Source organism: Cupriavidus taiwanensis (genome assembly GCF_900250075.1).
In the GTDB taxonomy this organism is placed as follows: domain Bacteria; phylum Pseudomonadota; class Gammaproteobacteria; order Burkholderiales; family Burkholderiaceae; genus Cupriavidus; species Cupriavidus taiwanensis_C.
On sequence record NZ_LT977070.1, the window covers coordinates 225,429 to 339,202 of the forward strand.

99 protein-coding genes (2 of these 99 cut by a window edge) are annotated in these 113,774 nt (G+C 66.3%); 50 read left to right on the forward strand and 49 right to left on the reverse strand.

Annotated features, from left to right (window positions below):
* The 4 genes from CBM2588_RS01015 to CBM2588_RS01030 all read left to right on the forward strand — a co-directional run.
* A protein-coding gene (locus CBM2588_RS01015; RefSeq protein ID WP_115678982.1) for an MFS transporter crosses the window boundary here: on the forward strand, positions 1-1,079 show its 3' portion. The gene continues 97 nt to the left of window position 1, outside the view; only the last 1,079 of its 1,176 coding nucleotides appear in the window; its start codon lies beyond the left edge, outside the window; the stop codon is at positions 1,077-1,079.
* Between the two features lie 150 nt (positions 1,080-1,229).
* The gene (locus CBM2588_RS01020; protein WP_018004991.1) at positions 1,230-1,868 is read left to right on the forward strand and encodes an MOSC domain-containing protein; all 639 of its coding nucleotides are present in this window, start codon (positions 1,230-1,232) and stop codon (positions 1,866-1,868) included.
* A gap of 261 nt (positions 1,869-2,129) precedes the next feature.
* Complete coding sequence (locus CBM2588_RS01025; RefSeq protein ID WP_115678983.1) at positions 2,130-3,365, forward strand: efflux RND transporter periplasmic adaptor subunit; 1,236 nt, start codon at positions 2,130-2,132, stop codon at positions 3,363-3,365.
* A 3-nt stretch (positions 3,366-3,368) separates the two neighbouring features.
* On the forward strand, positions 3,369-6,566 hold the full coding sequence (locus tag CBM2588_RS01030; protein ID WP_115678984.1) for an efflux RND transporter permease subunit: 3,198 nt from the start codon (positions 3,369-3,371) through the stop codon (positions 6,564-6,566).
* A 22-nt stretch (positions 6,567-6,588) separates the two neighbouring features.
* Here CBM2588_RS01030 and CBM2588_RS01035 read toward each other — a convergent pair whose 3' ends face one another.
* Both CBM2588_RS01035 and CBM2588_RS01040 read right to left on the reverse strand, forming a co-directional pair.
* Positions 6,589-6,966, reverse strand: a complete 378-nt coding sequence (locus CBM2588_RS01035; RefSeq protein WP_115678985.1) for a helix-turn-helix domain-containing protein — start codon at positions 6,964-6,966, stop codon at positions 6,589-6,591.
* Positions 6,963-7,220 carry a type II toxin-antitoxin system RelE family toxin gene (locus tag CBM2588_RS01040; RefSeq protein WP_115678986.1) on the reverse strand — a complete coding sequence of 86 codons (258 nt, stop codon included), beginning with the start codon at positions 7,218-7,220 and terminating at the stop codon, positions 6,963-6,965. The genes CBM2588_RS01035 and CBM2588_RS01040 overlap by 4 nt, the downstream gene beginning before the upstream one ends.
* 285 nt (positions 7,221-7,505) lie before the next feature.
* Between CBM2588_RS01040 and CBM2588_RS01045 the strand changes: the two genes are divergently transcribed.
* The 12 genes from CBM2588_RS01045 (at position 7,506) to CBM2588_RS01100 (ending at position 23,325) form a co-directional block, all read left to right on the forward strand.
* Positions 7,506-9,770: a TonB-dependent hemoglobin/transferrin/lactoferrin family receptor gene (locus tag CBM2588_RS01045; protein WP_115678987.1), complete on the forward strand. Its 2,265-nt coding sequence runs from the start codon at positions 7,506-7,508 to the stop codon at positions 9,768-9,770.
* A gap of 26 nt (positions 9,771-9,796) precedes the next feature.
* Entirely contained in the window at positions 9,797-13,810 is a 4,014-nt protein-coding gene (gene cobN / locus CBM2588_RS01050; RefSeq protein ID WP_231942083.1) for a cobaltochelatase subunit CobN, read from the forward strand.
* 118 nt (positions 13,811-13,928) lie between these two features.
* Positions 13,929-14,438 carry a MotA/TolQ/ExbB proton channel family protein gene (locus tag CBM2588_RS01055; RefSeq protein WP_115678988.1) on the forward strand — a complete coding sequence of 170 codons (510 nt, stop codon included), beginning with the start codon at positions 13,929-13,931 and terminating at the stop codon, positions 14,436-14,438.
* Positions 14,435-14,782, forward strand: coding sequence for a DUF2149 domain-containing protein (locus CBM2588_RS01060; RefSeq protein ID WP_115678989.1), 348 nt, complete (start codon positions 14,435-14,437; stop codon positions 14,780-14,782). Before CBM2588_RS01055 ends, CBM2588_RS01060 begins: the two co-directional genes overlap by 4 nt.
* Before the next feature lie 13 nt (positions 14,783-14,795).
* On the forward strand, positions 14,796-15,632 hold the full coding sequence (locus tag CBM2588_RS01065; protein ID WP_115681348.1) for a ChaN family lipoprotein: 837 nt from the start codon (positions 14,796-14,798) through the stop codon (positions 15,630-15,632).
* Between the two features lie 353 nt (positions 15,633-15,985).
* The gene (locus CBM2588_RS01070; RefSeq protein WP_115678990.1) at positions 15,986-16,954 is read left to right on the forward strand and encodes a Bug family tripartite tricarboxylate transporter substrate binding protein; all 969 of its coding nucleotides are present in this window, start codon (positions 15,986-15,988) and stop codon (positions 16,952-16,954) included.
* A 248-nt stretch (positions 16,955-17,202) separates the two neighbouring features.
* Positions 17,203-17,676, forward strand: coding sequence for a tripartite tricarboxylate transporter TctB family protein (locus CBM2588_RS01075; RefSeq protein ID WP_115678991.1), 474 nt, complete (start codon positions 17,203-17,205; stop codon positions 17,674-17,676).
* 28 nt (positions 17,677-17,704) lie between these two features.
* Positions 17,705-19,219, forward strand: a complete 1,515-nt coding sequence (locus CBM2588_RS01080) for a tripartite tricarboxylate transporter permease (RefSeq protein ID WP_115678992.1) — start codon at positions 17,705-17,707, stop codon at positions 19,217-19,219.
* Positions 19,220-19,333: 114 nt separating this feature from the next.
* Positions 19,334-20,392, forward strand: a complete 1,059-nt coding sequence (locus CBM2588_RS01085; RefSeq protein WP_115678993.1) for an AbrB family transcriptional regulator — start codon at positions 19,334-19,336, stop codon at positions 20,390-20,392.
* A gap of 50 nt (positions 20,393-20,442) precedes the next feature.
* Positions 20,443-20,856: a PaaI family thioesterase gene (locus CBM2588_RS01090; protein ID WP_115678994.1), complete on the forward strand. Its 414-nt coding sequence runs from the start codon at positions 20,443-20,445 to the stop codon at positions 20,854-20,856.
* A 17-nt stretch (positions 20,857-20,873) separates the two neighbouring features.
* Positions 20,874-21,770: a patatin-like phospholipase family protein gene (locus CBM2588_RS01095; RefSeq protein ID WP_115678995.1), complete on the forward strand. Its 897-nt coding sequence runs from the start codon at positions 20,874-20,876 to the stop codon at positions 21,768-21,770.
* 67 nt (positions 21,771-21,837) lie between these two features.
* The gene (locus CBM2588_RS01100; protein WP_115678996.1) at positions 21,838-23,325 is read left to right on the forward strand and encodes a dihydrolipoyl dehydrogenase family protein; all 1,488 of its coding nucleotides are present in this window, start codon (positions 21,838-21,840) and stop codon (positions 23,323-23,325) included.
* Positions 23,326-23,833: 508 nt separating this feature from the next.
* On the opposite strand, the gene CBM2588_RS01105 is transcribed toward CBM2588_RS01100, so the two are convergent.
* Positions 23,834-25,318 (reverse strand): sensor histidine kinase, encoded by a 1,485-nt coding sequence (locus CBM2588_RS01105; protein ID WP_115678997.1) that lies wholly within the window; start codon positions 25,316-25,318, stop codon positions 23,834-23,836.
* Position 25,319: 1 nt separating this feature from the next.
* On the reverse strand, positions 25,320-25,994 hold the full coding sequence (locus tag CBM2588_RS01110) for a response regulator (protein ID WP_012354366.1): 675 nt from the start codon (positions 25,992-25,994) through the stop codon (positions 25,320-25,322).
* A gap of 415 nt (positions 25,995-26,409) precedes the next feature.
* Here CBM2588_RS01110 and CBM2588_RS01115 point away from each other — a divergent pair, with 415 nt between their 5' ends.
* Entirely contained in the window at positions 26,410-27,399 is a 990-nt protein-coding gene (locus CBM2588_RS01115) for an ABC transporter substrate-binding protein (RefSeq protein WP_231942084.1), read from the forward strand.
* A gap of 30 nt (positions 27,400-27,429) precedes the next feature.
* On the opposite strand, the gene CBM2588_RS01120 is transcribed toward CBM2588_RS01115, so the two are convergent.
* Positions 27,430-28,173 (reverse strand): TetR family transcriptional regulator, encoded by a 744-nt coding sequence (locus tag CBM2588_RS01120; RefSeq protein ID WP_115678998.1) that lies wholly within the window; start codon positions 28,171-28,173, stop codon positions 27,430-27,432.
* A 615-nt stretch (positions 28,174-28,788) separates the two neighbouring features.
* Between CBM2588_RS01120 and CBM2588_RS01125 the strand changes: the two genes are divergently transcribed.
* The 3 genes from CBM2588_RS01125 to CBM2588_RS01135 all read left to right on the forward strand — a co-directional run bounded on the left by CBM2588_RS01125 (position 28,789) and on the right by CBM2588_RS01135 (position 34,751).
* The gene (locus CBM2588_RS01125) at positions 28,789-30,039 is read left to right on the forward strand and encodes an efflux RND transporter periplasmic adaptor subunit (protein ID WP_115678999.1); all 1,251 of its coding nucleotides are present in this window, start codon (positions 28,789-28,791) and stop codon (positions 30,037-30,039) included.
* Between the two features lie 72 nt (positions 30,040-30,111).
* Positions 30,112-33,264: an efflux RND transporter permease subunit gene (locus CBM2588_RS01130; protein WP_111520647.1), complete on the forward strand. Its 3,153-nt coding sequence runs from the start codon at positions 30,112-30,114 to the stop codon at positions 33,262-33,264.
* 2 nt (positions 33,265-33,266) lie between these two features.
* A complete protein-coding gene (locus tag CBM2588_RS01135; protein WP_115679000.1) occupies positions 33,267-34,751 on the forward strand; it encodes an efflux transporter outer membrane subunit in 1,485 nt (494 codons plus the stop codon).
* A gap of 226 nt (positions 34,752-34,977) precedes the next feature.
* Here CBM2588_RS01135 and CBM2588_RS01140 read toward each other — a convergent pair whose 3' ends face one another.
* The 7 genes from CBM2588_RS01140 to CBM2588_RS01170 form a co-directional block, all read right to left on the reverse strand.
* Positions 34,978-35,817, reverse strand: coding sequence for an OmpW/AlkL family protein (locus CBM2588_RS01140; protein ID WP_115679001.1), 840 nt, complete (start codon positions 35,815-35,817; stop codon positions 34,978-34,980).
* An 82-nt stretch (positions 35,818-35,899) separates the two neighbouring features.
* Positions 35,900-37,174: a DUF2957 domain-containing protein gene (locus CBM2588_RS01145; protein ID WP_115679002.1), complete on the reverse strand. Its 1,275-nt coding sequence runs from the start codon at positions 37,172-37,174 to the stop codon at positions 35,900-35,902.
* A gap of 35 nt (positions 37,175-37,209) precedes the next feature.
* Positions 37,210-38,565: a DUF2957 domain-containing protein gene (locus CBM2588_RS01150; protein WP_115679003.1), complete on the reverse strand. Its 1,356-nt coding sequence runs from the start codon at positions 38,563-38,565 to the stop codon at positions 37,210-37,212.
* Between the two features lie 159 nt (positions 38,566-38,724).
* Positions 38,725-39,609: a DUF1571 domain-containing protein gene (locus CBM2588_RS01155; RefSeq protein WP_115681350.1), complete on the reverse strand. Its 885-nt coding sequence runs from the start codon at positions 39,607-39,609 to the stop codon at positions 38,725-38,727.
* 225 nt (positions 39,610-39,834) lie between these two features.
* Positions 39,835-40,797 (reverse strand): TetR/AcrR family transcriptional regulator, encoded by a 963-nt coding sequence (locus tag CBM2588_RS01160; protein ID WP_115679004.1) that lies wholly within the window; start codon positions 40,795-40,797, stop codon positions 39,835-39,837.
* 272 nt (positions 40,798-41,069) lie between these two features.
* A complete protein-coding gene (locus CBM2588_RS01165) occupies positions 41,070-42,665 on the reverse strand; it encodes a GMC family oxidoreductase (protein WP_115679005.1) in 1,596 nt (531 codons plus the stop codon).
* 7 nt (positions 42,666-42,672) lie between these two features.
* Positions 42,673-43,278: a hypothetical protein gene (locus CBM2588_RS01170; protein ID WP_115679006.1), complete on the reverse strand. Its 606-nt coding sequence runs from the start codon at positions 43,276-43,278 to the stop codon at positions 42,673-42,675.
* Between the two features lie 125 nt (positions 43,279-43,403).
* Here CBM2588_RS01170 and CBM2588_RS01175 point away from each other — a divergent pair, with 125 nt between their 5' ends.
* From CBM2588_RS01175 to CBM2588_RS01200, 6 genes are all read left to right on the forward strand, one after another.
* A complete protein-coding gene (locus tag CBM2588_RS01175; RefSeq protein WP_115679007.1) occupies positions 43,404-44,492 on the forward strand; it encodes an AraC family transcriptional regulator in 1,089 nt (362 codons plus the stop codon).
* A 258-nt stretch (positions 44,493-44,750) separates the two neighbouring features.
* Complete coding sequence (locus tag CBM2588_RS01180) at positions 44,751-46,346, forward strand: flavin-containing monooxygenase (protein WP_115679008.1); 1,596 nt, start codon at positions 44,751-44,753, stop codon at positions 46,344-46,346.
* 71 nt (positions 46,347-46,417) lie between these two features.
* A complete protein-coding gene (locus tag CBM2588_RS01185; RefSeq protein WP_115679009.1) occupies positions 46,418-47,308 on the forward strand; it encodes an SDR family NAD(P)-dependent oxidoreductase in 891 nt (296 codons plus the stop codon).
* Positions 47,305-48,267: an alpha/beta fold hydrolase gene (locus CBM2588_RS01190; protein ID WP_115679010.1), complete on the forward strand. Its 963-nt coding sequence runs from the start codon at positions 47,305-47,307 to the stop codon at positions 48,265-48,267. Before CBM2588_RS01185 ends, CBM2588_RS01190 begins: the two co-directional genes overlap by 4 nt.
* Before the next feature lie 46 nt (positions 48,268-48,313).
* A complete protein-coding gene (locus tag CBM2588_RS01195) occupies positions 48,314-49,189 on the forward strand; it encodes a metal-dependent hydrolase (RefSeq protein WP_115679011.1) in 876 nt (291 codons plus the stop codon).
* Entirely contained in the window at positions 49,186-49,350 is a 165-nt protein-coding gene (locus CBM2588_RS01200; protein ID WP_115679012.1) for a rubredoxin, read from the forward strand. Before CBM2588_RS01195 ends, CBM2588_RS01200 begins: the two co-directional genes overlap by 4 nt.
* A gap of 21 nt (positions 49,351-49,371) precedes the next feature.
* Here the strand turns inward: CBM2588_RS01200 and CBM2588_RS01205 are convergent, their stop codons facing one another.
* Positions 49,372-50,205: a MerR family transcriptional regulator gene (locus CBM2588_RS01205; protein WP_115679013.1), complete on the reverse strand. Its 834-nt coding sequence runs from the start codon at positions 50,203-50,205 to the stop codon at positions 49,372-49,374.
* Positions 50,206-50,298: 93 nt separating this feature from the next.
* On the opposite strand from CBM2588_RS01205, the gene CBM2588_RS01210 reads away from it, so the two are divergent.
* The 3 genes from CBM2588_RS01210 (at position 50,299) to CBM2588_RS01220 (ending at position 53,468) form a co-directional block, all read left to right on the forward strand.
* Positions 50,299-51,264, forward strand: coding sequence for a LysR family transcriptional regulator (locus CBM2588_RS01210; RefSeq protein ID WP_115679014.1), 966 nt, complete (start codon positions 50,299-50,301; stop codon positions 51,262-51,264).
* A 130-nt stretch (positions 51,265-51,394) separates the two neighbouring features.
* Positions 51,395-52,381: a Bug family tripartite tricarboxylate transporter substrate binding protein gene (locus CBM2588_RS01215; protein WP_115679015.1), complete on the forward strand. Its 987-nt coding sequence runs from the start codon at positions 51,395-51,397 to the stop codon at positions 52,379-52,381.
* A 109-nt stretch (positions 52,382-52,490) separates the two neighbouring features.
* Positions 52,491-53,468 (forward strand): M14 family metallopeptidase, encoded by a 978-nt coding sequence (locus tag CBM2588_RS01220; RefSeq protein WP_115679016.1) that lies wholly within the window; start codon positions 52,491-52,493, stop codon positions 53,466-53,468.
* Between the two features lie 101 nt (positions 53,469-53,569).
* Here the strand turns inward: CBM2588_RS01220 and CBM2588_RS01225 are convergent, their stop codons facing one another.
* From CBM2588_RS01225 to CBM2588_RS01250, 6 genes are all read right to left on the reverse strand, one after another.
* Entirely contained in the window at positions 53,570-54,112 is a 543-nt protein-coding gene (locus tag CBM2588_RS01225; protein ID WP_115679017.1) for an Sbal_3080 family lipoprotein, read from the reverse strand.
* Positions 54,113-54,253: 141 nt separating this feature from the next.
* Positions 54,254-54,454, reverse strand: a complete 201-nt coding sequence (locus CBM2588_RS01230) for a hypothetical protein (RefSeq protein WP_115679018.1) — start codon at positions 54,452-54,454, stop codon at positions 54,254-54,256.
* Between the two features lie 30 nt (positions 54,455-54,484).
* Positions 54,485-55,066: an OB-fold putative lipoprotein gene (locus CBM2588_RS01235; RefSeq protein WP_115679019.1), complete on the reverse strand. Its 582-nt coding sequence runs from the start codon at positions 55,064-55,066 to the stop codon at positions 54,485-54,487.
* A gap of 182 nt (positions 55,067-55,248) precedes the next feature.
* Positions 55,249-56,118, reverse strand: a complete 870-nt coding sequence (gene dinD / locus CBM2588_RS01240) for a DNA damage-inducible protein D (protein ID WP_115679020.1) — start codon at positions 56,116-56,118, stop codon at positions 55,249-55,251.
* A 113-nt stretch (positions 56,119-56,231) separates the two neighbouring features.
* Complete coding sequence (mnmE, locus tag CBM2588_RS01245; RefSeq protein WP_115681351.1) at positions 56,232-57,659, reverse strand: tRNA uridine-5-carboxymethylaminomethyl(34) synthesis GTPase MnmE; 1,428 nt, start codon at positions 57,657-57,659, stop codon at positions 56,232-56,234.
* Positions 57,660-57,750: 91 nt separating this feature from the next.
* Positions 57,751-58,566, reverse strand: coding sequence for a CHAD domain-containing protein (locus tag CBM2588_RS01250; protein WP_115681352.1), 816 nt, complete (start codon positions 58,564-58,566; stop codon positions 57,751-57,753).
* A gap of 178 nt (positions 58,567-58,744) precedes the next feature.
* On the opposite strand from CBM2588_RS01250, the gene CBM2588_RS01255 reads away from it, so the two are divergent.
* Both CBM2588_RS01255 and CBM2588_RS01260 read left to right on the forward strand, forming a co-directional pair.
* Positions 58,745-59,182 carry a PaaI family thioesterase gene (locus CBM2588_RS01255; RefSeq protein ID WP_062796033.1) on the forward strand — a complete coding sequence of 146 codons (438 nt, stop codon included), beginning with the start codon at positions 58,745-58,747 and terminating at the stop codon, positions 59,180-59,182.
* Between the two features lie 37 nt (positions 59,183-59,219).
* The gene (locus CBM2588_RS01260; RefSeq protein ID WP_115663457.1) at positions 59,220-59,606 is read left to right on the forward strand and encodes a VOC family protein; all 387 of its coding nucleotides are present in this window, start codon (positions 59,220-59,222) and stop codon (positions 59,604-59,606) included.
* A 31-nt stretch (positions 59,607-59,637) separates the two neighbouring features.
* Here CBM2588_RS01260 and tam read toward each other — a convergent pair whose 3' ends face one another.
* The 5 genes from tam to rpmH all read right to left on the reverse strand — a co-directional run bounded on the left by tam (position 59,638) and on the right by rpmH (position 63,375).
* A complete protein-coding gene (gene tam, locus CBM2588_RS01265; protein ID WP_115679021.1) occupies positions 59,638-60,408 on the reverse strand; it encodes a trans-aconitate 2-methyltransferase in 771 nt (256 codons plus the stop codon).
* A gap of 211 nt (positions 60,409-60,619) precedes the next feature.
* Positions 60,620-62,290: a membrane protein insertase YidC gene (gene yidC, locus CBM2588_RS01270; RefSeq protein ID WP_115679022.1), complete on the reverse strand. Its 1,671-nt coding sequence runs from the start codon at positions 62,288-62,290 to the stop codon at positions 60,620-60,622.
* Positions 62,291-62,311: 21 nt separating this feature from the next.
* Positions 62,312-62,593 (reverse strand): membrane protein insertion efficiency factor YidD, encoded by a 282-nt coding sequence (gene yidD, locus CBM2588_RS01275; RefSeq protein WP_082818812.1) that lies wholly within the window; start codon positions 62,591-62,593, stop codon positions 62,312-62,314.
* 10 nt (positions 62,594-62,603) lie between these two features.
* Positions 62,604-63,068 (reverse strand): ribonuclease P protein component, encoded by a 465-nt coding sequence (rnpA, locus tag CBM2588_RS01280; RefSeq protein WP_115679023.1) that lies wholly within the window; start codon positions 63,066-63,068, stop codon positions 62,604-62,606.
* A gap of 172 nt (positions 63,069-63,240) precedes the next feature.
* On the reverse strand, positions 63,241-63,375 hold the full coding sequence (gene rpmH, locus CBM2588_RS01285; RefSeq protein ID WP_008650850.1) for a 50S ribosomal protein L34: 135 nt from the start codon (positions 63,373-63,375) through the stop codon (positions 63,241-63,243).
* Between the two features lie 817 nt (positions 63,376-64,192).
* Here rpmH and dnaA point away from each other — a divergent pair.
* From dnaA to gyrB, 3 genes are all read left to right on the forward strand, one after another.
* Positions 64,193-65,965 (forward strand): chromosomal replication initiator protein DnaA, encoded by a 1,773-nt coding sequence (dnaA, locus tag CBM2588_RS01290; RefSeq protein WP_115679024.1) that lies wholly within the window; start codon positions 64,193-64,195, stop codon positions 65,963-65,965.
* 537 nt (positions 65,966-66,502) lie between these two features.
* A complete protein-coding gene (gene dnaN / locus CBM2588_RS01295) occupies positions 66,503-67,618 on the forward strand; it encodes a DNA polymerase III subunit beta (protein WP_012351345.1) in 1,116 nt (371 codons plus the stop codon).
* Positions 67,619-67,989: 371 nt separating this feature from the next.
* On the forward strand, positions 67,990-70,515 hold the full coding sequence (gene gyrB / locus CBM2588_RS01300; protein WP_115679025.1) for a DNA topoisomerase (ATP-hydrolyzing) subunit B: 2,526 nt from the start codon (positions 67,990-67,992) through the stop codon (positions 70,513-70,515).
* A 486-nt stretch (positions 70,516-71,001) separates the two neighbouring features.
* On the opposite strand, the gene CBM2588_RS01305 is transcribed toward gyrB, so the two are convergent.
* The 6 genes from CBM2588_RS01305 to CBM2588_RS01330 form a co-directional block, all read right to left on the reverse strand.
* Positions 71,002-74,172, reverse strand: a complete 3,171-nt coding sequence (locus tag CBM2588_RS01305) for a type I restriction endonuclease subunit R (RefSeq protein WP_115679026.1) — start codon at positions 74,170-74,172, stop codon at positions 71,002-71,004.
* 1 nt (position 74,173) lies between these two features.
* Positions 74,174-75,421, reverse strand: coding sequence for a restriction endonuclease subunit S (locus CBM2588_RS01310; protein WP_115679027.1), 1,248 nt, complete (start codon positions 75,419-75,421; stop codon positions 74,174-74,176).
* A complete protein-coding gene (locus tag CBM2588_RS01315) occupies positions 75,418-76,974 on the reverse strand; it encodes a type I restriction-modification system subunit M (protein WP_115679028.1) in 1,557 nt (518 codons plus the stop codon). The genes CBM2588_RS01310 and CBM2588_RS01315 overlap by 4 nt, the downstream gene beginning before the upstream one ends.
* A 275-nt stretch (positions 76,975-77,249) precedes the next feature.
* Entirely contained in the window at positions 77,250-78,212 is a 963-nt protein-coding gene (locus tag CBM2588_RS01320; protein WP_147298388.1) for an O-methyltransferase, read from the reverse strand.
* Positions 78,205-79,521, reverse strand: a complete 1,317-nt coding sequence (locus CBM2588_RS01325) for an ATP-binding protein (RefSeq protein WP_115679029.1) — start codon at positions 79,519-79,521, stop codon at positions 78,205-78,207. Before CBM2588_RS01325 ends, CBM2588_RS01320 begins: the two co-directional genes overlap by 8 nt.
* The gene (locus CBM2588_RS01330; protein WP_147298389.1) at positions 79,518-80,666 is read right to left on the reverse strand and encodes a DNA cytosine methyltransferase; all 1,149 of its coding nucleotides are present in this window, start codon (positions 80,664-80,666) and stop codon (positions 79,518-79,520) included. Before CBM2588_RS01330 ends, CBM2588_RS01325 begins: the two co-directional genes overlap by 4 nt.
* Positions 80,667-80,837: 171 nt before the next feature.
* Between CBM2588_RS01330 and CBM2588_RS01335 the strand changes: the two genes are divergently transcribed.
* A complete protein-coding gene (locus CBM2588_RS01335; RefSeq protein ID WP_115681353.1) occupies positions 80,838-81,245 on the forward strand; it encodes a very short patch repair endonuclease in 408 nt (135 codons plus the stop codon).
* A gap of 597 nt (positions 81,246-81,842) precedes the next feature.
* Complete coding sequence (locus tag CBM2588_RS01340; RefSeq protein ID WP_115679031.1) at positions 81,843-82,172, forward strand: DUF1484 family protein; 330 nt, start codon at positions 81,843-81,845, stop codon at positions 82,170-82,172.
* A 161-nt stretch (positions 82,173-82,333) separates the two neighbouring features.
* Here CBM2588_RS01340 and CBM2588_RS01345 read toward each other — a convergent pair whose 3' ends face one another.
* The 3 genes from CBM2588_RS01345 to CBM2588_RS01355 all read right to left on the reverse strand — a co-directional run bounded on the left by CBM2588_RS01345 (position 82,334) and on the right by CBM2588_RS01355 (position 87,823).
* Positions 82,334-84,976, reverse strand: coding sequence for a bifunctional diguanylate cyclase/phosphodiesterase (locus CBM2588_RS01345; protein ID WP_115679032.1), 2,643 nt, complete (start codon positions 84,974-84,976; stop codon positions 82,334-82,336).
* A gap of 207 nt (positions 84,977-85,183) precedes the next feature.
* Positions 85,184-86,017: a YdcF family protein gene (locus CBM2588_RS01350; protein WP_115679033.1), complete on the reverse strand. Its 834-nt coding sequence runs from the start codon at positions 86,015-86,017 to the stop codon at positions 85,184-85,186.
* A 27-nt stretch (positions 86,018-86,044) separates the two neighbouring features.
* Positions 86,045-87,823 carry an SWIM zinc finger family protein gene (locus CBM2588_RS01355; RefSeq protein ID WP_115679034.1) on the reverse strand — a complete coding sequence of 593 codons (1,779 nt, stop codon included), beginning with the start codon at positions 87,821-87,823 and terminating at the stop codon, positions 86,045-86,047.
* Positions 87,824-87,908: 85 nt separating this feature from the next.
* On the opposite strand from CBM2588_RS01355, the gene CBM2588_RS01360 reads away from it, so the two are divergent.
* The 3 genes from CBM2588_RS01360 to CBM2588_RS01370 all read left to right on the forward strand — a co-directional run bounded on the left by CBM2588_RS01360 (position 87,909) and on the right by CBM2588_RS01370 (position 89,164).
* Positions 87,909-88,076, forward strand: a complete 168-nt coding sequence (locus CBM2588_RS01360; protein WP_172583542.1) for a hypothetical protein — start codon at positions 87,909-87,911, stop codon at positions 88,074-88,076.
* 178 nt (positions 88,077-88,254) lie between these two features.
* On the forward strand, positions 88,255-88,863 hold the full coding sequence (locus CBM2588_RS01365) for a DUF2778 domain-containing protein (protein ID WP_147298390.1): 609 nt from the start codon (positions 88,255-88,257) through the stop codon (positions 88,861-88,863).
* A gap of 16 nt (positions 88,864-88,879) precedes the next feature.
* Positions 88,880-89,164 carry a hypothetical protein gene (locus tag CBM2588_RS01370; RefSeq protein ID WP_147298391.1) on the forward strand — a complete coding sequence of 95 codons (285 nt, stop codon included), beginning with the start codon at positions 88,880-88,882 and terminating at the stop codon, positions 89,162-89,164.
* A 441-nt stretch (positions 89,165-89,605) separates the two neighbouring features.
* Here the strand turns inward: CBM2588_RS01370 and CBM2588_RS01375 are convergent, their stop codons facing one another.
* The 3 genes from CBM2588_RS01375 to CBM2588_RS01385 all read right to left on the reverse strand — a co-directional run bounded on the left by CBM2588_RS01375 (position 89,606) and on the right by CBM2588_RS01385 (position 92,818).
* Positions 89,606-90,913 carry an MFS transporter gene (locus CBM2588_RS01375; RefSeq protein ID WP_115681354.1) on the reverse strand — a complete coding sequence of 436 codons (1,308 nt, stop codon included), beginning with the start codon at positions 90,911-90,913 and terminating at the stop codon, positions 89,606-89,608.
* Positions 90,914-91,032: 119 nt separating this feature from the next.
* On the reverse strand, positions 91,033-91,965 hold the full coding sequence (locus CBM2588_RS01380; RefSeq protein WP_115679036.1) for a 3-keto-5-aminohexanoate cleavage protein: 933 nt from the start codon (positions 91,963-91,965) through the stop codon (positions 91,033-91,035).
* Between the two features lie 70 nt (positions 91,966-92,035).
* Complete coding sequence (locus CBM2588_RS01385) at positions 92,036-92,818, reverse strand: SDR family oxidoreductase (protein ID WP_115679037.1); 783 nt, start codon at positions 92,816-92,818, stop codon at positions 92,036-92,038.
* A 95-nt stretch (positions 92,819-92,913) separates the two neighbouring features.
* Here CBM2588_RS01385 and CBM2588_RS01390 point away from each other — a divergent pair, with 95 nt between their 5' ends.
* The 7 genes from CBM2588_RS01390 to CBM2588_RS01420 all read left to right on the forward strand — a co-directional run bounded on the left by CBM2588_RS01390 (position 92,914) and on the right by CBM2588_RS01420 (position 98,421).
* Positions 92,914-93,696 (forward strand): GntR family transcriptional regulator, encoded by a 783-nt coding sequence (locus tag CBM2588_RS01390; protein WP_172583543.1) that lies wholly within the window; start codon positions 92,914-92,916, stop codon positions 93,694-93,696.
* A gap of 403 nt (positions 93,697-94,099) precedes the next feature.
* Positions 94,100-95,263 carry a filamentous hemagglutinin N-terminal domain-containing protein gene (locus CBM2588_RS01395; protein WP_115679038.1) on the forward strand — a complete coding sequence of 388 codons (1,164 nt, stop codon included), beginning with the start codon at positions 94,100-94,102 and terminating at the stop codon, positions 95,261-95,263.
* A gap of 3 nt (positions 95,264-95,266) precedes the next feature.
* Positions 95,267-95,908 (forward strand): hypothetical protein, encoded by a 642-nt coding sequence (locus CBM2588_RS01400; protein ID WP_115679039.1) that lies wholly within the window; start codon positions 95,267-95,269, stop codon positions 95,906-95,908.
* Positions 95,909-96,154: 246 nt separating this feature from the next.
* Entirely contained in the window at positions 96,155-96,787 is a 633-nt protein-coding gene (locus CBM2588_RS01405) for a hypothetical protein (protein ID WP_231942085.1), read from the forward strand.
* A gap of 130 nt (positions 96,788-96,917) precedes the next feature.
* Complete coding sequence (locus tag CBM2588_RS01410; RefSeq protein ID WP_115679041.1) at positions 96,918-97,559, forward strand: hypothetical protein; 642 nt, start codon at positions 96,918-96,920, stop codon at positions 97,557-97,559.
* Between the two features lie 77 nt (positions 97,560-97,636).
* Positions 97,637-97,966: a hypothetical protein gene (locus tag CBM2588_RS01415; RefSeq protein ID WP_231942086.1), complete on the forward strand. Its 330-nt coding sequence runs from the start codon at positions 97,637-97,639 to the stop codon at positions 97,964-97,966.
* Complete coding sequence (locus CBM2588_RS01420; protein ID WP_115679042.1) at positions 97,963-98,421, forward strand: DUF2846 domain-containing protein; 459 nt, start codon at positions 97,963-97,965, stop codon at positions 98,419-98,421. Before CBM2588_RS01415 ends, CBM2588_RS01420 begins: the two co-directional genes overlap by 4 nt.
* A 111-nt stretch (positions 98,422-98,532) precedes the next feature.
* Here CBM2588_RS01420 and CBM2588_RS01425 read toward each other — a convergent pair whose 3' ends face one another.
* From CBM2588_RS01425 to CBM2588_RS01470, 10 genes are all read right to left on the reverse strand, one after another.
* Positions 98,533-98,931 carry a DUF350 domain-containing protein gene (locus CBM2588_RS01425; RefSeq protein WP_115679043.1) on the reverse strand — a complete coding sequence of 133 codons (399 nt, stop codon included), beginning with the start codon at positions 98,929-98,931 and terminating at the stop codon, positions 98,533-98,535.
* Positions 98,932-98,989: 58 nt separating this feature from the next.
* Complete coding sequence (locus tag CBM2588_RS01430) at positions 98,990-99,712, reverse strand: hypothetical protein (protein WP_115679044.1); 723 nt, start codon at positions 99,710-99,712, stop codon at positions 98,990-98,992.
* Positions 99,713-99,715: 3 nt separating this feature from the next.
* A complete protein-coding gene (locus tag CBM2588_RS01435; RefSeq protein WP_115679045.1) occupies positions 99,716-100,891 on the reverse strand; it encodes a glutathionylspermidine synthase family protein in 1,176 nt (391 codons plus the stop codon).
* Entirely contained in the window at positions 100,891-102,285 is a 1,395-nt protein-coding gene (locus CBM2588_RS01440; RefSeq protein WP_115679046.1) for a saccharopine dehydrogenase NADP-binding domain-containing protein, read from the reverse strand. The genes CBM2588_RS01435 and CBM2588_RS01440 overlap by 1 nt, the downstream gene beginning before the upstream one ends.
* A 184-nt stretch (positions 102,286-102,469) precedes the next feature.
* Positions 102,470-103,420 (reverse strand): formimidoylglutamase, encoded by a 951-nt coding sequence (hutG, locus tag CBM2588_RS01445; protein WP_115679047.1) that lies wholly within the window; start codon positions 103,418-103,420, stop codon positions 102,470-102,472.
* Complete coding sequence (locus CBM2588_RS01450) at positions 103,417-104,178, reverse strand: amino acid ABC transporter ATP-binding protein (RefSeq protein ID WP_115679048.1); 762 nt, start codon at positions 104,176-104,178, stop codon at positions 103,417-103,419. Before CBM2588_RS01450 ends, hutG begins: the two co-directional genes overlap by 4 nt.
* The gene (locus CBM2588_RS01455; protein ID WP_115679049.1) at positions 104,175-104,843 is read right to left on the reverse strand and encodes an amino acid ABC transporter permease; all 669 of its coding nucleotides are present in this window, start codon (positions 104,841-104,843) and stop codon (positions 104,175-104,177) included. The genes CBM2588_RS01450 and CBM2588_RS01455 overlap by 4 nt, the downstream gene beginning before the upstream one ends.
* 18 nt (positions 104,844-104,861) lie before the next feature.
* Positions 104,862-105,617: a glutamine ABC transporter substrate-binding protein gene (locus CBM2588_RS01460; protein WP_115679050.1), complete on the reverse strand. Its 756-nt coding sequence runs from the start codon at positions 105,615-105,617 to the stop codon at positions 104,862-104,864.
* An 82-nt stretch (positions 105,618-105,699) separates the two neighbouring features.
* Positions 105,700-106,494, reverse strand: coding sequence for an IclR family transcriptional regulator (locus tag CBM2588_RS01465; RefSeq protein WP_115679051.1), 795 nt, complete (start codon positions 106,492-106,494; stop codon positions 105,700-105,702).
* Between the two features lie 134 nt (positions 106,495-106,628).
* Positions 106,629-107,288 carry a methyltransferase family protein gene (locus CBM2588_RS01470; protein WP_115679052.1) on the reverse strand — a complete coding sequence of 220 codons (660 nt, stop codon included), beginning with the start codon at positions 107,286-107,288 and terminating at the stop codon, positions 106,629-106,631.
* A 147-nt stretch (positions 107,289-107,435) separates the two neighbouring features.
* Here CBM2588_RS01470 and CBM2588_RS01475 point away from each other — a divergent pair, with 147 nt between their 5' ends.
* Positions 107,436-107,759 carry a nucleotide pyrophosphohydrolase gene (locus CBM2588_RS01475; RefSeq protein WP_115679053.1) on the forward strand — a complete coding sequence of 108 codons (324 nt, stop codon included), beginning with the start codon at positions 107,436-107,438 and terminating at the stop codon, positions 107,757-107,759.
* 19 nt (positions 107,760-107,778) lie between these two features.
* On the opposite strand, the gene CBM2588_RS01480 is transcribed toward CBM2588_RS01475, so the two are convergent.
* Both CBM2588_RS01480 and CBM2588_RS01485 read right to left on the reverse strand, forming a co-directional pair.
* Entirely contained in the window at positions 107,779-108,300 is a 522-nt protein-coding gene (locus CBM2588_RS01480) for a DUF2938 domain-containing protein (protein WP_115679054.1), read from the reverse strand.
* Positions 108,293-109,186 (reverse strand): class I SAM-dependent methyltransferase, encoded by an 894-nt coding sequence (locus CBM2588_RS01485; RefSeq protein WP_115679055.1) that lies wholly within the window; start codon positions 109,184-109,186, stop codon positions 108,293-108,295. The genes CBM2588_RS01480 and CBM2588_RS01485 overlap by 8 nt, the downstream gene beginning before the upstream one ends.
* 65 nt (positions 109,187-109,251) lie before the next feature.
* Between CBM2588_RS01485 and CBM2588_RS01490 the strand changes: the two genes are divergently transcribed.
* Entirely contained in the window at positions 109,252-109,695 is a 444-nt protein-coding gene (locus CBM2588_RS01490; RefSeq protein ID WP_115679056.1) for a helix-turn-helix domain-containing protein, read from the forward strand.
* 12 nt (positions 109,696-109,707) lie between these two features.
* On the opposite strand, the gene CBM2588_RS01495 is transcribed toward CBM2588_RS01490, so the two are convergent.
* The gene (locus CBM2588_RS01495; protein ID WP_115679057.1) at positions 109,708-111,507 is read right to left on the reverse strand and encodes a methyl-accepting chemotaxis protein; all 1,800 of its coding nucleotides are present in this window, start codon (positions 111,505-111,507) and stop codon (positions 109,708-109,710) included.
* A gap of 304 nt (positions 111,508-111,811) precedes the next feature.
* Here CBM2588_RS01495 and CBM2588_RS01500 point away from each other — a divergent pair, with 304 nt between their 5' ends.
* Both CBM2588_RS01500 and CBM2588_RS01505 read left to right on the forward strand, forming a co-directional pair.
* Positions 111,812-113,014: a DUF4382 domain-containing protein gene (locus CBM2588_RS01500; protein ID WP_115679058.1), complete on the forward strand. Its 1,203-nt coding sequence runs from the start codon at positions 111,812-111,814 to the stop codon at positions 113,012-113,014.
* Positions 113,015-113,165: 151 nt separating this feature from the next.
* Positions 113,166-113,774 carry the 5' portion of a DUF72 domain-containing protein gene (locus CBM2588_RS01505; RefSeq protein WP_115679059.1) on the forward strand. 327 nt of this gene lie beyond the right edge of the window, so the window shows 609 of its 936 coding nt (coding positions 1-609); it begins with the start codon at positions 113,166-113,168; the stop codon falls past the right edge of the window.

Consider the following 113,774-nt stretch of genomic DNA (forward strand, 5'->3'; position numbering starts at 1 on the left):
TCGGGCTGGGCGCGGCCAGTGCCGGGCAGCTGATCTCGGTGTTCGCGCTGGCCACGTGCGTGGGGGCGCCGCTGTTTGCCACGCTGGGGTCGCGCATCGACCGCCGGCTGCTGCTGGCGGGCTCGCTGCTGGTCTATGGGGTGATGCACGTGGCCGCGGCACTGGCGCCGAGCTTTGCGGCGCTGATGGCGATCCGCTTCCTGACCGCGATCGGGGCGGCCATCTATACGCCGCAGACCGCGGCCACGCTGCCGCTGCTGGTCAATGCACAGACCCGCGGGCGCGCCATCAGCTTCGTGTTCCTTGGCTGGAGCATTGCCAGCGTGGTGGGCGTGCCGCTGGGGACGTGGATTGCCAGCACGCTGGGGTGGCGCGTCAGCATGGCGCTGGTGGGGGTGATGGCGCTGCTGGTGGCGGCGGCGGTGTGGCGCGCGCTGCCGCGCGGGCTGATGGTGCCGCCGGCCGGGCGCGAGGCCTGGAGCGCGGTGCTGCGCCACAAGCCGGTGATGCTGGTGGTGCTGACCACCATGATCTCGTCGGCGGGCATGTTCACGCTGTTTACCTATATCGCGCCGCTGATGCGCGACGTCCATGGCATCAGTGGCGGCGCGCTCAGCCTGATGTTCCTGGCCTACGGTGCCTGCGGGGTGTTCGGCAATGCCATGGCGGCGTCGCGCATGGACCGGGTCACGCCCAGCCGGATCGTGCAGGTGACGCTGCTGACCTCGATCACGGCGATGGTGCTGTGGCCGCTGGCGGGGCTGGGCAGCGTCGCGCTGGTCGCGCTGTTCATGCTGTGGGGCGTGGGCGGCTTTGCCACCAACAGCGCCCAGCAGGCGCGCCTGGTGCTGCTGGCGCCGGCGCGGGCCTCGGTGTCGATCTCGCTGAATTCCTCTTCGATCTACCTGGGCCAGGCCGCCGGGGCCATGGCGGGCGCGGCGATCTATACCCTGGCCGGCCCCGACACGCTGCACTGGGGCGCGGCGGCGCTGATGCTGGCGGCGCTGGCGGTGTCGCAGCGCGCGCGCCTGCTGGGCTGCCGCTGGCAGCCCGCGCAAGCGGCGGCCCGGCAGCTCTGATTCCAGTCTGAAACACGCGCCACGCCCCCCGCCGGCGCCTTGTGAGGAACCGCACCAAGCACTTGTCCACAGCGTTATCCGCCCCGTTATCCTCAGGGATATCCGCAGCTTATCCACATCCCTTTCCACAACCACGAAGCGGGGGCGCACGTGAGCGATTCGAGACCTTGGCCGGGCCTTGCGCGCGTGCTGGCGGTCAGCCTGGGCAAGGCCATCCCGCTGGTGGTGGCGGGCGCGGGTACCGAGGCGGTGGTGCTGTCGGGCATTCGCAAGCATCCGGTCAGCACGCTGCTGCACCCGCTGCGGGTCCAGGTGCAGCAACTTGGCCTGGCGGGCGACGAGCAGGGCGACCTGACTGTCCACGGAGGTCTCGACAAGGCGGTCTACGCCTACCCCTCTGAGCACTACGCCTGGTGGAATGCCCGCCGCCGCGCCTGCGCCCAGCCCGACTCGGGGCCGCCGCTGCCCTACGGCGCGATGGGGGAAAACCTGACGCTGGAGGGCTTGCTGGAGTCCGCGCTATGGATCGGCGACCTGGTGCGGGTCGGCACCGCCCTGCTGCGCGTGGAAGCCCCGCGCCAGCCCTGCTACAAGTTCAACGCCGCGCTGGGGTATCGCCATGCGGTGCGGGACATGGTGCAGAGCGGCTACTCCGGGGTTTATCTCAGCGTGGTGCTGAAGGGCGAAGTGCGTGCCGGCGACGCCGTGATTGTGCAGGCCGGACCACGGGAATTGTCGGTGGACAGCGTAAATCAGTGGCGCCGCGATGGCCGGCGGCAGCTTTTCTGATAATGTTTGTCTAACCATACAAGCGCCCCGCTACACACATCTCCGGCCTCCCCTGTGGCCCGGACGGCGTTTGCCGGCGCCGGGCATTACCAGACCCTTGCACCCCTGTAACGGACTGTAATACGCGGCGCTGGCTCCGGCGGGCGAAGCGCGGTACTAGTAGAGTCTTTGCGCGACACGCACCGGCAGCAATCGGGCACAACATGCCGGGCGGTACACGGGGAGTGGCGCTGAAGACGCGGGGCAGAGGGTCCAAACAATATGAAATCTGACAGGATCGACCAGCCCAAGGGCTTCGTCGACAGCAACTGGAGGGCGGCCGCCGGGACCGGGCGCGGCCGCGTGTCGCCGTGGCTGGCAGTGGTGGTGATACTCGCCGTCGCGGGCATGGGCTGGTTTGCATGGCGTACCTGGCTGGCGCCGAAGCCCGCGCCCAAGCCGCCTGCGGCGGCCGTGGTGTCGACCGCGCCGGTGCAGCAGGGCGACGTGCCGCTGCAGGTCTCGGCCAACGGCAATGTCACGGCGCTGTCGACGGTGGAGGTGCGGCCGCAGGTATCCAGCACCGTGCGCACCGTCCATATCAAGGAAGGTCAGACCGTCAAGCCCGGCGACCTGCTGTTCTCGCTCGATACCCGCATGGACGAGGCCAACCTGGCCAAGGCGCAGGCGCAGTTGCTGCGCGACCAGGCCGACCTGGCCGATGCCCGCCGCGCGCTGGCGCGCAGCCAGGAGCTGCTGCAGCGCAATTTCATTTCGAAGAGCGCGGTCGATACGGCGCAGGCGCGGGCCGACGGCCTTGCCGCCACCGTGCGCGCCGACCAGGCCGCGATCGAGGCCAGCCGCGTGGCGGTCAGCTACGGCGCCATCCGCGCCACCATCAGCGGCCGCACCGGCGCGATCAACGCCTTCCCGGGCTCGCTGGTGCTGCCCAACAGCCCCCAGCCGATGGTCACCATCGCCCAGGTGCAGCCCATTGCCGTCACCTTCAGCCTGCCCGAACGCCAGCTGGCGGCGCTGCGCGAGGCGCTGCGCGCCGGCCCGGTGCAGGTCACCGCGCAGCCCAACGACGGCAACCAGGCGCCCGTGACCGGCCGCATCAGCTTTGTGGATAACACGGTCGATCCGCAGTACGGCACCATCCGCGTCAAGGCCCAGTTCGACAATGACGAGCAGCGGCTGTGGCCCGGCACCTATGCCACCGTCAGCGCCGTGGTGCAGACGCTGAAGGACGCGCTGTCGGTGCCGCCGCAGGCGGTGGTGACGGGCCCCGAGGGCCGCTTCGTCTATGTGGTGCAGCCCGACAGCAAGGTGGCGCGCGTGCCGGTGCGGGTGGTGACCACCACCGCCGCCGCGGCCGTGGTCGAGGGCGTGCAGCCCGGCGCCCGCGTGGTGGTGGAAGGTACGCAGAACCTGCGCCCCGGCGTGCTGGTGCGCGAGGCCGCCGCCCGCGGCGCTTCCGGCGCCGATGCCGCCCGCCCTGCCAGCGCGGGGCACTGAGCCATGACGCTCTCGGAACTCTGCATCCGCCGTCCGGTGATGACGGTGCTGCTGTGCCTGGCGGTGATCGTCACCGGCATCGTGCTGTATCCGACCATCCCGATCGCCGCGCTGCCCAGCTTCAACTCGCCGGTGATCCAGGTCACCGCGACGCTGCCGGGCGCGAGCCCGGAAACCATGGCCGCTTCGGTGGCGACCCAGCTGGAAAAGCAGTTCGCGACCATCCCCGGCGTCTCGGTGATCAGCTCGTCGAACACGCTCGGCAATTCCAGCATCACCATCGAATTCAACAACGACCGCGATATCGACGACGCGGCCGTGGACGTGCAGGCGGCGCTGTTCCGGGCGCAGCGCTCGCTGCCGATCGAGATGACGACGCCGCCGTCGTACCGCAAGGTCAACCCGGCCGACGCGCCGGTGCTGCTGCTGGCGATCAACTCGCCGGCGATGAGCCTGGCGGACCTGAATGCCTTCGGCGACAACCTGATCTCGCCAACGCTGGCGACGCTGCCGGGCGTGGCGCAGGTGCAGATCTTCGGCCAGAAGCGCTTTGCGGTGCGCGTGCGTGCGCACCCCGATGCGCTCGCGGCACGCGGGCTGACGCTGGACGAGCTGGCCATCGCGCTTAACCGCGCCAATGCCAACACCCCGGTGGGCACGCTCGACAGCGCGCGCCAGACCCTGACGATCCAGGCCAACCGGCAGCTGACCAATGCGGATGCCTTCCGCAACATCATCGTCGCCAGCCAGCCCAACGGCGCGCTGGTGCGGCTGTCCGACGTGGCCGAGGTCGAGGACAGCGTCGAGACCATCAAGACCGGCAGCTGGCTCAACAACGAACGCTCGATCGTGCTGGCCGTGCTGCGCCAGCCCGACGCCAACACCGTGGCGGTGGTCGATGCGATCAAGGCCGCCCTGCCCCGCCTGATCGCACAGATGCCGGGTTCGGTCAACGTGGCGGTGGTCAACGACCGCTCCAACTCGATCCGCGAATCGATCCACGACGTGCAGTTCACGCTGGCGCTGACGGTGGCGCTGGTGGTGATGGTGATCTTCCTGTTCCTGCGCCGCGCCGCCGCCACGCTGATACCGACGGTGTCGCTGCCGATCTCGCTGATCGGCACGGTGGCGCTGATGAAGGCGTTCGGCTACAGCCTGGACAACGTCTCGCTGCTGGCGATCACGCTGGCGGTGGGGCTGGTGGTGGACGATGCCATCGTCATGCTCGAGAACATCGTGCGCCATATCGAGGAAGGCGTGCCGCCGCTGAAGGCCGCGCTGGTGGGATCGCGCGAGATGGGCTTCACCATCCTGTCGATCTCGATCTCGCTGGTGGCGGTGTTTATCCCGATCTTCTTCATGCCGGGCGTGATCGGGCTGCTGTTCCACGAATTCGCCGCGGTGGTGTCGCTGTCGATCCTGGTGTCGGCGCTGGTGTCGCTGACGCTGATCCCGATGCTGTGCGCGCGCTTCCTGTCGGCCGAGAACGTGCCGGTGGATGAGTCGCACCACGCCTATGGCGACCACGCGGTGGCGCAGGCCGCGGCGCCGCAGAAGCAGACCCTGGGCATGCGCTCGACGCAGTGGTTCGAGAACCTGTTCGAGTTCACGCTGCACCGTTATGCGCGCGGGCTGGACTGGTGCCTGGCGCACCGGCGTACGGTGCTGGCGGTGGCGGGTTTGACCTTCGTGCTGACCGCGGTGCTGTTCGTCACGATCCCCAAGGGCTTCTTCCCTGAAGAGGACATTGGCCAGATCCGCGTCAACGCCGAAGGACCGCAGGATATTTCCTTCGACGCCATGTCGGAGCGGTTGCGCGACGCGGCCGAGCGCATGCGCGCCAACCCGGCGGTCAAGAGCATCGTGGTCGCCATCGGCGGCGGTCCGTCGCCGGCGATCAACACCGGGCGCATGTTCGTCGAACTGAAGCCGCGCGGCGAGCGCGGCGCCATGCCGAAGGTGATCGAGTCATTGCGGCGCGATGTCGCCGGGGTAGCCGGACTGGCGGTGTATTTCGCGCCGGTGCAGAACCTGCAGCTGGGCGGGCGCCAGAGCAAGAGCCGCTACCAGTACACGCTGCAGAGCGTGAAGGCTGGCCAGCTGCAGGACTATTCCGACCAGCTGATGGCGAAGATGCGCGCCGACAGCCTGTTCCGCGACGTCACCAGCGACTCGCAGCAGTCCGGGCTCGAGGCGCACCTGACCATCGACCGCGACAAGGCCAATGCGCTCGGCGTGCAGATGCAGGACGTGCGCACCGCGCTGTACTCGGCGTTCGGCGAGCGCCAGGTATCGACCATCTACACGCCGATCGACAACTACTACGTGATCCTGCAGGCGGCCGATGTCGACCGCACCGACGAAAGCGCGTTCTCCAAGCTCTATGTGCGCAGCAAGACCGGGCAAATGGTGCCGGTGTCGGCCTTCGCCACCACCGAGCGCCGGGTCGGCCCGATCGCGGTCAACCACCAGGGGCAGCTGCCGTCGGTGACGGTGTCGTTCAACCTGGCCCCGGGCGCGGCGCTGGGGGACGCTTCCGCGCGCATCGACCGCTACAAGCAGGAGATCGCCATGCCGACCTCCATCTTCACCAGCTGGGGCGGCGACGCGGCGGTGTTCCAGTCGTCGCAGGCGACGCAGATCGTGCTGCTGGTGGCGGCCATCGCGGTGATCTACACGCTGCTGGGGGTGCTGTACGAGAGCTACATCCACCCGCTGACCATCCTGGCGGGCCTGCCCTCGGCGGCGGTGGGGGCGTTGCTGACGCTGTACATCTTCAATGTCGAGCTGTCGCTGATCGCGGTGATCGGCGTGCTGATGCTGATCGGCATCGTCAAGAAGAACGCGATCATGATGATCGACTTCGCGCTGGCGGCGCAGCGCGAGCAGGGCATGACCCCGGCCAGGGCCATCCGGCAGGCGTGCCTGCTGCGCTTCCGGCCGATCATGATGACCACCTTCGCCGCGGTGATGGGCGCGCTGCCGCTGGCACTGGGCCTGGGCGCCGGCGCCGAGCTGCGCCAGCCGCTGGGCCTGGCGGTGGTGGGCGGGCTGCTGTTCTCGCAGGTGATCACGCTGTTCATCACGCCGGTGATCTACCTGGCGCTGGACCGGTTCTCGGGCACCGGGCCGCTGCAGATCGATGCGGAAGGCAACAAGCTGCCGGAGAAGGTGCCCCGGGAGACGGTGCGGCAGCACTGAGGGCGAGCGCTGGAACCGCCAGCTATGCGCCCGATTCCGCGAGGATGTCGGCAGGCACGTCCAGCGCTTGCGCCAGCCGGCGCAGCGCGGCCGCACTGCCGGCGCGCGAGCGGTTTTCGATCTGGCTGAGATACGGCTTGCTCAGGCCCGCGGCCTGGGCCAGCGCATCCTGCGTCAGCCGGCGATAGTTGCGCCACGCCTTGACTGGATGATCGCCGGCCAGTTCGGCGTCGAGCACGGCGGCCGGCACGCGCAAGCCGTCGTCCTGTTCCGTGGCGGCGTCAAACAGGATGACGTCGTCGCTCGCTTCGATCAGATGCTTGACGCGATCCCAGACCTCGATGGGCACCACGGCAAACTCGCGACGGCCGTCGCGCTGGATGAATTGGATGTTGGTCATTGGTAGACACTTCCTCGCGGACAGATCGCCACCACAAGGATGACAAGCCGGCCGTCTTCAATCTGGTACAGCACGCGCCAATCGCCCACCCGCAGCCGGTAGCCGGGCCGCCCCGCGAGCCTGGTCGCATTCGGATTGGGGGCGTAGGGATTCGTCGCAAGCGCGTCGATCTTTGCCCGGATCGTTACCGCGACATTCCTCGGCATCGCCTTCAACGCTTGCGCCGCTTGCTTGGTGAATTCGATGGCATGCATGGATGTTAGTAGGTTGCTAACCTCTTTGCAAACAAAGTTTGCAAGCCAGAGGAGTGCTGACCGATCTGTGTATCCAGCCGACAACATGCCGCCGATGTGGTAGAGCCACCACATCCTATGCGTGAACCGCTTTACCGCGCTCGCTGTAAACGATAATAATTCTCGTTAACTAAAACGAGGCGCCAGTTGCGATGGCATTCCGCCGTCAGGTAGCGCCTCCACGCGAGCCAGCCATACGCCCCCGTTTCCAGCCAGCCAGCGTCCGCTTTCATTTGGGGAGAATCCATGAAACGTCGCTGCCTGGCGCGCCTGCGCGCCACCGTCCGGGTCACGCCTGTTGCCGCCGTGTGCGCGGCGCTGTGCGCGCCTGCCATCGCCAACGCCACCACGCTCGCTGCGCTCAATGAGGTCGTGGTCACCGCCACCCGCACCGCAGAGCGCGCCGACGCGGTCGCTTCCACCATCACCACGCGCGATGCGCGCCAGGTCGAGCGGGCACAGCCGGTCGACGAGGCCGGCCTGTTCGCCGACGAGCCCGATATCGACGTGCCGCGCGACCGCCGCCGCTTCGGCGCCGGCAGCATCAATATCCGCGGCATCGAGGACAACCGCGTGCTGCAGATGGTCGACGGCGTGCGGCTTCCGGATTTCTTCAACGGCGGCGGGCCGTCGAACATCTCCAGCTCGACGCGCGATGCGCCAGAGTTCTCGTTCCTGAAGCGCGTCGAAGTGCTGCGCGGGCCGGCGTCGAGCCTGTATGGCTCGGATGCGATCGGCGGCGTGGTGGCGTACGCGACCAAGGATCCGTCGGACCTGATGCAGGGCCGCAAGGTCGGCGGCGAACTGGGGCTCAACTGGAACGGCATCGACAACGGCTTCGGCCAGACCGCGGGGGTGGCCGGCGGCAGCGACACGCTGCAGGGCCTGTTCATGTACGCGAACCGCAACGCGCATGAAATGAAGAACATGGGCAGCGACGATTCCAGCTCGGTCAACCGCACCCGGCCCAACCCGCAGGACGTGCGCACGCAGGCGTGGCTGGGCAAGATCCTGCTCAACGCCAGCCCGGCGCACAAGTTCGGGTTCACCTACGAGCATCGCGACGGCAACACCGACACCGAGCTGCTGCGCCTGTCCACGGCCTTGCCGCGCGTCACCGCCGCCAATGGCAATGAAGACCTGAGCCGCGACCGCGTCAGCCTCGACTACGAGTGGAAGCCGGCCAGCCGCGTGCTCGACCGCCTGGCCGCGCAGGTCTACTACCAGGAGTCCGAGACCACCACGCTGACCAACCAGGTCCGCAGCAACACCAGCACCGGCTGCTCGGCCACCACGCGCGGCACCAGCCTGTGCAACGTCTCGCTGGGCTTCGGCTTCAAGCAGGAGCAGACCGGCTTCAACCTTCAGGGGGACAAGTCGTTTGCCACCGGCGGTGTCGAGCACCGGCTGATCGGCGGCGTGGACTTCATGCGCGTGCGCTCGTCGGAATCGCGCGACGGCACGGTGCGCAACCTGACCACCGGCACCACCACCAAGACGCTGGCCGGCGAGAATTTCCCGATCCACGACTTCCCCACCGGCGAGACCCGCCAGACCGGCCTGTTCGCGCAGGACGAGATGCGCTTCTTCGATGGCCGCTTCACGCTCACGCCCGGGCTGCGCTTCGACCATTACTCGCTCTCGCCCGATGGCGATGACCTGGTCTACAACAATGCCGGCGGCCGCCCGGCGGTCAGCAAGAGCGATTCGCACCTGTCGCCCAAGCTGTCGGCGCTGTGGCAGGCGAGCGACCGCGTCAACCTGTGGGCGCAATACGTGTTCGGCTACCGCGCGCCGAACTACCAGGAAGTCAACGGCAGCTTCCGCAACCCCGTGCAGGGCTATGGCGCCGCTCCTAACGCCAACCTGGACCCGGAAAAGAGCCGCTCGTTCGAGGTCGGCGCGCGTTATACCAGCGACAACGTGCAGACCAGCGTGGCGCTGTTCGACAACCGCTACCGCGACTTCATCGAACAGGTGCAGCTGACCTGCCCGTCCGACCCCGCATGCCTGCCCGGCCTGCGCGCGACCTACCAGTACCGCAACCAGACCAGCGTGCGCATCTACGGCGCCGAGTGGCGCGGCGTGTGGCGCTTCCTGCCGCAATGGCGCATCGACGGCGCGGTGGCGTACGCGCATGGCAACAACGAGCAGACCGGCCAGCCCCTGAACAGCGTCTCGCCGCTGCGCGCCAGCGCCGGGCTGACGTGGGAGCGTGTGCAAGGACAAGGTGCTGCGATCCGCTGGCGCGGCGCGCGCCCTGTCACGCGCACCGACGATTCGTCGTTCACCTACTTCAAGCCCGCCGGCTACGGCGTGGTCGACCTGCAGGCGTGGTGGCGCTTCAACCGCCATGTCAGCCTGGCGCTGTCGGTGAACAACCTGTTCGACAAGAAGTACTGGCTGTGGGGCGACGTGCGCCAGACCGGCGTCTCGGCGACCGAGCCCGGCGTGGACTTCTACACGCAGCCGGGCCGCACCTTCGCCGCCAGCCTGAAGCTGTCGTTCTGAGTCACCCCGGCTCAAGGAGGTAACGCATGTCCTCACAAACCATCACTTCGCGCTGGCTCTGGGCGTTGCTGTGCCTGCTGATGTGGACCGGCGCGGCGCAGGCTGCCGCGCCGCGCATCGCCATCCTGACCAGCTCGCCAGTGCCGGCGGGCAAGTTCGGTCCGCTGCGCGAACTGGCCCAGGCCCAGGGCATGTCGCTGGAGGCGCAGTACCTGGAGCGCATGCCGGCGCAGGAGGTCGCGCCGTTTATCCACAACGCCGACCTGCTGATCGTCGATGCGCCGCGCGACCACATCGTGACCGCGATGCTGCAGCGCCTCGGTCCGCTGTGGCGCGACGCGCGCGTGCCGCGCGTGCTGATCGCCACCGACCGCCATGAGGCGCACGGTGTCGACGACGAGCTCGCCGCCCGGCTGCAGGCGTACTACGTCAACGGCGGCCGCGGCAACTTCGGCGCGATGATGCGCACGATCGCGGCCCGCCAGTTCCACCTGCGCAGCGACGATGGCATCCCGGCGCCCGTGGTGTTTCCCAAGGCCGCCTACTACCACCCCAGGCTGGCCGGCGTGATCACTACCTCGCCGCAGGAAGCGCTGGCGGCCTCCGGCAGCAGCGGCCCGGTGATCGGCATCGCCATCCACCAGGCCTATGTGTCCGGCCTCGACAGCGCCTTCATTGACGACCTGATCGGCCGCCTCGAAGCCCGCCACGCGCGCGTGCTCACGTTCTACGGCCCGGTGATGGATGCGGACGGCATCATGCGCATGGCGATGCCCGGCGGCAAGCGCCTGGTCGACGTGCTGGTCAATGGCCAGATAATGCTGAACCCGCATGGCCGCAAGGCCGAGTTCGAGCAGCTCGACGTGCCGGTGCTGCAGGTCATGCCCTACCGCAAGGGCGACGCACAGGCGTGGCAGGACGACCCGCACGGCATCAGCCTGACCGACACGCCGTTCTATCTGGTGCAGCCCGAACTGGCCGGCGTGATCGATCCCATGCTGGCCGCCGCCACGGCCAAGGGCGACGGCGCCATCGTCGGCCTGCCGGCGCAGCTCGATGCGGTGGCCGACAAGGCACTGGCGCTGGCGCGGCTGCGCCACCTGCCCAACGCCGACAAGCGCGTGGCGATCCTGTACTACAACTATCCCGCCGGCGAGAAGAACCTGTCGGCGTCGTTCCTGAACCTGCCGAAGAGCCTGGCCAGCACGCTGGCGGCGCTGCGCGCGGCGGGCTACACCACCGAGGCCGCCGACGAAGCGCGGCTGCAGCGCGACCTCGGCGCGCTGCTGGCGCCCTTCTATCGCAGCGGCAGGCTGGAGCCCTTGCTCGATGCCGGCCTCGCGGTGTGGATGCCGATGTCGGAATACCGCCGCTGGTACGACGCGCAGCCCGCGCCGTTCCGCGCCGCGGTCGCGCAGCGCTGGGGCAATCCCGAGCAATCGGCGATGGCGACCACGCGCCACGGCGAGGCCGGCTTCGTGATCCCGCGGCTGCAGCTCGGCAACGTCGCGCTGATGCCGGTGCCGCCGCGCGGCGAGCGCAATGAGTCGGACGAGAAGGCGCTCTACCACTCCACCTCCACGCCGCTGAACCACTTCTACATGGCGGCCTACCTGTGGGCGCGCCAGGACCGCGAGGCGCTGGTGCACTACGGCACCCACGGCACGCAGGAATGGACCCCGGGCAAGGAGCGCGGCCTGTCGGTCACCGACCAGCCCTACCTGGTGCTGGGCAACGTGCCGGTGATCTATCCGTATATCGTCGATGACGTCGGCGAAGCGATCCAGGCCAAGCGCCGCGGCCGCGCCGTGATCGTCAGCCACCAGACGCCGCCGTTCCGCCCGGCCGGGCTCCATACCGACCTGGTAGCGCTGCACGCCCAGTTGCACGCGTACCTGCAGCAGGACGAAGGCGCGGTGAAGGACACCATCCGCCAGCAGATCCTGTCGCGCAGCGCGTCGATGCATCTGTTCGAAGACATGGGTTGGAGCGCGGCACGGGCGCGCGCCGACTTCAGCGGCTATCTCGATGCGCTGCACATCCACCTGCATGAACTAGGCGGCGCGCTGCAGCCATATGGCCTGCACACCTTCGGCCAGTCGCAGGATCCGGGGCTGCGGCTCTATACGACCATGGCGATGCTCGGCAAGGACTGGCTCAGGCGCGTGTTCCCCGACGAGCCGGAAGAACTGTTCGCGGTCGACTACGCGCAGCTGGCGCAGACGCCGCCCTATGCGATGGTGCGGCGCTACGTGGCCGAGGGCGCGCCGCTGGAGGAACTGCCTGATGCGCGCCAGCGCGAAGACATGCAGCGCGCGCGGCAGCTCTATGCCAGCCTGGATGCCACGCCGGAAAACGCCGGGCTGCTGACCGCGCTGGCGGGCCGCCACCTGCACTCGGGCACCGGCGGCGATCCGGTGCGCAACCCCGACACCTTGCCGACCGGGCGCAACCTGTACGGCTTCGATCCCTCCAAGGTCCCTAGCCGCGAAGCCTGGAAGGCTGGCCAGGCCGCCGCCGAGGCGATGATCGCCGACTGGCGCAAGCGCCATGGCCGTTATCCCGACAAGCTGGCGTTCTCGCTGTGGAGCGTCGAGACCATGCGCCACCAGGGCATGCTGGAAGCGCAGGCGATGGCGGCCCTGGGCGTGCGGCCGAAGTGGGACGACGGCGGTCGTGTGGTCGGTGTCGAGCCGATTGCCGCCGCGGAACTGGGGCGTCCGCGCGTCGACGTGGTGCTGTCGGCGACGGGTCTCTATCGCGACCACTTTCCCAACCTGATGAAGTGGCTGGCCGAGGCCGTCAAGGTGGCCGCCGCGCAGCCGGAGCCCGGCAACGTGGTCGCCGCCAATACGCGCGCGGTGCGCGAGCGCCTGGCCCGGCTCAAGGTCCCCGCTGATCGCCTGGACGGGCTCGCGGTGACGCGCATCTTTGCCAGCGAATCGGGCAACTACGGCACCGGCCTGAACGATGCGGCGCTGGCGACCGACACCTTCGGCAGCGACCGCCAGGCCGATGCCAAGCTGGCGAGGCTGTATCTGGCGCGCATGCAGTACGCCTACGGCCCGGACGAGCAGCACTGGGGCGAGGCGTTGCCGCAGGTCAACCTGTATGCCGAGAACCTCAAGGGCGTCGACGGCGCGCTGCTGGCGCGCAGTTCCAACCTGTACGGCATGCTGACCACCGACGACCCGTTCCAGTACCTCGGCGGCATCGGCCTGGCGGTGCGCCACCTGACCGGCAAGGCGCCGGAGCTGCTGATCTCCAACCTGCGCGATGCCAGCCAGGCGCGCACAGAGACCGCCGCCGGCTTCCTTGCCAGCGAGCTGCGCACGCGCTACTTCCATCCGGGCTGGATCGAGGGCATGAAGGCCGAGGGCTACAGCGGCGCGCTGAACGTGCTCGACACCGTCAACAACTTCTGGGGCTGGACCGCGGTCTCGCCCGAGATCGTGCGCGACGACCAGTGGACCGAGTTTGCCGAGGTCTATGTCAACGACAAGCACAAGCTCGGCCTCAACGACTGGTTCGAAACGAACGCGCCGCAGGCCCAGGCGCAGGTGATCGAACGCATGCTGGAAGCCGCACGCAAGGGCTACTGGAAGGCCGACAGCAAGCTCTTGCAGACGCTGGCGCAGCGCTATCAGGACCTGGCGCAGCGGCACGACATCGTCAGCCACAACCGCGCGTTCAACCAGTATCGCGAGCAGCAGGCCCGGGCTGCCGCGCCGGGCTATGGCTTGCAGCCGCTCGCTGCGGCGCCGCGTCCGGCGCCGGCGCCGGCGCCAACGCCGCCGCAGCCTGCCGTCGCGGCACCCGCTCCGGCACCCGCTCCGGCACCCGCACCCGCGCCGAACCCGCCGCAGCCCGTGCAAGGCATGGAACTGGTGGAGCGCAAGCCGCCCGCGGCCGAGATCGTGCCGGTGCTGTCGTGGCTGGCCGGCGGCATCGCGCTGGCGGCGGCGATCGCGGGCGGCGCGCTCAGCGCGCGGCGGCGCTTTGCTGCGAGCAGATCCGAGGCATGGCTGCCGCACCGCTGAGTTTCGTTCCGTCATTCCCGCGAAGGCGGGAATCCAGCGTCTTGAAGAGTCACTGGGTCCCCGCCGTCGCGGGGACGACGAGTAGTTCGATTGTGTACTCCCAGACGACTGAGGTCCCATGACACCCACCCTGCTCGAAACCCTGATGTACGACGTCGGCCAGCTGTTCCTGATCCCGACGCTGGCGCTGATCGCGCTGCTGTTTCTCTATGCCTTCTGGGCCCTCGGCGAATTCGCCATGCAGGCCTGGCTGCGCGCGCGCCATCCGGTCGCCAGCGGGCGCGGCTACGTGCTGGTGGCCTGGGCGCGCAGGCACAAGGTGGCCGATGCCGACGCGCTCGACGTCGCCGCGCACCGCCTGCTGGAGCGCCCGCGCATTGCCACGCGCGTGGCGCCGATGCTGGGGCTGGTGGCGACCATGATCCCGATGGGCCCCGCGCTCAAGGGGCTGTCGGGTGGCAACCTGGCCAATGTGGGCGAGAATCTCACCATCGCCTTCTCCGCGGTGATCCTGGCGCTGATCGCGGCCAGCATCACGTTCTGGGTGGTCAACGTGCGCCGGCGCTGGCTGGCCGAGGAACTGGTGTGGCTGGCGCAGTCGCGGCCGCAGTGGGAGGTGGACGAATGAAGTTCCTGGAAGAGAGCGAGGCCGACGACCCGATCCTGTCGGTGGTGAACCTGATCGACGTGTTCCTGGTGGTGATCGCCGCGCTGCTGGTGGCGATCGCGCAGAACCCGGCCAACCCGTTCACCCATGATGACGTCACCATCATCAGGAATCCCGGCAAGCCGAACATGGAGATCGTGTCGCGCCAGGGCGAGAAGGTGGTGCGCTACCAGGCCAGCGGCCAGGTCGGCAGCGGCGACGGCATCAAGGCCGGCGTGGCGTACCGGATGCAGGACGGATCGATGGTGTACGTGCCGGAGCAGCCGCCGCCGCAGGCGTCGGTGCCGGCCACTGAAACGAGATAAGGGAGACCACGTGATCTCATTCCGCTTGTACGCGGCCGCCACGCTGGCCGCTGCCGTTGCCGTGCTGGGCGCCGGCTGTGCGGCTCCGGGGCCGGCGCCATCGGCGCTCAGCGCCGCCTTCGCCGGCAAGCCCTACGTGCTGCTGGGCGAGGTCCACGACAACGCCATCGGCCAGCAGCAGCGGCTGGAGGCGCTGACCCGCGCGATCGAGCAAGGCTGGCGCCCGGCCATCGCCATGGAGCAGTTCGACCGCGAGCGCCAGGCCGACATCGACCGGGCCCGGCGCGAGCGCCCGCGCGATGCCGACTACCTGATCGCGCAGGCCGGCGGGGGCGCGTGGCAGTGGCCGTTGTACAAGCCGGTGGTGGCGCTGGCGCTGCACTATGACTTGCCGCTGGTCGCCGCCAACCTGTCGCGCGCCGATGCGGCCAAGATCGTGCGCGGCGGGCTCGACGGGCTGTTTTCCGCGGACGAGCGGCAGCGCCTTGGCCTGACCGGCGCGTTGCCGCCGGACCTGGTGGCGGCGCAGACCGCGGTGCTCGACCGCGGGCATTGCGGCAATTTCCCCAAGGCGATGCTGCCCGGCATGCTGGCGGCACAGGCCGCGCGCGACGCGGTGATGGCGCAGGCGTTGCGGCCTTATGCGGGTCGCGGCGCGGTGCTGATCGCGGGGAACGGGCATGTGCGGCGCGATGTGGGGGTGCCGCGCTGGCTGGGCGGTGACGCCGGGCAGGCGCTCAGCATCGGCTATGTGGAAAACGCGCCTGACAAGGGGGAGTTCGACATGGCGGTGGTGGTGCCGGCGGTCGGGCGCAAGGATCCTTGCCTGCAGGCGAAGCCGGCGGGGTGAGGTGGTGTTTCAGGGCCGGCGTCTCCACGAAGTGCCGCCCTTCCACCCGTCCACTCTCCTCCATCCACGTAAACCCCACCCCGCTCTCCCCCGATTTGACAGCCTTTTGACAGTTTCCCCCGCCTAGAATCCGCCCCAAGGCCGGAAGTTCCGGCCTGACGTTCACCAAAATCCAAGAACAGTCCCGGCCAGCCCCCGCCGCGCCGGACAGGAGACAAGCCCGGTGCCGCGCTAATGCGCACGCCCCCGGGCGCACATCCCGTCCCGCAACGCCGTGGCCGCCGGAACCCCCGGGTCGGATCGCGGCCGCCATCGACTGGCAAGCGATCACCGGTATTACCAAGGAGACCGCCATGCGCCGTACCTATTTCCGCTTCGCCCATGCCGTGATGGCATCCGCCACCGTTGCCGCCGCTGCCGTGGCCGCACCCGCCTTCGCGATGGACAACGTCAAGGTCATGATCGGCGCCAACCCCGGCGGCGGCTTCGACCAGACCGGCCGCTCGCTGGGCGCGGCGATGATCGCCGCGGGCCAGGCCAAGGCCGCTTCGTACGACAACAAGGGCGGCGCCGGCGGCACCATCGCGCTGACGCAGTTCGTCAACACCGACAAGGGCAATCCCAACGCGCTGATGGTGGTGGGCGCGGTGATGGTCGGCGCGATCGAGACCAACAAGCCGCCGGTCACGCTGAAGAACGCCACGCCGATCGCGCGCCTGTTCGCCGACACCATGGTCATCACCGTGCCGGCCAGCTCGCCGATCAAGTCGGTCAAGGACCTGACCACGCAACTGAAGGCCAACCCCGGCAGCGTCAGCTGGGGCGGCGGCTCCAAGGGCTCGATCGACCATATCCTGGCCGGCCTGGTCGCCAAGGAAAGCGGCGTGGATCCGAAGAAGGTCAACTACGTGCCGTTCCAGGGCGGCGGCGAAGCCTCGGCCTCTATCATGGGCGGGCACGTGACGGTGGGCATCGCCGGCGTGTCGGAGTTCCTGCCCTTTATCAAGAGCGGCAAGATGCGCGCGCTGGCGGTCACGTCCAAGGACCGCGTTGCCGATATCCCGACGCTGAAGGAGCAAGGCGTCAACGTCGAGATCTATAACTGGCGCGGCGTGTACGGCGCGCCGGGCATCACGCCCGAGCAGCGCAAGGCCATGATCGACGCGGTGGTCAAGGCCACCGAGAGCAAGGCCTGGAAGGACACGCTGCAGAAGAACGACTGGACCCCGTTCCTGCTGACCGGGGACGAGTTCGGCAAGTTCGTCGAGAGCGAATCGACCCGCCTGGGCGGCACGCTGCGTGAACTGGGCGTGGCCAAGTAACACTGTGCTGGCGCGCAGGGCTGCAGCGCCCTGCATACCGCCTTGACGCACTCTCTCGCTTTACCTGTCGTGCCTGCCGACGCCACCGGTGATCCCGGCGGCCGGAAACACGGCGCGGGGCCCGGTGTCCACCTGCGATACCGAAGACAACAACACATGTCACTGGGCCCCGCCGCCGCGCGGGCAGCATCCGCCAGCGTCGCGCACGCCCGCCCCCGCGGCCCGGCGACCATGGCCAAGGAGTCTTCATGAAACCCTCGCACCTCGCCATCGGCATCGCCGTGCTGGCGATCTCGCTGTTCTTCTTCCTCGGCCTGTCCGGCATCACCGGCGACGAGGGCTATGCGGGCCTGTCGCCGCGCTTCGTGCCTACGCTGGTGGCGATCGGCCTGGCGGTGTGCGGCGCGCTGCTGACCTGGCAGGGCGTGCGCGGCGGTTTCCGCAACATGCCGGAAGAGGATGCCGAACTGCCCAACGCGCCACACAACTTCGTCGGCTTCGTCTGGGTCGCCGCGGGCCTGGTGCTGAACATGGCGCTGATCGGCACGCTCGGCTTTGTCTTGTCGTCGACGCTGCTGATGGTCTGCGTGGCGCGCGGCTATGGCAGCCGCCGTATCGTGCGCGACGCGATCATCGGGCTGTGCATCACGGTGCCGATGTGGGCGCTGTTCGAATTCCTGCTCGGCATCAACCTGCCGCTGCTGCCCATCGCCGGCTTCTGAGCCCGCTCGTCACGCAAGGAGTCTTCGCATGGATACCCTGAACCAGCTGATGCACGGCTTTGCCGTCGCGATCACGCCGATCAACCTGATGTGGGCCCTGGTGGGCTGCTTCCTCGGCACCGCCATCGGCGTGCTGCCCGGCATCGGCCCCGCGCTGACGGTGGCGATGCTGCTGCCGCTGACCGCCAAGGTCGAGCCCACCGCGGCGCTGATCATGTTCGCCGGCATCTACTACGGCGCGATGTACGGCGGCTCGACCACCTCGATCCTGATGAACACGCCGGGCGAGTCTTCCACCATGGTCACCGCCATGGAAGGCAACCTGATGGCCAAGAACGGCCGCGCCGGCCCGGCGCTGGCGACCGCCGCGATCGGCTCGTTCGTGGCCGGCACCATCGCCACCGTGATGCTGTCGCTGTTCGCGCCGGTGGCCGCCGACGTGGCGCTGCAGTTCGGCCCGGGCGAATACTTCATGATCATGCTGCTGGCCTTCACCACGGTCTCGGCGGTGCTGGGCTCGTCGCTGCTGCGCGGCATGACCGCGCTGTTCCTGGGCCTGGGCATCGGCCTGATCGGCATGGACTCGCTGTCGGGGCAGACCCGCTATTCGATGAACGTGCAGGAGCTGTACGACGGCATCGACATCGTGGTGGTCGCCGTCGGCCTGTTCGCGGTGGGCGAGGCCCTGTTCAACGCCTTCTTCCCGCAGCCGCCCAGCACCTACAACAAGCTCAGCTCGACCCATATGAACCGGTCGGACTGGAAGCGATCGCTGCCGGCGTGGATCCGCGGCACCTTCATCGGCTTTCCGTTCGGGCTGATCCCGGCGGGCGGCGCCGAGATCCCGACCTTCCTGTCGTATGCGACCGAGAAGAAGCTGTCGGACCACAAGGAAGAGTTCGGCAAGGTCGGCGCGATCGAAGGCGTGGCCGGCCCCGAGGCCGCCAACAACTCGGCCGTGACGGCGACGCTGGCACCGCTGCTGACGCTGGGCATCCCCACCTCCAACACCACCGCGATCCTGCTCGCGGCGTTCCAGAACTACAACCTGCAGCCGGGGCCGATGCTGTTCCAGACCTCGGGCGACCTGGTGTGGGGCCTGCTGGCGTCGCTGTATATCGGCAACGTGATGCTGCTGGTGCTGAACCTGCCCGCGATCGGCCTGTGGGTGCGCATGCTGCGCGTGCCGACGCCGCTGCTGTATGGCGGCATCCTGATCTTCGCCGGCCTGGGCGCGTACGGCATCCGCCAGTCGTGGTTCGACCTGCTGCTGCTGTTCGTGATCGGCCTGCTCGGCATGGTGATGCGCCGCTTCGACTTCCCCACCGCGCCGGTGATCGTCGGCATGATCCTCGGGCCGATGGCGGAGAAGCAGCTGCGCAACGCGCTGTCGATCGGCCAGGGCGACTGGAGCCTGTTCCTGCGCCAGCCGATCTCGGCCTCGATCCTGGCGCTGACGGTGGCGGTGGTGGTGATCCCGCGCCTGCTGCGCTGGCACGCCGGGCGCGGCAGCGCGCATGCGCAGGCAGACAACGCCGCGTGATTCGCGTTAGCATGCGATAGTCTCTCCGGGGGCCCGGCGCCATGGCGCGCGGGCCTCTTTGCTTTCCTTCGTCACAACAACAAGCGCCGGCGCCCCGCGCCAGGCCGCTGACCAATGCCGCTTGCCGCCAACCGCTGGCTGTCCGCGCTGCCCACGCTGGCGCTCGGGCTGGCCGCCGCCCTGCTCTGCACTCTCCTGCATACGCCGCTGCCGTGGATGATCGGGCCGCTGCTGGCGGTGGCCGCCGCGCGCATGGCCGGCGCCGACCTGCGCGCCCCGGCGCAGGCGCGCAATGCCGGCCAATGGGTCATCGGTGCCTCGCTTGGGCTGTACTTCACGCCGGACGTGGTGGCGCGGCTGGTGGAATACCTGCCGTACATCGTCGCCGGATCGCTGTTCGCGCTGGCGCTGGGCGCGGGCGGCGCGCTGCTGCTGCGGCGGACCACCGGCGTCGCCTTCAAGACCGCGTTCTTCTCCACCGCGATCGGCGGTGCCTCGGAGATGGCCAACCTGGCCGAGCGCAACGGCGCGCGCATCGACCAGGTGGCGGCCGCGCATTCGCTGCGGGTGCTGATGGTGGTGGTGACGGTGCCGGCGATCTTCCAGTACGGCGGCATCCACGGGCTCGACCCCTATATTCCGGGCCCGCGCGTGGTCAGCGCGCCGGGGCTGGTGGCGCTGGTGGCGATCACGCTGGGTGTGGCTTTGCTGGTGAAGCGGCTGAACATGCCCAACCCGTTCGTGATCGGCACGCTGCTGGCAGCCGCGGTGCTGACCGCCTGCGGCATCGAGCTGTCGGCGATCCCCACCTGGATGAGCCGGGCCGGCCAGCTGCTGATCGGGGTGTCGCTGGGGGTGCGTTTCTCGCGCGAGTTCCTGCATACCGCGCCGCGCTTCCTGTCGGGGGTGGCGCTGTACACCGTGCTGGCGCTGGTGGTGTCGGCGCTGTTCGGCTGGGGGCTGTCGGCGCTGTCGGGCGCGCATCCGGCCACGGTGATCCTGGGCACCACGCCGGGCGGCATCGCCGAGATGTGCATCACCGCCAAGGTGCTGGAGGTCGGGGTGCCGCTGGTGACCGCCTTCCACGTGATCCGGATGGCGTTCGTGGTGCTGGCCACCGGGCCCCTGTATCATTGCCTCAAACATCGCGTCGCGCCGGAGGAGACGGAATAGCGGTCCGCCACAGGATCGCCATGGCGCGGCCAGACAGAACAAGGAGCCTCATGCCCGAAGCCCTGACCCTTGCCGACATCGACGCCACGCTCGAGCGCGTGCTGGCGCCGTGGGTGCGCCAGCTTGGTCTGCGCGCCGAAGCCGTCGATGAGCGCGGCGTGACGCTGCGCCTGCCGTTCAGCGAATCGTTCCGCCATGCGGGCGGCGTGGTCTGCGGCCAGGTGCTGATTTCCGCCGCGGATACCGCCATGATTGTTGCCGTGGCCAGCGCGCTGGGCGCGTTCCGGCCGATGACCACGGTCACCCTGACCACCAACTTCATGCGTCCGGTGATCGACGGCGACGTGCTGGTGCGCGCCAATGTGCTGCGGCTGGGCAAGACCGTGGTGTTCGGCGAGATCGAGCTGACCGGCACCGACGGCAAGCTCGCGGTGCAGGCCACCACCACCTACGCCCTGCTCTGACGCGCTCCGGATCTCCCATGGCTTGCGGTGACGCCAATCCCTTCGACCAGGTCGTCTTTGCCGGCGGCGGCAACCGCTGCTGGTGGCAGGCGGGCTGGTGGGACACGGTCGCGCCGGAACTGCAACTGCGTCCGCGCGTGATCGCCGCGATCTCGGCCGGCGCGGCTACCGCCTGCATGGTCTATGCGCACGACTCGCACCAGACCATGGACTATTACCGGGCGGTGCTGGCCGACAACCGCCGCAACGTCTACTGGGGCAACCTGCTGCGCAACGAGCGCGTGTTCCCGCATTACGGCATCTACCGCACCGCGCTGCTGACCATCTTTGCCGATGGGCGCCTCGCGCACCTGCAGCAGGCGCCCGAGATCCGCATCGGCGTGGCGCATATCCCGCGCTGGAGCGGCCCGCGCCTGGCGGTGGCGGCCGGGCTGCTGGCCTACAACATCGACAAGCACGTGCTCAAGACGCTGCACCCGCGGCTGGGGCGCAAGCTGGGCTTCCGGCCCGAGTTCGTGCGCGCGCAGGACTGCGCCTCGCCCGAGCAGTTGGCCGACCTGCTGCTGCAGTCGGCGTCGACGCCGCCGTTCACGCCCGTGCTGCGCCGCGACGGGCGCCCGGTGCTGGACGGCGGACTGGTCGACAACGTGCCGGTCGACGCGCTCGACGCCGCGCCCGGCAATGTGCTGGTGCTGGTCACGCGGCTGTACCCGCGCCCGCGCCGTTTCGTGCTCGAGCAAGGCGGCCAGCGCCGCCTGTACCTGCAGCCCTCGCAGCGCGTGCCGATCTCGAGCTGGGACTACACCCGGCCCGACGCCATGACGCACGCCTACGAACTCGGCCGCCGCGACGGGGAAACTTTCCTGCGCGAGTGGCCGTCGATCCTGAATACCGAACTGCGGCCCGCTGCCTAGTTTCCGTGTTGCCGGCGCTGGCCTGATGATTGTCGATGCGGCCCGCGTGCCGCGACAGGAGGCATGGATGACCAAACGCCAGACACCGCTTTCCATCGTGCAGGGAACCAGCGCGCCGCGGCGCGCCCGCGGGGTGAGCGCGGCGCCGCCGGTGCAGCAGGTGCCGCGTGCGCGCAGCGGCCGCAGCCGTCGCAACGACAAGTCGCGCGAGGCCGACCTGGTGGTGATCGGCGGCGGCTCGGCCGGCGTGGCGTGCGCGCGGCGCGCGGCCGCGCATGGCGCGCGCGTGATCCTGGTCGAGCGCGACGCGATTGGCGGCACCTGCGTCAACCGCGGCTGCGTGCCCAAGAAAATGCTGTCCTACGGGGCCTCGTGGTCGGCCATCCTGTCGGGCTGCCTGTCCCACACCGGCGGACACGAGGACTGGCGCGATGCCATCGTGCGCGTCAACGCCGAGGTCGCGCGTCTGAACGTGGGCTATACCCAGCGCCTGACCGATTCCGGCGTCGAAGTCCTGCACGGCGAGGCACGCGTCACCGGGCCGGAGGAAGTCTGCGTCGGCGACGAGACCATCCGTGCGCGCCGCATCCTGATCGCCACCGGCGCGCGCCCGCGCACGCTCGAGGTGCCGGGGGGCGACCTGGCCGCAAGCTCCGACGACGTCTTCACCTGGCAGAGCCTGCCCGCGTCAGTCGCCGTCATCGGCGGCGGCTATATCGGCGTGGAACAGGCCTCGATCCTGTCGCGCTACGGCGTGAAGGTAGACCTGATCGTCGCCGGCGAGCGGCTGCTGCCGCATTTCGACCACGACATCGGCGCGGCGCTGGCCGACGCGCTGACCGCGCGCGGCGTGCGGCTGCACCTGAACGCGCGCGTGCACCTGCTGAGCCAGGCCAACGGCGCCGTCGAAGTCTGCTACCAGCCTACCAACGACCCGGCCCGCGCCGGCCAGACCGAGTCCGTGCGCGCGCAGGCTGCGCTGGCGGCGATCGGGCGCGTTTCCAACGTGCAGGGCCTGGGGCTGGAAGCGCTGGGCGTGGACTTCGGCGAGCGGGGCGGCATCCGCGTGGACCGCCAGTTCCGCAGCAGCGTGCGTAGCGTCTATGCGCTGGGCGATGCTATCGACGGCCTGCACCTTACCCCTGTGGCCACCGCGCAGGGGCGCTGGCTGGCTGATCGCCTGTTCGGGCGGCGCGGCGAACGCGCCGATTTCGATTTCGTGCCGACCGCGGTGTTCTGCGAGCCCGCCATCGGTGCGGTGGGATTGACCGAAGCGCAGGCCATCGAGGCTGCCGGCAAGCCCGAGCGTATCCGTACCGTGGTGAAGCGCTTTGTCTCGCTGGAGCATCGCTTTGCCGGCACGCCGCATCAGTCGGTGTTCAAGCTGGTGCTCAATGCGCGCAGCGGGCGCGTGCTGGGGGTGCATCTGATGGATAACGCGGCGCCAGAGGTTGTGCAGGCGCTGGCGGTGGCGTTAAGGCTGGGGGTAAGGGAGTCGCATTTGCAGACGACGGTGCAGGTGCATCCTACGGTGGCGGAGGAGTTGTTTGGATAGTTTCGAAAATTCAGCTCGCTCGAATGGCGTCGCTGTTGGTGACATGCTGTTGGCTGTTGAACCGCGTGGTTCCGCCCTGCTGGGCGGGTCACTTTTTGGCCGAGCGCCGAAAAGTAACCAAAAAGCGCGTTTACTGCCCTGCGGGCGGCATGTCTTATCGTAGTGTGCCTGGGGGTTTTTGTACGGGACTTTGCTTCCTCGCATAGCTAGACTGCCTGCCGCGGTGGTGCACCACGGTGGCAGGGGCGTTGAAGTGCAGGTTGAACGAGCCCAGAGCGCGGAGTGGTCCCTGCTGCGAGTCTTACCGTAGGAACGCCTTCGGCTGCTGCGCCGGCCCTATCGCGGGGCGTGGGCCCTGGCACGGAACGCGTCGCTGCGCTCGCTTGGCGCTCGAACGCGTACGCTGTCGCCGGTTTTCTCCCCTCTCCCGCCTGCGGGAGAGGGGCGGGGGTGAGGGCGGGTGCCTCCACGGAGTCGGATGTCCAGATCCATGGACCCGGTCGTAAACCTAGCTACCTTCCACCGGCAATCTCAACACCGCACGCACCCCAGTCCCCTGCGCCCCTTCCCCCAATTCCACCGTCCCGCCAAACCGCGCCGCCATCTCCCGCGAAATCGCCAGCCCCAGCCCGGAGCCGGGCTCCGCGTTGCCCACGCGCCGGTAGAACCGTGCGAACACCTTCTCGCGTTCCTCGGCCGGAATGCCGGGACCGTCGTCCTCTACCACCAGGCAGGCGTGATCGCCCGAGCGCGTTGCCGACAGCGTGATGCGGCTGCCGCGGGGGGAATACTGGATCGCGTTGTGGACCAGGTTGGCCAGCGCCTCGCGCAGCAGCGCGGCGTCGGCGCGTACCGGCAGCGCCAGCCCTGGCACCGGCTCCCAGCCGAAGTCCTGCTGCTTGCCGCGCGCCAGCGGCAGGTAGTCCAGCGCCACCTGCTCGGCGACGGTGACGGCATCAATGACGTCGATGCCTTCGCCTGGCTCGCTTTGCTGCGCGGCGTCGCCGCGGTGCTGGCGGACCCGCGCCAGCGCCAGCAGCTGGTTGGTCAGGCGCGCGGCCTGTTCCAGCTGCGTGACGATGCCGCCCACGGCTTCGCCGGCGGCGGCGCGCGCGGCGGCGGGGTCGGCGGCAGGGTCGGCGGCAGGGTCGGCGGCGTTGAGCTGGCGCTGGGCATACTCCGCCTGGGTCTTGAGGATGGCCAGCGGGGTGCGCAGCTGGTGTGCGGCATCGGCGATGAACTGCGCCTGCGACTGCGCCATCGCGGCCGAGCGCGATACGTGCAGGTTGACCGCGTCGACCAGTGGCCGCACCTCGGCCGGCACGCGCTCGAACACGAGCGGGGTCAGGTCCTCGGGCGAGCGCGCCTCGACGTCGTCGCGCACGCGCGCCAGCGGGCGCAGCACGTACGTGACCCCGCCCACCAGGATCGCGGCGCTCAGCAGGATCAGCAGCAGGTCGCGCGCGAGCGCGCTGCGCCACACCGAGCCGATCAGCGCGCTGCGCGGCTCGGCGGTCTCGGCCACCTGGATGATCACGCGCATGCGCGCATCGGGCCGGTACACCGGCCGCGCCATCGCGGCGATGCGCACCGCCTCGCCCAGGTATTCGGCGTCGTAGAAGCGCGGCTGGTTGTTGACCAGCGGGCCGCGCGGCAGCGGCAGGTCGCTGTAGCCGGTCACGGTTTCGACCTGGCCGGCGCGCTCGGTCGAGACGCGGTAGAACACGTGGGTCTGCGCCGCGGTCTCGAAGATCTCCATGGCGGCGTCGGGCAGCGTCAGCTGGACGTTGTCGCCGGCCATGCCGATGGCATTGTCGATGGCGCGGATCGAGCCGTAGAGCGAGCGGTCGTAGGCGGTGTTGGCGGCGTCGCGCAGGGTGCCGTAGGTGAGCCAGGTGTCGAGCGCCATCATCGCCGCCAGCGCCGGCAGCAGCAGCAACAGCAATTGCCGGCGCAGGCTGCCGCGGCGCCACAGCAGCACCGGATGCCGCATCTCAGCCCTTCGCCTCCGGCTCCAGCAGGTAGCCGAAGCCGCGCAGCGTGACGATGGTGACCCCGTGCCCGGCCAGCTTCTTGCGCAGCCGGTAGACCAGCACCTCGATCGCATCGGGCGAGACGTCGGCGTCGAGCGAGAACACCTTGTCGAGCAGCTGCGCCTTGGTCAGCGGCTGGCCGCTGCGTGCCAGCAGCGCGCCCAGCAGGGTCGATTCGCGCGGCGTCAGCGCCAGCGGCGCGCCGCCCAGCGTGAAGCTGCGGGTCTCGCCGTCGAATACCAGCGTGCCGCACTGCAGGCGCGGATGCGCGCGCCCGCGGCTGCGGCGGATCAGCGCCAGCAGCCGCGCTTCCAGCTCGGCAATGGCGAAGGGCTTGGGCAGGTAGTCGTCGGCGCCCAGGTTCAGGCCGCGCACGCGCTCGTCCAGGGTGTCCTGCGCGGTCAGGATCAGCACCGGGGTGCGGTCGTCGCGCCCGCGCATGGACTTGAGCACGGCCAGCCCGTCCTTGCCGGGCAGCCGCAGGTCCAGCAGCACGGCGTCGTATTCCTCGGCCTGCAGGCGCGCCTCGGCCTGCAGGCCGTCGGCGACGTGCTCGATCACGAAGCCGCCCTGCTCCAGCGCGCGGGCGACCCAGCGTGCCAGTTCGACTTCATCCTCCACCAGCAGGATGCGCATGCCGGTCTCCTCCTGTGCCGGTTGGTTCTATGTTAGTTGCGGCGCGCACACGCGGGGACAAGGCATGGCAAGCGCCCGCAAAACCGGGGGCAGCACCGATGGAGCGCGCCCGCCGCGGGCGCCTATAATACCCTCGCCCCGCCGGTCCGGCGCGCTCGCCGCTTTCCCCGGCACCACCGGCAGTCCCTCCGTCCCGAGCACCGTGTCGCCGCGTTCGTCCCAGCCGTTCCAACCTTCCCCGCCTTGTCTGACCGACTGCGCTTCGCCCCCTTCGGGACAGCGCCGCCGCCTGCTGGGCGCCGCGCTGCTGGGTGGCGCCGCATGGCCCCTTCATGCCCAGTCAAGGCCGCCCGCGCCGCCGCCGGGATACCCGTCAGGGTATGACGCCACCATTGCCGGCGCGCTGCGCGAAGGCATGGTCACGGTGTACGCGTCGACCGACCTGGAGGTGGCGCGCCCGCTGATTGCCGCGTTCGAGGCGCGCTATCCCGGCATCCGCGTGCATTACCAGGATCTCAACACGGTCCAGCTCAACCAGCGCTTCCTGGCCGAGACCGCGGCGCTGTCCGGCCAGCCGCCGGGGCCGCGGGCCATCTTTGCCGATGTGCTGTGGAGCACCGCCATGGACCTGCAGATCAAGCTGGTCAACGACGGCCACGCGCAGCGCTACGCCTCGCCCGAGCGCGCCGGCCTGCCGGGCTGGGCGGTGTGGCGCGACGAGGCCTGGGGCACCACCTTCGAGCCCGCGGTGATCGTCTACAACCGCCACCACCTGGCCGGCATGCGCCCCCCGCGCAGCCGCAGCGGGCTGGCGCGGCTGCTGCAGGAACACGCGCCGCGCTGGCACGGCAAGGTGGTGACGTATGACGTGGAGCGTTCCGGGGTGGGCTACCTGCTGGCGCAGCAGGACGCGCGCATGGGCAGCGAGTTCTGGTACCTGGCGCAGGCGCTGGGCCGTGCCGGGGTGCAGCTGTCGGCGTCCACCGCGGAGATGATCGAGCGCATCGCCGGCGGCGAGCTGGTGATGGGCTACAACCTGCTGGGGTCCTATGCCCTGTCGCTGATGCAGCGCGGCGCGGCCATCGATGTGATCGCCCCGAGCGACTACACGCTGGTGATGTCGCGCGTGGCCTTTATCGCGCGGCGCGCGCCGCGGCCCAATGCGGCGCGGCTGTGGCTGGACTACCTGCTGTCGCGCGAGGGCCAGGCGTTGCTGGCCAAGTCCACTTCGCAGCTCTATACCATCCGCACCGATACCGACAGCGTGCACACGGCCGCGGCGCTGTCGGAGCGGCTCGGCTACGCGCTCAAGCCGATCAGCGTCGGCCCGGGGCTGCTGGCGGCGCAGGACGCCATGCGCAAGCGCGCGTTCCTGGCGCGCTGGCGCGAGGCCATGCGCGGCTAGCGCGACGCCCGCGCTCGGCAGCAGCGGGACTCAGGGCACCAGGTCGGGGGTATCGAGGCCGCCGTTCGGCGCGCCGGCGCAGGCCTGCCGGCACAGCGTGGACAGCTCCTGGTCCAGCTCGGCCATCGGGCGCGGCACGTAGCCGTGGCGCAGCGCCGGCGAAAACTTCAGGGTATCGATGAAGGCGTCGGACAGGCGCTCGGCATTGGCGTCGAGGTTGAAGTCCTGCGGCGAGAACAGCCAGTGCGCCAGCACCCCGCCCACCGCGGCATGGAAGGCATTGACGGCCAGGTCCAGGTCCAGGTCGGCGGGCAGCTGGCCGCGCTCCACGGCCAGGCGCAGGTGCTCGCGCATCTTGACCAGGCCATCCTGGTGGGACTGGCGCTGGCGCTCGAAGATGGCGCCGTTGTCCTGCACCATTTCGCACTTGTGGAAGATGATCTCGAAGACCCGGCGCCAGCGCGGATTGATCACGGTCTGGCGCATTACATAGGCGCAGATGTCGCGGATGCCGCCGAGCGGGTCTTCCTGGCGCGCCAGCCGCTCCGGCTCGATCAGCGCCTCCACCGGCAGGTGGACGCGGTCGCACATGGCGGCGAACACGTCGCTCTTGTTCTTGAAGTGCCAGTAGATCGCGCCGCGCGTGACCCCGGCCGCCTCGGCAATGTCGGCCAGCGACGGGCGGGCCACGCCGCGGGCGTGGAACACGGCCTCGGCCGCGTCGAGTATCCGGTGGCGCGTTTCGAGCGCCTCTTCCTTGGTGCGTCTGACCATGATTGTCTCTGCTGCCGGCGGCATGTCGCGATCGCGCGATCATGGCCGGTCTGGTTGATTCTCCCTGGTGCGGCTGCCTCGGCAGGCACACCTGCCGGCAGCGTGGCTCCGGTGGGTCGTTGTCATCACATGATGGGCATTGCCACGCTTGCGAGCCGACACGACGGCGCGCATCCTAACCCGGGCCGGCGGTTTGCGCCCTGATCCCGGGGGTAGATTCCACGCATTTCGTACCGATCCGGTCGGGATGGGCGGGGGGGGGCGTGTTGCCGTGGCTTTCCGGTCATGTTTTGCGCCGAAAGCCCCATCGCGACATCAACTTAACATACATGCTTGAATGTATATATAATACGCGCTTGCCCGGCATTCGGCCAGCCGCCCACTGTGACCTACCCAGCACGGCGGGCAATCCTGCCGCAGGCCAGCCGGACAAATTATCCAGTCGTTACATAAAAGCCACCGTTCGTCGCAATCGTCACCGCGACGCCGCGATTTGTGGCTAGCATCACGCTTTTGCCCGCCGCAAAGCCTTGCGGCGCGCCATGTCGTTCCCGTTTGTCCGATGACAGGCCGGGGCGGCACGGCGGATCTCAAATTGCCATCATGGGGTTATCGATGAGGAAGTCCCAACCTATCCGTTGCGTTGCAGCCTACGCACTAGCGGCCCTGTCGGCCGTGGCGCTGTCCGCCTGCGGCGACAAGAAGGCCGAGGGCGGCGCCCCGCCGCCGCCTGAAGTGGGCGTGGTCACCGTGACGCCGTCGTCGGTCGCCGTCGTCAATGAACTGCCGGGCCGCCTCGAAGGCGTGCGCACGGCCGAAGTGCGCGCGCGCGTCGAAGGCATCGTGCTGTCGCGCAACTACACCGAAGGCGGCGAAGTGAAGGCCGGCCAGGTCATGTTCCGCATCGACCCCGCCCCCTACCAGGCCGAGCTGGCCTCGGCCCAGGCCGCGCTGCAGCGCGCCGAAGCCAACGCCGTGTCGGCGCGCCTGAAGGCCGACCGCTACAAGCCGCTGGTGGCGGTCAACGCGGTCAGCAAGCAGGAGTACGACGACGCCGTCGCCGCCGCCGGCCAGGCCAACGCCGACGTGGCGTCGGCCAAGGCGGCGGTGCGCACCGCCCAGATCAACCTGGGCTACACCACCGTGACCGCGCCGATCAGCGGCCGGGCCGGCCGCGCGCTGGTGACCGAAGGCGCGCTGGTGGGCAAGGGCGAGGCGACCAAGCTGGCGCTGGTGGAGCAGGTCGACCCGATGTGGGTCACCTTTACCCAGCCGGCCTCCGAAGTCACGCGCCTGCGCCGCGCCATCGAGTCCGGCGCGGTCAAGGGCGTCAACGGCGGTGCCAACGTGCACCTGTTCGTCGAAGACGGCCGCGAGTATGCGCACACCGGCAAGCTGCTGTTCTCCGACATGACGGTCGACCCGACCACCGGCGCGATCACGCTGCGCGCGCAGTTCCCCAACCCGAACCGCGAACTGCTGTCGGGCACCTTCGTGCGCGTGAAGATCGAGCAGGGCGTGGATGAGAACGCCCTGACCGTGCCGCAGCGCGCGCTGATCCGCGGCGCCCAGGGTGCCAGCGTGATGGTGGTGGGTGCCGACGGCAACGTCGCGGCGGTGCCGGTCAAGGCGCCGCAGGCGATCGGTGACCGCTGGATCGTGACCGAAGGCCTGAAGGGCGGCGAGAAGGTGATCGTCGAGGGCCTGCAGAAGGTCAAGGTCGGCGCGCCGGCCAGGCCGGTGCCGTTCGTGCAGGCGGGCGCCTCGGCGCCGGCCGCCACGCCGACCGCGGCTTCCGCTGCCCCGGCCTCGGCCCCCAAGGCCGAAGCGAAGCAGGAAGCGAAGGCCGAGGGCAAGCAAGGCTGAACACCGCCGGGCCGCGTCGGCTGACGCCAGCCGCCGCGGCACACAGGGCTAGACAAAAAGGGAGCCAGTCTTATGGCCAAGTTTTTTATCGACCGGCCGGTGTTCGCGTGGGTGCTCGCGCTGATCATCGTGCTGGGCGGCATATTGTCGATCCTGCAACTGCCGATCGCGCAATATCCGAACATCGCCCCGCCGACGATCTCGGTCACCGCCACCTATCCGGGTGCGTCGGCCAAGACGCTGGAGGATTCCGTCACTTCGGTGATCGAGCAGGAGCTTAACGGCGCCCCCAACCTGCTCTACTACAGCTCCACCAGCGAGTCGTCCGGCCTGGCCAGCATCACCATCGCCTTTGCGCCGGGCTCGAACGTCGACCTGAACTCGGTCGAGGTGCAGAACCGCCTCAAGCGCGTGGAAGCGCGCCTGCCGGCGGAGGTGCGCCAGCAGGGCGTGCGCGTCGACAAGGCCGGGAACAACTACATGATGTTCCTGACGGTGTCGTCCAAGTCCGGCACGGCCAGCGCGATCCAGCTCGGCAACTACGTCTCGGCGCAGGTGATCGACTCGATCCGGCGCGTGCCCGGCGTGGGCCAGGCCGACCTGTTCGGCACCGAGTACGCCATGCGGATCTGGCTGGACCCGGCCAAGCTGACCGGCTTCAACCTGACCCCGACCGACGTCACGGCCGCGGTCGGCGAGCAGAACATCCAGGTCGCCGTGGGCGAGCTGGGCGGCACGCCGTCGCCCAAGGGCACCGAACTCAATGCCACCGTCACCACCGAAAGCCGGCTGACCACGCCCGAGCAGTTCGGCAACATCCTGCTGCGCACCAACCCGGACGGGTCGTCGGTGCGCATCAAGGACGTCGGCCGCGTGGAACTGGGCGGTGCCGACTACTCGACCCAGGCCCGCACCAACGGCAAGCCGTCGGCGGCCATCGCCATCAAGCTGGCCCCGACCGGCAACGCGCTCGCCACCGCCACCGCGGTGCGCGCCAAGATGGAAGAGCTGTCGAAGAACTTCCCGGGAGACTACGAGTACTCGGTGCCGTACGACACCTCGGCCTTCGTCAAGATCTCGATCGAGGAAGTGATCAAGACCCTGCTCGAAGCCGTGGTGCTGGTGTTCCTGGTGATGTACCTGTTCCTGCAGAACTTCCGCGCCACGCTGATCCCGACGCTGGTGGTGCCGATCGCGCTGCTGGGCACCTTCGGCGCGCTGCTGGCATTCGGCTTCTCGATCAACGTGCTGACCATGTTCGGCATGGTGCTGGCGATCGGTATCCTGGTCGACGATGCCATCGTGGTGGTCGAGAACGTCGAGCGGATCATGAGCGAGGAAGGCCTGTCGCCACGTGAAGCCACACGCAAGGCCATGGGCCAGATCACCGGCGCCATCGTCGGCATCACGCTGGTGCTGACCGCGGTGTTCATCCCGATGGCGTTCTTCTCGGGCTCGGTGGGCAACATCTACCGCCAGTTCTCGCTGTCGCTGATCGCCTCGATGGCGTTCTCGGCGCTGCTGGCGCTGACGCTGACCCCGGCGCTGTGCGCGACCATGCTCAAGCCGGTGGAAGCGGGCCATCACCATGAGAAGAAGGGTTTCTTCGGCTGGTTCAACCGCACCTTCGCCACGGCCTCGACCGGCTACCAGGGCGTGGTCGCGCGCATCCTCAAGCGCACCGGCCGCTACCTGATCATCTACGCGCTGATCATCGCCGGCGTGGTGGTGCTGTTCAAGCGCCTGCCGTCGTCGTTCCTGCCCGATGAAGACCAGGGCTACATGATCACCGTGGTGCAGCTGCCCAACGGCGCGACCCAGGACCGTACCATCGGCGTGCTCAAGCAGATCGAGGACTACTACCTGCAGAAGGAAAGCAAGGTGGTGGACCAGATGATCACGGTGGCGGGCTTCTCCTTCTTCGGCCGCGGCCAGAACGGCGGTATCGCGTTCGTGCGCCTGAAGGACTGGAAGGAACGCACCGGCGAGGGCGAGACCGCGCAGGCGCTGGTCGGCCGTGCCTTCGGCGCGCTCTCGTTCATCAAGGACGCGATCATCTTCCCGCTCAATCCGCCGGCGATTTCCGAGCTGGGCAACTCCTCGGGCTTTGACTTCCGCCTGCAGGACCGCACCGGCCAGGGCCACGCCAAGCTGATGGAAGCGCGCAACATGATGCTCGGCATGGCCGCGCAGAGCCCGGTGCTGATGGGCGTGCGTCCGGAAGGCCAGGAAGACGCGCCGCAGCTGCAGATCGACATCGACCGCGAGAAGGCCAAGGCGCTCGGCGTCTCGGTGGCGAGCATCAACTCGACGCTGTCGATCGCCTTCGGCTCCAACTACGTCAACGACTTCATCTACGAAGGCCGCGTGCGCAAGGTGATCGTGCAGGCCGAAGGCGCCGACCGCCGGCTGCCGGACGACCTGACCAAGCTGCGCGTGCGCAACAGCAACGGCGACATGGTGGCGTTCGCGGCGTTCGCGACCTCGAAGTGGGTGATGGGCTCGCCGCGCCTGGAGCGCTACAACGGCATGCCGGCGGTGAAGCTGGCGGGCCAGGCCGCGCCGGGCCGCAGTACCGGCGAAGCCATGCGCGTGATGGAGGAGAACTTCGCCAAGCTGCCGCCGGGCTTCGGCTTCGAGTGGTCCGGACAGTCGTACGAGGAACGCCTGGCCGGCTCGCAGGAACCGATCCTGTACACGCTGTCGCTGATCATCGTGTTCCTGTGCCTGGCCGCGCTGTATGAAAGCTGGTCGATCCCGTTCTCGGTGCTGCTGGTGGTGCCGCTGGGCGTGCTCGGCGCGCTGCTGGGCGTGACGCTGCGCGGCATGCCCAACGATGTGTACTTCAAGGTGGGCCTGATCGCCACCATCGGCCTGTCGGCGAAGAACGCCATCCTGATCGTGGAATTCGCCAAGGACCTGCAGGCGCAAGGCAAGGGCCTGATCGAAGCCACGCTGGAAGCGGTGCACCTGCGCTTCCGCCCGATCCTGATGACGTCGATGGCGTTCATCCTGGGCGTGCTGCCGCTGGCGATCGCCACCGGCGCGGGCTCGGGCAGCCAGCGCGCCATCGGTACCGGCGTGATGGGCGGGATGATCACGGCCACGGTGCTGGCGATCTTCCTGGTGCCGGTCTTCTTCGTCGTGGTGCGCAAGCGCTTCAAGGGCAGTGCTCGCCAGCGCATGCTGGACCAGAAGTGGCACGACCCCCAAGAGGAAATCTGAACATGACCAAGACTCTGACCACACTGCTGCTGGTGGCCGGCGTTCTGACGGGGTGCACGCTGGCGCCCCACTATGACCGCCCTGCCCCGCCGGTGGCAGACAGCTTCCCGACGGCGCCCGAAGGCTATGCCACGGCCGAGGTGAAGAGCGGCGAAACCCGCCGCGCCGCCGACATCGGCTGGCGCGAGTTCTTCCGCGACCCGCGCCTGCAGGCGCTGATCGCGACCTCGCTGGAAAACAACCGCGACCTGCGCACCGCGGCGCTGCGCATCGAGGAAGCGCGCGCGCTGTACCAGGTGCAGCGCGCCGACCTGCTGCCCACGGTGAACGTCAACGGCGGCTACACCCGGGCCCGCACCACCGCCGCCGAAGCGGCGACGGTGCTCGGGCAGCCGGGCGTGACCGAGGTGTACCAGGTCGGCCTGGGCATCTCGTCGTACGAGCTCGATTTCTTCGGGCGCGTGCGCAGCCTGTCCAATGCCGCGCTGGCGCAGTATTTCGCCACCGAAGAGGCGCGCCGCTCGGCGCATATCTCGCTGGTCTCGGAAGTCGCCAAGGCCTACCTGGCCGAGCGCGCCTACGCCGAGCAGTACGAGCTGGCGCGCGACTCCCTGAAGGCGCGCGAAAGCACCTACGGGCTGGCCAAGCAGCGCTTCGAGGCCGGCGCCACCTCGGCGCTGGACCTGCGCGACAACGAGTCGCTGGTGGCGCAGGCACGCGTCGCCGCGGCGCAGCTGGCACGCCAGCGCGCGCAGGCGCATAACGCGCTCGAAGTGCTGGTGGGCAAGCCCATCGGCACCATCGAGAACCTGCCCGAGCCGATGCGCCTGTCGGACGAGCGCATCATCAGCGATATTCCGCCGGGGCTGCCGTCGGACCTGCTCGAGCAGCGTCCCGACATCCGCCAGGCCGAGCAGCAGCTGCTGTCGGCCAACGCCAATATCGGCGCGGCGCGCGCGGCGTTCTTTCCGCGCGTCACGCTGACCGCCAGCGGCGGCACCATCAGCCCGACGTTCTCCGGGCTGTTCGATGCCGGCACGCGCGCCTGGTCGTTCGCGCCGCAGCTGGTGCTGCCGATCTTCGACTTCGGCCGCAACCTGTCCAACCTGGACCTGGCCAACGTGCGCAAGAACATCCAGATCGCCAACTACGAGAAGACCATCCAGACGGCCTTCGCGGAAGTGGCGGACGCACTGGTGGCGCGCGGCACGCTGGAAGACCAGGTCGCGGGCCAGGAACAGGCGCGCAATGCCGAGGCCGCCCGCTACGAGCTGTCGCGCCTGCGCTTCCGCAGCGGCGTGGCCAGCTACCTGGACGAACTCGATGCGCAGCGCCAGCTGTTCACCGCGGAACAGGCGCTGGTGCAGGCCCGGCAGCTGCGGCTGAACAATGCGATCGATTTGTACCGGTCGCTGGGCGGCGGCTTGCAGGAGAGCAGTGCGGTGGCGCAGCAGGCGCCGGCGCAGCAGGGGACGGCGACGCAGTAAGTCCTTGCCTTAACGGTTGCCTTAACGAAAAACGACGCGCCCTGGCGCGTCGTTTTTTTTCGCGGGTTTGCTCCCCTCTCCCGCTTGCGGGAGAGGGGCCGGGGGAGAGGGCAGGCGCTGGCAATTGCGACGGCCTGCACTTCGTGGAGGTTCCCGCCCTCTCCCCAACCCTCTCCCGCAAGCGGGAGAGGGAGCGCGCCTCAGCAAATGACAGACGCCGCAGCCCTCAAAACTTGTACGAAGCCGCCACAAAAAACACCAGCGGATTCGGCTCCAGCTTGGTCTTCGACGTCGACAGCACCGTGCCGTTGGCCGCCTTGATCGTCATCGTCGAGGTGGTCTTCAGCGGGATGTAGGTGATCGCCGCCGTCAGTCCCCAGTGCTCGTCGAAGTTGTAGGTGCCGCCGATATTGAAGACCGGCGCCCACGACGACGAGGCATCGGCGCTGACCGAGGTCGGCCCCGGAATGCCTGCGCCCGCCGCCAGGATGGCGCCGAGGTTGTTGTTGACCGAGCTGGCGAAGGCCGGGTTGACTTCGATGTTGGTAAAGAAGTTGTACGAGACCCCGAGCCCCAGGAACGGCCGGAAGCGCGTGCCCGGTTCCAGGAAGTGGTACTGCACCATCGCCGCCGGGCTCCACTGGCGCGCCTTGGTGATGATCGGGTTCAGCGCCGGGTCGCCCAGGCTCTGGCGGCCGAGCGCGCCGGCCGGGCCGGGCGGGATCAGCTCGCCATGGCCATAGAGCTTGAACTCGGGCGGGATGCCGCCCACCGCGGTGATGGCGATATGGTCGGTGACGAAGTGGCTGAAGGTCAGCCCCAGCGTATTGGCGTTGGACGACGAGATGCTGCTGCCTGGCGCGGTGAAGGTCGACGGCAGCCCGAGCGGGTAGTTGATCGGCACGTCCAGCAGCGAGGTGGTGAGCGGATCGCTCTGGCCATGGGTCCGGATATGGAACCAGCCGGCCGAGACCACGTTGTCGCCCTTCTTCTGGGCATGGGCAGGCACGGCGATGCTGGCCAGCGCGGCCAGCACCAGCGCGAGCGTCAGATGCAAGGTCTTCATGTTGTATCCCCGGGCAGTGAAGTCACTGGTGATGCATCGATGGAGGGCGCCGGGGCTGCGATGGCCCCGGGCCTGGGCCGGCTTATTGCACGAAGGCGCCGACGGTGAAGTACGGGCCGCTGTCGCGCTGCTCCAGGAAGCCGAACACGCCGCCGGTGAACATCAGCTTGCCGGTCGGCGCCGAGCCGGCGGGCGCCTCGCGGCGCGAGGTGCGGACCACGCCCGGCACCTGCTGCGCGAAGTCCAGCCGGTAGGGGATCGCCAGCGACGCATCGGACGGCCGGAACGGATCCATCATGGTCGCGGCGGCGCCCACCAGCGCCGTCACGCGGTAGTTGAAGTTGCTGTCGACGCCGACGTATTCGCCATTGACCGTGCCCTCGGTGACCGCCACGGCGGGGGCCATCATGCCGATGCCGATCTCGTCGTCGGCGCCCAGGGGCCCATTGGCGAGCGAGTCATTGGCATAGCCCACGCGGATCATGATCGGCACCAGCTGGCCGCGCAGCTTGCCCACGATCAGGTAGGCCTTGCCCAGCGTGCTGCCCAGCGTGGGCGGCTGGCTCTCGGCCTTGTAGCGGGTCGACAGCAGCGCGCCGCTGGGCTGCGGCACGAAGTTGTCGCCCTTGCGCTCGCACGTGCCGGTGGCGTTGTCGCAGACCGTGAACGAGCCGTCGGCGGCGAGCGCCATGCGGTAGTCCTGTGCCACCAATTGGAACTGCTTGGACGGCACCTCGTGGAAGCCGGTGCCGTTGTATTGCCCGGCGATCTTCGCCAGGTCGGTCTCGGTCTGCGCGAAGCCGATGAACTGGAAGTACGGGAAGGTGGTATCGGGCACCGCGCCGGCGCCGAGCACGCCGTTGAACTGGATGCGCGCGCCCGGGATGGTGCCGCCCGCCACGCCTTCGCCGACGAAGAGCTTGGCCGGGCGGGCGGGATCGAGGCTGGCGCCGCTCAGCTCGAACGCGCACTGGTTCAGCTTCTCGGTGGGCAGGCCGGTCTCGGCCTTGAGCGTGCCGCGCATCACGTTCAGGCCGTTGGTGGGATCGCTGCGGGTGGGCTGCACGGTGCCGGTCTGGCGCGGCACCGATGAGTCCAGGAAGGTCACCTGCCAGGTCATGCGGGTGGTGTCGATCTGCACCTTGACCAGCTCGCCCGAGCCGGTGCCGCCGGTGAAGGTGGTGTTGTAGTCCAGCGCGGCCGGACACAGCCGCGTCTGCGCGGCCGCCGGCGTGGCCGGGGCGTCGTCGCCGCCGCCGCCACCGCCGCAGGCGGCAAGCATGGCGGTGGCGGCCGCGGCCAGTGCGCGCGCCGGTACGGTCGATGGGCGCGGCAGGACAATTTGATGGGGCTGCATGGCTTGGTCTCCTCGTTGTTTTCTCTGCGCTGCGATCAGGGTGCCGCGAGCACGCCCACGCGGAAGGTCGAGCTGGTGCCGCCGGTGCCGGACAAATGGCTGAACACGCGGCCGCTGGCGATCAGCGCGCCGGTGGTGCCGCTGTTGTCGGTGGTGGTCACCATGCCCGTCGCGGCCTGCGTGAAATCGAGCTGGAAGCCGCCGGTCTGGTTCATCGTCATCGGGTCGAGCAGGTCCACGCGCGCGCCCTTGATCAGCGACGCGGTGTAGGCAAAGTCGCTGCCCGAGCCGATATAGCCGCCGTCGAGCCGGCCGCTGGCGACGGTGGTGGCAGGCGCCATCAGCGCGAGCCCCGATTCATCGTCGACATTGACCGTCAGCGGCAGCAGCGAGATCTGCGCATAGCCGGTGCGCACCAGCAGCGGCACCAGCGCGCCGTCGAGCTTGCCCACCACCATCAGCCCCTTGGCGCGGCTGGCGTTGTTGCTGGTGATGGCCTGGTTGTGGAACGACGGATAGCGGCGGCTGCCGTCGGCATTGCTGCTTTCGAAGGCGCCGTCGGCGCTGCGCAGCTTCCAGCTGTTGCCGGTGCTGCGGCAGCTGCCGCTTGCCGTGGTGCAGCTGCCGTCGGCGTTGAGCGTCTCGGTGGTCTGCGCGGTGGCGGGCGTGAAATGGCTTTGGGCGGTCAGCGCGCCGCCGGACGGCACCTGGTGGTAGCCCAGCAGGTTGTAGGTGCCGGCCACCCTGCTGAAATCGGTCTCGGTCTGCGCAAACGCCAGCACCGGGTAGAACGGGAAGGTGGTGGCCGGGATCGCGCCGAGTCCGAGCACGCCCGGATAGGAAATGGTGGCACCCGGAATCCCGCCGCCGGCGACACCGTTGCCGAGGAAGATCACCGGCGGTTTGGCGCTGTCGATATTCGCCTGCGAGACGCCGTCCGATGCCGTAGCGGTCTGCAACGCCACCGCGCAGCGGTTCTGCTCGGCGGTGGGCAGCGAGGTCAGGTTGGCGAAGGTGCCGGTGAAGGTCACGCCCGCGCGCGTCGGGCTGACGCTGCCGGGCTGCTTCGGCACCGGCGACTCGATGATTTCCAGCTGGTAGGTGCGCGCCGCGGTATCGAAGCGCAGCCTGACCAGCTCGCCCGCGCCGGAGCCGCCGGTGAAGGTGGTGCCGTAGTCCAGCGCCGCCGGGCACAGCGATCCGGGCGGGCCACCGATGGTGACCGGCCCCTGCGCCGGGCACGTGCCCGTGTCCGCGCATTGCGGCGGCGCCTGCGTGCCGGCGCGCGGCGTGTCCTCGTCGCCGCCGCCACCACCGCAGCCGGCCAGCGCCGCGGCCACGCTCACCCCTGTCACCACCAAAGTGCTGCGCCACAACCTCGACATGGTCATTGCCTGTCTCCTGATTTTCCTGCGACCCCTGTTGCCGGATCGGTGGTCCGGCTCTGCGTCCGGATCCTGTCGTGAGCGGCGACTGTCGCCGCGCGCGGGTTTCAGCGTCAATAGAGCGGCCGTTCCAAACGGGCGCGGCCGCGCGCGGCGCGTGCCGCGTCAGAAGCGATACTCGGGATTGGCCGGGTCGAACGCCGCGGCCTCGAAGGTCTTGCGCACCAGCTTGTCGAACACGATCTTCTCGACCATGTTGCCGTCGGCATCCCACGCGGTTTCCACGCGGATATACGGATGCTTCAGGTCCAGCATCAGCTGCACGCGCTTGGCGTAGTACTGCGGCGCGCCGGCCGGCAAGTCCCAGGTCAGTGCCACCATGCGCACGCCCTGCTCCTGCACGATCTCGGCCTTGCCGTATTTCTCGGACAGCCCGGCGGCGCGCAGCGATTTCGCGTCACGCTCGAGCATCGACAGCACGTACTGGAAGCCCAGGTCGCGCACGGTATGGTTGGACTGCGAACGCGCCAGCGAGCCGTCCAGTGCGATCCACATCGAGGTAAAGCCCAGCACGCCGCCCAGGTGGCCGTACATCTCGTCCTTGCGGCGGGTCTCGTCATACAGGATTTCCTGGCCCGCCTGGGAGCCGCCGGGCAGCCACCTGGCATAGAGCTGGCGCGGCGCATGGCGGTAGCGGATCTGCATCTTGGCGGGCTGTTCCTGCCACTGGCCGTTGAGCCGCTCCTGGCGCGACATCCAGTACTCGTATTCGGGATAGCGGTTCATCTCGGCGCGTGCCCATTTCAGCAGCGCATCGGGCTGCAGCGCCTGGAACACGGCCAGCACCTGCGCGTCGGACAGGCGCGCGAGCTCGCCGCTGGAGACCTGGCGCGAGAACAACGCGGCCTGCTGTGCCGACGGCAGGCCGTCATAGGCCGTGCCGGTGGCGGCGGCAGCGCTGGCCGGCTGGGCCATGGCCACGGGCGGATACGCCAGCGGCGCGGCCAGCAGGCCGATGACGGCGCCGGTGATGGCGGCAAGGCGGCGCAGCGTGTTCGAGGGTCGGTTGGATGGTCGATCGGATGGTCGGATCGGCGGATGGATTGACACGGCAGCTTCCTCCTCAAGACGGGCAAAGCGAACAGGGTCACCGCAGCGCTGGTGGGCGCACGGGGTCCACAGGGCCGCGGCGCGGCCCCGCTGGGTGGATCGACGGTTCAGGTTGCGTGAGCGCGGCGGCGCCATGCCGGCGGTAACCGGCAGTGGCGCGCGCGGCTAGGTCCGGCTGCGCATTCGCATCCAGTCATCCAGCGGGTTGCTGGGAAAGCTCACGGTGTGCTCGCGCGCGCGCACCGGCACGCTGGTCACGGCGGCACGCTTGGTGCCCGCATTGCGCACGGTGCGTGCGCCGGTGCGGGCCTTGCCAAGGGCGGCGGCGGCATGGCTGGCCACCTCGTCCATGGTGGCCGCGATCGCGGCCACGCTGGCATCCGGGTCATCGGCGGGGCTGCCGGCGTGCTGCCCGCCGTGCTGCTGCGCCTCGCCCAGCTCGAACACCGACTGCAGCGCCGAGAGCTGGTCCGCGCCGGGCTGCGCCACGTTGAGCACGGCCTCGACCATCGCGGTGAGCTGGGCCAGCACGTGCGCATCGCTCATCTGCCGGCCTTGCGTGAAGGCGGGCAGCAGGCTGGTCAGTTCCTCGCCGGCGAGCACGCCCGCCAGTGCCTTGAGCGCGAACTGCAGGCGCCAGCCCAGCTCGTGCCGCGGCAGCGCCGGGATGGCGCGCGCGAAGGCATCGAAGAAACGGCCGTACACCGGCGCGTAGTGCTCCAGCAGGTATTGCTTGATAAACGGAGAGGTATCCGAATACACGCGCCCCAGCAGCCGCAGGAACGACGGCCCGCCCACCGACGGGTCGCGCGCCATCTGCAGCGCGGGCACGAACAGCGCGCCCATCACGTGCTCGCAGCGGATGGCGTGGCCGGGCCAGCGCGCTTCGCACGCGTCGAGCAGCGCCAGGCGCCGCGCGTTGAGCGGGTCCAGGCGCCGGCTCAGCACGGCGTGCATCATGATGTCCTTGCTGCGGAAGTGGTAGTTCACGGCGGCCAGGTTGACGATGGCGCGCGAGGTGACCTGCCTGAGGGAGGTGGCTTCGTAGCCGACCTCGGTGAACAGCTTTTCCGTGGCGTCGAGAATCCGGGCCTTGGTGTCTCCTGCCGAGCTTTTGCCGGTCTTCATGGGGGCGCTTCTCTCTTCTGTACCGCGATAAACCCCTGTGCAATTTGCTGCGCTGTTCGCTCCCTGCTCTGGCGGCATACGGATGCTTGAAACAGCTGTACGAAGCCTATCCACGGCTTCGGGCGTTTCACAAGCGCTGAATTGGAATGGACATTCTAAAAACCGGTGTTGTGTGGGCCATCGCACGGCATGGTCCGACGCGCGATGCAGCGGGCATGCTGGCCGCATGCCCGCACAGCCAGACCAGGTCGTGCCGGTCTCGCGCGAATGCATCATGACGTGAGGTTTTGCGCCAGCGCGTCGGCGTTCTGCGCGCTCAGCGCGAACACCGACAATTGCGGATTCGCGCCCACGCTGGTCGGGAACACCGAGCCGTCGAACACCGACAGGTTGGCCAGCTGGTGATGGCGGCCGCGGCTGTCGACCACGCCGCCGCGCGGGTCGTCGCTCATGCCGCAGCCGCCCATCAGGTGCGCGGTGAACAGAGCGCTGCGGAACGGCTTGAGCGGCAGCCGCGCGATGGCTTCGCGCGCTTCGGGCCAGCTGCGGTACTCGGCGGCGTCGAGGTGCGCGGGCCGCACGCGTTCGGCGCCGGCGGCGAACTGCGCCTGCGCCATGCTCAGCCACGCGCGCCGTACGCCGTCCCAGGCATAGTCGGTCATGGCGTAGTCCAGCAGCGGGCTGCCGTCGGAGGCCAGGCGCACCCTGCCGCCCGGGCTTTCCGGCACGAAGCCGTCGCGCAGCAGCGCCAGCATGGCATTGGTATGCGGCAGCTGTGCCATGTCGCGGCGCAGCGCCTCGCCCACGCCGTTGACCACGCCCGCGCTGATGCCGGGGAACATCGGCGGGACCTCCAGCTTGTAGCCCATCGGCCCGGTCGCGCCGTGCTGCCACTGGAAGTGGTCGGAGGCGACCGATTGCGGCGCGCCATAATAAGGATCAATGCGCTCCGGCATCTTGGCGATGCTGATATTCACCGGATGGATAAACGTTCGTATCCCCAGCCGCTGATGCGGGTCCGGTACGCGCGAGCGCAGCAGCAATGCCGGCGTGTTGATGGCGCCGCCGGCGGCGACCACGTGCCGCGCGCGCACGACCACGGCGATCCCGGTGGTCGTATACCCGTCGGCGCCCAGCGCCTCGCCGGTGACCGAGCGCACGCGCTGGCCGTCGTGGTCCAGCGTGCGCACCCGCACGCGGTGCACCAGCGTGGCGCCGCTGGCCAGCGCGGCGGGAATGGTCGACACCAGCATCGATTGCTTGGCGTTGACCGGGCAGCCAAAGCCGCAATAGCCCGAGTTCCAGCAGCCCTTCACGTTGCGCGGGATCACATGCCATTCCCAGCCCAGCGTCTCGCAACCGCGCCTGAGCACGTCGTTGTTGGGGTTGGGCGCCATCGCCCAAGGTGCGATGCCCAGGCGCTCTTCCACTTTCTGGAACCACGGTGCCATCTCGGCCTCGCTGTGGCCGGTGACGGCGTGGTGCGTGGCCCAGTGCGCCAGCGTCTGCGGCGGCGTGCGGAAGCTGGACGACCAGTTGACCGTGGTGCTGCCGCCGACCGCGCGGCCCTGCAGGATGGCAATGGCGCCGTCGGCGGTGGTGCGCGCCGCGGCCTCCTGGTACAGCTCGCGGTAGGCGCGGTTCTCGTCCATGTCGCGGAAGCTGTCCGAGGTGCGCAGCGTGCCTTCTTCCAGCAGCACCACGCGCAGGCCGGCGCGGCTGAGCGCCTCGGCACTGATGCCGCCGCCCGCGCCGCTGCCGACGATGACGACGTCGGCGTCGAGCGTGCGCGGGGCGGTAAAGGTGCCCGCGTCGAGCACTTTCCAGCCGGCGGCGATGCCGGCATCGTAGAGATTGTCGATGGCCATGTCGGGTTCAGGCGTGCAGCGCCCGGTAGATGGCCGCGTCGGGGCCGGGATAGCCGCAGCCGGCCCAGGCGGCCGGCAGCGCGTAGTAGCCGACGCTGCCGAGCTTGACCAGCACCACCGCGCCGGCATTGAGCGTGGCCAGCCGGCTGGCGCGCCAGCGTGCCAGGAAGGCCTGCACCTGCGCCGGCGTGGCGGCGCTCCAGTCCTGGCGGATGCCGGCCAGGGCCCAGCGCAGCGGCGTGCTGGCCAGCAGGTCGAACAGCTTGCGCAGCTCGGCCTGCGCGCCCGCGCCCATGGCGGCGCAAGTGGCGTCGATATTGCGCAGCGCGTCGTGCGCCAGCGCGGCCTGGCGCGGTGGCGGCGCTTCGGCCAGTTCGGTGACGATGGCCGGCAGCAGCGCGCGGAACATCGCCACGTCGTCCGGCCGCAGGAACGACATGCCCGCCTGCGGGGCGGGATCGGCGGACGAGCAGCCGGCCAGCGACGGCACCAGCGCGGTACACGCCAGCGCGGCCGAGAAGCCAATGCCCACCTTGAGGAAGCCGCGTCGCGTCAGCGCGTGCAGCGCATCGGCAGCGGCCGCGTCGCGGCGGTGATGAGGGTTGGGGCGCATCGGGTCTCCTTGCGTCGGTCTCTTGTCTTTGCTCTGCGGTGCGGGCGGGCAGGCCCGCATTGACGCTGTCCGGAGTTTGGATAAAGATCGGTGCCCGGTCTTGATCCCGCATGACAGGTTTTTTGATGCCACGCGCCAACCCGTCCGATGGCGGTGCCGGTGGTATGCAGGCCGGCACCGGGCCTGATCCCGCATCCGGCACCGTCTCGCTTGCTTACCTTCGCGCCGTGCTCGACCACGGCGAGCGCCAGGGCATTGCCCCGGCCGAGCAGCTGCGCGCCGTCGGCGTGCCGCCGGCATTGCTGGACGCGGGGGCGCAGGCGCAGACCGCCACGCGCATTGCCGGCGCGGCTTACCTCGCGCTGCTGGACTGGCTGGAGCAGGCCACCGGCGACGCCGATGTCGGCCTGCGCGCCGGCGCCGCCTTCGCGCCGCGCCACTATGCCGAGATGGGCTACGTGGTACTGACCACGCCAACCGTGCGCGACGCCATCCTGCAGGGCATCCGCTATGAAGTGCTGGCCAACGACATCGGCGGCACCCGCCTGATCGAAACGCCGCAGTCCGCGTGCATGACGTGGCAAGCGCGGCATGGCCCGCTGTCGCGCCATGCGCATGAGCTGCATATGGCCACGTGGGTGGTGTTCGCGCGCTGGCTGATCGGCAGCCAGCATGTGGCGACGCAGGTCGAATTCCCGCACGCCGCGCCCGCGGATACCCGGCTGCATGCCGAGGTGTTCGGCTGTCCCGTGGTCTTCAACGCCGGGCGCCATGCCATGCATATCGACCGAGCCCTGCTGGACCTGCCCTCGCTGCAGGCCGATGCCGGCATGCAGGCGCAGATGACGCGCATCGCCGACACCCAGCTGCAGCAGATCGTTCCTGCGGGCGCCGACGCGCTGGCGCAGGCGCGTGCCTGCATCCGCGCGCGGCTGCCGCAGGGCGAGGTGCCGATCGCCGACGTCGCCGCGCACCTGGGCCTGCCGGTGCGCACGCTGCAGCGGCGCCTGCAGGCGCAGGGCATCAGTTATTCACAGCTTGTGGATAACGTGCGGCAGGCGCTGGCCCGCCAGTACCTTGCCGAACCCGGCCTGAGCCTGGCGCAGTGCGCGATGCGGCTCGGCTATTCCGAACAGAGCGCCTTCACCCATGCGTTCAAGCGCTGGACCGGTGAAACGCCGCAGGGCTGGCGCCGCAAGGGCCGGGCCGCCTAGCGCCCCTTTGTTGCGGCCACGCCTTCGTCATCGGCGAAGCCCTGAAAAAATCCTGCGGTTTCAAACGCACGCAGCCATGTCCCCGTGCAAGGGGCGATGCCGCCTTGTGGCCTCGTTTGATGTGCTCCAGGCGCCGCTGGCACACCGCAAAAATTAGAACCATCCTTCGATTCACGGCATTGACCACCCGCGCCGCGCTTCCTACGATGACATTCATCAATGTCACAATAAACACTGTCGTAAAGGTGAGGAGCGCGCATGAATGCACCCGCGGAGTTGCCGCCGGCGTTGTCGCCGCAGTGGCCACAACAGGCACCCCCTGCCCCCGAGCACACCGACATCGCCATCATCGGCAGCGGCTTTGCCGGCCTGGGCATGGCGATCCGGCTGCGCGAGCGCGGCGAGCGCGATTTCCTGGTGTTCGAGAAGGCCGGCTCCGTCGGCGGCACCTGGCGCGACAACCATTACCCCGGCTGCGCCTGCGATGTGCAGTCGCACCTGTATTCCTTTTCCTTCGCGCCGAACCCGGACTGGTCGCGCATGTTCTCGACCCAGCCGGAAATCCGCGCCTACCTGGAAGACTGCACCGACCGCTTCGGCCTGCGTCCGCACCTGCGCCTGCACCATGAGCTGCGCCACGCGGCCTGGGACGAGGCCGCGCAGCTGTGGCGGCTGCAGATGGCCGACGGCAAGGTGGTGCGGGCGCGCGTGCTGGTGTCGGGCATGGGCGGGCTGAGCCGGCCGGCGTATCCCGACATCCCGGGGCTGGATACATTCGAGGGCGAATGCTTCCACTCGCAGCACTGGAACCACGCTTATGCGCTGGGCGGCAAGCGCGTCGCGGTGATCGGCACCGGTGCCAGCGCGATCCAGTTCGTGCCGCAGATCGCGCCGCAGGTGGCGCAGCTGGACCTGTACCAGCGCACCCCGCCGTGGATCATGCCCAAGCCCGACCGCGAGGTCAGCGCCGCCGAGCGCTGGCTGTTCCGCCGCCTGCCGTTCACGCAGACCCTGGTGCGCACCGGCATCTACTGGATGCTGGAGTCGCGCGTGCTGGGCTTCGTGCTGCATCCGAAGATCATGAAGGTGGTCGAGCGCGTCGCGCGCCGCCACCTGGCCCGGCAGGTACGCGACCCGGCACTGCGCGCGGCACTGACGCCGGACTACACCATCGGCTGCAAGCGCGTGCTGATCTCCAACGACTACTACCCGGCGCTGACGCGCGACAACGTCGACGTGGTCACCACCGGCATCGCGCGCGTAGAGCGCGATGCGGTGGTGCTGCGCGACGGCACGCGCCGGCCGGCGGACTGCATCATCCTCGGCACCGGCTTCCACGCCACCGACCCGCTGCCGCGCGGCGTGATCGCCGGCATCGGCGGCGTCGATTTGGTCGATGCCTGGCGCGACGGCGCGCAGGCCTACCTCGGCACCACGGTCGCGGGCTTTCCCAACCTGTTCTTCGTGGTCGGGCCCAACACCGGCCTGGGCCACAGCTCGATGGTGTTCATGATCGAGTCGCAGGTGGCCTATATCGCCGACGCGCTGCGCCAGATGCGCCGCGACGGCGTGCAGGCGGTGGACGTGCGCGAACCGGTGCAGCGCCGCTTCAACGAACGGCTGCAGGCGCGCCTGGGCCATGCGATCTGGTCGGCCGGCGGCTGCGCCAGCTGGTACATCGACCCGCGCAGCGGCCGCAACACCACGCTGTGGCCGGGCTTTACCTGGCAGTTCCGCCGCGCCACCGCCAGCTTCCGCATGACCGACTACGACCTGTACCCGGTGTGCCGCGCCGTGCCGGACGAGGCCGCGGTGCAGCCGGCGGCCGATATCTCCACTGCCGCGGGTGCGTGACGCACACGCCTGCACGCGCTTTTCCCCTGCTTTCCCTCAGAACAACGACACACACCGGAAGGAGACCGGACATGAAGGAGTTCCGCAACAAGGTTGCCGCGATCACCGGCGCCGGCTCGGGCATCGGCCGCGCACTGGCACTGGCGCTGGCGCGCGAGGGCTGCCAGCTGGCGCTGTCGGACCGCAACGAGGCCGGGCTGGCGCAGACCGCGGCGCAGGCCATGGCCGCCGCACCGCACGCCCGCATCAGCCAGCACACCGTCGACGTGGCCGACCGCGCCGCGGTCTATGCGTGGGCCGCGGCCGCCGCCGACGCGCACGGCCGCATCAACCTGATCTTCAACAACGCCGGCGTGGCGCTGTCCAGCACGGTCGAGGGCATGAGCTACGACGACCTGGAATGGATCATCGGCATCAACTTCTGGGGCGTGGTGTACGGTACCAAGGCCTTCCTGCCCTACCTGAAGGCCAGCGGCGACGGCCACGTGGTCAATACCTCGAGCATCTTCGGCATCTTCGCCCAGCCTGGCATGGGCGCCTACAACGCCAGCAAGTACGCGGTGCGCGGCTTCACCGAATCGCTGCGGCAGGAGCTGGACCTGATGGACTGCGGCGTGTCGGCCACCACCGTGCACCCCGGCGGGATCAAGACCAATATCGCGCAGGCCAGCCGGGTCTCGGCCAGCGTCAACGGCTTCCTGGTGCGCGACGCGCAGCACGGCAAGGACGAGTTCGAGAAATTCTTCATCACCTCGCCCGACAAGGCCGCGCGCGTGATCCTGGAGGGCGTGCGGCGCAACCGCCGGCGCGTGCTGATCGGTCCGGACGCCTACGCCGCCGACGCCATGGCGCGGCTGCTGCCCGCCGCCTACCAGTCGCTGGTGGTGCGCGAGACGCGCCGCAAGCGCGATCTGGGCAACGTGGTGGCGCCCGCACCGGTGGGCCAGGGAGAGCGTCCGTGAGCCGCCTGGCGATGGAAGCGGACGCCGCGCTGCTGGCGCCGCCGGGCACGCTGACGCGCTGGTTCGGGCAGGGCCGCGTGGGCCTGTTCAGCCTGTCGCGCGCGACGCTGGCGCAGCGCCATGCGCTGCCGGCCTCGCGCTGGGTGCGCGTGCTCGATGCGATGGTGCACTACACCGACGAAGGCCCCGCCGACGGCGACACCGTGGTGCTGATCCACGGCTTCGGCGCGTCGCTGCATACGTGGCAGGGCATCGTGCCGGCGCTGGCGCAACACTATCGCGTGCTGCGGCTGGACCTGGCTCCGTTCGGGCTGACCGGGCCGCTGCGCGATGGGCGCGGGCGCATCGAGACCATGGACGTGCACCGCTACCGCGACTTCATCGATGCCTTCCTGGCGGCGCTTCAGGTGCGCCGCGCCAGCGTCATCGGCAACTCGCTGGGCGGGCTGATCGCGTGGGACCTCGCGGTGCGCCGGCCCGGTGCGGTCGACAAGCTGGTGCTGATCGATGCCGCCGGCTTTCCGATGAAGCTGCCGGTCTATATCGACCTGTTCCGCCATGCGCCGGTGCGGTGGTCGGCGCCGTGGCTGCTGCCCGAGTGCATCATCCGCGCCGCCACGCGCGACGTCTATGGCGACGCCGCGCGCGTGCCCGAAGCCACCTTCCGCCGCTACGTGGACTTCTTCTATGCCGAAGGCAGCCGCGAGGCGGTCGGCAAGATGGTGCCGAAGCTGGACTTCGCCCAGCTCGACACCCACCTGCTCGGCAGCGTGCGGGCGCCCACGCTGGTGCTGTGGGGCGAGCGCGACCGCTGGATCCCGCCGGCGCATGCACAGGCCTTCGCCGAGCGCATCCCCGGCGCGCAGCTGCGCCGCTACGCGGGGCTGGGCCACGTGCCGATGGAAGAAGACCCGCAACGCGTGGCCGCAGACCTGCTGCCATTCCTGGACCGCCAATGAATCGCGCCGGCGCCGCGCGCGCCGGCTGTCACCCAAGGAGACCGCCATGATGCCAGTCCGCCGCGACGTGCATCCCCACCTGCCGCCGGAGCGCATCAGCGACTGGCACGAGCGGGGCCGCCACGTCACCCATTTCCTCAACACGCTGTCGATCTTCTTCCCCGCCGGGGAACGTTTCTTCATGGACAGCGTGCGCAACTACCGCGACCAGGTGAAGGACCCCGAGCTGAGCCGCGCCATTGCCGGCTTTATCGGCCAGGAAGCGATGCACACGCGCGAGCACATCCTCTACAACCGGCTGATGGAAGATGCCGGGCTGCCCGCCGCGGCGCTGGACCGCGCGGTGTGGAAGCTGCTGGACCTGCTGCGCAAGATCCTGCCCAGGTCATGGCAGCTGGCGCACACCATCGCGCTGGAGCACTACACCGCGATGCTGGCCGGCGGCGTGCTGAAGGACGTGCGCCACCTGGGCGCGAACTCGCAGGCCGGCTACCGGCAGGTGTGGACCTGGCACGCGCTGGAAGAAACCGAGCACAAGGCGGTCGCCTACGACGTCTGGAACACGGTGATGAAGCCTGGCCCGTACCGCTACTTCGTGCGCACCTTCACCATGCTGACCACCACGGTGACGTTCTGGGCCATGGTGTTCGTGTTCCATATCGCGCTGGTGATGGGCGACAAGGGCTGCCCCAACAAGCTGGGCGGGTTTGGCACCGCACTGCGTTTTTTGTGGGCATCGCCCGGCGCGCTGCCGCGCATGATCCCGGAGTGGCTCAGCTATTTCCGCCCCGGCTTCCATCCCTGGGACGACGACAACCGTGCCGAGCTGGCCCGCATCGATCCGCTGGTGCGGGAGATCGAAGACACCGCGCGCGCCGCCGGCGTCTCCACCCGGGCACCTTCGCTGCGGGGGGCGGCATGACCATCTGGCAGTGCCGCATCTGTGGATTCGTCTATGAAGAAGCGCTTGGCATGCCCGAGCACGGCATCGCGCCCGGCACACCGTGGGGCGCGGTCCCGCCGGAATGGAGCTGCCCGGACTGCGGCATGGCGAAAGCGGATTTCGACATGGTTGCGCTATAGGCGGCAAGGGGTGGATGAGGGCTAAGGCTTGGCGCCCCCGCCCTCGTCATCGTGCAGATGCTCGATGATCGCCGCCACCCGGTCCCCCAGGTACTTGTTGGCCGAGATCTCCAGCGCCCGCATCATCTCGGTCTCGGCCATCACCAGCGCCAGCGGGCGGATGCGCCACAGGATATCGACCAGCCGCGGCACGTCCTGCGGCGGCGGCAGCTTGCCCTCGCCGAAGCGGTCCAGCTCGCGCACCACGGTGGCGACGATCTGGTCCGACACCGCCTGGAAATGCCCGCGTGACTGCGCGATGATCTCCAGCACGTCTTCCAGCGCAAAGCCCGCGTGGGCGATCTCGGCCCCGGCGGCCAGCGCGCGCGGGCTGCGTGCCAGGTAGCCCAGCCCGTCCGGTTCCAGCAGCCCCAGCGAGATCGCCTTGGCCAGCGCTGGGCGCGAGATCGCCCGGCCGAACAGCCGCGCCAGCGCCAGGTAGGAATAGTGGCGCGGGGTCTCGTTGGTCCATGGGCTGCTGATCGCGGTTTCCAGCCCAAGGATGGAGCGCAGGTCATGCCCTTCGACGATGGCCTTGAGCAGTTCGGTGATATTGGCCAGCGTGTAGCCGCGCGCCAGCAGGTGGTGGATCAGCTTGAGCCGTCCCAGGTGCGCCTGCGTGTAGATGCCCACGCGCCCGCGCCGCTGCGGCGGGTCGATCAGGCCGCGGTCCTGGTACGAGCGCACGTTGCGCACCGTGGTGCCGGCCACGCGCGCCAGTTCGTCGATGGTGTATTCCGGGGCAGGCGGCGGTCCGGCTGCGGCGGACCCCGGGCGGGACGGAGGCGAGGGTTGGCGGCGCCGGGTCAGTGTCATGCCGAAAATTCTAACCGAGGAACGCGGCCGCCAAAGTGGCGGCGGGTTTTGCCGATAATGAAGGCCTTGCCCCCAACCCTGACCGCCGTTTCCATGCATATCCGCTGGCTCGAAGACTTCGTCTGCCTGGCCCAGGCCGGCAGCCTCGCGCGCGCCGCCGAGCTGCGCAACGTGACCCCGCCCGCCTTTGGCCGGCGCATGCAGGCACTGGAGGTCTGGGCCGGTGCCCCGCTGATCGACCGCAGCGCCTTCCCGGTGCGGCTGACCGCCGAAGGGCGCCAGTTCCTGGAAGCGGCGCAGAGCGCGCTGCGCACCCTCGACGATACCCGCCTGGCGCTGCGCGCCGCCCACCGCGCCGACGCCAGCACCGTGACCATTGCCACCGGCAAGACGCTCGCGCGCTCGATGGTGCCGGCCTGGCTCGCGGGCCTGCGCGAGGCGCTGCGCCAGGATCCCGCCGCGGCGGGTTTCCGCACGCGCCTGTCGACCTTCCCGATGCACGACGCGCTGGCGATGTTCGCCGAGGGCGATGCCGACTTCCTGCTGTGCTACAGCCCGCCCGACCTGCCGGTGATGCTGGACGACGCGCGCTACCAGTTCCACCTGGCCGGCGTGGAGCGGCTGGTGTGCGTCAGCGCGGCCGACGCGCGCGGCGCGCCGCTGCACCGGCTGGGCACGGGCAAGGTCGCCGGCAAGACCGCGCCCGCGCCGGTGCCGATGATCGCCTACGCCGAGACCCTGACGCTGGGCCGCATGGTCAACCAGGAGATCGCGCGCCGCAAGCTGGCGCCGCGCCTGGACGTGATCGCGGTCAGCGACTTTGCCGAGTCGGTGCACGAGATGGTGCGCCAGCGCATGGGCCTGGCCTGGCTGCCCGCGCGGCTGATTGCCGACGACCTGCGCGACGGCCGGCTGGTGCGCGCCATCGCCGCCGCGCGCGGGCACGACGGTGCTGACGGCGGCGACCTGGCGCTCGACATCCGCCTGTACCGCCCGCGCGCGCCCATGCGGCCGCTGGCCGAGGCCTTCTGGCAGGCGGCGGTGCAGGCGCCCCGCTGAACCGTCCCCCGCGCTGATATTGCCGCCATTGCCGAATCGGCAACCGGGGTTGCCAAAGCCGCACGCCGCGCCGGTCCCGCGCTTCTAACATCGGTCCACAACCATGATTCCGGGACCCCGAGCCAATACCATGAAGACCACCCTGCGCGCGGCCGCTGCCGCACTCTGCCTTGCTGCTTGCGCCGGCGCCGTTTCCACCGCCGCCGCCGCGACCGATGCCTGGCCTGGCAAGCCGATCACGCTGGTGGTGGGCTACACCGCCGGCGGCAGCGTCGACCTGGTGGCCCGCACCATCGCCCCGGAACTGGGCAAGCGCCTGGGCCAGAGCGTGGTGATCGAAAACCTGGGCGGCGCCGGCGGCACCATCGGCGCGTCCAAGGTGGTCAAGGCCGAGGCCGACGGCTACACGCTGCTGATGGGCTCGGGCAGTGAAGTGTCGATCGCCCGCCTGACCAACCCGGCGGTGCGCTACGACGGCGAGAAGGACCTGGCGCCGGTGACCTTTGTCGGCACCCAGCCGATGGTGCTGGTCGGCAAGCCCGGCCTGCCGGCCAAGAACGCCGCCGAGCTGATCGCGCTGGCCAAGGCCCAGCCGGGCAAGCTGGCCTACGCCTCGTCCGGCGTCGGCACCCCGCTGAACCTGGCGGGCGAGCTGATCAAGCAGCAGGGCCAGGTCAATATCACCCATGTGCCCTACAAGGGCGCTTCAGCCATGGCGACCGACCTGCTCGGCGGCCAGATCGACCTGGCGGTGATGGTGCTGTCGTCGGCGCTGCCGCATATCCAGGCCAACCGCGTGCAGGCCTACGGCGTGACCGGCGCCAAGCGCTCGCCGGTGGCGCCGAACGTGCCGGCGCTGGCCGAGACCCCGGCGCTCAAGGGGGTGGACATGGGCGTCTGGTTCGGCCTGATGGGCCCCGCCAAGCTGCCGCAGCCGGTGGTGGCGCGCCTGAACACCGAGATGCAGGCCGTGCTGGCGATGCCGGACGTGAAGAGGAAGCTGGCCGAGGCCGGCGTGGAAGTGGCGCCCGCCAATCCGGCGCAGTTCGGCAGCTTTATCAAGCGCGAGACCGGGCGCTATCGCACCATCGTGCAGACGGCGGGGATCCAGCAGTAAGGGGAATGGCGAGGCGGCGCCACTCCTTGCCGCCGCCTGCACACTCCCTGTCCCTATCACATGACCCGGCAGGCACTGACCTGCCAGGCACCCTGAACGCACCGACTTCATGACCCGCCAGCCCACCGCACCCCTCGAAGCCTACCCCGTCGACGTCGCCTTCCCCGACATCCGCCCCTACGCCGCCGGCAACACCGGCATCCCCTACCTCTACACCTTCGACAGCGGCCAGCCCGGCCCGCATGTGATGGTCAACGCGCTGACCCACGGCAACGAGGTCTGCGGCGCCATCGCCGTCAAGGCGCTGCTGGACCACGGCCTGCGTCCGCGCCGCGGCCGCCTGACGCTGGCCTTTGCCAACGTCGATGCCTACCACCGCTTCGATCCCGCCAGCCCGGATGCCTCGCGCTTCGTCGACCAGGACTTCAACCGGGTCTGGACCGCCAAGGTGCTCGATGACGCCAGGCGCGATTCATCGGAACTGCGCCGCGCACGCGCCATGCGCCCGGTGATCGATACCGTCGACCTGCTGCTGGACCTGCATTCCATGCATGAGAAGAGCCGGCCGCTGATCGTCTCCGGCCCGCTGGACAAGGGCATCGCCCTGTCGCGCGCGCTGGGTGCGCCGGCCGATGTGATCGTCGACGAAGGCCACCCGGAAGGCCGCCGCATGCGCGACTACGATGGCTTCGGCGATGCCGCCAGCCCGCGCAATGCGCTGCTGATCGAATGCGGCCAGCACTGGGAACCGGCCGCCGTGACGGTGGCGCAGGACAGTACCGCGCGCTTCCTGCTGCATGCCGGCATCGTCGACGCAAGCGACCTGCCTGCCGGCTGGCTGCAGCCGCTGACCGCCGCGCAGCGCGTGGTGCGCGTGACCGAGCCGGTGGTGGCCACCAGCATGGAGTTCCGCTTTGCCGGCCCCTACACCGGGCTGGAGACCTTTACCGAGGCCGGGACCGTAATCGGCTGGCGCGACGGCGAGCCGGTGGTGACGCCGTATCCGGATTGCGTGCTGGTGATGCCGTCGCTGCGCCAGTTGCGCCCGGGCGTGACCGTGGTGCGCCTGGGCCGGCTGGAGCGCTGACCCGGGTACGCTGGGCCGGGAGCGGCTGCGCCCGGCAGGATGCGGTGCACAGGCTCATGGCGCGGCCCTCCGGTTGACTGTAGGTGGGGTAAGCGGAAGGGCTAGGCGGCCGGCGCGGGCGCCGTGTCCTCCGGCGGCGGAGGCGGCAGCATGCCGGGGAACAGTTGCTCGACCAGCTCATCGAGCTTGGACGACGGCTGCACGAAGTTGCTCAGGTTCAGCCCGCCGGCGCTGCGGTTGGCGTTGTAGATGGCCTTGCCGACCCGGTCGCCATTGAGAAACACGGTGATGTCGGCGTTGTTCAGGTAGGTCTTCCAGTACCAGGCGCCGCGCGCGGTGTACAGCGCCACCATCGGGCACGATGCGATCGAGGTCTGCGCCTGCAGCACCTTCACCTCGAAATTGCGCCGCCGCAGCGACGACAGGAAGTTCTCGACAAAGTCATTGCCGCTGACCGGGTTCACCACCACGCACAGCAGCGTGCCGTGGGCGCCGTAGTTGCCCAGCGGGCCGCCGCCGGCCGGCAGCTGGAACGCGACAACGGGATCGGTGGGGTCAAGGCGGTCGACCGGCGTCACGGCCTGGTAGGTCGAGCAGCCGGTGAGCAGCAGGCCCACGCAGGCCGTCAGCAGTGCATGGTTCATGGAATGTCCTGGGGGCTGGGCGGCGCGCCACGACAAGGCGCAATGGCCACCGCATACCTTCACACTGTAGGCGCCGGCAGGCCAATCCAATCGGCCGAACAGAAGCGCAAACCGGCCGCTTCTGGCGTGGCGGATGGCGCCTCAGCCGCCCGCGCCGCCCTGCGCCAGCCGGCCCACCAGCACCAGGCAGAGCGCGGCCAGGCACACACCGACCACCGCCACCTGCACGCGCGTCACGGGTTTGCCGCCGAACAGCGTCTGGCTGAGCCAGGCGGGCGAGATCACGCCGATGACGGTCGCCACCATGATCAGGATGGCAAGGACGGACAGCACGGAATGCATGGCGGGTAACTCCGGAATCGACGGGTTCGATCAGTTGGCGCCGCCGCGCAGCAGGCAGTCGCGCAGCAGCGGCATGCCGTCGGCCAGGCCGGCGCCGTTGCACTCCACCGCCACCTTCTGGCCGCGCCGCACCATGGTGGCGCGCGCTTCCACTTCGCACTCGCGCCCGGCCGGTCCGCAGATCTGGCGCGGCAGCAGCAGCGCGCGCACATTGGCGCCGGGGTCGTTGGTGCGGATGTCGACAAAGACCTGCTCGCCCTCGCGGCGGATGCCGCTGGCCACGCCTTCGACGATCAGGTACTGGTCCAGGTAATTGCGATCCGCTTGCGCGGCATTGTCGCGGTACGCCTTCAGCAGCGCATCGGCCTGCAGTTGCGGCAGGCGGTCGGCGGGGCGTTGCGGGTCGATGCTGACCGGGTCCAGCGTGCCGTTGCGCGGCACGCCGCGCACCTCGCTCGCCGGCACCGCGCTGGCCGCGGCCTGCGCATCGGTCGGCGTGTCGGGCACGGCGCCGCCGACATCGTCGCGGCGGTCATTGCCGGCAAACCACAACATGCCAAGGACGGCCACGGCGACGATGGCAACGAGGATCTGCTGGGTGCGGTTCAACATCGGGAAGGTCCTGCGTAGTAAAAGCGGAAGGCGGAGGGCGAAGCGCGCATTATGCGCCCTGCCTGCCGCAAAAGCGCGCGATCGCCAGGCCCAGGGCCAGCGCGACCATCGGGCGGCAGTCGCCCTTGTGCCGAAGGTGACGAGGGTCAGGCGCATGGAAGTAGCAATGGCCTGCCGTCGGGTCAGAAATTTTCCGGTGTGGACTTGTCCGAGTCGTTTTGTAACCGACGCTGTTCGCGTTCGATCTGCTTGATGCTCTTCTCCGGCGTGGGCAGCTTTTCGGGCATGGTGCCGCCAAGGTCCGCGATGGTTTGCCGCACCTTTGCGCCCACCTCATAGTGGGTGTGGTTCGCTTGTTTCTTGCCCTGAACGCTCTCCCGGCGCAGCTTCTCTTCCGTCTGCGTTGCGCGGAACAGGTTAGCGGCCAGTTCCGTGCTGCCCATGTGGTCAAGGATCTTCTGACTCTTCTTCAGGCCTTTGGACGCGTGAATATCCTTGGCACCGAAGCCGCCATAAAGCCCCTTGTAGCCGTGGTCCTGGAATACCGCGTAGTCCATCGCCGTTTCAACGCCAGCGCTCTTGGCTGCAGCAGTCAACGCCTTGTTATGCTCAGTCAACTCTCCGCGCAGCATCAAGCGGCGTCCATCTTCGGAGAGCTTGCGGAAGCGCGACGCCTCAGCCAACTCCTGTCGCCTGGTCTGAAGCGCGAAGTACGTTTGACCGTTGGCAATCACCGGCTTGGACGGGTCGCCGTTTTGCACGATCAGGTAACAGGCGTAGCGCGACAGACGAAAGTCCGCGATAGGCCGCTTCGCGCTCGATCCTATCTGGACCATCTTGGTGGTGTCACCGAAATGGTCAGGGACCTCATGTCCGGATTGGGTACAGGCGATCTTGGCCTTTTCGACTACCTGGACGAAATTGCGCCAATCCTGGTAGTCCAGCAGTGGAGCCAGTTCTCGAGCGAACCAATACTCTTCGCCCGCTGAACCAACCTGCCTGATCCGCTCAAAGGACGGCGCGGATGGGGCTCCATCAATCGTATCGGACATGGCGTAACTCCTCATCGAACCGGCATTGCTGACGAAGCGCCATTGTCTTACGTTTACTGTATGGATGTACAGTGCCGGCGATGGGCAGGCGGTTGCCCATGCCCCGCCTCTTCCTACTTCCCAATACAAAACCGCGTAAAAATCGTCCCCAGCAGATCATCGCTGGTGAACTCGCCGGTAATGCTGTTCAGGTGTTCCTGCGCCAGCCGCAGTTCTTCCGCGAACAGGTCCAGCGCCTGGGCCTGGCGCTGGCTTTGTTCGGCGGCCACGTCCAGGTGCGATTGCGCCTGCCGCAGCGCGGTCAGGTGCCGCTCGCGCGCGAGGAAGGTGCCTTCGTTGCCGGATTGCCAGCCCACCAGCCGGAGCAGTTCGCGGCGCAGCAGTTCGATGCCGGCGCCGGTGCGCGCCGAGATCCAGATCTCGGTCGGGTTGGGGCCGTTGGCGGCGACCACGTGCGGGCGGTTGCCGCCGAACATGACCTCGCCCACCGCGGGGGCCTTGTCGATCTTGTTGACCACGCGCACGATCGGCGCGCCCGGCGGCAGCTGGCCGCTGAGCTTGTCGTCGATGGCGTCGTCGATCTCGGACAGGCCGTGGCGCAGGTAGTCGGTGGCGTCGACCAGGTGCAGCACGATGTCGGCGCGGCGGATGGCGTCCCAGGTGCGTTCGATGCCGATGCGCTCGACTTCGTCGGTGGCTTCCTCGCGCAGGCCGGCGGTGTCGATGATATGCAGCGGGATGCCGTCGATCTGGATGGTCTCGCGCACGCGGTCGCGCGTGGTGCCGGCGATCGGCGTGACGATGGCCAGTTCCGCGCCGGCCAGCGCGTTCAGCAGCGACGACTTGCCCACGTTGGGCTGGCCCGCCAGCACCACCGACAGCCCCTCGCGCAGCAGCGCGCCCTGGCGCGCCTGCGCCAGCACCGCGCCAAGTTCATCGCGGATGGTGGCAAGCTGGCCGCGCGCGTCGGACTGCTCCAGGAAATCGATCTCTTCCTCGGGGAAATCCAGCGTGGCCTCGACCAGCATGCGCAGGTGGATGACCTTGTCCACCAGCTGGCGGATGGCGTTGGAGAACTCGCCCTCCATCGAGCGCGCGGCCGAGCGCGCCGCGGCCTCGGTGCTGGCTTCGATCAGGTCGGCCACGGCCTCGGCCTGGGCCAGGTCGAGCTTGTCGTTAAGGAAGGCGCGGCGCGTGAACTCGCCGGGTTCGGCCAGGCGCAGGCCGATGCCGTCGCCGGCCTGCAGGCAGCGCGTCAGCAGCATCTGCATCACCACCGGGCCGCCGTGGCCCTGCAGCTCCAGCACTTCCTCGCCGGTATAGGAGTTGGGCGCCGGGAAATACAGTGCCAGGCCGTGGTCGATGACCTTGCCGTTGCCATCGAGAAACGGCAGGTAGGTGGCGTGGCGCGGCTTCAGTGCCTGGCCGCAGACGGCGCGCATCACGGGGCCGACATCGGGGCCGGACACGCGCACCACGCCGATGCCGCCGCGGCCGGGCGCGGTGGCGATGGCGGCAATGGGAAGCTGGGGAGCAGTCATGGCGGTATTGTCGCAGATCGGGTGCGGTTGGCGTGGCACGCGCTGGAACACGCTGGAACGCTATGGCGGGCCGCCATGGCTGGCGGGACGGTCAGCTGGCGCCGGGCAACGGCGGCGCCTCGTCCGGCATCGCCTGCATGTCCAGGCACTCGGCCATCAGACGGCGCGCGACGACGCTATCGACCTGCCGGCCCAGGCGGGCCTGCCGCTTGACCAGCTTGGCGTGCAGGCGCCTGGTATAGCGCGCCGGCAGCACCGGCGCCAGTGCTTCGATCACATAGCGCAGACGCTTGCCGGCGATGCGCTGCGCGTGCACCGCGGCGGGATCGCCCTTGCGGGCATGCCGGGCCAGTGCCCGCAGCTGCTTGCGGCCGCGGCGCACGCGCCGGCGCGCAAAGGTGGCCAGGCGGGCGCCGTCGCCGCGGGCGCGGGCGGCGAGTTGCGCCAGGTGCGCAAGGTCGCGATGCAGCGCGGGCAGTGGCCAGTCGCGGTAAGTGGCCAGTGTCGCCAGCATCGCTGCGCGCGCGGTCTCGCGGCGCTGCCGGGCGGTGTCGGCGATGGCGGCCAGTATCGTGTCTTGCGGCTCCAGTTCGCGGGCCGGGCCGATGGTCTCGGCCAGGAACACATCCCAGTCGCGCACCGTGGTGGTGGCGCGGGCCAGCGTGCGCAGGTCGCGCTTCCAGCGGTCGCGCTCCTGCCGCGGCAGGGCCGGGCCCATGGCCCACACGACCGCGCGCGCCCGGCGCAGGGCGATGCGCAACTGGTGCAGGTCTTCCGGGTCGTCGCGGCGCTGCAGCGGGTCCAGGCACGCGTCGATGCGCGCCAGGCTGGCTTGCGCCAGCGCGGCAAAGGCTGCGGCGGGCCGCGCCTTGCGGCGCAGCTTGGGAGACTGGGCGTCGGCGTTCATGGCGGACTGCATGCGGTCAGGCGCGCACGCGAAACGCAGATGCCTTCAGTGTAGGCGACAGCACGCGCTTGGGCGGTATGCGGCGCCAGCGCCGCTTCGGCGGTTGACACGCCCCGTCCTTCAGGCTGGAATGCGCAGATTCGCCAGGACCAGCGCCCTGACCCACGAGGAAACCGCCATGACCACCGAACAGGAACGGCTTCTGCTGCGCGACACCATCGAGGCCGGCTTCCGCCAGGCCGCCTTCGTCAACGACGTCGGCATCGCGCTGGCCGACTGCGGGCCCGGCTGGTGCGAGTCCACGCTAGCCATCACGGCGCGCCACCTGCAGCACGGCGGCATCGTCCACGCGGGCGTGCAGGCCACCATGGCCGACCACACCGCCGGCGCGGCCGCATCCACCATCCTGGAGGCGGGCCAGCACGTGGTCACCGCGGAATTCAAGATCAACCTGCTGCGGGCCGTGCGCAGCGAACGGCTGCGCTGCCGGGCCGACGTGCTCAAGTCCGGCCGCTCCATCATCGTGGTCGAGGCCGACGTGTTTGCCGACGTCCACGGCGAATCCGTGCTGGTCAGCCGGCTCAACGCCACCATGAGCGTGCTGGACCTGGCCTGAGATCCTCTCTCTCCCATCTCGACAAAGGAAGCCACCCATGATCGACCACACCGGTGTCAGCGTCAGCGATTACGAGAAAAGCCGCGCCTTCTACCAGGCCGCGCTGGGCGCCATCGGCTACGTGCTGGACAAGGAGTTCCCGGCCAGCGTCACCGGCAGCACCGATGTCGCCGGCTTCGGCACGCCTGGCCATCCCGATTTCTGGATCCACCGCGGCACGCCCAACCAGCCGCCGGTGCACGTGGCGTTCCGCGTCGACAGCCGCGCGACCGTCGATGCGTTCCATCGCGCGGCACTGGCCGCGGGCGGGCGCGACAACGGCGCACCCGGCCTGCGCGCGCACTACCACCCCGACTACTACGGCGCCTTCGTGCTGGACCCGGACGGCCACAACATCGAGGCGGTCTGCCACAAGCCCGCTTGATGCGGGTTCAGCGGCGGATTCAGCGGCGGGTTCAGCGCGTCGCGACGATAAACAGGCGCGGGAACGGCAGCAGCACCGAGCCGTCCGGCAGCGCCGGGTACGCGTTGGCGATCTCGGTCTGGTAACGGGCCAGGTAGGCGGCACGCTCGGCCTCGTCCAGCGGCTGCAGGAACGGGCGCAGGCCGCTGCCCTTGAACCACTCCACCACCGCGGCCGGGCCACCGGCGAGCGGATGGTGATAGGTGGTCAGCCACACGTCCACGCGCTGGCACAGCGGGCGCAGCAGCTCGTAGTACCAGCGCGCCGGCGCGCGTTCGGCGCGGGCCTTGCTGGCGCCGGCAAGCTTGTCGCCCCACGGGCCTTCTGCCGCCACCCGGCGCATCAGCTGGTGCGCGGGTTCTTCCAGGTTGTCCGGCATCTGCACGGCTAGCGTGCCACCCGGGGAAAGCTTCGACACCAGTTCGGGAAACAAGCGGGCGTGGTCGGGCAGCCACTGCAGCACCGCGTTGGCGAGGATCACGTCGTACGGGCCGGCCTCGTCCCAGGCGCCGATGTCGGCCACGCGGAACTGCACGTCGGGCAGGCGCTTGCGCGCGGCGTCGATCATGTCCTGCGAGCTGTCCAGCCCGGTTACCGAGGCGCCGGCATAGCGCGCCAGCAGCACCTCGGTGGAGTTGCCGGGACCGCAGCCGATATCCACCGCGCTGCGCGCGATCTCGTTGGGAATGGCTGCCACCAGGTCACGGACCGGGCGGGTGCGTTCGTCTTCGAAGGCGACGTATTGGTGGGCGGACCAGCTCATGGGGATCTCCTGATATCGGGCGCAGGTCAGTAGGATACGCCTGCAGTAGCCAACGCAGACCAGCCGTAGCCAACACCGCTTGAACCAGGCTCCCCTCTCCCGCGCGCGTGAGAGAGGAGCAAACCGGTGGCAGGCACAGGCCATCGGTCGGCAAAAAACAAAAAGCCCGGCATCTCTGCCGGGCTTTCCGTCACCGCATCTTGCAACAGGCTCAGCTCTTGGCCACCACGGCCGTCTTGCCCTTGCCCAGCATCCGGTTGATCTGCCACTGCTGCGCGATCGACAGGATGTTGTTCACCACCCAGTACAGCACCAGGCCGGCCGGGAAGAAGAAGAACATCACCGAGAACACCAGCGGCATGATCGTCATCACCTTGGCCTGCACCGGATCCGGCGGGGTCGGGTTCAGCTTGGTCTGCACGAACATCGACACGGCCATCACGATCGGCAGGATGTAGAACGGATCCGGCACCGACAGGTCCTTGATCCAGCCCAGCCACGGCGCGCCGCGCATTTCCACCGACGACAGCAGCACCCAGTACAGCGCGATGAACACCGGGATCTGGATCACGATCGGCAGGCAGCCGCCGAGCGGGTTGACCTTCTCGGTGCGGTACAGGCCCATCATCTCCTGGTTCATCTTCTGCGGGTCGTTCTTGTAACGCTCGCGGATCGCGGTCATGCGCGGCTGCAGGTCCTTCATCTTGCCCATGGACTTGTAGCTTGCCGCCGACAGCGGGAAGAACACCAGCTTGATCAGCACCGTCAGCGCGATGATCGACCAGCCCCAGTTGCCCAGGAAGCCGTGCAGCTTTTCCAGCAGCCAGAACAGCGGCTTGGCCAGGATGGTCAGCCAGCCGTAGTCCTTCACCAGCTCCAGGCCCGGGGCGATCTTCTCGAGCATGTGCTCTTCCTGCGGGCCGGCGAACAGGCGTGCATCGGTGCTCACGCTCGCGCCCGGGGCCAGTTGGCCCAGCGGCTGCTGCACGCCCACGCGGTACAGGTGCGGATCGATCTGCTGCACGTAGAAGCTGCGCTCCTTGCCGGTCTGCGGAATCCACGCCGAGGCAAAGTAGTGCTGCACCATCGCCACCCAGCCGTTATTGGCGGCGGCCGGCACGGTGGCCTTGCCCTTGGCGATGTCTTCGAAGTCGATCTTGTGGTACTTGTCGGCGTCGGTGTAGACCGCCGGACCGGTGAAGGTGCTGTAGAACTGCGACTGCTCGACCTTGCTGCCGTCGCGCGCCAGTTCCAGGTACAGCGTCGGCGAGACCGGCGCGGTGCCCGCGTTGGTGACGTCGAACTTGCTGTCGACCACGTAGCTGCCCTTGCGGAAGGTGTAGGTCTTGACCAGCTTCACGCCGTTCTTCTCGGCGCTCAGCACCACCTGCAGCTGCTCGGCGCCGTCCAGCGTGCGCGGGCCCGGGGCCGCGGTGAACAGCGTGGTGTGGTTGGGCAGGTCGCCGCCGATCAGGCCCGAGCGGGCCATGTAGGTGCGCACGTTGTCGCGCTCGAACAGCACCACCGGCTTGCCGTCCTTCTCATGCTCCTTGAGCAGCTCCAGGCGCGACACGATGCCGCCGGCGGTGTCGATCTCGGCGCGCACCGTGTCGGTGGTCACCACGATCTTCTCGCCGGTGGGCTGGGCCGCGGCCTGCGGCGCGGCGCCCGCGGCCGGGGCGGCTGCGCCCGGCTGGACGTTGGCCTTGGGCACGTCGCCCTGCGCGGCCGCGCCGCTGGCGGCCGGCGCCGAAGCGGCCTGCTGCTGCGTCGTGCTCGGGAAGAACATCGACGCATGGCCGTTGGCGCGCTGCCAGTTGTCGTAGAGCAGCACGAGGGACATCGAGAAGATGACCCAGAGGATGGTGCGTTTGATATCCATGTCTGGCTGTGGTCGGAAAAATCAGGGTCTGGGCAGACGGATTGCCACGGGCGCACGGCCTGTGGCGGCATGGACTGGCGTGTCTGCTTCCGTGCCCGGCACGGGATCATACCCGCCTTGGGCGAAAGGATGGCAGCGGCACAGCCGGCAGGCGGCCATCCAGCTGCCGCGCGCGGCGCCATGATGGACGATGGCGTCGCGGGCGTAGTCGGAACAGGTCGGCAGGAAGCGGCACTGCGAGCCCAGGTAAGGGCTGAGGGCGATCTTGTAGACGCGCAGCAGGGCTAGCAGGATTCGCTTCATGGCGGGGCGGTCAGGCTGGCTGGCCTGGTGGCTGGCTTGGCGAGGGGCTCGCCGGCGGCGCCGCGGTGGGCGGTGCCGGGGGCGAGGCAGGCGGCGCGGGCGGCGGCAGTGGCTTTGCCGCTACGTCGAGCAGGCTGGCGATTTCCGCCGCGCATGCCCTTCGGACCGCCGCGCGCGTGGCAAATTCCACGCGCGGGAACTTCGCTTGCAGGCGCAGCAGCACGTCGCGACCCGCCAGTTGTTCACGGCGCTGGCGGAACAGCTCGCGCGCCATGCGCTTCACCAGGTTGCGCTCGGCGGCGCGCGGCGCGAACTTCTTGCCCACCACCACGCCCAGGCGGCCTTCCGGCCGGTCATTGGGGCGTACATAGAGCACGAAGTGGGTGCTGCGCCGCCGGGGCCGCAAAGCAAAAACGGATGAAAACTCATCCGTCTTTGTAAGCCTCGCGGCTTTGGGGAAGGCATGGGCTGACACGCTGGGTGACACTGGCAAGCGCTGGCAAATAAGACTGCTGGCGCGAAGCGGCGCCCTGCGGCAAGCTGCCGGCCGACCTGAAGCCGGGGCGGTGGGCATTGACGGCCGCGCGGCACGGCTGCGGTACGCTGCAGCCGGCGCCGGGCGCGCCGTCAGGCCGGTCGCCCGGGCCTCAGATGGCCAGGCGCTTGCGGCCCTTGGCGCGACGAGCGTTGATGACGGCACGGCCGCCGCGGGTCTTCATGCGCACGCGGAAACCGTGGGTACGCTTGCGGCGGGTAACGGAAGGTTGGTAGGTACGTTTCATGTTGCACTCTCTGGTTGATCTTGGCTCGCCCGACTCCGGCCGGTGCCGGGGTGCCGTGGCCGCCGCGTATGGTTCGCATGGGGTTGCCGCTTGCGAGGGAACTGCAGCGGCGTGTCCGACGATTCTGGTTCTGTCTTAGCTGCCGGCCGAAGGGCGCGCGCTGCAGGCAGGTAGCCTGTGGGCGCGGACGGCACGGACAGGCCAGACCCGGCGATGCGCATACGTGATCCCCTGCCGCATCGCAGAACCCGCCATTTAAACGATTTTCCGCGACGCTGTCAAGGCAGCAGTCTGTGTGCGACGGCACAATCGCCACACTGCCGCAAGCCCCGTGGTGCGCCATTGTCCACAACAGCCGGTGGGTAACCAATAGTGCCCCGAAGGACACCTCCAGCGCCGCCATCCACAGGCGAAGTCCCTGTTTTGCCTGAGTTTTTGCCCCTTTTTGCCTCCCGGAAACCCGCATGGGAGCAAGGGTTGTGCACATCAATCCACTGCATTTGCACAAGTTGTCCACAGACTTATCCTTTGTGGATAACTCAGGGGCGGGGGTACAATCCGGGTCCAAACACAACACGGGCTGCGTGGCGCAGGCGCAACCCGGGCTCCCACCGCGGCAACGCATGACTTTACGCACGCCAGTGCGGCGAACCGGAAGGCTCGCTGGCGGCTGCATGGCATGCCGCGGCGGCCTCGACCTTGGGAATGGATTCCCAATAGAGCCGAGGCGGCCCGGATCACGCGGCGCATACGCCGCCCGTGGCGTACCCGGGCCGCCGGCAAGGCGGCAACGGGTGCGACTACTTAACAACAAACAATGCAAGATTTCTGGCAGGCGGCAGCCGCGCAACTCGAGCGCGAACTGACGCCGCAACAGTTCAAAACGTGGATCAAGCCGCTGGCGCCCGTTGCGTTCGATGAAGAAACGCATGCGCTGCGGATTGCTGCGCCCAACCGTTTCAAGCTCGACTGGGTCAAGAGTCAGTTTTCGGGGCGCATCACCGCCCTGGCCTGCGAATACTGGGAAGCGCAGGTCAGCGTCCAGTTCGTGCTCGATCCCGCCGCGTCGGGGCGTGCCGCTGCCTACATGCAGCCGGCCCAGCCCGGCATGGGCGCGGGCGGCATGGAGCGCATGGAACATCACGCAGCCCCGGGTACGGGCATGGGTGGCTATCCCGGCGCCCAGCCCGTTCAGCCGATGGGTGGCCAGGCCCCGTTTGCCATGCCTGGCCAGCCGGCGCAGCCCGGCTATGGCGAATACCCGAGCGCGGCCGCGTATGGCCTGGGGCAGCCGCAATACGGCAATCCGGGCAACCCCGGCAACCCGGCCGGCATGCCCTCCGCCGCCCCGCTTCCGGCCGGCGCGCGCCACCAGGGCATGGGCCAGCATCCCGGCCAGCACCACCCGCAGCACAGCGCCGAGCTGGGCGAGATCGACGTGGTCCAGATGGACCCCGCCGAAGCCAGCGCCCGCTCCTATCGCGCGCCGCAGCAGGGCCAGCACCCGCATGCCGCGATGGGCAACGCTGTGCAGATGCCCGGCCACCAGCCCAGCGACACGGTGCATGAGCGCTCGCGCCTGAACCCGATCCTGACCTTCGACAACTTCGTCACTGGCAAGGCCAACCAGCTGGCGCGCGCCGCCGCCATCCAGGTGGCCAACAACCCGGGCAAGTCCTACAACCCGCTGTATCTCTATGGCGGCGTGGGCCTGGGCAAGACCCACCTGATCCACTCCATCGGCAACCACATGCTGATGGAGAACCCGCGCGCGCGCATCCGCTACATCCACGCCGAGCAGTACGTGTCCGACGTGGTCAAGGCCTACCAGCGCAAGGCGTTCGACGAGTTCAAGCGCTACTACCACTCGCTGGACCTGCTGCTGATCGACGATATCCAGTTCTTCTCCGGCAAGAACCGCACGCAGGAAGAGTTCTTCTACGCCTTCGAGGCCCTGATCGCCAACCGGGCGCAGGTGATCATCACCAGCGATACCTACCCCAAGGAGATCACCGGCATCGACGACCGCCTGATCTCGCGCTTCGATTCCGGCCTGACCGTGGCGATCGAGCCGCCCGAGCTGGAAATGCGCGTGGCGATCCTGATGAAGAAGGCCGCCGCCGAGAACGTCAACGTTCCGGAAGAGGTCGCCTTCTTCGTCGCCAAGCACCTGCGGTCCAACGTGCGCGAGCTGGAAGGCGCGCTGCGCAAGATCCTGGCGTTCAGCAACTTCCACGGCAAGGACATCACCATCGAGGTGACGCGCGAAGCGCTGAAGGACCTGCTGACCGTGCAGAACCGCCAGATCTCTGTGGAGAACATCCAGAAGACCTGCGCGGATTTCTACAACATCAAGGTCGCTGACATGTATTCGAAAAAGCGGCCTGCCAATATTGCACGGCCGCGCCAGATCGCGATGTACCTGGCCAAGGAGCTGACGCAGAAGAGCCTGCCGGAGATCGGCGAACTCTTCGGCGGCCGCGACCACACCACCGTGCTGCACGCCGTGCGCAAGATTGCCGACGAACGCAGCAAGGATGCGCAGCTCAACCATGAGCTGCACGTGCTGGAGCAGACGCTCAAGGGCTAAATGCCGAACCGCGCGCCATGGCCGCGAGCGACGGCAAGGGTGCGAACGCAACAACCACCGTCACCGCAGAAGCGCAACGGCAAGGGCGAGCGCAACAACCACCGTCGTCCCCGCGAATGCGGGGATCCAGTGACTTTGTTGTCCCCGTAGGGGACGTTTAAAGACGCTAGGTTTCCGCCTCCGCGGGAACGACGGAGTAGAAGTCAGTTTTGAAGGGCCAGCCCCCGAGGCTGGCATACTGTAGGGTGTGCGTCACGGGATGCCGTGGCGCCTGGGGAATTAACGTCAGCGACGCCGGGGCAAGTGTCCGGAAAGTGGCCACTGATAAGGCTTTGCGGTGAGTCGGGACGGGATGGCAAAAACGATTGGCGCCAGCGTGGCTTTTTGGGCACAGCTGGCCCGCCGGCCGGTCCCGCCCCGCTTCACCGCAGCGGCTTATCCTTGGTACAATGGCACATTAACTCCTTGATTCCTAAGTGAATTTGGAGTTGTTTGCGTTCTGCGGTCGCCGATTACAAACGACGAAGGATAAATTCAATGCAATTGGTCAAAACCTCGCGAGACAACCTGCTGCGTCCGCTGCAAATCGTGAGCGGCATCGTGGAGCGCCGCCACACCCTCCCGATCCTGGCCAACCTGCTGATTCGCAAGTCCGGGTCGAACGTATCCTTCCTGTCGACCGACATCGAAATCCAGATCACCACGCATGCGGAATGCGGCGTCGGCAATGACAGCGTCGCCACCACCGTGGCCGCGCGCAAGCTGCTGGACATCCTGCGCGCCATGCCCGACGGCGACGTCGCCCTGTCGCTCAACGACAAGCGCATGACCGTGCAATCCGGCAAGAGCCGCTTTGCCCTGCAGACGCTGGCCGCCGAAGAATTCCCGACCGTGGCCGAAGCCAGCGAATTTAACGCCAGCGTCAGCCTGCCGCAGAAGACCTTCAAGCACCTGCTGGCGATGGTCCACTTCGCCATGGCGCAGCAGGACATCCGCTACTACCTGAACGGCATGCTGCTGGTGGTGGAAGGCAAGAAGGTCATGGCAGTCGCCACCGACGGCCACCGCCTGGCCTACTGCGGCGTCGAGCTGGAAAACGAAGCGGCTGGTGTCGGCTCGCGCCAGGAAGTCATCATCCCGCGCAAGACCATCCTGGAACTGCAGCGCCTGCTGGAAGACAACGACGATCCGGTCACGGTGCAGCTGGCCGCCAACCAGGTCAAGTTCACGTTCGCCAATATCGAACTGATCTCCAAGCTGGTCGAAGGCAAGTTCCCGGACTTCCAGCGCGTGATCCCCAAGGGCTACAAGAACGCCTTCGCGATCGACCGCGTGCAGCTGCAGCAGGCGCTGCAACGCACCGCGATCCTGACCACCGACAAATTCAAGGGCGTGCGCTGCATCCTCGACACGCACATGCTCAAGATCAGCTCCACCAACGCCGACCAGGAAGAGGCGCAGGAAGAGCTGGAACTCGATTACTCGGGCGACGCGCTCGATATCGGCTTCAACGTGACCTACCTGCTCGACGTGCTTGCCAACCTGAAGACCGAGCAGGTGCAGGTCAGCCTCGGCGACTCGAATTCGAGTGCGCTGATCACCGTGCCGGACGACGACAACTTCAAGTACGTCGTCATGCCGATGCGCATCTGATGACCGGGCCGAAGACATCGACGACCTGACAACCATGGAGCCATGCAAGCCCACGTCGTCCCCGCGAAAGCGGGGACCCAGCGTCTTTAACGACGCTGGATTCCCGCTTTCGCGGGAATGACGGTGGTGGTTTCATGTGGTGCGCATCAGCAAGGACACCAGAACCGGAGCAGCAAACGGCACGCTACGACACCCGGCCCGGCCGGAAGTCCTGGGAATGACCATCCCGCCGCGGGGGCAGGATCGTTACGACGATCCGCCCCTTTTGCCGTTTTTAGTAACCCGCCATGCGGACCCATCGCGCCCCGCCGCCGGCATGCCAGCCATGCCCGCCCGGCCCCGATTCCGCATTCGCCGTAAGTAGGAAAGACATGACCGAACAGCAGAAACCGCAACAGGAAAACACCTACGGAGCCTCCTCGATCCAGATCCTGGAAGGCCTGGAGGCGGTACGCAAGCGCCCGGGCATGTATATCGGCGACACCTCCGACGGCACCGGCCTGCATCACCTCGTGTTCGAGGTGCTGGACAACTCCATCGACGAAGCGCTGGCCGGCTACTGCACCGAGATCCAGGTCACCATCCACAGCGACAACTCGATCTCCATCGTCGACAACGGCCGCGGCATCCCGCCCCTGGTCAAGTTCGACGACAAGCACGAACCCAAGCGCAGCGCGGCGGAGATCGCCATGACCGAGCTGCACGCCGGCGGCAAGTTCAACCAGAACAGCTACAAGGTATCGGGCGGCCTGCACGGCGTGGGCGTGTCGTGCGTGAACGCGCTGTCCAAGTGGCTGCGCCTGACCGTGCGCCGCGACGGCCAGGTCCACCTGATCGAATTCGCCAAGGGCGAAGTGCAGAACCGCATCATCGAGACCGTGCCCGGCCCCGACGGCCAGCCCGTTGAAGTCTCGCCGATGAAGATCACCGGCGCCACCGACAAGCGCGGCACCGAAGTCCACTTCCTGGCCGATGAAGAAATCTTCACCAACGTCGAGTTCCACTACGAGATCCTGTCCAAGCGCATCCGCGAGCTCTCGTTCCTGAACAACGGCGTCCATATCAAGCTGGTCGACCAGCGCACCGGCAAGGAAGAAGACTTTGCCTTCTCCGGCGGCGTGAAGGGCTTTGTCGAGTACATCAACCGCGCCAAGAGCGTGCTGCATCCCAACATCTTCTACGCCAACACCGAAAAAGACGGCATCGGCGTGGAAGTGGCCATGCAGTGGAACGACGGCTACAACGAGCAGGTGCTCTGCTTCACCAACAACATCCCGCAGCGGGATGGCGGCACCCACCTGACCGGCCTGCGCGCCGCGATGACCCGCGTCATCAACAAGTACATCGAAGAAAACGAAGTCGCCAAGAAAGCCAAGGTGGAAACCACCGGCGACGACATGCGCGAAGGCCTGGCCTGCGTGCTGTCCGTGAAGGTGCCCGAGCCCAAGTTCAGCTCGCAGACCAAGGACAAGCTGGTCTCGTCAGAAGTGCGCCTGCCCGTGGAAGAACTGGTCAGCAAGGCCCTGACCGACTTCCTGCTGGAAACGCCCAACGACGCCAAGACCATCTGCGGCAAGATCGTAGACGCCGCCCGCGCCCGCGAAGCCGCCCGCAAGGCCCGCGAAATGACCCGCCGCAAGGGCGTGATGGACGGCATGGGCCTGCCCGGCAAGCTGGCCGACTGCCAGGAAAAAGACCCCGCCCAGTCCGAACTCTTCCTGGTCGAGGGCGACTCCGCAGGCGGCTCCGCCAAGCAGGGCCGCGACCGTAAGTTCCAGGCCATCCTGCCGCTCAAGGGCAAGATCCTGAACGTAGAGCGCGCCCGCTTCGACAAGATGCTGTCCAGCCAGGAAGTGCTGACCCTGATCACCGCGCTGGGCACCGGCATCGGCAAGGACGACTACAACCTGGAAAAGCTGCGCTACCACCGCATCATCATCATGACTGACGCGGACGTGGATGGATCGCACATCCGGACGCTGCTGCTGACGTTCTTCTATCGGCAGATGCCTGACATTATCGAGCGCGGGTATGTGTATATCGCGCAGCCGCCGCTGTACAAGATCAAGCATGGCAAGGAAGAGCGGTATATCAAGGATGATGTTGAGCTCAATGCTTATTTGTTGAAGTTGGCGATGGAGAAGGCGTCGTTGGTGAGGCCGGATGGTAGTGAGATCAGTGGTGATGCGCTGACTGAACTGGCTCGTCAGTACCAATTGACGGAAGGTGTGATTGGGCGCTTGTCGCGGGTTGTGGATACCGACGCGCTGCGTGCGATTGCGGATGGTGTGACGCTGGATCTGGATAGTGCTGCGGCGGCGGAGGCTTCAGCGGTGGCGTTGAAGGCTAAGCTGGCTGAGATGCATGCCAAGACGTTGATTGGTGCTGCGGTGAATGATGATGGCACTGCTGATGTGTATGCCCAGTTTGACGAAAAGACTGACAAGCATCGGCTGATGATTGCGCGGCGTCATCATGGGAACGTGCGGTTGTCGCATTTGGATGCTGATTTTGTTCATGGGGCGGATTACGCTGCGCTCTCCAATGCTGCGAAGACCTTCCAGGGGCTGACGCCGGAAGGGACTAAGGTGCAGCGGGGTGAAGGCGAAAAGCTGCGGGATCAGACCGTGAATGATTTCCACGGGGCTATGCAGTGGTTGCTTGCTGAAGCCGAGCGTGGCGTTTCTCGTCAGCGCTATAAGGGTCTTGGTGAGATGAACCCTGAGCAGCTGTTTGAGACGACGCTCGACGTTACGCAGCGGCGGCTGCTGAAGGTGCAGATCGAGGATGCTATTGCTGCCGACCAAATCTTTACCACGCTGATGGGGGATGAGGTGGAGCCGCGGCGGAACTTTATTGAGAGTAATGCGTTGGTGGCGCGGAATATTGATGTTTGACCGCCAAATTGTAGAAACTGGATTAGCCGGACCACGAGCGCTTTTGCCGGGACTGGAAAACCTGGCTGCCGTGCAGTTTTCGCCGACGGTGAGCCAGGACTGTAGGTCGGTTCGCCCATCACTGGGCGTAGCTCAAGCAGTCGGCGAGGTGGCCGAAGAGACTCCATTCCGTGTCTTCGCCCCCCGCGTTAGCTCACGATCCAAGACCAGCACCTCACTATCCTAGCCCGCAACCGTGTTGCCTGGCGCGCTCGGGCGGAACAGCGCTATGACGTCGAAGATCTCTTTCGTTCATGCATCCCGGATGCCGTCACTTGCGATTCAAGCCTTGTGGCCGAAGCAACCCGGTAGTGGTTTGATCGTTTCGACGACGGCATTCCGGCATGATGGCTGTCGTCGCAAAAGTGACAAGAAGGCGCCCCCAAGGCTGGCCCAGCGCCGAGGTTCGGCGTGCGAGGGAGGGCCGGTGTCTGCAGCCAGAATCGATCACTGAATACGCCAGCCCTCGCTGGCATAGCGCCGCGTCACGAATTCCCACACTTGGCTGACCTTTGCGCTCCACAGCGTATCTGGATAGGGTTCCTGCGGCAAGTCGTTTAACCGCAGCCGGATTTCCGACCACACCACGCCGCGCGTTTCCTGACCGCGCAACCAGTCCACGCCGTCCACCAACTCGTGGAGCTTGGCTAACAGCGTCTTCGCCACGCGTTTTACCTCCGTCTCCTCGGCCTTGGTCAGCTTTGGCTCCGGGGTGGTAAGCAGATCGAAAATCGCCAACTCTTCCTCAGTCAGCCCTTCGCGTGTGGCTCGCTGCTCTTCCGCGGACAGACCGGCGACGAACTCCTTCAGCGCCTCGAAGAATCTTTCCACATCGATCGAGCCGGCATTGTATTCGGCGACCAGTTTTTCCAGCTTCCCGACTAGATCGACGCGAGTAGGGTTGGCCTCGGCCATTTCCTTGACCTTGTCCTCAGCCTCCTCCCGTGCGCGTTCGGCAGCGACCTTAGGGCTGGTCTCGAACAGCTTGGCCAGCTTGTCGAAGTCGATGCCGGAGAGATCGACGCGTCCTTCGGCGCCTGCACCCTCAACGATAGGCGTTAGGATCGCGACGCCTTCCAGTTTCCCGTCGAGCAGTTCGGCGATCTTCGCCTCGATGGCCGATATATCGACCGGCCCCAGCTTGGCCCTCACCGCGTCCGCCAGCATATGGAACACCGCTACCGGCTTGAGATAGGGCGCGGCCCGCTCATCTGGCAGCACCGCCTTGTAGGCCCTCGTAACCGCGCTGGCAAGCTGACCAAACTCTCTGCGCCGCTCGTCAGGTGCAACCAGCATCTCAACTGCCTTGGCAATCAGGCCGAGGCGGGAAAGCGCATCCACCGCCATGATCGCATCAGTGTCGACGCCCAGCGGCCGTGTGAAGCTCCGCGCCTGTTCCAGCGCCTCCTCCAATGCCTTGACCAGGGCTTCCTTGTCCTTGATCGGCGTTTCGTCCTTGTCCGCGCCGCCCGCGCTGCCGGCGTAAATCGCCAGCGCCCTTTGCAGATTGTTGAACACGCCCACGTAATCGACGATCACGCCGCTGGTCTTGCCGGGCGCGTTGCGGTTGGCGCGCGCGATAGTCTGCATCAAAGTGTGGTTCTTCATCGGCTTGTCGAGATAGACAGTGCCGATGCTGGGTACGTCAAAACCAGTAATCCACATCGCGCAGACGAAGACGAGCCGCAGAGGGTCGTTCTTGTCCTTGAACTTCGCCTCCAAGTCTTCCTTCTGCATCCGCTCGCGGTGAGGGAGGATATCGAGACCCTTTTTCTTGAGGTCGCCAATCTCGTTCTGGCTCTGACTGACAACCACGGCCATATCGAGCTCACGCAACCACAACAGCCGCTCGGCAATAGCGGCGCCTTCTGCCTCATGCGCAGAGTTGAGCGCCTTCTCATCCGCCGCGATCAACCGAGCGACCGCCACCTTGACGCGATCATGCATGGAAACCGCTGTTGCCTTGTCGATGGCAACGAACATTGCTTTGCCGCGATAGCCGCGCATGGCGAAGTGCAGCGCTACATCATCGGCCACCTTGTCGAGCCGGTCGGGATTGGTAATGAGCGTGTATTGCCGGCCGAATTCGCGTTGGAGCTTTTTCTCCTGCTCCTCGCTCAGCTCTACCTCATCAAGCAGCTTGTCCAGTTCCTCTTTCAATTCGTCAGCGTCGAGCTGAAGCTCTGGTTTGCGCGATTCATAGTAGAGCGGCACGGTCGCGCCATCGCGGACGGACTGGGCGAAGTCGTAGACCGAGACGTAGTCACCGAACACCTCACGAGTGCGGCTTTCCTCTCCCTGGATCAGCGGCGTGCCGGTGAAGCCGATGAAAGCAGCGTTGGGCAGCGCCGCTCGCATATTCGCTGCGAGCTGGTCATACTGGCTGCGGTGCGCCTCGTCCGTAATCACAATGATGTCGGAACGCTCGGAGAGCACCGGCATCGCCTCCCGATCAGCGGTCGAGAATTTCTGGATCAGAGTGAAGACGTAACGTTCGTTCCCCGCTAGCAATTCCCGCAGATGCGCCCGGCTATCTGCCTGCACCTGTTGCGTATCCTTGGTGAGAGCGCCAACGCTGGCAAATTGCCCGGCGATCTGGTCGTCCAGCTCCGTGCGGTCGGTCACGATCACAAAGGTGTAATTGCCGCCCAGGCGCCGCAGCACCTTTTCGGCAAACATCACCATGGAGAGAGACTTGCCAGATCCCTGCGTGTGCCAGAACACGCCGAGGCGGCCCTTGTTCTGGCTGACATGCTCGACCGCCGCCATCGCGCGGTTAACGCCCAGCACCTGATGGTATTTGCCCACCACCTTGCGGAGACCACCCGTGGCTTCATCGAACAGCAGGAAGTTTTCGACCAGGTCGAGGAATCGCGCTGGCTCGCAAGCGCCTCGCAGCATCGTCTCAAGACTCGGGTCTTCCGGGCCATCCTCATCAAGGCGTTTCCACGGCGCGAAGAAATCGAAATCGGTATGCGAGCCGCCAATCAGCGATTCATGACCGTTTGAAAGGATCACGAAGCTGTTGAAGGGGAATAGCTGCGGGACGGTGTCGCGATAATCTCGCAGGTTTTCGTCGTAGGCATTGAAGATCGGCTTGGAGAGCGCTTTCCATTCGGCATGGAGCAGCGGCAGGCCGTTGACGAAGCCGATGGTGTCAGGACGGCGTTTGTGAAGCAGCCCCTCGATCCAGACCTGACTGGCGACAAGGAAATCATTAGCCGCCACGTCGCGCCAGTCGATCGTACGGACGGTGACGGTATCGCTCTTGCCGTCCTCCGGGCGCTTGACCTCGACACGAACGCCTGCGCGCAGTAGGTGGTACAGCTCGCGATTGGCGGCAATAGGCGACAGCGCGGAACGATCCTGTGTCAACACTTCCTCGGCCTGCTTCAGAGCCTCCGCAGGCAGACCGGGGTTGAGCTTGGCCAGCGCCGCACGCAGCCGCGCGGGTAGCCAAGCCTGATGAAAGCTGGTGCGGCCCGTAGGATTATCCGGCCCCGGCTTTTCCTCCATCAAATTGACGTGCAGCCAGCCCAGTTGCTGTAGCAGCATCAGCGCCGGCTGCTCCACGGCCCCGTCTTCGGAAAACTCACTGGAGAGCGAAGGCAGTAGCATCTCAGGCGGCCTCCAGTTCCCGTTCGACCTCGGTGACTGAAAGCTGGCCGGACATTAGGCGAGGGAGAAGCAGGTCGCGTGCGGCGGCAAGGTTGGCGTTAGACTTCCGCAGTTGGTCGGCCAGCCGAAGCGTTGGCTCGGCGAAGGCCGTATAGCGCGACACCAGATCGCCTGGAGGCAACAGTACCATTGCCCGCTCGAATGTCGCGCCGGTCACGGCAGGATAGGCCGCTCCTTGGGCATTACCGACCAGATAACCCACAAATTCGTCAGTCGTGACCCATTGATAGAGATACGCGAATGTGGCTTCGCGTGCGTCCAACACGGTGAAGCCCGTGGACGCGACAATGTCTGGAGTCGGATCAAGTACCAAAGCGAAAGAGCGCCGATTAGGCCGAACGTTCGACCACAGGATGCTACCATCCCGGACCCGTCGCCGCGCACGCCCCGGAGCATCCGCAAACGACATCCGGTTGATGGCATCGATCCGGCCCGGCGAGACAGAGGCAATGTCGATATAGCCAATCTCAGCAGGTGCGCTAGCGGGCCGCAAAGAGGTGGCGTTAATAGCGGCTACGTTCGCGAGTGTATCGTACGTCCACCCCGCCGGCAGGGGGCCATCGGGAGTGTTTTCGATGGCAACGTCCTCGTGGCCGGGAAAGCGCAGGCGGGTGAACCATTCGGTGAACAGCCTCCGCGCCATCTCCTCTAGCACCGCGATCCGCCTCTGATTGACCTCGATCAGATTGTCATAAGCCCCTAAAATCCCCGCGATCCGGCATTGGGTTTCGAAGCAGTGTTTGGGAATATCGACCGCATAAATACGGGATGGCGATGTATGGCGGACTTTCGCACCGCTAGAAGTTGCCCGAATCTGCTGCCGTACGTTGCGCCAGTTGAGAACATAATAGATGTATCTCAAATTGACAGCGGCCTCAGGCTTCGATGTAATCAAGCCTAATCGCTGATTATGCAGGCATGGCTTCCCGTCAGGCACGAAAGCGGTACTACCTAGTAATCCTTCGCCCTGCTCAGTCATCGCGACTAATAGATCGCCGGGTTTGAGAACGAATGCAGCGGGCACCGGGCCGTCATAATGTTTCTGATCGGCTCTTAGCTTGAAGCCGCCCTCCTCGTAGAAGTTCCCCGGTGTGAGCAGCACGTATGGTCCGTCAGCTTGAAAATGCTGACTGGAAAATGCGAAACCGTGCTTGATTTCGATCAGATCGCCGAGTTTCTCGTAATTCACGCCGACAGCACCTCAGCAACATTCGCCGCGATCGCCGCCTGCAAACGCGTCCCCTCGGCATTCAGTCCTTCCAGCTCCTCCTGCAAAGCCTCCAGCCGCTCGCGGAAATCCTCATCCTCGACATGCTCGCCTGGCGCAACGCCGACATAGCGGCCAGGGTTCAGGCTCCAGTCCTGCGCGGCGATCTCGGCGTGGGTAGCGGCGCGGCACAGGCCGGAAATATCCTTATAGCCCTCATCCCCGAAATGCGCGGTCATCCTCGTGCCGCTGCCCGCTGCCAGTTCTGCCTCCTCGCCGCGCCACAAGCGCACGATATTTCCCAGGAACTCGATCTGGTCAGGCGTGAAGTCGCGATGGGCACGCGTCACCTGCCGGAAGATATGGCGCGCGTCGATAAACAGCACCTGGTCCTCGCGGGGGGTGCCCTTCTTCGCCTTGTCGAGGAACCACAGCGTTACTGGCAGGCTTACAGTGAAAAACATATTGGGCGAGGTGGAGATGATCACACCCACCGCCCCGCTCTCAATCAGCTTGCGTCTCATCTGCCGTTCGGTTCCGCCCGCGTCCGATGCAGAATTGGCCATCACGAAGCCGGCGCGGCCATGCTGGTTGAGCGCGGCATGGAACAGACCGATCCAAAGGTAGTTAGCGTTATTGACGCTGGGTACGCCCAGCGAAAAGCGCGCGTCCACATGCCCTGCCTCATTCACCAAGCGGGCGGTATCCACCTCTTTCTGGTTGAAGGGCGGATTGGCCATTACGAAATCGAACTTGCCCACCATCTCGTGCGGGTCTTCGTAGTAGCTACTGGCAACGCGGATATCGCCAGAAAGACCGTGGACCGCTAGATTGAGCCGGCACAGCTTCTGCGTATCGGCCATCTTCTCCACGCCATAGATACTGATGGCACGCGCGGGGTTTTCATTGTGACGCTTCACGAATTCGGCGGAATGGACGAACATGCCGCCGGAGCCGCAGGCCGGATCGAGGATGCGGCCATGAAAAGGCTCGATCACCTCGACGATCAGCTTCACTATGCTGGAGGGCGTGAAATACTCGCCGCCCTTCTGCATGAAAGCGGAAGCGAACTCGCCCATGAAATATTCGAAGATCAGGCCATAGGCGTCGCCCGCAATCGCGAGCGGTTGCAGTAGCCGCAGCAGCTCACGCAGCACCGAGTTGGGCAGAGAGCCGTAGCCCTGAGGCAGCACACCGGCGAGATCGGGATTGTGCTCGGCGATGGCCTTCATCGCCTCGTTCAACGCCACGGCCAGATTCTCTGTTTCAGGCAGGCCAAGCAGATAGGAAAAGCGAGCATGCGGCGGCAGGAAGATTGCGCCCTTCGCATGGTAATCCGGTGGTGTGGGATTGCCGAGCCGCCCGCCGCGGGGCAGCTCAGAATCAACGACATCGAATCGCGCTTCCATCTGGCGCAGAGCAATTAGCGCCAGTACTGGCTGCGCATACTGATCCGGCCTCAACTCGGTATTGGTCCAAAGCTGGTTCGCCGTGGCGAATAAGCGCCGAGAAAGGTCTTGAAGATCAACTGCCAATGTTTACCTCCGGGTGGTCATACGCTATCCAGTAACCCAATTTCGACTGACGCGCACAGCGATTATATCAATGCCGTGTATATGCGACTGAGTAGCTTCGTTGCATCTGCGCAAGGACACATCTTCTGTCTACAGGGAGAGCACAGATGTTTCGCCTCACTCACGTTGAATACGCTACGGCGGTTCATTTCCAATACAATAGTTATATATCACGAGCTCGCTGAGCATACCTCCGGAAGAACTCAATCAAGGTCGCCGGACCGCGTAACTTGGGGTTAAGTGATTTCCGGAATAGAAAATACCGGCCAGAACCGACGCAGAGCAAGGTATTTTTCCACCTCGCTTGGAGGCAGTGGCAATTCAGGCTTCTCCGGTTTCCCTCCGACGAAGCGCCGGCGATTCAGCTCACGTACTTCGGCGTTGGTGATGCGGGGTATCTCGATTCGGAACGGCGTCGAATCTGCTCTATAATGCGGCAGCATGTGAAAAGCACATCGCTCATGAAACATTCGGTCCTCTTTCCCATAAAATACCCATCCAAGGGTCAACATTTCTGCATCATCCTTGTATGTCATGAAAAAGACTTGCTGACCTATAAGCTGACCATCCGGCGCCACTCCTGCATTTCGCATCGCTAGTGCCGACTTAACTTCATTATTAAGAATTTCATGAAAGACAGCAGGAACCTCTTTCACAGGTAGATTCTTCGCGCCTTGGTATCTTGCGGGAATGCGTTCAGGGCCAACGCGTTCACTGAGTATATCTAGTCGACTTTTCGCGGCTTCTTCCTCGTCCTTTAGGTCGGCATTTATCGATACGAAAAACATTGACCCTGACTTGACCTTGGCGGGCACTAATTCGACGTCTCGCAGCACCGACATTGTAAGGGGGCCATCATAGTCCAGCCATAATATGGTTCGTGAGTCCCAGTTCAGTTTTGGTAAAACAGTCGTGCTATTGCCGAACTGAAGCTCAACATTGCCAAAAGGTCGATTAAAATGAAATCGATCTTTAATCGTTGGATCCGATGTGTCCTCTATGCTGACCATCGAATGAAAACCGCATGTTGAATGAAAGAGGGAAAAGTCAGAAAAATAGACCGAGCCCATTCCCACGTATTGATATTGGTCCAGCGGCTGAAATGCGTGAAGCCGTAAAAGATATTCCACCATCAAACGCCTCTCAACTGCTTTCGCTGGGCGCAGTCGATAATCTATCTTCCGGTAGCTGTTAGCCATCAAGCCCCTCATTCTGCATAAAATATTCGAACGTCTTTTCGCCGACTTCTCTGTTACTGGTCGCGCCGAGGGCTTCCTTAATTAGATTAACATGGTCCGCGGACCTTACATAACTGATTCGCACCGGCTTTGGCGACTGAGGGCGAGGTACGGCGTTGGCTATAAAGCTCTCATTCGCGGAGAGTTCAGCGACTCTTTTCGGCTTGGCGTCATCTATTAAAGCCGTAAGCTGACCTGGCTCGTTATTTTCGTTATCCAAAGAATTCAAAAATCCGATGACCTGCCTTAACGTGCTGGTGATCTCTGAAAAAACTCTGCGATACACCGCCGTTTCTGTGTCCAGACTCGTCTTGGTCGTATTCCATGGAAGCACATCGTGTGCGGCGGAGTCGAAGTAGACATATCCCCTAAATCGCCGGAACTGCCAATGGGGCTTTGGCGTTCTTTCTCCACCGTCAAGCTCGGTGTTCCACCCCGTTTTTTCGGTCTTTTCCGCGCGCTCGATCTGACGGCCATTGCAATATATATACCATCCCGCATCGGTTAAGCTCGGTTCAGAGACTCCCGCGATTATGCGAACAGATACGATTTTTCCATCGATATCAATCTCGCGTGCTTTGAAGATGGGTTGTAGATCCTCGGAGGCTAAGAGATAGGCTTCTTTCGCCAAAATGGGAATCCGATTGACGATAATTTGAAGGCCACGAGTCAAGCTCTCCGCGTGAGCCTGTCGCAGGGTGTTTGACAATCGAGAATGGAAGGCTGCGCTAGCTAGTTCTTGCGCTGCAAACGGATATAGACGGTTTACCGTAATTTCTGTGCCTGCTGCGTGCCCAGTAGCATTGTTGCCTGTTTCCTCAAACTCAAAGCTCCAGGATTCGGGGTTGGCGTCATCACCATTCTCCCAGTCATCGACATCCACTTTGATAGAAAAATTATCATTCGTGGTATTCGATTTGATTGAAAACTCTCTCCCCAACTTAAATAGCGCGCGCTTCATTCCGACGCCAAACTCTCCGACGGTGCCGGGGGTGACGGGGGCATTTGCTGGGCGGCCGAATCGGAAAGCATTCTTTTGTGCCTGATCTATTGTTATTCCGCCTGCGTTATCCTTGATGTGAAAATGATTCCCAGAGAAATCGACCTCAATAACTGTGTTATGTATTGCATCCTGACCAAGGCGGGATCTTGCAGCATCGACGCTGTTATCCACTAACTCCACGATTGCGTCCAGGAGGTTGATATCCTTCACCAGAACTGAGATGAAGAATTTCTTGGTCGGAGCGGCCGATACAATGTTATTTTTCATTGCATTTCACTTTCAAAAAGGCAGCGGAAGACATTTTTAAGCACGCTTTCGGATACTAACGGACTGACGCTATTTCCAATCTGTCGAAAGGCATGCCACTTCGTGTTATCGAACTGAAACCAGTCGGGAAATCCTTGCAGTCGTGCGGCCTCTCTTGGCGTAATTACGCGCGGTCTAAGGTAGTGAATAGGGCGAACTGCTTGAAATGACCCTTTCTCTGGGCCTGTGCCTGCCCGAAGCGTGGGGCAGTATCCTCCCGGATCAAGTTTGACCGATTTGGTTTTGGGGTCCTGTTCCCCGTATTCGAGTTTGGCATATCTAGATTCCAGCTCTGGCGAATGAAGGGTGCCGAGACATCCAGTGACGATACTTTTCTCCTCATATAATTCGAGGGAGTGAGCATCGCCGACTTTTTCGGGAACCCTATTTGTGACCGACTCGAAGAAGTGGCCCACACGTTTTACCGAAACTTTCCTGCGCCCGTTTCGCGGGGAAATTATTGGTGGAACATCGACTGGTAGCCCGTCCAGTGCATGTCGAACAACGGGCGCCTTTTCCAAATCGAGGTGATCCCAAAAATCATCGATGCCGTAGGCTACATCGGCTCGGAATCCAACAATAATGACGCGTTGGCGAACAGTCGGTGCGCCGACTTCGTTGGCTCGAAGCTTTCGTGGGGGAAGCACGCGGTAGATGCCATCGAGTTGACTGAGGGCGAAGTCGAGTATATCTTTGTTGCGTTCTGAGAGCACGCCTGGAACATTCTCCATAACGAACGCTTTTGGTCGAAGCTCCGAAATCAGTCTAAAATAGTGTGTTACTAATTGATTTCTAATATCGGAAGGTTCTTTCTTCCCAATGGAGCTAAACCCTTGGCACGGCGGCCCACCCGTAATAACGTCTATTTGACCTGAAAGCAGACCAGCTTCTTTGTAGATATCCCCGGCACTCGTGGTTGATATGTCAAGAGCAAGATCTTTGCAGTGCGGGAAGTTGGTCTTGTGCGCTTTAAGAGCGCGTTGATCGAAATCAATTCCGGCCATAACATCAAAACCGGCGCGAGCCGCTCCGAGGCTCATGCCTCCGGCCCCGCAAAACAAATCTAAAAGTTGTGGCCTATGCATTTTTTCTTGGCTATAAGGCACTTAAGGCCGCTTCAAAGTTATTTAATTGGGTGCGCTCGATTCAGTCAGCCGCCGCAAGTGTAGAGCGCGAAGCGGCGCAGGCGCCGCCCTAGTATACGGGTGTTGCGCATGTTCTGCGCGGTACATTTGGTAGGGTGCTTAAGTTCGACGGCACAGCTGATGGAGAGCAACATGGCTGATGACCGAAGTCGGGAAAAGCGGCGACTGGCTATGCAGGCCGTGCGCCAGGTTGACACGGCGCCTGAGCTTATCGTTCGCCGTCTTTTACACTCGCTGGGCTACCGCTATCGCCTTCATCGGCGGGATCTGCCTGGGACGCCCGACATCGTCTTCCCAAGCAGAAAAAAAGTCATCTTCGTGCATGGCTGTTTTTGGCACGGGCATGAGTGCCGTAGAGGACAGTTGCCGAAGTCGCGCGTTGAGTACTGGGCCCCCAAGCTTAAAGCCAATCAACTAAGGGACGAGCGAGTGGCGATGGAGTTACGTTGCGCGGGATGGGAGGTATTAGTGGTTTGGCAATGCATGCTCGCCGACGACGAACGCTTACAGGAGCTTCTATGTGACTTCCTAGCAGCGTGACGTCGGCAATGGTTGTGCGGGGCTCCGATGCAAACTAAATTGGCCCGGATCCTTACGCGAAAGTTGCCCCAGCTGATTCACCTCGAATCAAAGCAACCAAAAGAAGCGGCGGGTACGGATCGCTCGCTTCCTTAACCTACTCTTCCGGCGCGATTTTCCCATCCTGCTGCAATTGCGGTTTTCCGCACGCTGACCGCAAGCCAGTACTTCCGAGAATCAATTTATCCCTAGACAGCTCAACGAAGCGACCATGGGTCCCCTGGTATGCATAGGCAGCCCTACTTTCATTCAGCTCATGATGACCCAAATGGACACTTTGAGAGTTTGGTGCATTGTTCCCTGTCGATAGCCGTTGGAAACTGACAGCGTCGCCACACCAATGGTCGACCAGGTTTGACAGCCTGACCAACACACCGGACGAGCCGCGAAGCGGTATGCTCTCGTCTTTCGCCAACGCACGCCCGTACGGGCGGGCCGCGGTGGGGGAGCCTCTGGGCTCGCCGGTTCGTGTGTGCCGGTCTGTCAACCCTGCCCCGTGCTCGCCCACCCGATTGACAGCGGACGGCGAGCCTCCATCTCTTACACACGGAGGTCGCAATGACTAGCACCACCCCGGCTCCCCAAGAGCCCACCCTCGCCCAAAAACAAGCCCAACTAGCCGAAAACCTGGCCAAAGTCGATCGCGCCCAGTTCCGCCGCCGCGCCAAGGCTCCTCCACCGCTACCCAGCAAAGCCGTCACCCTCGAGGACCACATCCTCGAAGTCAGCGACGACCTTCTGCGCGTCAGCGCAGGCTTCCAGTCAGTCCTGACCTTGCTGGACCTGCAGGCCGGCGATATCCCTGACAGCATCGGCCTGCACGCCCTGATTTCGCCGCTCAAGCGGCAGATCGACCGGTGCGCTGATCGCCTGCAGGCGCTTGCGTGACGAGGGAGAGGCCTGCGCAATGCAAGCCTGCAGTAAAACGGCGCGAGCTGGTCTCGCGCCGTTCTGGTTGTGGCCTGTAGGTTGTGCTGCAAGTTGATGTTTCGGTGTCCAGCCAAGCTCAAGCCGCGATCACCGAAACCTACTGAAGGACGCCACCTGCCTCAAGTCACCGCACTCACAAACGCCTCGAACGCCCTAGCCTCCACCGGCCGACAAAAGAAGTGCCCTTGCCCATAATCGCAGCCAGCAGCCACCAGAATGTCCCGCTGCGACTCCGTCTCCACACCCTCCGCAATCACCCGTATGCGCAGTGCATGCGCCATGCTGATAATGGCGTGGCACAACGCCACGTCGTCCGGCCCCCGCGTCAGCGAGCGGATGAAGGACTGGTCGATCTTGATGTAGTCGATGTCCAGGCGCCGCAGGTACGACAAGGACGAGTAGCCGGTGCCGAAGTCGTCGAGTGCAATCTCGATGCCGGCCGCCTGGAAGCGGGAGAGCTGGTCCATGACATCGGCGTTCTGCTCCATCAGCGAGCCTTCGGTGATCTCGATGACCAGGCTGCCCACCGGCACGTTCCTGCGCTCGATCATGCTGGACCAGGACTCGGGCCCGCTCGCAGGGGCGCTGAACTCCACGGGTGATTTGTTGACCGAGATCTGGAAGTCCTTGCCCAGCAGCACCTGCCAGCGCGCAAGCTGGTCCAGCGCTTCCGTCAGCACCCAGCGGCCGATGTCGATGATGAGGCCGGATTCTTCCGCCACGGCAATGAAATCGGCCGGGCGGATCGGCCCGCGCACCGGATGGTCCCAGCGGATCAGGGCCTCGGCCTTGCAGACCTTGCCCGTGCGCAGATCGACAATGGGCTGGTAGTGCAGCGCGAACTGCCCGGACGCCAGCGCCGTGCGCAGGTCCTGCGTGATGCGCAGGCGCTCCCGCTCCACCTGCAGCAGCGCTTGCGAGAAGACCTTCCAGCGATTGCGGCCCTCTGCCTTGGCGGCAAACATCGCCTGGTCGGCGCACACCAGCAGGGCCTCGGCGTTGTCGGCGTCCCTGGGCCAGGTCGCCACGCCGATGCTGGCCGACACCACCACCAGCTCGCCGGCCAGGCGGTAAGGCGCGGCAATCCGCTGCAGGATCGCCTGGGCAATGTCCCCGGCAACGCCGGCATCGCCCACCGCGGGCAGGATCACGGTGAACTCGTCGCCGGCCAGCCGCGCCACGGTATCTGTCGCGCGCACCGATGCCGCAATGCGCCGCGCCGCCTCCAGCAGCAACTGGTCGCCCTGGTCGTGGCCGAGGGTATCGTTCACCTCCTTGAAGCGATCCAGGTCGATGAACAGCAGCGTCACCGCATCCTGCGTGCCGCGCGAACGCCCGATCTCCTGCTCCAGCCGGTCAAAGAACAGGCGGCGGTTGGGCAGGTCCGTGAGCGCATCGAAATTGGCCTGGTGCCGGATGACTTCCTCCGCCTGGCGCTTCTCGGTCATGTCATGGATCAGCGCAACGCGGCAGCGCTCGCCATACGCGTGGGCCAGGTAGGTATCCACGGTCAGGTAGGCGGGAAACTCGCTGCCGTCCTTGCGGCGGATAAAGAGTTCGCCGCTCCATCTGCCCGTGGCTGCCACGGTGGCCCGCAGGCGTTCGACCAGCCCTGCCGCATTGCCTGCCCCGCTGATGCCATAGCCCGGGCGGCCCCGGATCTCCTGGGCGGTATAGCCGGTGGCGGCGGCAAAGGCCGGATTCACGTCGATGATGGTGCCATCGAGCGACGTCACCACCATGGCCTCGCTGCTGGACGAATAGACCAGCGAAGCCAGCCGCATTTCCTCCATATGGCGCCGTCGCTCCGCCATGGAGCGGCGCAGGCTGTAGTACAACAGCGCAAGCAGCAGCGTGGAAGCCATGGCGCCGGCCAGGGCTACGCGGCGATAGACCTCGTAGGGCGCCAGCACCAGGCTGACCGCCTCGCCCACCACGAAATTGAGCCCGAACTCCGGCAAACGGTAATAGCCGAAGACCCGCTCCACGCCTTCGGAGCCCGACACCGCCCGATAACTACCGGTCGGGGGCGACCCGCTGGCGAGGTACGGCCTGTTGCTGACCGCCCTGGCCAGCGTACCCTCCAGCGCCGGCACGCGCGCAAGGACCATGCCGGAAGTCTTGATGACCGACGCCACTTCGCCATCGCGGTCAGTGAAGGTCTGCGCAAAGCTGGCGAACTGCTCCGGACTGACCGAGACCACGATGACCCCGTCGAAGCTGCCCGCGCGCAGGATGGGGCGCGTGAACTGGATCGACCATTTGCGCGAGACCTTGCCCTTCACCGGGTCGCTGATGAACAGCATGTCGCGCCCGCCCGCGTTCTGGTGGACCCGGAAATGCTCGCGCCCGCTCAGGTCGACCTTCTCACTGGGTGCAGGCCCGGCGATGGACGAGTAGATGAGCAGGCCATGCTTGTCGATCACCGACACCTGGAACGACAGGTCCACCACCAGGTTCTGCCGCTCACGCACCATCTCGATGAACCCCGGCTGGCCGGCCAGCCAGCTGGCCCGCAGGTCCAGCAGGAACTCGGACAGCCGCAGGATGCTGGATTTCGAGTACGCGCCGAACGCCTGGGCCTGGGCCTGGGTACGCTTCGCGGCGTCGTGCAGCAAGCGGTCCCGCTCGCTCACGAGCTGAAACGCCGCGAACGCCCATGTTGCAATCAGCCACGCCGCCGCCGCCAGGTTCAACGGGGAAAAGACCGCGCGCAGGCGCTGCAGCGCCTTGTCATAGCGGGTGGTCGGGCGTTCTGGCATCAAATGGGTATCGCAGTGCAGCGAAGTGGATTGACATCCATAGCAGGCTAGTCGAGGTCAGCGAACCCGACAAGCAGGACGCACTTTAGTCCTGTGCTCAGCGGGTGGAGCCGGGTTGGAGTGAGGCGAAAGCGTCACGTCGCGATCATGCTCCGGTCGCGAATGCGATAGGAAAAGGATGTGCGGTACGACATGGACGCAGAAGCCTCAATACTCCCTCAACACCCATCCGCTGATCGCTGCGAAGTACTCGCGAAGCCAGGCGTTATATCGAAGGTAGATCGGCGTTGCAGCCCCGACTCCGGCGACTTTGCCGAAGCCAGCCTTCCCGGCAATCTGCACCGCCCGCCGTATATGGAAGTCGCTGGTCACCACCACAACGGCGTCGGTGGCACCGACGCCCTGCCCCTCCAGCAACCGCCGGCTGAATACCAGGTTCTCCTCGGTACTGGTACTGCGTCCTTCGCGAATCACCCTGTCCGCCGCTATCCCCCATGCAACGAGGTAATCGGCCATGATGTCCGCCTCGACACACTGCAGCCCAAAGTCCTGCCCACCGCTCACAACGACCTTGGCGTCCGGCCACCTTCGCGCCTGCGCCAGTCCCTGATCCAGCCGCGCAATCAACGTTGGCGACGCCTTGCAGTTAGGGGTACCAGATCCAAGAATGATGATCGCCTTTACCGCCGTCTCCGCGGGTACGGAAGCGCCCATGCCGCTGCGGATGCCATAAAAGAACACGCCGACCGTGACCAGCCACGCAGCAAACGCAAGCCATCCAGCACGCCAAAGCCACTGCCGCCGCCGATCCGCCTTCCGCCATCGCGCCACGCCATTCCAGCACAACGCGAGCAGCAGGAACACGGTGCCGATGCACGCCGGCAACGTGATGCCGAAGTTGAACAAGCCCATCCCCATCAGTGCGACGGCATCGCCGAGCAGCACGGCGCCAAACAGCGCCAGGGCAAGGCGTATCCATCGGGTGCTTCGTTTCACTGCGGGGTTCTCAAGGTAGTTGGTTGTTGGATTATCCAACGGCATATTTCAGCTTAGTTACCGACACGAAACTCAGGATAACTTGTCGAGCAACTTGATGAAGTTGCGCTTCGCGCGATAGGTGTCGCGGATCGCTTCCAGCTCTCTGGCAAACTCGGCGCGCTCGCCCAGTTTTGCCCGCAGGCTTCCGATGGCGCGCACGATTTCGAATGCATCGTCATAGCGCGCGTTGCGCGTGCCGCTGTCGGCAGCGACCGGCAGCAGCTGGTGATAGAGGGCAATCGCGTCATGGGGATGCGTTCTGGCGCGGAATTCCGCCATCCGGGGCCACAGTTGCGTCGCCACCGGGCCGCCGATGAAGACGTCCCAGGCTGCATCGCCCTTGTCTTCTGAGAGGAAGAGCTTAACGAGTTCAGCGCGCGTTGGCTTCTCCCAGTCTCGGCGCTTCGATTTTCCGGGCGACTCCTCCTTCTTGACGAGCGCCCACAGATGCGCCAATGCACGCTCCCGGATCGCATCATGCCGATCGATGGCCGTAGCGACCTTCATCAGGGCCGCAAACCTGTCTGCCGTGGGATGCATAGCGAAGCGCCGCCAGGCGAGCGCAGCAGCCTGGTCGGAATCGCCGCGGCGCAGATTCGCGTCGACACAAAAGTCGAGCAGGCGCAGATCGACATGCCTGCTGGGTTCAGCAAGGCCACGCTCGGCCCACGCTAGGCCCTCGTCCGGCCGGCCGTGCTTCATGCAAACTTCTGCGATCTGGAGAAAGCGGTACGGAACCGACAGATCCTTGGAGAGAATCCGGATCAATGCATCAACGTCACCGTCAAGCTCCGCCAGGCTTTGCATGGCGTGCTCGATCCGCATCCGGTCAGCATCGATTGGCTGATACCCTTCCTTGCCGGGAGGCAGCGGCGCGAGAGCTTCCCAAGCCTCGCTCACCAGTTCTCGGTAGCGGTTCAATCCACTCTCGTCCATAGGTTCTGCGTAAGCGGGCAAGACATCGAAGAACGTATCCCGCTCACCTTCCATCTGCAGCCGGAACAGCCGCTCCGCAAGGCTCACAGGGTGGGGGCGGGTCTGCAGGCATGCGTCGAGGTGGACATCTGCCAGCGCCATGATGCCCGGCATCACGCCGCCGCCGGAATCATCGATCTGGTTAAGACTGTTTTCGGCGCCGGCAATTCCCAGTTCAGCAAGTTCGACCACTTGCGCGGCGTGCGGTCCGGCAAGCCTCTGGCGCAATGTATTTGCCAGGGACATCAGGTTGCTGCCATAGTCGTCGGCCTCCCTCCAGTCCAGTGGCCGGGTAATGCGCGTGGCCTGGCGCACGGCGGCTCTCATGCCCGGCAAATCAGACGCCTGCTCCGAGCGCGCGGCGATCAGCAGCTTGTCGCGTAAGCTCCGGTCATGCTCGACGGCTTCCAGCAGCAGTTCCTGCAGCGCGTCCTTGTCCAGCGTCGCCACGTATTCGCGGATCACCTCTCCGTATGTCTTGCGCTTCTTGCGTGGTTTTTTCTCGCGGGTGGGCTCTTCGGGATGGAACACCTCTGCGCCGGAGTTTTCGAGCCAGGCGAGTGCAACGGCTACCGCGTGCTTGCAGAAAATGCCCTGGTCGCCTACTGGACAGTTGCAGTCATGGGCAAGCCGGCCATTGACAGAGACGGCCAGCTCGACGCTGTAGCGGTGCGTTCCGCTTACGGTGGCGCGAACAGCGCCATCCTGTTCCTCGAGGCGGGACACGGCACCGTCATGGAAATAGGCCATGCCGCGCTCGAATGATCCGGTATCGGCCTGCGTCCGGACTGTGGCGAGGGTGAGAATTTCTGTGAGTGTTGCAGGTGCGGACATGGACGGAGGCATCCCATTGAGGGTATGCCGCGACGGACGGTGGATTGATGCGATGATACCTGTCCAGTCGCAACCGATGCGGGCCATGTCGGGACTGACCGATGCGTCACGGATTGCCTGCGCCGGCTCCCTTCCAAATGCCGGCAATCATCAACGCCTGCGCTTCCCCAACCAACTCTGCGATAACGGCGCGCGCCGCCGGGTCTGCCATGCGCGCACGCCGTTGTCCCACCCCATGCTCGATGTCGCGTGATCGAAAAGGCCGCCATTTTGGCGTGCTTTGCCTGCAGGCCGTCGTACACGGAGTGCGGCTCTTCAAGCAAAATCAGGAACGGCCTATTGTCAGTCATCACGGCTTACTCCCCAATGGAGGTGCGTAATGAGCGCATCAGTCGTTCGAGGACCTATCCCATGGAGAGGAAAGCATGCGAATGAGTGCGGAGGAAATCTGTGATGTGATTAATCGCAATCCAGGCTTGCAATTGGAACTAAGATCCATTGCCCAGTGGCAAGCAGGCTGGACTTACGATCTGTCTATCCACAATCTGGTCCGACTGCTGAACCTCGAAGAGACGGCTCGCCGTATTGATATGCGAGAGGCGTCTCTGCTCTTCAATGGCGTAACGCTGGTGTGGTTGGAAAGTGGCAGAATTTATCGACAATGGCCAGCCACTTCCGGCAAGCGTGGATATTCCGGGCCCGAGCATCAGGCAGAACGGAATTTGGGCCCGATTCCGGCCGGTCGCTACAAGGCGCGCCAAGGAAGAATGGAAAGATGGGATGACACCGGCTTCGTAGCGAAGCTCCTGGCGATAGTCAAGCGAGGGCCATTCCCCTCTGGTCCCATCGCATGGGGGCATCACCGTGTCTGGCTCGAGCCCCTTCCAGGGACGCAAACCTACGGTCGGTCCAATTTCTCCATTCACGGCGGCTGGGTGCCCGGATCCATCGGCTGCATCGATTTGACGAATTCGATGGACAGCTTCATCGGTGAGTTTATCTATTATGCAAAGGACATGGATCTTGCGGTCACGTATTGAATGGGTGGCGTCCGGAATGCTCCTCGCGATGATGGTAATCATCGCGATTGATACTTGGCAGGCATGGCATTCACCCCAGCACTATCCGTTTGGCGCCGAGGGGCCTGTGGCAGCTCTTTGGGCGTACCAGTCGCAGCAAAGCTACCTGATTGCATCAGGACTTGCGCTCGCCTCCTGCTGCATCGCGATGATGGGGATCTGGTTGCGCCACGCGCCGAGATGGCTTCGTTGGCTATGTGTTGCACCACTTCTAGCTATGGCGGTGCTTACGGTCTATGAGTGGGTCATCACGTTCGAATGAAAACCCAGCCAATGGCGTAACAGGCCGCGAGGTCCGCGTGGATCGCACCGGCGCTAACGTAACCCAGTCACCGGATGAGCAGCGGGGAAAAGCAAACGGCGCGAGCCAACTGGTCTCGCGCCGTTTGCCTTCACTAACACCCCCCAGCGCCCGCGCCGCCACCAGGTAAGCCACCACCTTCACCGCAACGCCCCAAACGCCCACAGCAAAAACATCGCAAACGTAGCGTTGTGCTGAATGCTCGACGACAACGTCAGCGAGAACCCCAACATCGCCCCACCGAGCCGGAGCGCCCGGAGCTGTCCGGGCGCTGCGAATCCTGCCTTGAGCGCAAGCCGGATCCCTCAAGGCACATGGAAATCGCTGGTCATCACCAGAATCGGATTTTTATTTCCGAGTGCCATCGCTCCGTGCGCGGCAACCTGACGCTTGGCATCTCTGTCATCGCTCCTGCCCCTGCCGCAACGCAGGCGCCACCGCACACGCGACCAATAGCAGCGCAGCCATGATGATCAGTCCATTACGCGTGCTACCGGTCGCTTGTTCGATCAGCCCCATCACCGACGGCCCGATGAATCCCCCAATCAGCCCGCAGGTATTGATCAGCGCCAGCCCGCCCGCCAGCGCTACACCCTTGAGGCGCGACGACGGAAACAGGAACACGATCGACTGCACCACAAAGAACATCAGCGCGGTCAGCGAGAAGCCCACCAGCGCCATCACCGGGCCGGCAAAGGCGGCGATCAGCAGGCCGCCAGCCATCACGGCCAGTCCCAGGCACAGCAGTCGGCGGCCGCGGCCCGGGGTGTTGGCGTGGCGGGGCAGCCAGGCGGCGCCGATGGCGGCAGCGATCCAAGGCAGGGAATTGAGCAGGCCGATCTCCACGGACGTCAGCTTGCCGTAGGTGCCGATGATGCCCGGCAGGAAGAAGATCACCGTGTAGATCGAGATCTGGTGGCAGAAGTAGATGAAGATCGCCAGCCACACCTGCGGGTCGCGCATGGCGCCCAGGAACGAATGGCCGGCCTTGCCGGTGCTGGCATCGGCGGCTTCCGCGGCAAGGCGGCTGCGCACGGCCTGGGCTTGCGCAGGCGTCAGCCATGGCGCGCTGTCCGGTCCGTCGGGCAGCTTCTTCCAGACTACGGCGGCCAGGAACACGGCCGGCAGGCCTTCGAGCACGAACATCCATTGCCAGCCCTTGAAGCCCCAGATGCCGTCCATGGCCAGCAGCGCGCCGCCCAGCGGGCCGCTGACGATGTTGGCGATGCAGACACCCAGCAGGAAGTAGCCCACCGCCCGCGCGCGGTCTTCGCGGCCGAACCAGTAGGTCAGGTAGAGCATCACGCCGGGGAAAAGTCCCGCCTCGGCCGCGCCAAGCAGCACGCGCATGATGTAGAAGGACGTCTCGCCCTGGACAAAGGCCATTGCCGCCGACGGCAGGCCCCACGTCACCATGATGCGCGTGATCCAGAAGCGGGCGCCGACCCGATGCATGATCAGGTTGCTCGGGATTTCCAGGAAGGCGTAGCTGAGGAAGAACAGGCCGGCGCCCAGCCCGTAGGCCGCGGCCGAGATGTTCAGGTCGACCGCGATGTGGGTCTTGGCCAGCGCGATATTGGTGCGGTCCAGGAAGCTGATCACGTACGACAGCACCAGCAAGGGCATGAGCTTGCGGAACAGTAGCGCGGTCAGCGGGCGGTCGGTCGGCGCGGCCAGCGGCGGTGCGCCCGAGGCGGGTACGGTCTGCATGTGCGTAGTCTCCATCGGCCGATACGGCGCGGCGCCCGTGGCGCGGGCTTGCCATTCGGCCTGGTTGATGTCTTCGGTGATCGATGCCTGCCCGGGCCGCGCCATGGCGGCCCGGCGGTTCAGAACGCGGTGCCTGCTGCGCCCTTGAGGTCGAGGATGTCGCGGGCTTCGTCGGGCGTGGCGACGTCGATGTTCAGCGCTTCCAGCACGGTGCGGATGCGCTTGACCTGCTCGGCGCTGGACGCGGCCAGCTGGCCCGGGCCGATCCACAGCGAATCCTCCAGGCCGACGCGCACGTTGGCGCCCATCGCCGCGCCGATGGTGGCCAGCGGGATCTGGTTGCGGCCGGCTCCCAGGATCGACCAGCGGAACTGGTCGCCGAACAGGCGCTGCGCGGTGCGGTGCATGTGCATCAGGTCTTCGGGATCGGGGCCGATGCCGCCCAGGATGCCGAACACCGATTGGATGAACACCGGACCCTTGACCAGCCCACGGTCAAGGAAGTGGCGCAGGTTGTAGAGATGGCTGATGTCATAGCACTCGAACTCGAAGCGCGTGCCGTTGGCATTGCCGATGCGCAGAATGTTCTCGATGTCCTGGTAGGTGTTCTTGAAGATCAGGTTGCGGCTGTTCTCCAGGTGCTCGCGCTCCCAGTCGTGACGGAAATCCTTGAAGCGCTCCAGCATCGGGAACAGGCCGAAGTTCATCGAACCCATGTTCAGCGAAGCCAGCTCCGGCTTGAAGGTGGTGGCCGGCAGCATGCGTTCCTCGACGGTCATGTGCGGGCTGCCGCCGGTGGTGATATTGATCACGGCATCGGTCTCGGCGCGGATCCTGGCAAGGAACGGCCGGAACAGCTCCGGATCCTGCGACGGGCGTCCGTCCTTGGGATCGCGGGCGTGCAGGTGCAGGATGGCGGCGCCGGCGCGTGCCGCGTCGATGGCGGCGGTGGCGATCTCGTCGGCAGTCACCGGCAAATGGGGCGACATGCTGGGCGTGTGGATCGCGCCGGTCGGGGCGCAGGTGATGATGGCTTTTGCTCGCTTGGCCATGGTGGTTCCTTGTCGGTGTTGGTGGTCCGCATCGCGGATAGCCCGCGGTGCAAGGAATGCGAGGGGCGCGCTAGCTGAGCGCCTGGGTCAGTCCGTCGACGACCATTTCCTGCCCGTGCACGCTGGCGGCCTGGTCGCTGCACAGAAAGCGCACCATGTTGGCGATATCGCGCATCGTCACCATGCGTCCCAGCGCCGCCTGCGAGGTGTAGTCGCGCGTCACTTCCTCCAGCGGCTTGCCCAGCGACTCGGCCTTTGCGGCGATCACGGCGCGGATGCGCGGGCCGTCGACCGCCCCGGGCAGCACCGTGTTGACGCGAATGCCATCGGTGCCCAGTTCCAGCGCCAGCGACTTGGTAAAGCCCACCACTGCCCATTTCGAGGCGGAGTAGGCCGAACGGCCCGGCATGCCGAGATGCCCGGCGGCGGAAGACAGGTTGACGATCGACGGCGAGCGACCTTGCCGCAGGCGCGGCACCGCGGCGCGGGCGCACAGGAACTGGCCGGTAATGTTGACGGCCAGCGTGCGTTCCCAGTCGGCCAGCGACAGCGTTTCGACGCCGCCGGTCGGTCCGGCAACGCCGGCATTGTTGACCAGCACGTCAAGGCCGCCAAAAGCCTGGTCCACCGCCTGGAACAGCGCCTCGACGTCGCTTTCCTTCGACACATCGGCCCTGACGGCCACCACGCCCGGCAATTCGGCGCACACGCGTTCCAGTCCGTCGCCGGCCAGGTCGCAGACCGCGACGCGGGCGCCCGCTTCGGCCAGCGCCCGTGCAATTTCCAGCCCGATGCCGCTGGCACCCGCAGTGACCAGCACGCGTTTGCCGGCGAGCGATTCATCCTTCCACATGGTTTCAATCTCCTCAGGGCAGGCCGGTGCCTGCCTTCCGGACGAAGATTAAAACTGTGATCACAGATCAAATATAGAGAATAACCCTATGTGCTATGCTTCGCGGCATGAGCCTGAATGACCTTGTGACGCCTCTCGTCCGCCAGACCCTCAGCCGCGACGTCTACGCGCAGCTGCGCGAGCTGCTGGTCAGCGGCCAGATGATGCCGGGCGAGCAGATTTCCCTGCGCAACATCGCTGCCGCACTGGGCGTCAGCGTCATGCCGGTGCGCGAAGCGGTGCACCGGCTGGTCGCCGAACAGGCCCTCGAACTCACGCCCAACCGCGCGCTACGCGTGCCACGCATGAGCGTCAGCCAGTTCGAGGAAATCACCAAGATCCGGATCGAACTCGAAGGGCTCGCCACCGCGACCGCGGCCGAACGCATCACCGACGAGGAACTGAAGCAGGTGCAGACCCTGCACCGCCGCTTTGCCGAAGAGATGGCCAAGCGCAATCCCGACGGCGCCGATGTCATCGCCGCGAACCAGGCCTTTCACTTTGCCGTCTACGCGGCGGCGCGCATGCCGATCCTGCTGCAGATGATCGAGTCACAGTGGCTGCGCATCGGGCCGATCCTGAACCATGACCTGCGCTCGGGGTCGCGACGGGTGGAGGAACGCGTCGCGGTCAAGCATCACGACAAGCTGGTCGAGGCGCTGCGCAAGCATGACGGTGCGGCGGCTTGTGCGGCGCTGCGCGGGGATATCGAAAGTGCGGCGGTTTATATTGTCTCGGCGGGGGTGCTGGTGAATGCGGAGACGCCTGAGGGGACGGCCGCAGCGCCGATGGCTGTGAAACCCGGTACTAAGGCAGGGCGTGCCGGGGTGAAGGGCTGATCTGCGCCTGCTATGTCGTGTTGTCACACATATCAGCAAGCCTATAAAAATGGCCTGCATCAAAGGTCAGGCTGATATGTTTCGATGTTGCAGTGTCTTCGAGATTCCGTTGAAGTCATCCAACAAAATGTAAGGTTCGATACGGATTAGGAAGCGTCCTATATTCGCCCTAGAGTCCGCTTGTTACTTTCGCCCCAAACTTAGCGCGGCGAATAGCGCTACGGACGTCATGAAGTAACCGCTATGTCTCCGTAGTGACCAGGAACTGAGGCCGCGCCCATTCAGCAAGACGGGAGCGCGGACAGTGGGTCAAGTACGGGCAAGTACGTATCAGAATGTGGCGCCAGGGCGCGCCATAGCCGCATGGCCCTGCATCACGGCTGTGGGTCTCGCCGCCGTGTCAATGGCTGCCACCGCATTGGCTGCCGGTGTCGTCCCAGACGGCGGCACCGCCACCACAGCCACCACCGGCGTCAATGGCCGCATCACCGTCGGCGTCGCTGATCCCATTGGCGGTGTCTCGGCCAATACCTACCGCGAATTCAATGTCCCTCGCGCCGGGGTCGACCTGGACAACAACGCGGCGCGTGCCCGCACCATCCTGAACCAGGTCACAAGCACCAACCCATCGCTGTTGGAGGGACCGCTCTCTGTACTGGGGGCGCGTGCGAACGTCCTGATCAGCAATCCGAACGGCGTCAGCGTCAATGGCCTTGTGGTGCGGAACGTCGGCAATCTCGCCCTTGCTACCGGTCAGGTCAGCTTCAACGATTTCACCACCGCCAATGGCCAGTTGCAGCGCAACCTGGTGCTCAGCACCAGCGAGGGTGCGATCGACATCGGGGCGGAAGGCCTGTCCGGCACGTTGCTGAATCTGGAACTGGTCGCCAGGCACATCCGCGTGGGCGGCACGGTGGAGAACCTGTACGGCGATCCGAACGCACGCGTGCGAGTCGTCGCCGGTGCAAGCCGGGCTGAGATCGACACCAGCTTCTCTCCTACCGACAACCTCACGCCGTGGATCGACTATTCGGCACCTGCCATCAATCCTGGTGGAGGTATCGCGCTCGACATCACCGGTGCGGGCAGCCTCTCTTCCGGCCGGATCGAGATGATGGTGACCGACCAGGGCGCGGGCGTGCGCCACGCCGGTTCCGCCTTTGCGACCGCAGGAGACTTTCTGGTCTCCGGGACCGGGGACCTGCAGTTGGCTTCCGGACGTATCAAGGCGAAACAGGATGTGCTGATCGGCAGCGGCGGCCTAACTGGCGCCGGCGATATCAGCGCTGGCCGTCATCTGCAGATTGATTCGGACCGGGTCAAGCTTGCCGGAAGCATTGCGGCGGGCACGGGCACGGCTGGGGACCTGGTAATCGGGTCCGCGGGCCAGGTGCATGGCCAGCCGCTGCAGTTTACGGATACGACGCTCACCGCCAGCGGTGGCGTTGGTCTCTTCGATGCCGGCACAGGTATTGGCCTTAGCGGTGTCCGGGCAAGCGCAGGAGGCAATGTCCTGATCAAGGCTCCGAGGCTGACAACGGCAGCGGGCATTGCAACCCACGGATGAAAAATGACGGCAGCTAAGTTATGTGTCGGGATGATGACTCTTGGTTGTGTCGCTTGTCTTCATTCGCCGCCGAATTACCCCGGTGCCGGAGGCAATAATCTCGATCCGGCTCAGTATGTAGCGGCAGAGTGCCCGAATTTGAGTGGGCGTTACCAAGGCGTTGGTGAGCTCGTAGAGGGGGATGCATCAGCGCAACAAGCAGCGCGGACATGGAGAATTTCAAACGTATTTCCCTTTCGGGACAATAATCAAGCGCAGGAGGTGCTGGCGGCGTCCCGATCGAGCGATGGCCGGTACGCCGCCCCTGCTTACACACTCGTGACCATGGCAACCCGTATTGCGAAGCTCAATTTACATTTTGAGAACGGGAAATCGATTGAGTATCTTTCCTCCTTTGAAGACAAGGGGAGATTCGTGTGTACTGGTCCATATGGAGTAATTTCTTGGGGAGGGGCGAGCGAAGGTGGGCGATCTGAGTACGGGCCGAATCGCTCCGACTCTGTTGTCACGCTTTATCTGGATCCTTCTGGAAACCTCATTCTTGAACGGGGCATGCAGGTCCATATGCGCCTACGGCTAGGATTGATTCCTACGGGAACAGCCAAGTACTTCGCCATCTATCGATTTAAACGGCTACCGGATTGAGGGTGCCGCTTGTGCCCTTGCTGCACGTCCCTGAGCGACGTAATTTGGACTGCCGATAGCTGGGTATCGGGTATAGGTTTTCACCGCCCGTTTTTCGGGGGATGGTTGAAGCCGAGCCCACTATTCGAAGGATGGCAAATGAATCGAACAGGCGCGTCGCAACATTGTCAATTCAATATGGTATCGGTATCGACTGATTGGCTTTCCGTAACCTGAGCCGGAAGCTAAAGGTACTAAATGAGTCGAGTGAAATTCGTCGTTCTCCTGTTGGTCAGCGCCTGTTCGGGGTGCTTCCACTCTCCCCCCAACTATCCCGGTGGGGGTGGAGAGAACATCGACCCTTCTTACTATGTTGATGCAGCATGCCCCGAATTGACTTGTCAATATGATGGGAGAGGAGAACTACTGGACGGTGATGCGACTGCGCAAGGCTGGGCGAGAACTCGGCGCTTAGACAATGTATTCCCATTTGTGCGTACCGAAGAGGTGTCTGCAATCGACGAGGCTTCTAGGTCTGATGCGGGGCACTTCCAATACCCAAAATACGGACAAGTTTCACGGATCAGTGAGCGCATTTTTCGAAGTAGGTTCACGTACCCCAATGGAAAAGCTGCAGTTCAACGGTTCTTCTTTGAGGACAAGAACCGCTTCGTTTGCACCGGAGCTGAGGGGAAAATAGCCTGGGGTGGGTCGAGCAAGGGTGGTCGTTCCGAGTTCGGACCAAATACGTCCGATTCAATGGCTGTGCTTTACATCGATGATCATGGCGACCTCATCTATGAGAAGTCCACGCAGATTCACACGAATATGTTGTTTGGTGCCATTCCTACTGGAACGGTAAAGCACTTTGCCAAGTATCGATTCAAGCGGATTCGATAAAGGCGGCTTAAACCAAAAGGGTGTTAAAGCGCCAGATAGCAGCGTGTCTGCTGCGTGTTTGGCCTTGCTTAGTCAGTAGGGATAGATTGTTCTGCTTTCCACAACTGGACCACCACTCTAAAGAAGCTGAATGAATGGATTGATAATCAGTGCAGTGGTTCCCTTGATGTGTTGGGGGTGCCTTCATTCGCCGCCAAATTACCCCGGCGCCGGCGGTAACAATATTGATCCGGCCGACTACGCTAGCGTTGCTTGCCCCGACCTGAGTGGCAAGTATGAGGGCAGAGGCGAACTCTTGGATGGGGACGCCACGGCTCAAGGATGGGCCAAGACTAGGCGCATCGACTATGTCTTTCCATTTGCCAGTAATGCAGAGGCGATGAAATTTATGAGCGCTGCAAGATCTGATGCAGGCCGCACCTCGTATCCGACATACGGAGAAGTGACGAGGATCGCCGAGCGGATATTCCAAGTCAGCGTGAACTATGAGAATGGAAAAAGCGCATCACGCACGCTATTGTTCGAAGACAAAAACAGATTCGTATGTACTGGTTCCCATGGGAAGATCATATGGGGAGGCGCTAGCGAAGGTGGCAGATCCGAATTCGGACCGAACACCACGGATTCGATGGCGATGCTCTACCTCGATGACCAAGGAAATCTGGTTTCGGAAGATTCGATGCAGGTTCACATGAGCCTGCGGCTTGGTGGAATTCCAACTGGCACGGCCAAGCACTTTTCAAAATATCGATTCAAACGGTTACCTGAGTGAAATCGTCATTTCCACACCACATTCGGCAATATGGACTTGCTGCTGGATGCTGCCTGGCGCTTGCTGCCTGTGCCCCGATGATTGCAACGGCCCCATCGGCTATCGAGGTCACCCAACCAAGCGCGGCCGCCCGACGCATCCAGATCCTGACCGCTACAACCATCAAACTTGACACTGGCTATTCCCGCACGCTGCCTGAAAAGTCAGTCTGGTCGAAAGCTGGCCGCGTTCCGCAGGGCGATGTCTTCCGGCCTGTCGGCACCATCTTCACCATCGAAGGCCGCCAGGTACACGAAGCCTACCTGGTCATCCATAACCAGACCCTGGTGGGCTTCTATTTGCCCGGGGAACACAACTATTCCCCGCTATCCACCGCAGTACCTTTGAACTTGGGAGAATCAGAATGAAACGGGTCGCACGCATGCTGATCGCTGGACTTGCAGTGTCGTCACTGCTGGCTGGATGCGCTTCGGGTGTAAAACACGCCGACATGGAGGCGTCGATCCCGACGCTGAAGCAGGGTGACGGCCGGGTGTACTTTCTGCGCTCGGCATCAATGTTCGGCGCGGCGATTCAACCGGATCTTCGTCTAAACAATGAGGTGGTCGGCGAGTCGAAGCCCGGCGGTTTCTTCTTTGTGGATCGCCCCGCCGGCAAGTACGTGGCGTCGGCTTCGACCGAAACCGAAAAGACGCTGAGCTTCGTCCTTGACGCCGGCGAGACGAAGTACGTGCGCAGTTCACCGTCGATGGGCTTGATGGTGGGCCGCGTCGTGCTGGAACTGGAGACGCCTGAGAAGGCCAAGGCAGATCTCGCATCGCTGAGCTACACCGGCGACGTAGTCAAGGCGCCGGCGAAGTAAGCGGCGCGGCCGCTCCCCAGGGTCTCCGTCGGGGAGCGTGGGAGGTAAGCGCTTGTGTCAGCGCGGAGCGGCGATATTGGTCGAGGGGCTTCGGATTCTCTCGATTTCGCCTCACGTCAAACAAGCCGCATTCACCACGCCCACCGACAACGAAATCACCCCCATCACCGCCCCCACCCCGCGGTTATCACTTGAGATCGCCTCACTGACACCCCCCAGCGCCCGCGCCGCCACCAGGTAAGCCAGCACCTGCACCGCAAACGCCCCAAACGCCCACAGCAAGAACATCGCAAACGTAGCGTTGTGCTGAATGCTCGACGACAACGTCAGCGAGAACCCCAGCACCGCTCCACCCAGTGACAACGCTGCCGCGATATTGCCCTCGCGGATCAGCGTGAATTCCCGATGCGGCGTGACGCGCGTATAGACCAGCAGGAACAGCCCCAGCATGGCAAAGCCGGTGACGATGTAGATCAGGTAGGCAAGCGCCGGATGCATGGTATTGACCATTGGATGGACTCGTTGTCGGTTGTCAGGGGGATGCGGGATGGCGTTTGGCGCGGGCACTTCAGCCGCCGCCGGAGCGGCCGGAGCTGCCGAAGCGGCTGGTGAAGCCGCCGCGCGATACCACCGGTGCGCGCGATACGGCCGCGGAGCGCATGGTCAGGCCCATGGAGCGCCCGCCGCCGAGTGAGCTGCGGCGTACGGTGGCTTCTTCCACCATGGCGGCGCGCGGGGTGGCGTTGGTGAAGGATTGCGTGGGCGTGCCGTTGCGGTCGTAGACCTGCATCGGGCGCAGCGGGCCCGACGTCATATCGCGCTGGGTCTGGCTGCCGTTGGGGTGGTAGACGGTGCCGCTGGCTGTGTAGTACGGGCCGTACCAGCGTGCGTAGTACGCGCTGCTGCTGTGCGTGGTGCCTGAGCCGGCGGCTTCGCTGGCGGGGGCGTTGAGGCTGGAACTGTAGATGGTGCTGGGGTCGTCGATCGGCACACTTTCGCAGTCGTTGGGCGTGTTCCAGTCGGCCTCGCAGTCTTCCAGCGTGGCGTAACTGGCGCGGCGCACGGTGATGCCCGGATCATCATCGGCGTCGTCGCTGCAGGAGCCGAGCACGGCCACGCCGGCGACCACGGCGCAGGCGCCGACGATCCACAGCGCGGGCGAGCCGCCCTGCTTTTTCTGTTCGGCCTGGTAGGCGGCGATGCGCGGCGACGGGCCGCCGGAGCCGCCCCTTCCGGGCATGTATGGGCTGCCGTACTTGGAGCGCTTGGTGCCCTTCTTCTTGTTGGCCATGGCTTACGCGTGGGTGAAGTAATGGGGGACGAAGAAGCTGGTGTTCTTGGCGATGGGCCCGGATTCTTCGCGCACGCACAGGCCGCTGGGCACGTCGTCGACGATCCAGACGCCCAGCGTGGTGTAGCGCCCGTCAAAGCGCCGCGCCGGTTCGTAGGCCTGGTAGATGAAGCCTTCTTCGCCATACTCGCCGGGGTTGTGGACGCGCTCGCCCTCGGGGGTGAGCAGCGTCACGCTTTCGCCTTCGCGTGACAGGAAGGGCTTTTTCGCGTGCGGCTTGCCGGCGAAGTGGCCGGGGTCGAAGCTGGCTTCGATCAGGTTGGGATGTCCCGGGAACAGGTCCCACAGGATCGGCAGGATGGCCTTGTTGGACAGCACCGCCTTCCACGGCGGCTCGACCCAGCGCACGGGGCTGTGCGCGAGCTGGTCGCGGTAGTCGGAGGTGGCCATCCATTCCCACGGGTAGAGCTTGAACACGACTTCCATCGGCACGTTGTCGGCATCGTAGAAGTTGCCGCGGCCGTCGGTGCCGATCTCCTGCAGGTCGACCAGCTTGACCGCCCAGCCGGCCTGCAGCGCGGTGTCCATCAGGTACTCGGCATTGCAGACGTCTTCCTGGCTGTCGAACATGCACGCAAGGTGCAGCAGGCTGGCGTTGCGGTAGTGGTTGCGCAGCCATTGCCAGCGCGCCACCAGTGCGTCGTGCAGGCTGTTGAACTGGTCGGCCTGCGGCTGCACGGCGTCTTTCCAGTACCACTGCGCGACGGCGGATTCGATCAGCGATGTCGGGGTGTCGGCGTTGAACTCGTACAGCCTGGGCACGCCGTGCGGGTCCAGCGTCATGTCGAAGCGGCCGAACAGCGTGGGCTCGTCGCGGTCCCACGAGGTGCGGATCAGTTGCGCGAAGTCCGCGTCGATCGCCAGGCGCGCGAACAGGTCGTGGTCGATCACATGCTGCACGGCTTCCAGGCAGCGCTGGTTCAGGTCGTACGCGGCGGCATAGAGCGTTTCCACCTCCTGCTTGCTGAAGGCGTAGGCGGCGTCTTCGCGCCAGTAGAAGAAGGTGTTGTCATCGACTTCGCGCGGGACGTTGAACTCGTCCAGCGAATGGAAGTGGAAGCCCACCTTCTCGAGTTCGCGCGGCCAGTTGCGGCGAGGGGTTTGCGGGATGCGTTGCATCAGCAGGCTAGCGTCAGGAGAGCGGGATCGGACCGGACCGTGGCATCGTCCAGCAGAAAGTCGGTGAAGGCGAGCGAGCTGGCGCCGGGCCGGGGCAGCCAGTCGGTGAAGGCGAGGCTCAGCGGCGCCCACCAGTGCGCGGCATCGGCCAGCACCGGGCCGAAGTCGAGCGCATCGGATTCCACCACGCCACGCGACGGATTGGCCAGCATCCACTGCATGCCGGCGACCAGGCTCGAAGCCACCTGCAGGCTGGTGGCGGTGTTGTACGGCGCCAGCGCGCGCGCGCGCTGCACCGACAGGCGCGAGCCATGCCAGACCGCGCCGTGCCGGCTGCTCATCAACAGTACGCCGAGTTCGTCTTCGCCGCACTGGATCTCGTCGCGCAGGATGCGTTCGCCGCGCACGCGCGGGGCGGCGCGGTCGTCCAGCCATTGCATCGAGGCCTGCGTGGCGGTGGTGGGGCGATAGGCGTAGTAGACGGTGGGGCGATACAGCGGCTGGCCGGCGCGGGTGTCGGTCAGGTACTCGGCGATCGAGATCGATTCGTTGTGCGTGATCAGGCAGGCATCGAACGGGCCGTGCACCGGCGACCACGAGCGCACGCGGGTGCGATGGCCCGGCCGGTCCAGCGCGATCGCCACGCCGCTGCCGTAGTCGTGGCGGTAGCCAGCGGGCGGCAAGCGGGGTTCATGGCTGCCCCAGCCGAGTTCGGCGTCCTGCAGGCATTCGGTGATAAAGCCTTCGGCGGACCAGGTGTTGGCGAACTCGCCGTCGCGCGGATAGCCAGGCGCCTGCTGGCTGTCGTATTCGGCGACCTGGATCACGCGCACGTCCAGCGCGCGCGCCAGCGCGGCCCAGCCGGCGCGATCCCGGGGTTCCGGCCGATCCATGCCCGCCTTGCCGGCCAATGCCATCAGCGCGGACTTGACCAGCACCGAGACCAGCCCGGGATTGGCGCCATGCGCGACCAGCGCGGTCGGCAGCGCCTCGCGGCCGCGGGCGAAGGCCAGCATCTCGTGGCGCAGCGCGTAGTTGCTCAGGTGCGAGGCCCGCGGATCGGCGGCGTAGTCCCAGGGCTCGATGCCGGCATCGACATAGAACGCGCCGTGCGCCTGCGCCAGTGCAATCAGGTCGCGGCTGCAGACGGACGGGGCCAGGTTCAGCAGGAAGGCGCCGGGCCGCAGCAGCGGGGCCAGCATGGTTTCGTAGTTGGCCGCGGTGATGGTGGCCTGGATGGCTTGCAGCTTGTGGCGGGCGACCAGTTGCTGGCGCGCGCGGTCCAGCACGCGGTCGACCACGGAGATCGCTGCCCCCGGCCAGGCCCGCTCCAGCAGCGGTAGCACGGCCTGGCCGATGCAGCCAAAACCGACGATGACGATTTGTTCGATCACGCAGACCCTTCCGCCCGAGCAACGGCAAGCGGCGGATCCCCGCACGCGGCATCGGCCGCGCCGGCGCAGGACTGCCCTTGCCTGGCTTTATCAATTCTGATCAGAATCGCTAAATCTAGCGAAGGGCAATACTATCGCCGCGCGCGGCGGCTGCCAACTGCCGGCAGGGTCCCTGGCCGGCGCTTCAGCGCAGCAGGCGCCAGGCCAGCCGCGCCGCCACGCGCGCGCCCAGGTGGTCGCGGTCGTACTGGGGGTTGTACTCCGCCAGGTCGGCCACGCGCAGCTTGCCGCTGCGGCGGACCAGCCGCGCCACTTCCTCGACCACCGGCAACGGCACGCCGTAGGCGGCGGGCGCCGACACGCCCGGCATCACCGCGCCTGGCAGCGCGTCGAGGTCGATGGTGAGGTACACGTGGTCCGCGGCATCGATGCGGGCGGACAACTCCGCCAGCCGTGCTGCCAGGTGGCGTTCCTGCATGTCGACGTCTTCGACGTAGCTGACGCCCAGCGCCTCGGCGCGACCGAACAGCGCCGGCGTGTTGCTGAGGCGGCTGACGCCCAGGCAGACATAGTCGAACGGCTGGCCGCGCCCGGCGCAGGCATGGGCGATCTGGTCGAACGGCGTGCCGGAGCTGGCGGGCCGGCTGGTGCGCAGGTCGAAGTGGGCGTCGATATTGATGATCAGCACGCGACCAGCATCGTCCTGCGCATCCAGGTGCGCACGCAGGCCCTGCCACGTGCCCCACGCCACTTCATGGCCGCCGCCCAGCACCAGCGGAAAGCCGCCACGCGCCAGCACCGCCTGGACGGCGCCGGCCAGCGCCTGCTGGGCCGTTTCCAGCTCGCCGTCGTCGCAGCTGACATTGCCGCCGTCGTACAGCGCCGGCAAGCCGTGCGCCGGCACGTTGGCCAGCGCCTGCCGGATGGCGTCGGGGCCGTGGGCGGCGCCGGGGCGGCCCTGGTTGCGCAGCACGCCGGCATCGCAGCGGAAGCCGAGCAATACCGGCGCGTGCTCCAGCGGCGCGATGTCCGCGGGGTCCAGCGCCTGCACGATGCGGAACAGCCGCGTGGTGTCGCCCTGCTCGCCGTGGTCGATACGGCCCTGCCAGGGGTTTTGCGTCACTGCCATCCTCATGCCCGCGTCAGCACCGCCTGCAGGAAGCCGCGCGTGCGTTCCTGCGTCGGCGCGGAGAAGATCACCGACGGCGGCCCGGCCTCGATGATGCCGCCGCCGTCCATGACCACGACCACATCGGCCACTTCGCGGGCAAAGCCCATTTCATGGGTGACCACGACCATGGTCATGCCTTCGGCGGCCAGCACCTTCATCACCTGCAGCACTTCGCCCACCAACTCGGGGTCCAGCGCGGAGGTTGGTTCGTCGAACAGCATCACGCGCGGCTCCATCGCCAGCGCGCGGGCGATGGCCACGCGCTGCTTCTGGCCGCCGGACAGGCTGGCCGGCATGGCGTGGGCCTTGTGTGCCAGGCCGACTTTCTCGAGCAGGCTCATTGCCTTGCGCTCGGCGTCGTCGCGCGAGACGCCGCGCAGCATGCGCGGTCCCACCGTGACGTTGTGCAGCACCGACAGGTGCGGGAACAGGTTGAACGACTGGAACACCATGCCCACTTCGGTGCGCAGCTGGTTCAGCCCCTGCTCGTCGATCAACTGGCCGTCGGTCACCAGGCGCTTGCCAACGATGTCGATGGTGCCGGCCTCGGGCTGCTCCAGCCCGTTGCAACAGCGCAGGAAGGTGCTCTTGCCGGAGCCGCTGGGGCCGATCACCACCACCACCTGCGACGGTTCCACGTCGAAATCGATGCCGCGCAGCACCGCGTGGCTGCCGAACGATTTGCCCAGGTTGCGGATCCGGATGATTGCGGAATCGCTCATTGCACCATGCCTCCCATGCGCAGCCGTTGTTCGGCGCGGCGCAGGATCAGCCCGGCCGCGCTCGTCAGGATCAGATACACCAGCGCGATCGCCAGGTAGACCTCCAGCGACCGGTACGACACGCTGATGATCTTCTGGCCCTCGTGCATCAGGTCGGCGATGGTCAGCAGCGACACCAGCGCCGAGTTCTTGATCAGCGCGATGAACTCGTTGCCCAGCGGCGGGATCATCCGCACGATGGCCTGCGGCAGGATGATTGCGCGCATGGCCTGGCCGGACGACATGCCGATCGAGCGCGCGGCTTCCATCTGGCCCTTGTCGACGGACTGGATCGCGCCGCGCACGATCTCCGAGACATAGGCGCCGGAATAGATGCCCAGCCCGATCACGCCGCACACAAAGGCCGGCAGCAGGATGTTGAACTGCGGCAGCCCGAAGAACAGCAGGAACAGCTGCACCAGCAGCGGCGTGCCGCGGATAAAGGTTACATAGGCGGTGCAGATGCCGTAGATGACGCGGCGCCTGGGGTCCAGCCGGCCGATGCCGACCAGCAGGCCCATCACGCAGCCCAGCACCAGCGCGCAGGCCGTCACCTGCACGGTGATGACGGCGCCGTGCAGGATGTCAGGCCACCCGGCGAAGACGGGAGAAAAATCCAGTTCCATAATGTCGGTCCGCGTGGCTTACTTGGCGGCCGCGCCGAACCACTTCTGGGTCAGCTTGGCGTAGGTGCCGTCGGCCTTGAGCTTGGCCAGTGCGGCATTCAGCGCGCGGGTCAGCTCGGGCGTGTCCTTGCGCACGGCCATGCCGTACTCCTCGGTGGTCAGCTGCTGTTCCACCACGCGCAGGCCGCCGCGGGTCCTGACGTACTGCATCGCGGCCGGCTTGCCGGTCACGGCGGCATCGGCGCGGCCGATCTCGACCAGGTTGAACATTTCCTGGTTCTTCTCGACTTCCACGCGCTGCACCTGCGGATAGGTGTCGCGCAGGAAGCTGACCGACTTGGTCCCCACCTGCACGCTGACCTTCTTGCCGTTCAGGTCTTCCGGCTTGTTGATGGTGGCGTTGCCGCTCTTGACCAGCGCCACCAGGCCGCCGGTGTAGTAGGGCTCGGTAAAGTCCACCACCTTGCGGCGCTCCGGGGTGATGTAGATGCCGGATACGGCCATGTCGAAGCGGCGCGAGACCAGGCCCGGGATCAGGCCCTTGAAGTCGATGTTGGTCCATTCCACCTGCTTGCCCATGGTCTTGGCCATGGCCTCGACCAGCTCGACGTCAAAGCCGGTGCGCTTGCCGTTCTCGATGAATTCCATCGGCGGGAAGGTGGCGTCGGTGGCCACGCGCAGCACGTTGCTGTCCTGCGCGTGCGCGGCGGCGCCGAAGGTCAGTCCGGCCACGGCCGAGAGGGCGGCGATCAGGCATTTGCGACGAAGGTTCATGGGGGTCTCCTTTTTTCCGGGAACGGGAAATCTGCCGTCGCGCGGGTCTGCGGACGGTGCGGTAAAGATTGCCTGGCTGTTTTCAGTAAGACTGCAGCCGTGCGGAAATCCGCATGGCTGCCGCCAAGGTCATGTCGATCAGCGCGCTTTCGCGCCCTTGCCGGCGTGTGGCCGGCACCATCAGCGTGATCGAGCCCAGCGCGTCGGCCTTGGCCCGCCGCGAGAACAGCGGCGCGCTCACGCCCCACACGCCGGGGTCCACTTCGCCCTCGCTGACGGCATAGCCGGTGGCGCGGATCGCAGCGAGTTCCGCCAGCAGCTTTTCCGCTTCCGCCGGCTCGCACTGGGCCCGTACCACGCGCTCGCGCGCGTCGTCGCGCATGAAGGCCAGCAGCGACTTGGCCGACGCGCCCGCGCGCAGCGGCACGCCGCGGCCCTTCTCGAACGAGCAGCGCAGCGACTGGCGGCTCTCCACCATCTCCAGGCACACCGCGTGGTCCTTGACCGCGACGACCAGGCCGACGCTTTCATCCGACTGCTGCGCCAGCAGCCGCATATCGGGCACCGCTTCACGGGCCAGGTGCGAGGCCATGTCGAAACCGAGCGCCAGCTGCAGGCTGATCGGGCCCGGCGCGTATTCGCCGTCGGACTCGAGCACGAAGCCCCAGCGCTTGAGCAGCATCAGCTGGCGGTAGAGCGTGCTCTTGGGCAGGCCGGTCCTGGTTACCAGCTCGCGCACCGTGATCGGTGATCCGTGCTGCGCCAGCGCGGCCAGCACGAAAAGCACGCGATCGGCGCCGCCGGCGGGCTGGGCGGATTCGACGGAGGCGGGAGCCGCCGGCTCCGGGGCGGTGGTTGGGTCGACTGCATTCAACATGGGGCCCAAGAATAGGACCGGATTCCCGGAAATCAAAACCGCCAGTCCCGGAAAATGGGAATGCGTGCCTAGGGATAACCCTTGGTGGATCGCAATTTGATGGGTGGGGTGCGCGCGGCGCCGCTTCGCGGTAGTCAGTAAATCCCGGGCAGCATCCGCCAGGTACGCGCGCAATAGGACGCATACGCGTCGCCGAACTGGTCGCGCAGCAGCGCTTCTTCCGCCCGGATGCGTGCCAGCAGCGGCGGCACCATCAGCAACGTCAGCAGCACCCCCACGCCGGAGCGGAAGGCCAGCACCCATCCCAGCGAACTGACCAGGAAGCCGAGGTAGCTGGGATGCCGGATCACGCCGTAGATGCCGGTGGTCACCAGCGTGTGCCCGGGCTGGATCGCCACCAGCCCGCTGAAGCGATTGCCCAGCACGAACACCGGCCACAGCCGAAGCACGCCGCCGCCGGCGAACATGGCCACGCCGGCCCAGCGCATGGTGTCGCCGTCGATCGTCCAGACGCCGAGGCGGTCGGTAAAGGGTGGCAGGTAGGCCGCCAGCAGCCCCAGCACGCCGAACACGGCCAGTACCCAGCGGTTGCCGCGGTCCTCGCGCATGCCGCTGCTGATGTTGCCGCCGGAAAAGACTGCCGCAATGGCGAGAGCAAAAAGGACCAGCGTCAGCGCGACGCGAGCCGGGTGGGCAAAGAACGGCCCCGGGCCGCCCCAGCCGGCAATGGCGATGGCCAGGTAGGCAAGCGTGCCGGCCAGCGTGGCCATGGTCAGGCCGGGAGTCGGGCGCATGGGAAACCTCCGTGGCGACGGTAGATGCACAAGCGGAAGGGTAAGCCCGGGGCGGCGCGCATGTCGAGGGCGGCCGGCTCGTGCTTAAATCAGCGTTTAGCGCCCGCCGGATACCTGCGCGCAGCGAAACACTATCGCCACATCCCCATGCCGCTGATCGATATCAAGAACCTCCAGCAAGCCGCCTACGACTTCGGCGAAGCCCGTCACTGGGGCAAGTACCACAGCCCCAAGAACCTCGCGATGGCACTGAGCGTCGAGGTCTCCGAACTGGTCGAGATCTTCCAGTGGCAGACCGAGGACGAATCGCGCGCCATCATGTCCACGGCCAAGCGCGAGCATGTGGAGCAGGAGCTTGCGGATATCACCATCTACCTGACCCAGCTGGTAACGGCGCTCGGCGTGGATTTGGACGCCGCGGTGCGGGCGAAGATGGAAATCAATGCGAAGAAGTATCCGGTGCCGGAGTGAATCGCACAGGCGGGTGCGATTACGCCAATGACCAATTGGGATCGGCGATCAGCCGTGCCACCCACCCCGCCACATACATCCCCACGCCAAAAACCACATGCGTCACCAGGCTATGCACCCGCGCGACATTCGGCCGTGGCGTGCGGCTGGCCGCAATGCCAGCGCCCATTGCGGGCTGCAGCAGCAGGAAAGGCGCGGCGACGCTGGCGATGCCGACGATCAGGGCCGGTGCCAGCGTAGGCTGGCGTGCCCAGTCCAGGCCCCATAACGCCAGCAGTATCCCCGCGAACGCGATGCCGGTCAGGTAATGCGCGATCCAGCCGATGGCCTGCTCGCCGCGCACCGGTGGCGTTGCGGCGATGGGTTGATGGTGGACACGTCCACGCGGGAGCCAGGCAAGCCAGCGGCCGACCAGGCCATAGTTCAGCGCAGGCACGCCGAGCAGACGTTTGCGCAGGATGGCCCAGGCATCCATGACCAGCGTGGCGCCGGTGCCGATGACCGCGGCATGGAGCAGCATGGCAGTGGTGTGATCAGGCATGGTTGGTGTCCCGGCAATTGAGCGAAACAGCCGCGGTCGCGCGCGCCGTGATGGTCCAGCACGCCGCGGTGTAGCGCACGGTGTCGCCATGCACGTAGGGCTCGAACGCGGCGCGCACGGTTGTGGCGACGCGCTCGCGCGTGGTGGCGTCCGCCCCTTGCAGTGCCAGCCCGACCGGGCCGAGACGCGACAGGTAGCTGGCCAGCGCCGACTCCGGCAGCGTGCAGGTCACGTCGGTCGGTCGGATGGCGATATCGCCCCAGCCGCTCGCTTGCAGGATCGTCGACACGCGTTCGCGGTCGCCGAAGGCAAACTGGCCCGGCGCGCCGGGCTGCCGTGGCGGCAGGTTCGGCAGCAGCGGGGCGGCGGCGCGCTCGGCGGTGGTCATGAAGGGGTTCTCGGCGGCGCTGCGCCAGGCGATGCAGTGCAGCGTGGCGTCCGACGTCGCGGCCCAGCGCAGGTTGGCGAACGCGCGCACCGGGTCGCTGAAGAACATCACGCCCAGGCGCGACACGATCATGTCGAAGCTCGCCGGCGCGAAGGCGTGCTCCTGCGCATCGGCGTGGATAAAGCTTGCGTTGATGCCCTCGCGTTGCGCGCGGGACTGCGCGGCGGCGAGCATCGGCGCGGAAATGTCGATGCCGGTGCAATGGCCTTTCTCACCCAGGCGCCGCGCCAGCGCCAGCGTGGTGCTGCCGGTGCCGCAGCCGACATCGAGGATGCGTTGCGCCGCGGCGTTGCCGGCGGCCTGGACCAGCTGCTCTTCCAGTGGCCGGAACATGTCGTCCAGCAGGCCCTGGTGCTCCACCCACGCCTGGCCGGAGGCGCCGTTCCACAGTGCGGCCTGCTCGCCGCCGTTGCTGCTGGTTTGCCGTTGTTCACCCATGGTCGTATCCCCTCGCGTGGCTGGAAGCTACACTGTGCCAGTTCAAGTCGACTTGAGGTCAAGCGGTGACAAGCCTGGATATTGCGGAAGTGGCCCGGCAGGCCGGTGTGCCGGCATCGACGCTGCGCTATTACGAGGAAAAGGGCCTGATCGCATCGATCGGCCGGCGCGGGATGCGGCGCGTATTCGATGCGGAGGTGCTGGAGCGGCTGGCGCTGATCGCGCTGGGGCGGGCGGCCGGCTTCTCGCTGGACGACATCGCGCGGATGTTTTCGCCGCAGGGCCAGCCGCGCATCGACCGGCAGATGCTGGCCGCCAAGGCGGACGAACTGGACCGGACCATCCGCAAGCTGACGGCGATGCGCGACGGGCTGCGGCATGCGGCGGTGTGTCCGGCGCCCAGCCATATGGAGTGCGCGACCTTCCGGAGGATCGTGAAGGCCGCGGGCACCGGGGCGATCGGCGGGCGGCGCGAGCGGGCGCCCGTGCCGCCGGGCAAATCGCGATGACGACCGGGAATCTCAGCCCAGCCTGAACTGCCCCACCGCCCCCGCAAGGCTCCCGGCCTGCGTCTGCAGCGCCGCGGCCGCCGCAGTCGACTGTTCCACCAGCGCCGCGTTCTGCTGCACCATCTGGTCCAGCTGGCTCACCGCCATATTCACCTCTTGAATGCCACGCGTCTGTTCCATCGTCGCGTGAGTGATCTCGTTGATAATCCCGGTCACTTTCGAGACGTTGCTGACGATCTCGCCCATGGTGTCCCCGGCGCGGCGGACCTGCTCGGAGCCCGAGGCGACGCTGCCCACGGTGGTTTCGATCAGGGTCTTGATCTCGCGCGCGGCCTGGGCGCTGCGCTGGGCCAGCGCGCGCACCTCGCCGGCAACCACGGCGAAGCCCCGGCCCTGGTCGCCGGCACGCGCGGCTTCGACGGCGGCGTTCAGCGCGAGGATGTTGGTCTGGAAGGCGATGCCCTCGATCACGCCGATGATGTCCGACACCTTGACCGACGCGGTCTCGATCTGCCCCATGGTGCTGATCACTTCGCCGATCACCACGCCGCCGTCGCCGGCCACGCGCGAGGCGGCGGCGACGGATTCGTTGGCATGCTGCGCCGAACTGGCCGATTGGCCGACGGTGGCGGTGATCTCTTCCATCGACGCGGCGGTCTGCTGCAGGCTGGCGGCGGCGGATTCGGTGCGGCGCGACAGGTCCATGTTGCCCGCGGCGATTTCATCGGCGGCGGCCCGCACCGATTCGCTGGCGTCGCGGATCTGGCGCATGATGGTGCAGAGCTTGTCGGCGAAGGTGTTGAAGGCGCGCGCGATCTGCGCGACCTCGTCGTTGCCGTGCGCGGGCAGGCGCTGGGTCAGGTCGCCGTCGCCGGAGCCGATCGCGTCCATGGCGTCGCGCACGGTGGACAGCCCGCGCAGCGACATCGTCGCCACGCCCCACACCACCGCCGAAGACACGCCGACGATCAGCACCAGCGCGATCACCGACGCGATCAGCACGGAGCGCATGCCGGCGGTGGCCTCGGCCTGGTCCAGCGCGACGATGACCAGCCAGTCGGTGCCGGGGATGGCGCGTGCGCCGAGCAGCTTGGTGCTGCCGTGCACCTCGACTTGCAGCGGCGTCTTCGCACCGGCCAGCGTGGCGAGCTTGTCGGCGCTCAGCGCCGGCACGAGTTCCGTGACCGGCTTGAGCGTGAGCTTGTCGTCGGTGTGGGCGACGATGTCGCCGTTCTGCGCCACCAGCATGCCGAAGCTGGCCGGCGACGGATGGATGGCCTTGACGTTGGCGATCACGGTATCCATCGCGACATCGCCGGAGACCACTGCCTGCACGGCGCCGTCGCGCATCACCGGCGCGGCGAACGCCACCACCAGCTTGCCGGTGCCGGCATCGACGTAAGGCGGCGTGACCACGGGTTTGCCGGCCGCCGCGGCCTGCCGGTACCACGGGCGGCCGGTAGGGTCGTAGCCGGGCGGGATGCCTTGCGGGTTGGAAAACTTCGCGGTCTTGTCGGCGTAGCCGACGTAGACGTTGGTGAAGCCCCCGGCCTGCGCGATCTGCCTGAGCGCAGCATCGGGTTCGGGCTGCAGCACGGCGTCCTGCAGCGACTCGATCATTCGGCTGTGCGAGGCCACCCAGTCGGCGATGGCGCTGGCATGGCCGCTTTGCACCGCGGCCAGGCTGCCGTCGATGGCGTCTTCATTATGGCGGTTGGCAACGAACTGGTTCAGTGCCGTGTTGATGGCGAGGGCGGCGACCACGATGGCGACGCACAGGGCCACGATCCGCGCGCGGATGGTAGTGAACATCAAGGGGGGATCCTTCGTAAGGAATCGTTGGGGGCGTTTGCAGGAATCTGCAGGGTGGGATTTCCACCCCCGCTGTATACGGAGCGCGACCGGCTGGACTTGAGCAATGTGATGCATTTGCTTGCGATCGCTGGAGTTGACCAAACAATGCAGCGAGATGGTTGCGATCGCTCAAGACCTCCTGATCGGTCATGCAGACAATGGGCCGGGACTTTTTCACAACGTATTACAAAGATTTACACCGCTTGTGCGAACCGCCACATATGCTGCGATCAACCCACAAACAATAAACGGAGAAATTACTGTGTCATTCCTTGTCAAGACTTCTGCACCGTTGCGCCTGCTTGCCCTGAGCAGCGTCCTTGCGCTGGCTGCCTGCGGCGGTGGCGGCGGCGACGATGGCCCGGGCCGCGGCACGCTGCAGGTATCGATGACCGATGCGCCGGCCTGCGGTTTCAGCAATGTGTTCGTGACCGTGAACAAGGTGCGCGTGCACAGCAGCGCCAGTGCCGAGGCCAGCGCGGGGGGCTGGGTCGATATCGACGTCGTGCCGGCGCGCAAGATCGACCTGCTGTCGCTGACCAACGGCGTGATGACGGTGCTGGGCCAGACCGCACTGCCGGCCGGCAACTACCAGCAGGTGCGCCTGGTGCTGGATGCCAACCGCGGTGGCGGTGCCTCGGCCCTGGCCAATTCCGTGGTCCCCGTCGGCGGCGTCGAGCAGCCGCTCGAGACGCCCAGCGCGGTCCAGTCGGGCATCAAGATCAATCGTCCGTTCACGGTGGCGCGCGACACGCTGACCGACCTGGTGCTGGACTTCGACGCCTGCAAGTCGGTGGTGACGCGCGGCAATGGCACCTATGGCCTGAAGCCGGTGGTGACCGCGATCCCGATGACCGTCAGCGGCGAAGTCAACGGCGTGGTGGCCGCGGCCCCCGGTGCGCGCGTCTATGCCGAGCGCAATGGCGTGGTGGTGAAGTCGACCGTGGCGGATGCCAACGGCAGCTTCCGCCTGTCGCCGATCGAGCAAAGCAGCACGGCCGGTCCGGTCGACGTGGTGGTGGTGCCGGGTGCGGCCAACGCCAAGGCGGCGGGCATCGTGCGCGGCGTGCCGGTGGTGGTGGGTACGCCCACGGCGATCTCGACCGCCGCGGCGCCGATGACGCTGCCGGCATCGACCTATCGCCGCGTCTCGGGCGCGGTGGCGCCGGCCTCGGCCGAAGCCACGCTGCGCGCGCTGCAGCTGGTCAATGGCGGTACCTTTGAAATCGCCGCGACCGCGGCCGCCAGCGATACCGGCGCCTACAGCCTGTTCGCGACCGAACCCGCGCTGCCGGTGGCCGCGCCGGTGATCGGCACCTACCAGGCCGCGCTGCCGATCCCGCTGTCGCCGGATGGCGCCGCGGCAGGCAAGTACAGCATCCAGGCCACCAGCGCCGCGGGTGCCGTGCAGACGCAGCCCGCGGACGTCAATATCGCGGACGTGCTGCTCAATTTCTCGTTCTGAACCCGGGGGATCGGGGAGCGGGCCGGAAGGGGGCATTGCCCTCTTCCGGTTTTTTTATGGGCGATGGATTTGGCCGCATCGCCACGGCGGCGTTACCGCATCGCGCGGTTTCCCGCTAGACTGCCAGTCTCGCGTCTCGGGAGACCGCGCCATGCCAGCACGCACCGCGGCGAAGGCCGCAGCAAAGCCTGCCGCAACCTCTGCGCCCCCGTCCAGGGCCCCGTCCAAAACCCCGTCGACCTCGCCATCGCGCAAGGCCGCCGCGTCGGCCGGGCTGGTGCGCGTCGGCATCGGCGGCTGGAACTACGCGCCGTGGCGCGACAACTTCTATCCCGCCAAATTGCCGCAGTCGCGCGAACTGGCCTACGCCAGCCGGCATCTCAGCGCGATCGAGATCAACAGCACCTATCACGGCACGCAGAAGCGCACCTCGTTTGCCAAGTGGCGCGACGAAACCCCGGATGACTTCGTCTTTGCGGTGAAGGCCTCGCGCTTTGCCACCAACCGCCGCGTGCTGGCGGAGTCCGGCGAGTCGATCGCGCGCTTTATCGACAGCGGCATTGCCGAGCTGGGCCGCAAGCTGGGGCCGGTGGTGTGGCAGTTCGCGCCGACCAAGCAGTTCGACGCGGAAGATTTCGAGGCCTTCCTGCAACTGCTGCCGGCCTCTGTCGAAGGCGTGACACTGCGCCACGTGCTGGAGGTGCGGCACGACAGTTTCAGGTCGCCGGACTACCTAAAGCTCGCGCGCAAGTACAAGGCC

Coding starts and splice junctions, on each gene's coding strand:
- CBM2588_RS01025 (WP_115678983.1), top strand. CDS start 2,130: ATGAAATCTGACAGGATCGACCAGCCCAAGGGCTTCGTCGACAGCAAC.
- CBM2588_RS01030 (WP_115678984.1), top strand. CDS start 3,369: ATGACGCTCTCGGAACTCTGCATCCGCCGTCCGGTGATGACGGTGCTG.
- CBM2588_RS01035 (WP_115678985.1), bottom strand. CDS start 6,966: ATGACCAACATCCAATTCATCCAGCGCGACGGCCGTCGCGAGTTTGCC.
- CBM2588_RS01040 (WP_115678986.1), bottom strand. CDS start 7,220: ATGCATGCCATCGAATTCACCAAGCAAGCGGCGCAAGCGTTGAAGGCG.
- CBM2588_RS01045 (WP_115678987.1), top strand. CDS start 7,506: ATGAAACGTCGCTGCCTGGCGCGCCTGCGCGCCACCGTCCGGGTCACG.
- cobN (WP_231942083.1), top strand. CDS start 9,797: ATGTCCTCACAAACCATCACTTCGCGCTGGCTCTGGGCGTTGCTGTGC.
- CBM2588_RS01055 (WP_115678988.1), top strand. CDS start 13,929: ATGACACCCACCCTGCTCGAAACCCTGATGTACGACGTCGGCCAGCTG.
- CBM2588_RS01060 (WP_115678989.1), top strand. CDS start 14,435: ATGAAGTTCCTGGAAGAGAGCGAGGCCGACGACCCGATCCTGTCGGTG.
- CBM2588_RS01070 (WP_115678990.1), top strand. CDS start 15,986: ATGCGCCGTACCTATTTCCGCTTCGCCCATGCCGTGATGGCATCCGCC.
- CBM2588_RS01075 (WP_115678991.1), top strand. CDS start 17,203: ATGAAACCCTCGCACCTCGCCATCGGCATCGCCGTGCTGGCGATCTCG.
- CBM2588_RS01080 (WP_115678992.1), top strand. CDS start 17,705: ATGGATACCCTGAACCAGCTGATGCACGGCTTTGCCGTCGCGATCACG.
- CBM2588_RS01085 (WP_115678993.1), top strand. CDS start 19,334: ATGCCGCTTGCCGCCAACCGCTGGCTGTCCGCGCTGCCCACGCTGGCG.
- CBM2588_RS01090 (WP_115678994.1), top strand. CDS start 20,443: ATGCCCGAAGCCCTGACCCTTGCCGACATCGACGCCACGCTCGAGCGC.
- CBM2588_RS01095 (WP_115678995.1), top strand. CDS start 20,874: ATGGCTTGCGGTGACGCCAATCCCTTCGACCAGGTCGTCTTTGCCGGC.
- CBM2588_RS01100 (WP_115678996.1), top strand. CDS start 21,838: ATGACCAAACGCCAGACACCGCTTTCCATCGTGCAGGGAACCAGCGCG.
- CBM2588_RS01105 (WP_115678997.1), bottom strand. CDS start 25,318: ATGCGGCATCCGGTGCTGCTGTGGCGCCGCGGCAGCCTGCGCCGGCAA.
- CBM2588_RS01110 (WP_012354366.1), bottom strand. CDS start 25,994: ATGCGCATCCTGCTGGTGGAGGATGAAGTCGAACTGGCACGCTGGGTC.
- CBM2588_RS01115 (WP_231942084.1), top strand. CDS start 26,410: ATGGTCACGGTGTACGCGTCGACCGACCTGGAGGTGGCGCGCCCGCTG.
- CBM2588_RS01120 (WP_115678998.1), bottom strand. CDS start 28,173: ATGGTCAGACGCACCAAGGAAGAGGCGCTCGAAACGCGCCACCGGATA.
- CBM2588_RS01125 (WP_115678999.1), top strand. CDS start 28,789: ATGAGGAAGTCCCAACCTATCCGTTGCGTTGCAGCCTACGCACTAGCG.
- CBM2588_RS01130 (WP_111520647.1), top strand. CDS start 30,112: ATGGCCAAGTTTTTTATCGACCGGCCGGTGTTCGCGTGGGTGCTCGCG.
- CBM2588_RS01135 (WP_115679000.1), top strand. CDS start 33,267: ATGACCAAGACTCTGACCACACTGCTGCTGGTGGCCGGCGTTCTGACG.
- CBM2588_RS01140 (WP_115679001.1), bottom strand. CDS start 35,817: ATGAAGACCTTGCATCTGACGCTCGCGCTGGTGCTGGCCGCGCTGGCC.
- CBM2588_RS01145 (WP_115679002.1), bottom strand. CDS start 37,174: ATGCAGCCCCATCAAATTGTCCTGCCGCGCCCATCGACCGTACCGGCG.
- CBM2588_RS01150 (WP_115679003.1), bottom strand. CDS start 38,565: ATGACCATGTCGAGGTTGTGGCGCAGCACTTTGGTGGTGACAGGGGTG.
- CBM2588_RS01160 (WP_115679004.1), bottom strand. CDS start 40,797: ATGAAGACCGGCAAAAGCTCGGCAGGAGACACCAAGGCCCGGATTCTC.
- CBM2588_RS01165 (WP_115679005.1), bottom strand. CDS start 42,665: ATGGCCATCGACAATCTCTACGATGCCGGCATCGCCGCCGGCTGGAAA.
- CBM2588_RS01170 (WP_115679006.1), bottom strand. CDS start 43,278: ATGCGCCCCAACCCTCATCACCGCCGCGACGCGGCCGCTGCCGATGCG.
- CBM2588_RS01175 (WP_115679007.1), top strand. CDS start 43,404: ATGCCACGCGCCAACCCGTCCGATGGCGGTGCCGGTGGTATGCAGGCC.
- CBM2588_RS01180 (WP_115679008.1), top strand. CDS start 44,751: ATGAATGCACCCGCGGAGTTGCCGCCGGCGTTGTCGCCGCAGTGGCCA.
- CBM2588_RS01185 (WP_115679009.1), top strand. CDS start 46,418: ATGAAGGAGTTCCGCAACAAGGTTGCCGCGATCACCGGCGCCGGCTCG.
- CBM2588_RS01195 (WP_115679011.1), top strand. CDS start 48,314: ATGATGCCAGTCCGCCGCGACGTGCATCCCCACCTGCCGCCGGAGCGC.
- CBM2588_RS01200 (WP_115679012.1), top strand. CDS start 49,186: ATGACCATCTGGCAGTGCCGCATCTGTGGATTCGTCTATGAAGAAGCG.
- CBM2588_RS01205 (WP_115679013.1), bottom strand. CDS start 50,205: ATGACACTGACCCGGCGCCGCCAACCCTCGCCTCCGTCCCGCCCGGGG.
- CBM2588_RS01210 (WP_115679014.1), top strand. CDS start 50,299: ATGCATATCCGCTGGCTCGAAGACTTCGTCTGCCTGGCCCAGGCCGGC.
- CBM2588_RS01215 (WP_115679015.1), top strand. CDS start 51,395: ATGAAGACCACCCTGCGCGCGGCCGCTGCCGCACTCTGCCTTGCTGCT.
- CBM2588_RS01220 (WP_115679016.1), top strand. CDS start 52,491: ATGACCCGCCAGCCCACCGCACCCCTCGAAGCCTACCCCGTCGACGTC.
- CBM2588_RS01225 (WP_115679017.1), bottom strand. CDS start 54,112: ATGAACCATGCACTGCTGACGGCCTGCGTGGGCCTGCTGCTCACCGGC.
- CBM2588_RS01230 (WP_115679018.1), bottom strand. CDS start 54,454: ATGCATTCCGTGCTGTCCGTCCTTGCCATCCTGATCATGGTGGCGACC.
- CBM2588_RS01235 (WP_115679019.1), bottom strand. CDS start 55,066: ATGTTGAACCGCACCCAGCAGATCCTCGTTGCCATCGTCGCCGTGGCC.
- dinD (WP_115679020.1), bottom strand. CDS start 56,118: ATGTCCGATACGATTGATGGAGCCCCATCCGCGCCGTCCTTTGAGCGG.
- mnmE (WP_115681351.1), bottom strand. CDS start 57,659: ATGACTGCTCCCCAGCTTCCCATTGCCGCCATCGCCACCGCGCCCGGC.
- CBM2588_RS01250 (WP_115681352.1), bottom strand. CDS start 58,566: ATGAACGCCGACGCCCAGTCTCCCAAGCTGCGCCGCAAGGCGCGGCCC.
- CBM2588_RS01255 (WP_062796033.1), top strand. CDS start 58,745: ATGACCACCGAACAGGAACGGCTTCTGCTGCGCGACACCATCGAGGCC.
- CBM2588_RS01260 (WP_115663457.1), top strand. CDS start 59,220: ATGATCGACCACACCGGTGTCAGCGTCAGCGATTACGAGAAAAGCCGC.
- tam (WP_115679021.1), bottom strand. CDS start 60,408: ATGAGCTGGTCCGCCCACCAATACGTCGCCTTCGAAGACGAACGCACC.
- yidC (WP_115679022.1), bottom strand. CDS start 62,290: ATGGATATCAAACGCACCATCCTCTGGGTCATCTTCTCGATGTCCCTC.
- yidD (WP_082818812.1), bottom strand. CDS start 62,593: ATGAAGCGAATCCTGCTAGCCCTGCTGCGCGTCTACAAGATCGCCCTC.
- rpmH (WP_008650850.1), bottom strand. CDS start 63,375: ATGAAACGTACCTACCAACCTTCCGTTACCCGCCGCAAGCGTACCCAC.
- dnaA (WP_115679024.1), top strand. CDS start 64,193: ATGCAAGATTTCTGGCAGGCGGCAGCCGCGCAACTCGAGCGCGAACTG.
- dnaN (WP_012351345.1), top strand. CDS start 66,503: ATGCAATTGGTCAAAACCTCGCGAGACAACCTGCTGCGTCCGCTGCAA.
- gyrB (WP_115679025.1), top strand. CDS start 67,990: ATGACCGAACAGCAGAAACCGCAACAGGAAAACACCTACGGAGCCTCC.
- CBM2588_RS01305 (WP_115679026.1), bottom strand. CDS start 74,172: ATGCTACTGCCTTCGCTCTCCAGTGAGTTTTCCGAAGACGGGGCCGTG.
- CBM2588_RS01320 (WP_147298388.1), bottom strand. CDS start 78,212: ATGGCTAACAGCTACCGGAAGATAGATTATCGACTGCGCCCAGCGAAA.
- CBM2588_RS01325 (WP_115679029.1), bottom strand. CDS start 79,521: ATGAAAAATAACATTGTATCGGCCGCTCCGACCAAGAAATTCTTCATC.
- CBM2588_RS01335 (WP_115681353.1), top strand. CDS start 80,838: ATGGCTGATGACCGAAGTCGGGAAAAGCGGCGACTGGCTATGCAGGCC.
- CBM2588_RS01340 (WP_115679031.1), top strand. CDS start 81,843: ATGACTAGCACCACCCCGGCTCCCCAAGAGCCCACCCTCGCCCAAAAA.
- CBM2588_RS01345 (WP_115679032.1), bottom strand. CDS start 84,976: ATGCCAGAACGCCCGACCACCCGCTATGACAAGGCGCTGCAGCGCCTG.
- CBM2588_RS01350 (WP_115679033.1), bottom strand. CDS start 86,017: ATGCCGTTGGATAATCCAACAACCAACTACCTTGAGAACCCCGCAGTG.
- CBM2588_RS01355 (WP_115679034.1), bottom strand. CDS start 87,823: ATGTCCGCACCTGCAACACTCACAGAAATTCTCACCCTCGCCACAGTC.
- CBM2588_RS01360 (WP_172583542.1), top strand. CDS start 87,909: ATGTCGGGACTGACCGATGCGTCACGGATTGCCTGCGCCGGCTCCCTT.
- CBM2588_RS01365 (WP_147298390.1), top strand. CDS start 88,255: ATGAGTGCGGAGGAAATCTGTGATGTGATTAATCGCAATCCAGGCTTG.
- CBM2588_RS01370 (WP_147298391.1), top strand. CDS start 88,880: ATGCTCCTCGCGATGATGGTAATCATCGCGATTGATACTTGGCAGGCA.
- CBM2588_RS01375 (WP_115681354.1), bottom strand. CDS start 90,913: ATGCAGACCGTACCCGCCTCGGGCGCACCGCCGCTGGCCGCGCCGACC.
- CBM2588_RS01380 (WP_115679036.1), bottom strand. CDS start 91,965: ATGGCCAAGCGAGCAAAAGCCATCATCACCTGCGCCCCGACCGGCGCG.
- CBM2588_RS01385 (WP_115679037.1), bottom strand. CDS start 92,818: ATGTGGAAGGATGAATCGCTCGCCGGCAAACGCGTGCTGGTCACTGCG.
- CBM2588_RS01390 (WP_172583543.1), top strand. CDS start 92,914: ATGCTTCGCGGCATGAGCCTGAATGACCTTGTGACGCCTCTCGTCCGC.
- CBM2588_RS01395 (WP_115679038.1), top strand. CDS start 94,100: ATGGCTGCCACCGCATTGGCTGCCGGTGTCGTCCCAGACGGCGGCACC.
- CBM2588_RS01400 (WP_115679039.1), top strand. CDS start 95,267: ATGACGGCAGCTAAGTTATGTGTCGGGATGATGACTCTTGGTTGTGTC.
- CBM2588_RS01410 (WP_115679041.1), top strand. CDS start 96,918: ATGAATGGATTGATAATCAGTGCAGTGGTTCCCTTGATGTGTTGGGGG.
- CBM2588_RS01415 (WP_231942086.1), top strand. CDS start 97,637: ATGATTGCAACGGCCCCATCGGCTATCGAGGTCACCCAACCAAGCGCG.
- CBM2588_RS01420 (WP_115679042.1), top strand. CDS start 97,963: ATGAAACGGGTCGCACGCATGCTGATCGCTGGACTTGCAGTGTCGTCA.
- CBM2588_RS01425 (WP_115679043.1), bottom strand. CDS start 98,931: ATGGTCAATACCATGCATCCGGCGCTTGCCTACCTGATCTACATCGTC.
- CBM2588_RS01430 (WP_115679044.1), bottom strand. CDS start 99,712: ATGGCCAACAAGAAGAAGGGCACCAAGCGCTCCAAGTACGGCAGCCCA.
- CBM2588_RS01435 (WP_115679045.1), bottom strand. CDS start 100,891: ATGCAACGCATCCCGCAAACCCCTCGCCGCAACTGGCCGCGCGAACTC.
- hutG (WP_115679047.1), bottom strand. CDS start 103,420: ATGAGGATGGCAGTGACGCAAAACCCCTGGCAGGGCCGTATCGACCAC.
- CBM2588_RS01450 (WP_115679048.1), bottom strand. CDS start 104,178: ATGAGCGATTCCGCAATCATCCGGATCCGCAACCTGGGCAAATCGTTC.
- CBM2588_RS01455 (WP_115679049.1), bottom strand. CDS start 104,843: ATGGAACTGGATTTTTCTCCCGTCTTCGCCGGGTGGCCTGACATCCTG.
- CBM2588_RS01460 (WP_115679050.1), bottom strand. CDS start 105,617: ATGAACCTTCGTCGCAAATGCCTGATCGCCGCCCTCTCGGCCGTGGCC.
- CBM2588_RS01465 (WP_115679051.1), bottom strand. CDS start 106,494: ATGTTGAATGCAGTCGACCCAACCACCGCCCCGGAGCCGGCGGCTCCC.
- CBM2588_RS01470 (WP_115679052.1), bottom strand. CDS start 107,288: ATGCGCCCGACTCCCGGCCTGACCATGGCCACGCTGGCCGGCACGCTT.
- CBM2588_RS01475 (WP_115679053.1), top strand. CDS start 107,436: ATGCCGCTGATCGATATCAAGAACCTCCAGCAAGCCGCCTACGACTTC.
- CBM2588_RS01480 (WP_115679054.1), bottom strand. CDS start 108,300: ATGCCTGATCACACCACTGCCATGCTGCTCCATGCCGCGGTCATCGGC.
- CBM2588_RS01485 (WP_115679055.1), bottom strand. CDS start 109,186: ATGGGTGAACAACGGCAAACCAGCAGCAACGGCGGCGAGCAGGCCGCA.
- CBM2588_RS01495 (WP_115679057.1), bottom strand. CDS start 111,507: ATGTTCACTACCATCCGCGCGCGGATCGTGGCCCTGTGCGTCGCCATC.